Genomic DNA, 115,343 nt, shown 5'->3' on the forward strand with positions numbered 1-115,343 from the left:
CCGTCGGCCACCCGCTGGAGCTGGACCGCGTACTCGGCTACGAGGCCAATTTTGCCGGTACCTCTTTCGCTACTATCGATAAATGGCGCAGCGGCAAATTCCAATACGGCAGTGACAAGGTCAATTTGTTTGCCGATAAGGTACAGCCCGGCTCTCTCGGTGCCGTCGGCTACGACGATGAAGGCGTGAAGACCCGCAATTGGGATCTGGTAAAAGACGGTGTGCTGGTGAACTACCAGGCCACTCGCGATCAGGTACATATGCTGGGGCAAAAGAAATCCCACGGCTGCTGCTACGCAGATAGTTGGTCCAGCGTGCAATTCCAGCGCATGTCTAACGTTTCGCTGTTACCCGGCAAGGAGGAGCTGAGTGTTGACGATATGATCAAGGATGTGGAGAAAGGCATTTATATTGTGGGTGCCGGTTCCTTCTCCATCGATCAGCAGCGCTATAACTTCCAGTTTGGTGGGCAGCTGTTCTACGAGATTGAAGACGGCAAGATTACCGGCATGGTGGAGGACGTCGCTTACCAGTCCAACACCCAGGAATTCTGGAATGCCTGTTCGCAGGTCTGCGACAAAGATGATTACCGCCTGGGTGGTTCCTTCTTTGACGGTAAGGGACAGCCGATGCAAACCAGTGCGGTATCCCACGGTAGTTCCACTGCACGCTTCGACGGTATCAATGTGATTAACACCAAGCGCAAGCTGGGCTAATCACTGATCCACGCAGGGGTCAGGCCGGAAAACCGGTATGGCCCTAGCGTTATGATTAAAGGAAAGCAGGCACTTCACTCAAGACACGCTGTGAATACGTCCCTGTACGCTCGTAATCGGCATCCATGCCTCATACGGTCTTGAGTGAAGTACCTACTTTCCTTTCTAGCTAACAATAAACCAACGCAGTAACAGAGTTATCCCGTGTCCCTCACCCGCAAGGCTTTTCTTCAGCGCCTGATCCTGGGTAGCTGCGCCGCAGCGCTGCCGCTGGGCACACGCGCACAAAATACCGCACCGGGTAGTGCGCAGGAGCACTACGATTTTTATTTCACCCGCTTGATGTACGAGTCCGGTGACTGGGATGTGGATCAGCGCATGCCCTCCAACCTGCTCAACTCACTGGTGGAGTACACCAATCTGAGGGTTGATCCCAAAGAGCACATAGTGCCGCTGGCCGATAAGAAAATGCTGCTGGCGCCTTTCTGCTACCTGGCCGGACACAAGCTGGTGCAATTCACCACGGAAGAGGCAAAGAATTTTCGCGATTACGTCAATCGCGGTGGTTTCGTATTTGTCGACGACTGCAACCACGATATCGACGGCCTCTTTGCCAAATCCTTTGAAGCGCAGATGGCCGAGCTGTTTGGCGAAGACTGCCTGCAAAAACTCCCGGACAATCACGACCTCTACCGCTGTTTCTTTCAATTCGATGAACTGCCGGTAACCAGCTTTGAATTAAATGGCTGGGGTGATGATCTGGTACACGACTACCTGAAAGCCATTGTTGTAAACGGCCGTATCGCCGTGCTCTACAGCAACAAGGATTTCGGCTGCGAATGGGACTACGACTACCGCAACAAACGCTGGCTCGCCATCGACAACACAAAATTTGCGGTGAACATTGTTATTTACGCACTGACGAGCTGATTATGTTGACCACCCTGGAAAATAGTATCGAAGAACAACTGCACAGCCTCGACAATCTTCAGCAGGAAATTGCACGGGTGATTGTCGGCCAGAAACCTGTGGTGGAGCAGATGCTGATCTGCCTGTTGGCCGGCGGCCACGCCCTGCTCGAAGGGGTGCCGGGACTGGGTAAAACCCTGCTGGTAAAAACCCTCGCCGATGCCAGTGCGCTGGATTTTAAGCGGGTACAGTTCACCCCGGATTTAATGCCCGGAGATATTCTCGGCAGTGAGATCCTCGAAGAGGATCACAGCACCGGCAAGCGCTTTTTTAAATTCCAGCAGGGCCCGGTTTTCACCAATATCCTGCTCGCCGATGAAATTAACCGCACACCGCCGAAAACCCAGGCAGCCCTATTGGAATCCATGCAGGAAGGCTCGGTAACCGTGGGCGGTAAAACACTGAAATTGCCCGATCCTTATTTCGTACTGGCCACACAAAACCCCATCGAGCAGGCCGGCACCTATCCGCTGCCGGAAGCTCAGCTGGACCGCTTCCTGTTAAATATTCATATCGACTATCCCGATGAGCGGGATGAAGTTGAAATCCTGCGCTCCACCACCGGTGCCAGCAGGGTCAAACCCAGCCCCAGCCTGGATGCGGAGCAATTGCGCGAAATGCAGAAATTGGTGCGGGAAATTCATGTAAGCGACGATTTGTACCGCTACGTGGCGGCACTAGTGCGCGCTACCCGTATGGAAACCAGCGGCAGCGATACCCTGCAACAGTGGATCAAGTGGGGCGCCGGCCCTCGCGCGGGGCAGGCTCTGATTCTCGCCGCCAAGGCACGGGCCCTTTTGCAACGACGCCTCGCCGTCACTCGCGAGGACATCCGCAGCCTGTTACTGCCAGTGCTGCGCCACCGGGTGCTGCTCAGCTTCCAGGCCCAGGCCGATGGCGTGCAGATGCCACAGCTGATTGATGGATTACTGACGGCGGTGCCGGAACCGGGCCAGGACTGATCAGCGTGGAATACCTGTCCCCCAAAACCCTGGCCAGTTGTCGCGATCTGGTGTGGTTGTCGCGACATATCGCCGAGGGCGTGATGCTCGGTGTGCAACACAGCCAGCGCCGTGGCACCGGTCTGGAATTTCATCAGTACCGAGGCTATCAAGCGGGCGATTCCATTCGCCATATCGACTGGAAACTGTTCGCCCGCAGCGATCGCTACTATGTGCGCGAGACAGAGCAGGAGAGCCGCATGCACGTGTGCTTTGTGCTCGATAGCAGCGCCTCCCTGGGCCAAGCAAGCTTTGTCGAGCCCAGCCTGAATAAAATGCATTACGCCAAGTGTTGGATTGCCAGCCTCTGCTGGCTGCTCAATGCCCAGGGAGACAGCTATTCCCTATTGGCGTTTAACAGCAGCCGGACGGTTTATGTGCCCGAAGGCCAGGGTGAGAGCCACCAGCGCCAAATCGCCCTTCAGCTACAACAACTCGACGCCAGCGACCACTGGCCAGATCGAGCTCAACTGGCGCCGCTGTGGCAATACTTTGAACGCCCTTGTCAGGTGGTGTTGCTGAGTGATTTTTTTCAACAGGGCAATGAAATCGGCGATTTTGCCGCACGCCTGCATGCCGCCGGCCGCCCCTGCCTGCCACTGCAATTGTTAGTTGAGGCAGAACAGACTTTTCCTTTTGGCGGAGAGCTAAAGCTGCTCAATCCAGAAGTAAGCGCCATTACTCCCGCAACTTTAGAAGTGGACGCCGAGCGGCAACGCCAGTCTTACCTGGATGCTTTTGCTCAAGCACAGAGCGAGTTAAAAGCACGCTTTGCCACACAGGAGTGTTCACTACAGACCGACCTTATCGAGCAGCCTGTGGAAAAGTCATTGCAGCAATTTATTCAACTGCACGGCAGGTTGTGCTGAGATGTTGTGGATAAATAACTTATTTCAATCCCCACAGTGGCTATGGCTATTCACAGCCCTGATTATCCCTATCGCCATTCATTTGCTACGCCGAAGTAATCCACAGCAGATCTCCTTTGCTGCGCTGCAATGGGTACAAAGATATTCACAGAGTCGCGCGCGCCGCCCTATTGTGGATAACAAGTGGTTGCTGCTATTGCGCCTACTAATCGTCGCCCTACTGGCAAGTTTATTGGCACAGCCGCTGGTTAAACGGGAAATTTATCCCCAAGAGGGCGTGATACTGGTAGACCCCAGAATTGGGGCGGGCGAAGCGAATACATTTATCCACAGTTCACTGCCGCAGCTTGTGGGGGAAGGTAATAAAGTGCTGTGGTTATCCCCAGAAACACCTTCCGTAACCTCACCCCCACCACAAAATGTGGACCTGTGGAAAACTCTATCAGCACTATCACGCCGGGCGGATTTGCGCAGGGCTCATATCCTGTTGATAAACAACGGGGTTCCAGCATCCCACCAGGCACTAAGGGTCAGTCCCCATTGGCAGTGGCACGGCCTCGACAAAGCATCCACAGCTCCGAGCCCGGTATTACCGGGTATCGCTTTAATGGGCAAAGCGCCCAGCTGGTGGGCGCCTGTGCTGGAAGACTGGCAAGGCAATATGCCGGGACTATCGGTGCATATTCAGGAACAAGAAGAGACACCCAATGCCGAGCAGGCAGATTGGTTGATCTACACGGGCCCCGCTCCCCTGCCACAAGCCGTGCTGGAATTTGTTACAGATGGGGGCCTGTTAATCACCGACAACAGTATCCCCCCTGCCGATAATCTCAACTTCGTTGCTGTGGATAACAGCCAGTCAGCTCAGGCGGCCTCAGTGGGACGGGGAAGTTGGCTGCGCTACGAAAGTGACTGGTATAGCGAGGCCTTTTATCGCCGCGCGGATTTACCTGAACGCTTATGGCTGCACTGGTCTGGGCAAGACTGGGCTCTGCAACACCAAAATCGTGGCCACTGGTCTGCCAATAAAGTAGTGGCAGGCCTTCCTGTAGAAGACAGCGAGGTAGAAAACCGCCGTATTGAACAACTGCAACCCTGGTTAATAGCCGCCCTACTGTTACTTCTGGCTTTTGAACGCCTAATTGTCCTATCGCGACCCGCAGTCATTATGGCAACCGATAGTAACGGGGAGGCCGACCATGGATAAGCGTGAGTCCACCCTTAACGCTGTGCGCAGGCGCTGGCAACTGACAGCCCTGCGGCCCTATCTCTGGCTTGCCACTGGCCTCAGCCTTCTGGCTGGCTTGGGCATTTTTGTATTCGGCTGGCCACAGTGGCTATTGCTCGCCTGGCTCGGAATTATTGTTGTAGCAATTCTATTGGATCGCAGCTGGCGCCCAAGCCCTGAAAGCCTATGTCGACAGTTGGATGGACAATATCCACAGCTGCAAGACAGCAGCCAGTTGCTTAGCCAACAGAAAACCAACCTAAGTCCATTGCAGCAATTACAGCGCACGCGTATCGAAACAGCGCTGCAACAACTGCTGGAAAGTGGCGACCGGTCGTTTTTCGGTCCAAAAAAACTCCGCAGTACCCTGACAAATGCCTTCGGTGCCTGCCTGGGACTATTGTTATTTGTACTGAGCGATTCTCACTTAACCGGGGATAAAACTGAGACCACACAACAAAATACGGCTATTCCCGTTGCCGAAAAGCTTGCCATAACCCGCGCGGCAACCCATATCCAGCCGCCCGCCTACACTGGGCTCGCAGCCGACAGCCAATCCCTACAAGTCGACGTGCCGGAGCAGTCTGCGGTCGAGTGGCAACTTGAATTGAATCAACCGGTGCAAGGGCTGGAAATGCTGGCCGAAACTGAGCGCTTCGCCTTTTCTCCGCTAGGTAATCTACCCAGTAAAAAATGGCAATTACAACGCACTATCGCTAAGGCAGACTTTTACCAGCTTTCAGTGCAATTCGCGGAGAGCCAAATACATTTGCCGGAAATCCATAATATTCGAGTGCATAAAGACAGTGCCCCGGAGTTTACCTTTGAGGCACCCAGTCTGCGCGTCGATACCATTCAAGGGAGCACCCAAGGTATTCCCGTGAAAGTAATCATTAGTGATGATTACCAGGTGAGTTCTGCAGATTTATTGGTCACCCTCGCCAGCGGCACCGGGGAAAATTTACGCTTTCGCGAAGAGCGTATTCCACTCACCAGTTTGCAATCCACTGCTTTATCAACAAGCCTCTCGGAAGATAAGAAAGCAGCTCGCTACGATTTCCTCCTGCCCATCCACCAGTTTTCCATGGAAGCGGGAGATGAACTCTACTGGTATCTGGAGGCCAAGGATAACCGCGAGCCCAGCGCCAACGTTGCCAAGAGCCAACACTTTATCTTGCGCTGGCCACAAGAGGAGATTTTCGGGCTGAGTGACAGCGAGGGGATGGCGATTAAGATATTACCGGAGTACTTCCGCAGCCAACGCCAACTGATTATTGACACCGAGGCCCTACTAGTCGAGCGAGAGCAGCTGCATCCACAGGAGTTTCGCAAACGCTCCGAGGGTTTAGCCTATGAACAGAATCTGTTGCGTATGCGCTACGGCCGTTTTCTCGGCGAAGAGGATTCGGAAGCGGAGCATTCTGGCGCAGAGAGCGAGAAGCACGATGATGAAGAGGAGTCCGAACACGGCCATAGCCACGATCACACAGAACAAGGTGAGCACCAGGCACATGGCGAAGAAAATGCCACTCCCTTCGCCCAGTATGACTCCCGCTTCAAACAGGCGGCACGAATAGTCGCTTCTGCCGGACACCGGCATGACAGCTCTGAACATGCCACCCTGTTTGACCCACAAACAAAGGAGCTACTGCGCAACGCGCTGAATGCCATGTGGAGTTCCTGGCGCGACCTGTCGGTTATAGAGCCCCAGGCCTCCCTGCCCCATCAGCACCGGGCTCTGCGCTTTATCAAAGAAGTACAGCAGGCTTCGCGTATTTACTTACAGAGAGTCGGCTTCGAGGCGCCCCCCATAGACGAAAGCCGCCGGCTTAGCGGTGAACGGGAAGACGTAGCGCCAGAAACCCTCGACAGTGCCTTTGAACAAATACAAAGAGCACAGGTGCTCGCCCTAATGGCCCAGGTAGATGCTGGCGCCGAACTCGATACTGATTTGCTGGTGCAGATAAGTGAGCTAGCCACAGAGCAATCATTAGATCTTGGCCTGGAGCTGTCCAAACAGCTGCGTTTATACCAGCAGCGCCACCAGCAACCGAATTGCATTGATTGCACAAACTCCCTGAATCAGCTGCTCTATCAGCTACTACCAGCACCGGAATCTGCGCCTTCACTGCCTTTGCAAACTGAGGCAGACGGCCATTTCAGCCGTTGGCTGCACCAGCAAGGGGAGAAGTCATTGTGATTGATTTCTTGATACCCGGCCTGTGCCTGTTGGCCTGCTTAGCATCACTCGTACTATTGCACCGCCGAGGTGCCAAGCCGTTCGACTATGGCCTTCAACTGGCGATTTGGTTGAGTGCCTGGATGCTCTGGCAGCCGCCGGCAATCATTCCCGCCGAGCGCAATATCTCTATCGACAGCAAACAACTGGCGAGCTCACATCCAATAAATCTCAATGGTGTGGAAAATATCTCCCTTAATGGGGAGCCACTCGGCCGCGACAAACTTCGGGACCTGGCACCGGTGCGTCTGGAGTTATCGAAGATCCAGGAATCTGATGGCCGCTGGGAATTGGACTGGCAGCGGAAAATTACCTTGGGTGATTCTTTAAAGTTAAAGGTTCACAACAACCAGCCACTGACTGAAAACGTAAAAATTAGTCTGCTCAATCCCTACGGCCATATTGAAGACAGTCTTGAGCTGAAAGTGGGAGAAGCAATTCAGGCACAACTCACTGCCATTCCAAAACTCGCAGGCCCCCAGATATACCGAGTACGGACGGAAAGCGAAGCCGGCGAAACTCATACAGATCCCTTACCCATACTGGTGCGAGAACCGCTCCAACCCAAGTTATTACTGTGGCTGGCACGCCCCTCTTTTGAGACAGCCGCCCTCTCTCGCTGGCTGCGCCAATCCGGTGTAGCAGCACAAGTGATGACCCAGTTGGCACCTGAAATTAGTAGAAAAGAAACTCTCAACGGCCTTCCACTTACCGAGTCTGCAGATTTATTCACGAATGAAAGTCCCTTCGATTTAGCCATTCTCGATAGCAGTTTGTGGGCACAACTCTCCTCTCAACAAAAGCATCAGCTCCGCGAGCTGGCCGCCACAAAGTCACTGTTATGGTTAGTCAGTGGCGATAGCTCTGAAGAGTTTCTCCAATACGCTGCAGCCCAATCCATGCCTCTGCAAAGGGGAGAAGCACCCCATTTACACTCCGGCTTTGGCTACCAAAAAGCGGACCATCCGGAGATTCCCCCACTGCGCAATCTAGGCCTTATAGCCGCGCAGCCCAGCTCTAGTGACTTCTTACTGGGTAATGAAGAAGCTCCCCTTTTCTGGGGACGTTCAACCCAGACGCAGCACTTGGGTTTTATTCTATTTAGCGACAGCCACCGCTGGCTGACCAGTGGGTTTGCTACTGAATTCGCCAGCCTGTGGAAGTCGATTATTGATTACCAACTCAAGCATTTAGGTAGTCAGCCGCCAGTAACCCTCTCCAATAAGTTACCGCGTACACAGGTACGCACCACCCTATGCAGCCCACTTTTTTCTAATCAGAGACCAATATTATTAAGCTCCCAAGAAAACTCCCTACCCATCAGTGGTGTCGCCGTAAGTAGTAATTCCCAGGGCCAGTGCTACAGCTTCTGGCCACAGGGTTCTGGCTGGCATCAGCTTAAGACGGATTTGAAGGGCGAAGCGACATTGGATTTCTATATCTTTGCCAAGGAGGACTGGCCTCAGTGGCAGCAGTCTGTAAATGCCAGGGAGACCCGACAAATGGCCACCGCGCGTTTGGGACCAATAGCTAAAACCCACACAAACAAAGAGCCGATTGAACGCCAATGGCCGGCTCTGGTTTTGCTGTTATTGGTCTGCACAAGCTGGTGGAGGGAGCGCAGAATCTTGAACAGGCCCTTATCTTGAAGACTGAGCGGAGGGTTTATTACCCGGCTGCGCCTCCTGCTTGGGGAAAATCAGCTGGTCGACGGGATAACCCATCGCCTTAGCTTTCTGTAAAAACCGCTCCAGAACATCCTTGGGCATAGTCGGGGTGCGGGACAATATCCACAGATAGGATTTGTTATAGCCGGAAACCATCGCATATTGATAATCGCCTGCCAGGGCAATCACGATATAGGAAGAATAAAAGGGCCCAAGGAAAGAAACTTTCAAGTGTCCTACATCTTTTGCGCCAACAAACTCAGCCTTCCCTCTCGCCAATTGCCAATCATCACGCGCTTGTGAATAACCGGTATTCACCACTGCGACAGAACCATCGGGGTTGAGGCTGTAGTCCGCCGTTACCAGGGTCAGGCCCCGCTCGAAAGAGTGATCCAAGCGGGCTATCTCATACCAGTGGCCTAAATAGCGCTGCAGCTGGAAATTCTGTACGGGCTCAACCCCCTCCGGCACTCGTGTACAGGCACCTAGCCACAGGAAGGAAAACAGTAGTACTCCCAGCGAAAACCGCTTCATCTAGCCACTCCCAGCAAATTCACCCTCGAATCAAAATAGAAGGTAAGGGTTTCACAAGGTCAGGATAGTTTCGAGCGTTTGTATTTCACCCATAAAAAAACCACCCTGAGGGTGGTTTTTTTATGGGTGGACAGGCCAACTTACTTTTCGACGAAAGCACGCTCAATCACATACTCGTGCGGTACACCTGCGCGGGTCTCCTTGAATCCCCAGTCATCTAGGATATTGGTGAGATCCTTCAGCATTGCCGGGCTGCCGCACAACATAAAGCGGTCTTCCTCGACATTCGGCTTGGGCACATCGAGATCTGTAAAGAGCTTACCGGTCAGCATCAAGTCGGTCAGGCGGCCGGTATTACGATAAGGCTCACGAGTTACAGTGGGGTAGTAGAGCAGCTGCTCACGCACCATCTCACCAAAATACTCATGCTCAGGTAGCTCATTCTCGATCTGTTCCTGATAAGCCAGCTCAGAGACATAGCGCACCCCGTGGGTAAGAATCACTTGGTCGAAACGCTCGTAGACAGTGGGATCCTTAATAATGCTCATGAAAGGTGCCAAACCAGTACCCGTAGACAGCAACCACAGGCGCTTGCCAGGTAACAGGTGATCCGCAACCAGAGTACCGGTGGGCTTCTGGCTCACATAGATCTCATCGCCCGGCACAATTTTCTGCAGACGAGAAGTCAGGGGACCATCGGGTACCTTGATGCTGAAGAATTCGAGCTCATCTTCGTAGTTGGCACTGGCAATGGAGTAGGCACGCAGCAGTGGACGGCCGTTGTCCTGCTGCAGACCGATCATCGTGAAATGTCCGTTCTCAAAGCGAAAACCCGAATCTCGGGTGGTCTTAAAGCTAAACAGCGTGTCGTTCCAGTGATGGACATCCAACACCTTCTCTATATTCAATTTGGACATAAACTTAAAACCGGTTATTCCACGAGTCTCTTGATAGTTGAATTTTAGCTCTGGAAGATCTATTGGCAAAGTGGGATATTTCGATATTCCTTATCTATTTTAATGATTAAGTGGAGAATTCCCTTTGCGCTATACCTTGCGCCAACTGGAGGTATTCCTGGCCTGTGCCCACCACGAGAATGTGAGCCGCGCGGCAGAGAGCCTGAGCATGTCCCAGTCTGCCGCCTCCACCGCCCTAAAAGAGTTCGAACAACAGTTTGAGTTGCGCTTATTCGAGCGCACCGGCAAGCGCCTGCGCCTGAATGAGCTGGGTAGGCAACTATGGCCCAAGGCGGAGGAACTGCTGGAACGGGCACAGGAATTAGAACAGAGCCTGGCCAGTCATCGCTATCTGGGCCGCCTAAAAATAGGGGCAACCCTAACCATCGGCAATTACCTGGCTGCGAACGTAATGGCGCGCTACATGGAGGAGCAACCCGGCACACGCGTGGAGCTGGAGGTCGCCAATACCTCGGCAATTACCGAGCGGGTGCTCAACTTTGAGCTGGATCTTGGACTTATTGAGGGTGAATTTAATCACCCGGATCTGGAGATGATTCCCTGGCGTAGTGATGAATTAGTCGTCTTTTGCGCCCCCTCTCACCCCCTGGCCAAACGCAAGCGCCTGACAGACAAAGATCTGCTCAAAGCCACCTGGATTACCCGGGAGCCCGGTTCCGGTACACGTCAGACTTTTGAGCGTGCAATGGTCGGACTACTACCAAAACTCCATATTTTGTTGGAGCTTCAACATACAGAGGCCATTAAGCGAGCGGTGGAAGCTGGGCTCGGTATCAGCTGCCTGTCTAGAGTCTCTTTAGCTGATGCCCTGAAGCGGAGCTCATTAATCGAATTGCCGGTATCACAGAGAAATTTTCACAGAGAATTTTATTTCGCCCTACATCGACAAAAATATAGAAGTGCGGGGATTGAGCGATGGTTGGAGTTATGTCGATCTGAACAACCAAAATAACAAACCACCCTAAAGGGTGGTTTGTTATCTCAAACAAGTAGTTATTTTATACGTACTAACTGAGACTTCACATCTTCAGAAACTTCGTCAATAGAAGCGATATTTAACCCGCCAATCGGAGCAGCTGCAGTGCTTGGCTGAAGAGTAACATGCGCGGACTCTGGCAGTTTCCACATTGCACCAGTTGCAGGATCTACAATCAACCAGCCAATTAAACCACCAAAAACTATATTACCAACGTACCAACCATCCATGCCAGCTTTGATCAAAAAGCTTTGCTCACTATAACCAGCCATCTGGTATTTCACCGTATAGCTCGCAGAAGAGAAGAATCCATCAGATGCTGGCAGGGTAATAGTGTCAGGAGTTACGCCACTGTGAACATCCAAACCTGCCTCATTGATGATGGTAAAGTTTGCACCGTTCGGAGAGCTATTGATAGTTACTGGATATGAACTATCACTCACGATACTTGCACAACCCGTTGCCATTACCAATCCAGCAACTGCAGTCCCCAAAGCTAATTTTTTAAACATTTTTTAGACCTAATACTGATAATATATTTTATTCACCGGTAACTAACCGATAGGCGGCGCAATTTAACACAAACCCATAATTATCTTGTAAAAATTTATTCACAAAATATTTACAACTGAAGTGATAGTCTGTGTAACCTAATTAGTACCAAACAGCTCCCCAAAGAAATCTCCCTCATACCATGAAGGCTTATCCTTAGCATCCGCCACTTCCCTGGCAATTAGATAATTAACTTCGGTGAACTGCCTAGCAGCTGCGTAGCTCACCCCAGCATCAGGCGCATCTCCGGGTTTGTGATAGCTCTCTTTCAGGAATGCCACTTGTTTAGCGGTACCATCAATATTCGGATCCTGAGCTTCGCGCCCAGTAATTAGGTAAATAGAGGGCACACCGCGGCGAACGAAATTATAGTGATCACTACGAACAAAGATCACTTCTTCAGGCATGGGATCAGGGCTCAATTTTAAACCGCTGAGTTTTGCCGCATGCTCCGCAATCTGGCCAAGGGACGAATGCTCGGCACCAAAGGCAATAATATCGCGGAATGGGTAGAGCAGCATGGGCATATCCAGATTGATATTGGCCACGATGGACTGCAGAGGTACGGTAGGGTATTCGGCAAAGTAGTCCGAGCCGAGTAATCCCTTCTCTTCTCCGGTCACCGCAACAAACAATAGAGAGCGTCGTGGTGCTTGGCCAGACTCCGCAAACAACCGTGCGGTTTCCAGCATTACTGCGATTCCTGCAGCGTTATCTTGAGCGCCGTAATAAATCTGGCCATCTTCTTTTTTACCGATATGGTCCAGGTGTGCAGAGAAGACCACATATTCATTTTTAAGCACCGGGTCGCTACCCGGTAATACGGCCACAACATTGGGGCTACGCACTTCCTCGTGCCTAGAGCTTGTACTCAGGGCAGCACGGTAAGGCAGCGAAAATCCACGGGGATTTTGACCTTTTTCCATAATGCTGAAGATAGCTGCGAGGCTCTGTTGGGTACCGTCGAAGAGTTTGCTCGCCGCATCGATATCAAGCAATACACCAGGATACAAACCGGGGATAGCGCTGCCCGGCTCGCCTTTTCGGTTTACCCAGTCGAAAGTCTCATCGTGACGATGCTCCGCATAGCGCACGAAGGGGCGGCGCTTCTCGCGCTCGGGGGTATAAATGGTGATATAACCCACCGCACCATGACGAGCAGCGGTCTCACCCTTGTTGCGGCTTGATGCATAGTGAGCCCCCACTTCACTGGGCAGACTCTTCGGGCGACCACTCAGTATCACTGCAATCTTACCCTTCACATCCAATCCGGCATAATCATCTAGGCCATAGTCCGGCGCTTCAATTCCGTAGCCAACAAACACCAGCTCGGCCTCCAAGCGTGCCTGCTCACTGGACGCAGAAGGCGAGGTGATAAAGTCCTCCCCGAAGGCAAAGCCGACCTCACCTTTGCCCCCCTTTAAAACAAAAGTCGGCTCAGTGCCATTCCAGCTGGCACTACGGAAAGGTACATCCTGAAAATACCCCTGCTCACCAGCCGGAGCGAGCCCCATGGATTGGAACTGCGCGGCCACATATTGCGCCGCCTTGAGGTAGCCTTCGCTGCCTGTGTCTCTTCCCGCCAGCTCTGCAGAAGCCAGGTAATTCACATCCCGACTGATATTGTCGATATTCGCGCTTGGGGCTGTGCTGGTGGAAACTGGCATACAGGCCACCAGCAGCAACGACAGCAGGCCGCTGAGCAGGACTTTTCTTTTCATCGGATTACTACTTCTCGAATAAATCTTTGCGGTCTGCCAGACAGAACCAACACCGCACCAAAAAGGAGCGCAATCTTACCACGTTCAGACTTAGCGCAGAGCACCAAAATGTGAGTAATCACTTACTTGAAAGGATTAATATATAGAATTCAGGCGGCCTTGTAGAGCCCAGGAAAGGCTCGGCTTATTGCGGCGGTCACTTCCTCATGGGCCCGATCCGCACAAAACTCTCCATGGGCTGCCAGAAAGTGTAGGAAGGGCAGCTGTAGCAGGCGCTCAAAATCCTCCTGCAGCCAACAGCGTTGGTCCCGGCCTTCAGGAGTCATCCGTGTTCGCCAGGCAGGCGGTACCTGCATCCCCGAGCGCATACCGGACAGTCGCAGCAGATTTCGGCCAAACCAGCTACAACCGCTCCACTTCCCCCAATACTGCAGAGCATCACAGCCCAGCAACAGGCCGTCATTGAAGGGCAACCACCAGAATGCCTCTGGGTAACGGCTGTAACGCAGTTCCACGAAGCGACTGCCGGGTATTGGACAAATTCCACCATCCCTCACCAATCTATCAGCACTGGGGGGATAAAAGTTCGAACCGGTCTGCCGCCAAAAAGTCAGATCAAAATGGTCACGGTAATAAAGATCATCCTGGCCGTGATGGTAGCCAAGACGCACTGCATGAGCTATTCGGCCGAGATCCTGCAACTTCTCTTCTTGCGCTGGGCGCAGGCGTATCGGGTTCACCAGTATCAGCTCTTCCTGCCAACGCACAATGGCCATGTTGCGGTTAATGGTAACCGCCGGTGCCAGTTTTACGGTCCCAGGGACGAAGAACAGGTCTGGTAGTAGTTGGCGAATCTCGCCGTGGGGCTGGGGTTCAGGGTAATTAATACGCACTGGCAAGCGCTCAGGTGTAATACACCCGATTACTGAGCCCGCGTAAAAGCTGTAAGGCTCGCTGCGCGCTCTCTTCAGGGACAAAGACATGATCGTGACGCAGGGCATTTACCATATTCGCCACTATGCCCGCATCAGCCAGCTCCCTGGCGACTGTAGCGGTAAGGCCCACCGCACTGAGACCGGAAAAGACCTGCAGGGTAATTTGTCTGAAGGGCCCGCTGGAAGCAATCCCATACTGCTGTGCCAAGCATCTGGGTAAGATCGCGCTCATCCCCTCGCCTTCGCGGAAGATACACAGGCTTTGAGTCAAGACTTCTTCGAGCCGAGCATCCGACACCTGGCAAAACACGTAGGTTTCCTCATGTAACTTTGGGCACATATTTCTCAGGATATTTGCGAGGGAAACTTCTGCAGTCATATCCGGTTTGCCGTTGAAAAAACCTGCTGTGAAAATACTCAGCGAATGGTTACCAGTCAGAAACCACCTAGTGTAATTATCCAGAGGGAACATTTCCCACAGGTAAAACTACATGGCCATATGACCTGCTTGATCATCACGTTCTATTAATGGATGACAACACCACTGTCTCAGAGGTTTTTATTTTAATTTCGCTGACGGGTTTTCACCCTCTTTTTATTGGTTTTTTTCAGCTCCTCTCCTTCTAGCTCTGGCTCGCCCGGAGCTGGTGCAGTATTCACCTCTAAATCGGGGGAATCTTTCTTTTCCCAGCGTTGCAACATTCTATCAATCGCTTTTTCCAGACGCACACGAGGGAACTCGGGACAGGGAGCACCCTTGCCAGGATCATGCCAGGCAGATAATGGTGCAACAAAAACAATCAGAGATTTATGCAGGCGATCCCGACCGATACTCACTTCCGTCCAGGTAGTCTGCCAGGCAAATTTACCTCGCACTGAATAATCGCTCTCATAGGATTTCAAGGTGAGAAAATAGGGATATATTTTTCCTCTGCGGCAAATGATTCTACGACCGGTTTTTATATTGGCCATTTGGGTGAAAGGATCAAAATACCAGTGGATATCGTAACCAAAAGCAAATTGCATTTTTCCGTCATGTGGGAGAAAAGCGTAGGAGCGGCCAGTACCATCGGGTTTGAGACTCCATACATGGCGGGCCTCCCCATCTCTGGAGATTAGCCAGGCACCCACCCACTGGCTGGCATTCAGCTTGGATTGAGCGTGCCAGCCTGCATTGCGCTGCTGTGTCTGTTCACTCTGTTTTTCTTTTTTTTTCTGCTCCTCCTTGGCAAAAGCTGAAAATGCTGTGAGCAAAAATACCAGAGTCAAAACCAAGGACTTTTGCATCACAGCTCTACTCCAATGTTCGGCGCTCCCCTCCCTGAGTGGAAAATTCCTGTTTTTGTTTCTTACTCGGACCCAAAAATCAGCTGGCAATGTTGGGGCAGTTACTACCCGCTTTAGGCGTACTCCAGTCACTCAATCGGCGCTGGAAACTCAGTAACCCACCGCCAGCCTGCAGCCAGTGCCGCCCGTCTATTACGGCAAATAACAGAGTGGAGCGGCTCCAACCACGAAACGCCACCGAGACCACACCGCCCTTACAGCTAACGGAAGCACCGGTGCGGACCCGCACACGATCACCATCCAGTTGCCAGTTAATGGCAAACCCATGAGTCAATCTGCCACCGGAGTTAAAGCCATAGGCATAACCGGAGCCATCGGCATTGAGTTGCCAAACCAGTTGGTCGTCACCTTCACTCACTACCAACCAGTTGCCAGCCCACCTTTGTTGAGCTGATTCCGCCGTTGCCATCGAGGGCAATAACAGGAACAGCATTAAGGCAATGGCACAACTCTGTCGTATGGCGACAAACACAAAATTCGAAGGGGGATTACGCAAATACTTCATGCGCTGCTCTACCGTAAGTGCTCCACGGTAAGAACCGCGGAAAGGGGTTGCTGTAAACGGCGGCTGGCGTCACCGCCAATTTTCCTGGCCGGTTACGGCCACAGGCCAAAAAAACCGGCGTGAAAAATCGCACAGGCGCTATTTTTCACATCCCTTGCTTAGTAAGGCTAGACGCTAAATCCCACAGTGGCATTAGAAGCATTAAAAATATTTATTGAGGCGCCACTATGGGGGAGTGGAATTAGAAAGGCTGTTAGATAGGGCTACGAGCAATCATTATTTTGAGTGAGCATCAGATAGGTTTTTATCCGCACGCCACACACGGTATTTCAATTGGACGCCCTCCGGCAGATACACCACCAGGGGCTGGCTACTTGAATAAGGCAGTATCAGGCCGTTACCGCGCACGCGGATAAAACGGCGCGATTCGGAATCGGACCCACAAACTTTACTGGTACCTTTGGAGGGCTTTGGTTCTGCCAGCACATAATAGGGGTAACCCCAACCCGGTAGAACCTGGCGCTGTAAGGGCGCGCTATAACTGCGCAGGTTGCAATCGGCCAATGCATTCTTGCCTGGCACTAACTCAACCATAAAGCGGCTCTCATCGACCACCTTGGGCAACTCAATAACATGGCGCCGCTTACCCTCAACTTCTGCAGGAAAGGCATCTAGCGGTTCGGCCGCCTGAAGCGGCACCACACAACAGAGAATAAGAGCGGAGAATAAGGATCTTGCCACGGCGACTTCCTCACGGCTGATCAGCTGATTTGGCGCACAAACCCTTTAAAGTCTAGACCGCTTTCTCCAGCGCAGTCCCCACCAAAGTGACACCCCCAGTGCTAGTGCCAATGCAAAGAGCAATGCCGCCCATAAATAGCTGATGTGTCCCCCCGGCATTGGTTCCAGGCGTGCTCTGGCTCTTCCCAGCAAGGTGCCTAAATTTTGAATTGAAGCGATCACATCAGTATTGGGCGCGTTTGAGAGCACTTCTCGGCGCAATGTTTGCCATTGGGCTTGTAACTTGCTGTACAAAACCCGGTCGCTCATTTCAATGGATTGCTGTAACGGCTTATAGCCCTCTCGATAGGCGAGCATCAATTTGTGATAAGCACCGGCATTGTCACCGCCTCGATAAGCGGTTTCCGCCAGGCTTAGTAACCCCTCTGCGCGAGTAAGGGGGTGTTCGAGGGAGCGGATCAGGTGCGGGTGGCCCCGCCACCACAATAAGGCACTCCTGGCATCAGTGGGCAACTCAATCGGTCGGGTTACCGCCATACCCGGCAGACTGATCAGTGCTGGATAGCGCTCGGCAAGATCGGCGGAGGGTGGCAGCTGATTTTTTACGGCAAAAGCGGCCACCGTCACCGCGAGAGCCCAGCGCTGGCGACTATTTAAGTCGCCATCAACCCGCTCGCTATGCACGCTATCCACGTTAGGGTCGAGAGTATTGTAGAGGTCATAAAGACTGAAACTCGCCATCCGCCTAGCATCGCGCAGATCGGGCAGGGCTCCATCACCCTGGCCCCATCTACCGTGGCAGCTGGCGCAGCGCTGTTGGAAAAGGGGAGCAGCCAAGCTGGCTGAAGGCAGTGAGTGGGCTGGTGAACGCTGCATTTGATAGAGAGCCGCCAATCGGTCGGCTATCTCATTGGCGCGCCTTCGCACTTTTTCAGCATCCTCGCGTCGGCTCAAAGCCGCCTGTAACCCTGCCATGCTGTTTTCCAGGGCTGAACGGCCCGGTTTATCTGACAACTTCCGCACCAGATCCAGCGCCTCGGCAGCATGGTCTTGCTGGAGTTGATAGAGACCTGTATCGATAATTTGGCCTTTATCGATGGCATCCCCGTAACCCACAGCGATATAGGAAAGCAGGTTGCTCGCGCGCGCGGCAAGCTTGTCATTTTCCGCGACCTGCTGCGCCCAAAGAGATTGAACTGAGAGGGCCAGCAAGAGTAGTAAAGTCCATGAATTTCGCAAAAATGACTTCCTGTTACTGGCAGATAACGAAAGGGGTGGTAGTCGTTAATTGTGGCAAACGCCTAGATACAAAAAACCCCGCACTGGGCGGGGTTTGTTTTCAGGTGGGCTATTAGCCTCGATCGGCGCGCTCCTTGGCGATCAAGTAATCCGCTACCTGCAGCATCAATTCCTGACCATTGCTTTTGCCCTTGTAACCCGGCAGAGAGGAGCTGATACGGTACTTACCAGCCACAACCACTTCAGGTGTACCAGTCATTTTATAGGCGCGCTGATTGGCAACACCCTGCTTGACCTTGCTGTTAATGGCGAAGGAGTTCATCAGCTTGGCCGCTTTAGCACCATCGGCGCCATGCTTGTTAAATAAGGCTTCAATAGCAGCCAGGTCGGGCTTAAAGTTGCGACCTTCACGAATCGCCAGCATTTGGCGCTGGTTGTAAATGGTATTGAACAGCGGAGTGTGCATTTTTTCCAGAACACCCATGGCATCAGCCACGTAGAACAAGCGGGCGTGAACATCCATCACTGGCTGCCAAATAGCCGGCAGCTTCACCAAGGAGACATCACTGGGCATTTTTTCTTTCCAGCGCTCCAGGGTCGGTTCGAAATGAAAGCAGTGGGCGCAGCCATACCAGAACATCTCGGTCACTTCGATTTTATTGGCGTTTTTTTGTGCTACCGCCTGTGGCAGCACTTGGTAGTGTTGGCCCGCCTTGAATTCACCGCCTTCTTGGGCGCAGGCGACTAGGCTGAACAACACAGCCAAAACCATCGTTATAGGGGCGAGAACTGCTCTCATAAGTCTTCTCCAGCTTGTACATTCGTGGTTCGAGCGCCTGATTTGGCGGCATACTGTCGGGCCACTGAGGACACAATAGACAGCGCAGATTATTTAAGTTCCCAGCGCCAGGCGCAAGGAAAGGTCGCAAAAGTGGCAATACTTTACCCAATTCCCGCTCACTTGAGCGAGCGTCGGGCACAAAAAAGGCCGGTGTGTGACCGGCCTCTCGTTACTGTGGCTAACCCTTTTAGTCGGTCAGACCAGCGATATAGTTGGCAACCGCCTTGATCTCTGCATCGGAGAGCTGCTTGGCAACGGTACGCATGGTGCGAATCTCACCATCATTGGCACGAGTACCCGCACGGAAGGCTTTCAGCTGCGCTTCAATATACTCCGGATACTGACCGGACAGACGCGGATAACCCGCTGGCGCATTGCCCTGACCGGTGGGAGAGTGACAGCCCATGCAAGCCGGTACGCCAGTTTCTTTATTGCCTGCGCGGAACATCTTGCGGCCAAGGATGAGGCTATCGACACTGTCACCACTATTGAGCATCACCGGAAAGGCAGTGGAGCCAGTCAGCTGCATTGGCTGGGAGGCGAAGTAGGCGGCGATATCCTGCAGGTCTTGGTCGTTAAAGTTATCCAGCTGACCGATCATCTGCGGTATGTCGCGGGCCTTCTCACCATCAGGAGTACCTTTGATGTCCTGAAGCTGCTTATAAAGGTATTTTTCACCGAGGCCAGCGATTTTTGGGAAAGCTGGTGACAGGCTGTTGCCATCAGCACCGTGACAGGCGGCGCACTGAGCGGCCTTAGCCTTGCCCGCAGCAGCATCGCCAGAAGCCATTGCAAAAGGTACGGCCCCCAAGCCGAAAACCAAACCGAGTGCCAGAGCAGTGTTCTTGATAATGCTGTTCATACGTCGTCCCGTTGCGCGCTGAAATATGGCGTTTCGTGTCGCCCCCGATAGTCCTGCGACGCGAAAACCGCGGCATTATATACTTGCGCGCCAAGCGAGTGTACTGAATCAGCAGACTTAAACGATGCCAATTAACAAATTTGAAGCCCAACCACAGAAACTGAACTATCGTTCCATACGATTTCTCACCAGCGCCCCCACTCTGGCACAGTGTCCTGAAGACATTGGCGCCGAGGTGGCCTTTGCCGGCCGCTCCAATGCGGGCAAGTCCAGCGCCATCAATGCCCTGACCAGCAACAACAAGCTGGCGCGCACCTCTAAAACCCCCGGGCGCACCCAGCTGATCAACTTTTTCAGCCTGTCAGAAGACCAGCGCCTAGTAGACTTACCGGGCTATGGCTACGCCAAGGTAGCCCGTGCTATGAAAGACGAGTGGCAGCGCCATCTGGCCGAGTACCTGGAGCAGCGCACCTGCCTGCGCGGCCTGGTGTTATTAATGGACATACGCCAGCCTCTCAAGGAGTTCGATCTGCATATGCTCACCTGGGCGGTAGAGGCCGGACTGCCCGTGCATATCCTGCTTACCAAGGCCGATAAAATGAAAAATGGCCCAGCCAACAACGCCCTGTTCGCCGTGGAGAAATCTCTCAAGGAGCAAGGGTTGAGTCGCGGCGTTACCCTACAGACCTTTTCTTCACTGAAAAAAACCGGCCTCGACAAGCTGGAGCGCAAGCTAAACACCTGGCTGGCGCCCCAGACCGATGCTGAAGTGCCAACCGAGACTGAGAGCTAAAGCAAACTCTGGGGGAGACGAAATCCAGTTACGCCTTTGCACGCGGTTCTGCTCAGTGAACATCGATCCAAAGCCACCGATCTGCAAGTCAAAGCGATGATCAAGGAGGTCGGGGGCTCCAAGATCACCCTGTCAGTTCCGGCCCGGCGAAATGTTCTCTCCCCCGGGCAACAGCGAACGCAGTAGCAACTCACGCAGACGACGTCGCGCTTGGGGGGTCGCACAGTGCAGCGCCTCCGCGCAGAGGGCACGCTGTGCTAACAGATCCACCAGGGTGTCCTCGCAAATAGCAACGGTGAGCAGACGCGAGGATTTTTCGACCTCTGCTGCCGCCTCCCCTTTAATGCAACTGCAGGTTCGCCCCGCCATGGGATACGAGCTTTCCCCCGGCAAGTAAGGGTGCCGGCTCGTCGTCCCCATCCGTATAGAGTGCGCTGATGCAGTCAGCGGCAAGCCGCTGTTTATCGCGATCTCCCAGTTTGCGGGCGAGAACAGAACTGGCTCCAACAAGGAGGTAATGGTGGTGTTTTTCATCTCCCTGCTTCCGGTAAGCCGCCATTAATTGAGCGGCACATTCACTAAAACGTGTTGCAGATACGGCATAGCTGGGCCACTCGCTTGTGAGCAGCATTCCCGCCACATCAAACGCGCAACCCAGGTAGGGAATTGCCTCACTATGATTTCCCTCTTCGCACAGCATCCTGCCGCGCTCCATCCAATCCAACCACGCCTGTTCCGCACGATCGTTATTCTCAATCAGCCACTGGCGGTGATTAGCACATAGGTAACGTAAATTCACGGTAACCCCCCTGTTAGGTTTAAATTAAAGATAATGAGAAACATTATCATTTGCAAGCGCATTTAATTGAAAGAGACAAATGAAAAGACTCTTAGGGAGGTATTGAGAACAAGGCATAAAAAAAGCCGGCAGATGGGGGCTGCCGGCTAGGGGTCAGTGCCCTTGGGGTGGGGCACTTGCCAGACGCACCCAGGGGGACGGGTACGTCTGAGGGTTCCTCTACATATGCAAACACCTTGCATATTGGAAGGTTAGGCTGGCTCAGATTCGTTTCCCAGCCAGTAAACACCACGATCAGAGGTGCGCGAATACTATGCCCTTTAATCACTAATTTCCGGAAATAGGTTCCAAAGACACCAATAAATCAGCAGCTAATGAGAAAGGTCCAGAGAGGCGGAAAACAAATCCTCCTGCGCGCAGACAAAAAAAACCCCGGGTTTGGGGAATTCCGGGGTTAAAAAGCTGAACGCTTTGGGGTTAGGGAGCAACAATGATCTGTTTTATTCGATAGGACATTTGCCCCATTTGTTCCCATTGCTTAAGTAAATAAATGTAAATGCGGCTCAGGGGCGGAAAAAATAACGCGTGATAGGGATGGAACGGATTCCAGAGGAGTATTTATTCGCCAAAATTGCGTAAGACAGATGTGAAGCAGAGAGTTACTTTGTCGATAAGACTAATTTACTGAAAAAATTAAAGTGTAAGCTCACTCACCGGACCACAATCATGCAGGCGCCGAATCGCTTCCGCCATCAATGGGGCGCAGTCGAGTAGATGGAAACTCTGTGGCAAATTTAACTGGGGTAAAGAGTTGGTCACTGCCACCGCCTCCAAGGGTAGTTGTGACAAGTTTGAGAAAGCATCGCCACTAAATTGGCCGTGGCTGGCCAGTGCCAGGATACGCTGCGCCCCGCCTCCATGGGCAGCTTCCACCGCCCGACAGAGCGTTGCACCACTAGCGATAAGATCATCCACAACCAACACGACCGCCCCCTGCACTTCCCCCACCAAGGTGCCCCCGCTGATTTTTTCTCCACTGCGATACTTCTCGACGAAAGCGCAACCTACTGGGCGCCCCAGACGCTCACTCAGGGCCTCGCGCAAGGCCTCCGCGCGCTTTATACCGCCCTCATCCGGCGATAAAACCGATAGTGGTCGCGGCTCCGCCAACAGCTGACTCAGCGCAAACTCCAGTAACAGCGATTCCGACAGCAAATGTAAGGTGCGGCAGCGAAAAGCATTCTCGAACGCAGCCAGGTTGTGGGCATCGAGAGTCACGACCACCTGAGTCCCCACGGCCTCAAACAAGCTGGCCAGATAGCGAGTGGGCAGTGGATCGTGTAATTTGGTGCGGCGGTCTTTGCGTCCGTAGCAAAGGTAGGGCATTACTGCGGTAATACGTGCCGCCCCTGCATCGCGCAGTGCGCCAATGAAGAACAAACAACGCAGCAGTTTTTCATCGACACTACTGCAATGGTCCCTGTATAGGGATTGCACCAGGAAGACATCCGCCCCCTCGACATCATCCAATGGACGCACTTTATGCTCACCATCGGCAAAGCATCGCTCTTCGTGGCGAGCTAGTGGTTCACCCAGGGCTGCAGCCACACGACCAGCAAAATCGGCGCCGGCATCCAGGCTAAATAGTTTCAGTCTACTCATAGTAAACTCGCACGAAACCAGCGCTCGGTCATGCGCACTACTTCATCCATGGCACCGGGTTCCTCAAATAAATGACCGGCGTGGGGTATCAAGTGCAAGCGGGGCTCATTGACCATATGATTTAGGGCCTCTTTATTTAATTCCAGCACCTGCTTGTCATCACCGCCTACCAACAACAGCGTGGGCGCCTTAACCAGGGGTAGATCGGAACCGGCCAGGTCCGGTCTGCCGCCCCGTGAAACCACCGCACCCACCAGAGACGGACGCTCGGCGGCGGCAATCAACGCTGCCGCAGCCCCAGTGCTGGCGCCGAATAGTCCGATATGCAGAGTCCGGGTAGTTTCCCCATGTGCGGCCCAATCGATCACTTCCACCAGGCGCCGGGCACTCAGGTCGATATCAAAACGGTATTCACTGGTAGCCTCATCTGCACGGGTTTCCTCTTTGCTGAGCAGATCAAATAAAAGTGTGGCAAATCCATCATCGTTCAGACGTCGAGCCACGGCGATATTGCGCGGACTGTTGCGGTTACTACCACTGCCATGGGCAAAGATCACCAGCGCACGCGCTTCCTGGGGCAGCGTGAGAGAAGCCTGTAGAGTTTTGTGCTCCGCTGCCAACGCTATAGTTTTGTTCTGCATTGATGGCCCTCTCTGTAACCAGGGGACAAGGGCAGTTAATAATCCTAGCCGCCCAGACGTTATGGCAAACGAATGAAATCTTTGTAGTGCTCAGACTAGACCAGATGAACGCCAGCGGGCCTGCGGGAATTACTTGTGTCGCTTAATCCATGAAAAAGCAAGAGCTGTAGAAGGGTTTTATTTGAAGGCAAAAAAAATGCCCCGGACTTGGGGGAGTTCCGGGGCAAACATCTGACTTCCTTGGGGGATGATGACGCATTCCAACGATCTTGCCTTTTTAGAGGGGATGTCGCCGGAACAGTTCCACGATTTCGCGCAAAGAATGCAAAAACGCCGACTAAAACACACTTATTGGCACTTTTTTCATCAAAAAGACGCCTATTAAGCCATCTTGTACCGGCGTATCTCATTGAACAGGCTCTTTTACTAAATGGATGAACCAGTCGCTAAAATTGAGAAACTCAATGCGCTTCATCCCAGCTCTTGCCGCGTCCCAGATCCACAATCAAAGGCACATGTAATTGGGCAGCGCCCTGCATAATCTCCTGTACACCACTGGCCACTGTCTCAACCTCATCCTTAGGCACTTCGAGTACCAGTTCATCGTGTACCTGCATAATCAGTTTTGTCGACAGCTGCTGCTCTTTCAGCCAGGCATCCACGGCTATCATGGCGCGCTTGATAATATCTGCGGCGGTGCCCTGCATTGGCGCGTTGATCGCGGTACGCTCGGCCGCCTGGCGTTGCATGCCGTTGCGCGAGTTGATCTCCGGCAGATACAAGCGGCGACCAAATAGGGTCTCTACGTAGCCCTTTTCCGCCGCCTGCCGGCGGGTATCCTCCATATAGCGCAACACACCGGGATAGCGTTCGAAATAGCGGTCGATATAAGTCTGCGCATCGGCGCGTGGGATATCCAATTGCTTGGCCAAGCCAAACGCTGACATACCGTAGATCAGGCCAAAGTTGATGGCTTTGGCACGGCGGCGCTGTTCATCACTGACTTCATCCAGCGCCACTTCAAAGACCTCTGCAGCAGTGGCGCGGTGAATGTCGGCTCCGTGGGCGAAGGCATCCACTAAGCCCTTGTCCCCAGACAAGTGCGCCATGATGCGCAGCTCAATTTGTGAATAGTCCGCCGCAATAATTTCACTACCGCCATTAATGCGCGGGTCCGCAGTAAAGGCACGGCGGATACGACGCCCTTCCTCAGTGCGGATGGGAATGTTCTGTAAGTTGGGGTCACTGGAGGACAGTCGACCGGTGGCTGCCACCGCCTGGTGGTAAGAGGTATGCACCCGTCCGCTGCTGGGGTCGATCATTTTCGGCAGCTTGTCGGTATAGGTATTCTTCAATTTGGCCAGACCGCGATACTGCATGATCAGCGCTGGCAGCTCGTGATTGTGGGCCAGTTCCTGCAGTACCGCTTCGGCAGTGGATGGCGCCCCCTTGGGGGTTTTCTTGATCACCGGGATCTGCAATTTCTCAAACAGAATGACTCCCAGCTGCTTGGTGGAACCCAGGTTGAATTCCTCACCGGCCACCTCGTAAGCCTTTTGCTCCAACGCGCGCATCTTCTGCTCGAGTTCGGCACTCTGCTCGGCGAGCATTTTCGCATCGATATAGGCGCCGTTGCGCTCCATAAGTGCGAGCACCGGCAGCAGTGGCATCTCGATTTCATCGAGTACCTTTTGCAGCGTCGGCTCCCTCTGTAGGCGTGCGCCCAACTCATTGTGCAGACGCAAAGTGATATCCGCATCTTCAGCAGCATAAGGACCGGCTTTATCCAGCTCGATCTGGTTGAAGGTAAGCTGTTTGGCACCTTTACCGGCGATATCCTCAAAATGTACCGTGTGCTCGCCCAAGTATTTTAGTGCCAGGCTGTCCATATCGTGGCGGCTGCCGGTGCTGTCCAGTACATAGGACTCCAACATCGTATCCCGTGCGATACCGCGCAGCTCGATGCCGTAGTTGGCCAGGATATGACTGTCGTATTTGAGGTTTTGCCCCACCTTTTTCTGCTTTTCATCTTCCAACAGTGGTTTCAGCTTGGCGAGAACCTCATCGAAGGGCAGCTGCTCAGGTGCGCCCATGTAGTCGTGGGCCAGAGGCACATAAGCGGCACGGTAAGGCTCTACCGCAAAAGACACCCCCACTAGTTTTGCCTGCATATAGTTAAGACTGGTGGTCTCGGTATCGAAAGCAAAGATCTCAGATGCCTTGAGCTGTTCAAGCCAGGCGTCGAATTCAGTCATCTCGGTAACGATGACATAATCCCGCTCAACCGCCTCAGCCATGGCCTCTTCAGACTCTTCACTGGTCAGCTCTTCCAGCCAGCCGCGAAATTCATTCTGGGTGAACAACTCTTTCAAGGCATCGGTATTGGGATCCGCATTATGCAGATCCTGTGGGTGATAAGGCATCTCCACATCGGTCTTGATGGTGGCCAGTTTGTAGGAGAGTTCTGCCGCCTCGCGGTGTTCGGCCATTTTCTTGCCGAGAGTCTTGGCGCCGCGGAATCCCAACGGTGCAATGGCGTCCAGGTCTGCGTAGATATTTTCGAGGCTGCCGAGATTTTGCAGCAGCGCCAGCGCCGTCTTTTCCCCTACTCCGGGGACACCGGGAATATTGTCGGATTTATCCCCCATCAAGGCGAGGAAGTCGATAATCAACTCCGGCCCAACGCCAAACTTCTTCACAACCCCTTCGCTATCCATCTCCGTGTTGGACATGGTATTGACCAGAGTGACGCCGGGGCGCACCAATTGCGCCATGTCTTTATCACCGGTGGAGATAATCACTTCCTGGCCCTTACGCTGGGCTTCCAGGGCCAGGGTGCCGATCACATCGTCCGCCTCGACCCCATCTACCACCAGGCGCGGTAACCCCATGGCATCGATAATATCGTGGATCGGCTGAATTTGCTCGCGCAGGTCGTCCGGCATGGGAGGGCGATGGGACTTGTATTCGGCAAACATCTCATCGCGAAAGGTTTTTCCCTTCGCATCAAACACCACTACCACTGGGCTTTGCGGATGCTCCTTCAAGTGGCGGCGCAGCATGCTGATCACACCACGCACGGCGCCGGTGGGTTTGCCCTGGCTGGTGGTCAACGGCGGAAGAGCGTGAAAGGCGCGGTACAGATAGGAGGAGCCATCCACCAGGATCAGCGGGGCGGCAGGGGTGCTTTGTTTACTCATAAATCTCGGGATTCTGTTATTTGTCCTGTCGGGCGCTCGCGGCGCTGGATTGGCCGATAGGATACCCCCCTTTGCACAGTTTTTCCGCTCGCTAGCGCCAGGCAGAACATTTACCGCCACCACAGCCCCTGCGGCAAAGCCAACTCATCTCGACGCTGGGTTACTAACAATCGACGCAGCAATCTCACCAAATGCTCAGGCTTGTCTAGTCTTGCCGGTAGCGACTTTCATTAATCGCCAACTCCCCGGAAACAAATGCCAATGGCCGCCCACAGGCGGCACGGGGCCTTTTATTTCCGCAAAAAAGTTACCCACAGATGTACAGGAAGGATTCTTATTATGAGAGGAGTGATGTACGCCGCACTGCTATTTACCGCCTCATTTCTAGCAACGCCAGTAGCCGCGGTATCTGCCTGCCAAACGGAAAAGTCCCAGCAAACGGTCTCCGCTACAGCAGATTATCCACAGATACCAAGTCACGAGCTGATGCTGGAAGAAGCCACCAGGGAACAGAGTGAAGCGTTATTTCAACGCCAGATGCGTCAACTGGAAAAGATGCAGCGCAAGGCCGAGCGAGATTCAGCGCGCGCAGAAAAACTTCTGCAATTCAAAAATAAATCCGGTAATGCCGGTTAAGCGGCTCTAATAAGGTATGGTTACAAGGTATGGCCCGCGTCTCTACTGTCGGGCCATCTTTTTTTCCCAAGTCGACATCACATTACCTGGGGCCCAGTTTACTCCTCTGCTTCATCTACACCGCTGTCGGGTATCTCACTAAGACAGCTGCGCGCCTGTACCAACAGTGACTCGATCAAGTCGCGATAGCTGGCATCGGGCCCCAGCTGTTCTCCGAGGGGGTCCAGAGCGACATATTCCAACCCCAAATGCTCTGCCACTTGCCGGTCCCGAGTATTTTCTGGGACTTCTCCAAACAGGCAACCTCGCCCCATCCCACTGAGGCCTAACATGGCGCGTGCACCGCGACCGCCACCGCTGCCATTACTTAGAGCACGGGTATTCACCCCAGCGGAGCCAAAGAAATGTCCATAAGCATCATGGGTCACCACTATGGGTACATCGCGGTAGGCCCACAGGGCCCGGTCCAGCACTTTCTGAAGGCTGGCCATAGATTGGGAAAAGTCGCGGGCGCGACTGCGATACAGCTCAGCCTGTTGCGGCTGCAATTGTGCCAGGCGCTCAGCGATCAGGGCCCCAGCCAATGCCGCATTGCGCGGACGCAGCCACAGGTGGGGATCGGCTGCATTGGCCCCCTGGTACTCAAATTCAGTTGCGCCCAATAACTGCAATTGCCTTTCTTCGGGTAGCGAATTCACCTGCCCGGCCAGCAGCCCCTCCATCTGCGGCCCCAACCAAATCATTAATAAGGCGCGCTCCAGACGTGCCCGCTCCGCAACACTGGGGGCGTAATGGTGGGGGTCGGCCCCCTGGATTAATATTTTCACCGGCAGGTTATCACCGGCAATTTCCCGTGCGATCAGTGCCAGCGGGCGCACGCTCACCACCAGCTCTGTGCGCTCCATGGGCTGCGATTTACCACAGGCCAGCAGGCTGAGGCAGAACAACATCAGGGCGGAAAAGTAGAAAACACGCGAAGAGGGAGACATGAGAGACATTTGGCGACGCAAAACTGAGATATAATCACAACCGGCTTCGTGCCGCCAGCCCGACTGGTGACAGACTCTCCTTTTGAGTCCTCGCTTGGAGGCCACAAACATACGGTTTTTCACGCCCGTCCCGGAGATATTGTCCTGAACCCTTCCCCGCCGCTAATTACCGCCGACCGTGTCGCGCTACAACTCGCCGGCCGGCAATTACTCCGGGATATCTCCGTGGAGTTGATTCAGAGGGAGATTGTCACCCTGATCGGCCCCAATGGCGCCGGCAAGACCACCCTGCTGCGACTATTACTGGGGCTGACCAAGCCTACAAGTGGCACCGTCTGGCGCCAACCGGGCTTGCGAATCGGTTATATGCCCCAGCGCTTACACATAGACAACTCGATGCCCATGTCCGTGCAGCGCTTCCTACAAATGGGCCAGCCGGGAATAAAGACTACTCAAGCACAGGCTGCACTGGATAGGGTGGGTGCCGGGCAGCTGTTACAAGCCAGCCTGGCAAACCTCTCTGGCGGGGAGATGCAGAGAGTACTACTCGCTCGCGCCGCCTCCCGCAAACCGCAATTACTGGTACTGGATGAGCCCACCCAGGGCGTCGATGTTGGTGGGCAGAGTGAGCTGTATCAATTGATAGCCACCCTTCGCGATGAGCTGGGCTGCGGAGTGCTGCTGGTGTCGCACGATTTACATCTGGTGATGGCCGCCACCGACAGGGTGCTGTGTCTCAATCAACACATCTGCTGTCACGGACACCCGGAACAGGTGAGTAAAGATCCCGCCTACCTGGCGCTCTTTGGCGATACCGTGGCTCCCTATACCCACCAGCATAACCATCAGCACAAACTGAGTGGCGATATTGCCGGAGAGTGCAATCACTCTGGTGCAAAGTCGAACGGCAAAAATAGAGAGCAATATTAAGTGGTCGAATTCGGCGAATTACTGCACAGCCAATTTCTCTGGTATGCCCTGGGTGCCGGTCTGCTAGTCGCATTAGTTAGCGGCCCACTGGGCTGTTTTGCCGTCTGGCGGCGCATGGCTTACTTCGGTGACACACTGGCACACTCAGCCTTGCTCGGTGTCACCCTCGGCTTTGTACTACACATCATGCCCACCCTCGCCGTTGGCGCAACCTGCTGTTTGCTGGCAATTCTACTGGTGTACCTGCAGCGCAGGCAGAAGTTAGCCGTGGATACTCTATTGGGGATTCTCTCCCACTCGATGCTCGCTCTTGGAATCGTGACAGTCAGCCTGTTCGAAATTAAAGTGGACCTACTCTCCCTGTTACTCGGCGACTTACTCGCCGTAGGCAGCCAAGATTTGGTGCTGATGTCTGTTACTGCCGTGGGCATCCTCGGTCTGCTTTATTGGATATGGGAAAAATTATTAGCCTTCACTCTGCACGAGGAGCTGGCCTCGGTGGAAGGTGTACCGGTAGAAAGAATACGCATGGCGCTAATGCTGATGTTGGCCCTGCTAATTGCCATTGCCATGAAAGTGGTTGGTGTGTTGCTGATCACCGCCTTGCTGATTATTCCCGCTGCTGCCGCGCGCAGGCTCTCCCGCACTCCAGAGCAAATGGCGCTGCTGGCATCCCTGATCGGCTGCCTCGCCGTAGTGCTCGGCTTGCTCGCCTCTATTTTATGGGACACGCCAGCCGGGCCCTCTATTGTCCTGGCAGCGGCTGTGTTTTTTCTCTGTAGCCAACTACATCCACTTCAAAATTACTAGTGCTCCTTTTTACAGCCTTTAAGCGCTGCCACAGCTTCTAATACACTGCCTTTAGTAGTTTTGGCGTTTATTTCATCCAAAAAAAGCGACTCACTTCACCCATTTATCCACAGGGTCTTTGCCCAGCTCTGAGCTAATTGTTTCAGTTTTCCGCCATTGCTAGTGTTGCTCGACGACCAGCCAATTTGGGCCAGTCATGGACTATGACAATAAAAAAGTTGAGCAATAAACATGGAAAAATTCACTCTCCGTCGCAATGTGTTGGCCTCTGCCATTTTGGCCACGGCCGCTTCAACAACTCCACAGGCTCTCTTCGCTGCCGAGGAAGGTGCTATTGAAGAGGTCTCCGTTGTCGGCTCCCGCATCAGCCGCAACTCTGAATTTGAAAATGCTACCCCGATCCAGGTAATGGACCGCGAGAGCATCGAGAAATCCGGTTATACCAACCTACAGCAACTGTTTGAGAAAAACCCCGCCGCCGGTAACGGCACTTTCTCCACCCGCGGCAACAACCAGGATTCCACCGCTAACGGTGCAGCTGCGGTGAGTTTGCGTGGTATGGGGGCTGATGCAACTCTGGTGCTAGTTAATGGTCGCCGTGTCGCTATCAGTGCCTTTGCCGAAGGGATAACCACCAACTTCGTCGATATCAACAGTGTTCCGTTGGCCGCTGTTGAGCGTGTGGAAGTCTTGAAGGATGGTGCCTCCGCCATTTACGGCTCTGATGCGGTAGCCGGTGTAGTCAATCTAGTGCTACGCAAAGATTTCGAAGGCACTGAAGTTTCTATGGACTACGGCAGTGCAGATGGCTATGACGAACAGTCTTTCTCTGCTGTGTGGGGTATCAATGGGGAAAACTCCAATTTCACTGTTATTTTTGACCACCACAAAAATAGTCGCTTAGATAGTACCGAACGCAGTAGTTTAGGTACCGCTAACCAATCCAGCCGAGGTGGTATGGACTTTCGCTCAGCCCGTGGATTTCCCGGAAGTTTCATTCTACCAATGGCTGACAAAACAACAAAAGATCCCAGCTGTCCCGAAGATCGCATAGCTGTCAACAAATCTGGCAGCGTGTGTAAGTATGATTATGGCCCCTGGACTTTGATTACACCCGAAGCGGAACGCACTGGATTATTAATGCTGGGTCATAAGCAGTTAAATGACAACATAGAGTTTTTTAGCGAAATAGCAGTTCAGCATAATACTTCTGTAGCTCAAGGTGCTCCTACGCCTCTGGATGCAGATGCGGGCCTCTATGTACCCGCAGACCACCCTAATAACCCCTTTGGAGAAGATGTCGATATCGCCTTTTACCGCACTGTAGATGCTGGGGCACGCCAATGGGATATAGAAACTGACAACTTGCGCGGTGTATTCGGGCTACGTGGTTCTATCGCAGATTGGGACTGGGAGACATCCATACAACGCTCCCGTAGCGAGTCCAAACAAACCGGGAGCAAATCCCAAGGCTGGGTACGCACCGACCTGCTGCAAGAGCAGATTAATGCGGGTAATTATAATCCCTTTGGTGGAGTACAAAATCCTGATTCAGTGATTGATGCCATCACCACCAACCTAGTACGTCAGGGCAAGTCTGAACTGACCAGCTACGATTTCACAATCAATGGCAATTTATTCGAAACATCCAGCGGTACCATTGCTATAGCAGCTGGCTTGGAATATCGTGAAGAAAAAGCTTCCGACATCCCCGATGATCAATTCCAGCGTGGGCTCATTTTTGGCACTGAGTCCGTATCCGCCAGTGCCAGCCGTGATATCTCCTCGGCTTATGTCGAAGTAGCCATCCCCCTTCCTGCCAGTTTCGACCTAACTTTGGCCGCTCGTTACGACGATTACAGCGACTTTGGCAACACCACTAACCCAATGGCCAAGCTGTTGTGGACTGCCACTGATCAATTATCTCTTAGAGCATCCTGGGGCACCGGCTTCCGAGCACCGTCACTCGCTCAAATAGGTCTTGGTGACTCGCAAGAATCCGTATTCTTTGCAGATACCTATGGCTGTGAAGCTAATGATATTAATAGTGAAGATTGTATTGAACTCGATTACACAATTATCTATTCAGAAAACCCAGACCTCGATGCAGAAGAGTCCGAGTCCTACAATATAGGTGCCGTTTACGAGCCTATTGATGGTCTGCAGCTATCTCTGGACTATTGGAATATTACTCAGGAGGGTAAGATTGATGAAGTTCCATTTGGTTACATCTATAACCTTAATTGTAACGATCAAAACAGCACAATCTGCCGACGCAATACTCCACTCCAAGGCCAATCTTTAGGATCACTACAGTCTATTCGCAGCGGTTTTACCAATATCGGAGAGCAGGAAGTATCGGGGGTAGACTTAAGTGTTGTATACAGTGGACTTGAGATAGCAGGCGGTGAGTTAGGACTTCGCTTAGATTATTCCTATCTGGCGGAGTTTGAGAGAGTAGAACTTAACTCAGAAGGCAGTTCCTTCCTTACCCGAGATCTAGCCGGAGAGTACGAATATCCACAGCATCGCTGGAACGCTACCGCTGACTGGACCTTCGGTACCTTCGGCTTTAGTACAGGACTGAGCTATATAGGTGAATTTGAGGATACGCCGGATATCGACTTCGATGGTACTCTTGACTATGACACTAATAGTTCCCGTACTGTAGACTCCTTCCTGACCATGAATTTACAGGCACGCTATACCGGTTTCGAAAATATGATTTTGAGTCTTGGCGCGGATAATGTCTTTGATGAAGAACCACCCTTCGCTATTGGTGATGGCGATACAGATCTTTATGGTTATGTAGAATCACAGCATGATCCACGCGGACGCTTTATCTACGGAAAAATGACTTATAGCTTCTAATCAAAGGGCTTTCGCAAACAAAAAGGGAAGCCATTGGCTTCCCTTTTTATCTTATAAGTTTCTCGAAATTATTTAATAGACTTATTCTTCTTCGATCGATCTCCAACTGGCTCATAACCCGCCTTATAGAATTCATAGATAGTCAGTCCTACCCCTATTAATATACAGATAGATACGCCAATTCCTATTATCAAAATTAATGTATCAGACATAGCCTTTATCTTCTTGCCAGAAGGGCTGATACTTTAAAGTAGATGCCAAAACTTAAAATACTGGGCACCCATAAGGCAGTAAAAATACCCTGTTCCTTATAGCCGTTAAACCATAAGTACCCAGATAAAAAAAATGAGATCAGAACAGCCAATAAAATAAAGAAATCAGATGCCTTCAACATTGATTTAACCGCCAAATTTAATCATAGTCCCAAAACCCTACCGCAGCTAATAACAACCCTGATATTGTAATCATCGCGGGAATACCTATCCCTTGAATCCCAAAATATTGAATTATTGATGGAACAATATTTAGTATACTTGCCAATCCCCAAAGAAAAAATGGCATAGCAATTAAAAGACCAAGCCAACCAAGAAAAAGCCGTGCCTTCCTCAGCCGAGGAAACATAAAAATTAATCTCTTCAAAAGACCTGTTTTCAGGTTCGACAGTAAAATTTATAAAATTGCTAAAAGCATAGCTCACCAACTTGAGGTCAATGTCTAAATCAGTGCCCTTGTGAAGTCGCATACTCTTCATTGCTTTGCCAGATTCTCAGTAGATTACACCCGAGGATCTTTTTGATGTCTTCTTCACTATAACCTCGTTCAAGTAAACCAAAGACAAGGTTTGGATATTCTGAAACGTCTTTCAACCCAACAGGTAAACTGTCACCAACACCATCAAAATCTGAGCCTATTCCAATATGGTCAACACCAACTAAATCGCGAATATGATCAAAGTGATCAAGTACATCACTTAAATCGGCATAGACAAACATATCCTGATGTAACGTTTCTGTATATTTTTCAACTTCCGGACTATGTATATCTAAGTTATTTTCTTTAATATATTTTTCAGTCAGCCGACTAATTGAGTTATAGGAATCTCTAGATTTAGCACTAATAAATGTTGAACCAAAATTGACCATAATCAACCCGCCCTGCTTTGCAAGCGCAGTTATCATTGCATCACTCATATTGCGCTCAAAACCTGGGGTGAAATGTCTCGCTGAGGAATGTGAGGCGATTACAGGAACTGATGAAATTTCCATTACCTGCCAAAAGGCCTCATCAGAAATATGGGACACATCAATCATAATACCTAGTGCATTCATCCCTCTCACTAGATCCTTACCAAACTCACTCAATCCTTTCCACGGCCTTGACTCATCATAGGAAGAATCCGAGATATGATTACTCTTAGAGTGGGTTAGGGTAATATAGCGAACTCCGCGGTTATAAAAATGCCTTAAATTATCTAAGCTTCCGTCAACACCTGCACCATTTTCCATGCCCAGAGGTAGTGAAATTTTACCCCGCTCAACTTGAGCTTTTAATTCTTTTAAAGATTTAGGAATCGCAAATTTTTCGGGATGCATTTCTACCAATGTCTCGATATTAGTAATCAGCTGGTCTGCATAATCCTTAGCAGTTCCATCAATTTCCTTTTCAGCAGGTATGTAGATCGACATAAAAGGAGCGTTTAAACCACCTTTGATGGCCCTATGATAATCAAAGTCTCCACCTTCTACACTGGAACCAACATCAACATTTTCTTTCGACAACCTATATGGAGCATCTATATGACCATCCACTAACATATTTTCCAGTACAAGTTTTTTCGCAAGTGCATGGTGATTTTCAACATTCCACTCATCACAAGCCGATAAGAATATAAAAATAAAAGCCAAGCATTTTTTCATAAGAATCTTCCAATCAAATAGTAAACGTGAATAAGATCTTCGGTAAAAACTTGAACATTATCAGTACGCTTCAACAAATATCTTGGATAGATTATTATCACTTTTCAGTTTTAAGCCGGAAGAGGATAAGGGAGTAATAACATATGAAATACATTGACCGCCCAGTGAGCCATCACACAAAGCCAAAAATTTCTACGTAAATACCAGAGAATTGCATAACAAAAAGAGGCTAAACCAAGTAGAATAACTGCTGATGTATCTGCAGACCACCCAACATGAAGCATGGTAAAAATAGCTGTGACTATTGGAACAGAAAGCCATCGCCACTCAGCAAGGGATTCTTCTAATCCTCTTTGTAACACCCAGCGAAAAAAGCCTTCCTCACTAATACATACGACTAAAAGATTGATAACTGCTGCTATTAATATAACATTAGATATTTTTACCGAAGGACCATACAAAACCAACCCAATAGTGATTGGAATAGCAATAGTAATTATTAAAAAAAATAAATCGATAGGTCGTACGGTTTGTTTTTGACGAAGCATAAAAGCGAGTAAGCCAATAGCAACTAATGCTTTACCAATATTGAAACTCGCATATATCAAATTCCCTGCACTATCTGAGTAGGGAGTTAAAATTTGAATTCGCTCACTACCAGGAATGATATTAAAGCCGGCCAACAGCATAAGGGCAATACAAACAAAATATAAAGCCGTACGCCTCCACCCTCGGCATATTTCAAATGTGGTTAAAGCGATCCAGGTAAGAGGTGCAAGAAAGCCAGCCCAGCCAAAAGGAATAATACATAAGGATAATATAAGTGGTGCACCCCAAGGGACTTTAGAAACATCCGTTGAGTGAACCTTGTCAAGGCTTTTCAACTGCACTTTACTTCCTTACATCAAAGTATACACAGGTCAAAGAGTAATTTATGGGAATACACCAATATGTAAATTAACCATTAAAAGTGGCACGAATCGAACGATAGGTTAATTTCATTTTTGCCGGATCTAGTGGCGCTCTAAAGAAAGCATGGTAATGTCCAAGGGGATTTATTAATACAACTTGAGAACCATGATCCATCGTATAATCATTATTTCCTAGAATAACTTTATTAAAAGGAACATTAAGTTGACTAGCAAAACGCTTTATTTCTATGAAATTGCCAGTAACACCGAGAAAATCATTATTAAAATATCGAACATAATCATGTAAGATCAGTGGTTTATCTCTGGCAGGATCAACCGAAACTAAAATAACATCGGTATCTGCACGAATATCTTCATCAAGGAGTTTATAGAAACTATTGAGACTCGACAGAGTTGTAGGGCAAACATCGGGACAATGGGTAAATCCAAAGAATATGAAAGTCCATTGGCCTTTCAAATTTTTTGTTTCGAATGCACTGCCTGTATCGGCGATTAACTGAAAATTATCTAAAATTCTTGCTCGCTGTAATTTTACGGCACCATTTATGCGAAGCTCAGAATCACTTAATATCCTTGGCTGACTTAACTTATGAACAAAGCCAACCAAAACTGCCACAATAAACATCAGTAAAACCGTAATCGTTATACGAACACCACGCTTTTGGCGTTGTATGAATTTAGGCTCAGCCATCTTATGAAAATTAGTCATTTTTTACACCGATATTAAATAGTGATCCAACAACATAATGCAAAATAAAGCCATCAGATAAATAATAGAATACTTAAAGGTTTCAATTCCCGCATTGGGGTCTCGACCCCGTAGCATTACCAAACTCCAATATATAAACCCAAGACCTAGCACCACCGCCCCAAGAAGATATAACCAACCTAACATTGCAGTCGCAAAAGGAAGTAAGCTAACTGCAAATAAAATAAATGTATAAAGTAAAATATGCAGATTTGTGTATGGCACACCGTGAGTAACTGGAAGCATAGGAACTTTTGCTCTGGCGTAATCCTCTTTCCTATGCACTGCTAGTGCCCAAAAGTGCGGAGGTGTCCAGGCAAATATGATCAGTACCAGTAACAGGGCATGTGGATGAATTTCATTAGTTACCGCTGTCCAGCCGAGTAGTGGCGGTGCTGCACCAGCGAGTCCGCCAATGACAATATTCTGAGGTGTGGCATGCTTTAAAAACATAGTGTAAATAACAGCGTAACCAATCAGAGATATCAGTGTTAACCAAGCAGTTAAGACATTCACAAATACCATTAACACTGCCATACCAAGAATACCCAGCAACAGAGAAAATAGTATGGCCTTGCGTGGCTCAACTCTTCCTCTTGCGACTGGGCGATTGCTAGTACGCGCCATTTTTGTATCAATGTAACGATCAACCAGATGATTAATCGCTGCAGCGCTACCAGCACAAAGGGCAATACCTAAATTACCCAATATTAAAATTTCTAACGGAACCATTCCTGGAACAGCTAACAACATACCAATCAGAGATGTAAGAATCATCAGCATGACTACTCTGGGTTTAGTCAGTTCATAATAATCACGCCAGTTAGTGAAGCTCAATTTAGCAGTTTGTATAGCCATAATATTCTTCTTCTCTAATTCTTCCTTGATAAGACATAGATCATTACAACTCGGCAGCCAATTCTGAATCTTTTATAATTCTATTTTTTTTAGAATTATTTTCTCGTACTTCAATAGAGCCAGCTGAGTAAATACGATAACAGAAAGTTAAAATACCTAATAATAGAAATGCGGCACCGGCATTATGAGCAACAGCAATTGATAGTGGTAAAAACATAATTACATTTGCGACACCCAAACTTACCTGCATCCCTATCAAAGCAATCAATATAAGGGCCCAACGATACTCACCAGCTTTCCAGGAAAAAAATGAAAGGCTAAGGACTAGTCCGGTCACGATTAAAGCGCCGATACGATGAATAAAGTGAATAGCCGTACGTGCATCACTTTCCAAAGCACCACCTAAATAATTTGGCCCAATTTGTTGGAGGATATTAAACCCTTCCTTAAAATCAGCTTTAGGAAGCCACTCTCCATGACACGTGGGGAAGTCTGGACAGGCAAGTGCAGCATAATTTGAACTCGTCCAGCCTCCCAAGGCTATCTGAACAACTACTGCTATAGCAGTCAAAACGACAAGTGGTAATAAATTATGAAGTTTACGGTAATTTTTAAATTGACCTGATAATTTGTCATATCTCATTCTTTCTACGAGTAACCACAGCATAGATAATGTTGCCATTCCTCCTAGTAAGTGCGCAGTGACAACCTGAGGCCATAACTTCAAGGTGACAGTCCACATACCGAAAGCCGCTTGCAAAGTAATCAGGGCCATCAAAAAATGTATCTGTTTAAAAGTGCGTTGTTTAGGATTACGCCAGGATATGTAAACAAGTGAAGCGACTAATAAAAGCAGGATGCCTGCAAAGTATCTATGCACCATTTCAGGCCAAGTTTTGCTAGTATCTACAGGCGTATCTGGAAATGCATAGTTAGCCGCTTGAATTTCATGATTTTTATCTGGCCAAGTAAGATGGCCGTAACAACCAGGCCAATCGGGGCAGCCCAACCCAGCATCAACAAGCCTAGTAAATGCTCCTAAAGTAACAACAATTATGGCTAAGACACATCCAGCCAATGTTAACTTCAAACGCCAACCAAATTGCTCTTTTATAGGTTGCTTTATTTTCTTTTTTTCTGACGATTCCATGTCACTCTCCATTATTTTTCATAGGAGTACTTCAATAGGCGTTTGATATCTTTCAATAGTTGATTACCACTATGTTGGTTGTCATAGATCATCATTGCGAATCCTTCCTGATCTATTAATATTGCTTTAACATCATCAATTTTTTTATGGTCGGTCAGTTCATGTAGCGTATTTACGCTATTGTCATTCAATCTGAAAATCTTTAGACGAGGATGTTCTAACTGTAGTTTTTCTTTTTTTTCTTCAGTCATGGAATGATGAGTTGCAAGAAGCCTCTCAACTCGGCTGGCTTTCTCACCCAATCGGATATGCACTTGGCGACTGGTATATAATAGTTTTTCACAGTCCTCACCACAGTCTGAAGGACTTATAATGAGATATCTCCACTTTTGGTGTTCCCCCCCAATTAACTGTGTCTCCTCTTCAAGTGAAGATATTTTTAAATCATTAAAATTAATCGGTGGTTGAAGTAACTCACCTTGATTAGTTGTTCCATCAGGTATTCCCACTCCCGTATAAAACACTATATAAGCTGCAACAATCGGCAGAAATACCGATGCTGCAATAGAAAATATCTGTATTTTTTTTGAAGAAGAATTTGTTATTATTTCTCCATTTTCTTGCAGAGTGGAGGACCCTTCTCTTCCTTCCATTATCATACCCCTAATTATTTATTTTTATAAAATTGGTAGCAGTAAAAAGCCAAAGAAAAAATAAAGCTGTAGCCATAGCAAACCATTGAATCGAATAAGCGATATGTCGATCCACGCTGCTATTTACTAATTGCCAATCAGTTATGAATGCTGATTCTGAGTCAGCACTTAACCTAACGATCCAGTTGTTATTGCTGAGCGTCATATTCTGAACAATTTCTTTATTAACAATCTGTATTCTACGATTTATTATTTTTTCTTTAGTCTCTATAGATTTTAAGTTTTCAACCGGGTATAAAAACCCATTGATTTTTATCTTATCTTTAGGGTAATTAACTTCAGGCATTACATCCCGGCTAGCTGAAAATGGAATCCAGCCTCTATTTATTAGCCATCTCTGTTCACCAGATATAAAGACTTGAAGAACCTCATACCCTACCTTTCCAGTGCGAGTTCGATTATCCAATAAGAAATATTCATCAGAATAATTTCCATCTAATTTTACAGGCAGGAATCTTTTTAAATTCGTAACTAAATGTAGATTTTCTGGTTGGGATGACAATCTTGAATTGATTTCTAAATCTATGATTCTCTTATCATCAGCTCTACCGAGCTGCCAAAATCCCAACAACACAAAAACTGGAATAAACCCAAAAGAAAACAGGGTGATCGACCAGTTACGAATCAATGATACACTGGTATTATCTGAAGAAACTGATGGTATCTCTACTGTCATGTGCTACTACATAAAATAATGGAAAATAATTACATGTGGCTAAAAATCGTTATAGTCGTTCTTTTTCTCGCGATACTGGTGAGCCTATCCAGTGCTTTATTTTTTCTACTGCGAGATATGGGTGCTCCCCAGTCTAAACGTACTCTTTATGCTTTAGGTATACGGATTTCTCTTGCCGCACTTCTTTTATTAGCCATCTGGTATGGCTTCGAAAGCGGCATTTTGGCTAATACTGCCCCCTGGACAGATAAATATTAGTTTATATCGCCTCAAGTTAATTCAACCTGAGGCGAATCCTATGTACTTATAAATTATGCGCCTAGCACATATACAAAAATAAATAAGCCAACCCAGACAACATCTACAAAATGCCAGTACCAGCTTGCTGCTTCAAAGCCAAAATGATCATTGGGTTTGAAATGATGTGCGATTACAGAACGTAACAACATTATGAGCAGCATTATCGTTCCCAGAGTTACATGAGCTCCATGGAAACCCGTCAACATGAAAAAAGTTGTGCCATAAATTCCTGACTCTAAAGTGAGTCCAAGATGTTGATAGGCTTCATAGTATTCTTGCGCCTGAAGATATAAAAATATGAAACCTAGAAGAACAGTTCCTCCCAACCACAGATTAAATTTCCCACGCTCACCTTTTTTAAGAAACACATGAGCGAAATGTACGGTAACGCTGGAAGATAAAAGAATTATTGTATTCCAAAGAGGTAAATGCCATGGATCAATAACATCTTTAGGTCCTATAAATTGTGCTGTATCACCATGAGCTGCTGCATCCGGAGTCACATAGAGAGGCCAAGTATTCTCAAACCCCTCCCACAACATGTTGGATATTCCATTATCGCCTTCCCCAGCTAACCAAGGAACAGAGAAATTTCTTATGTAGTATAGGGCCCCAAAAAATGCAGCAAAAAACATAACCTCAGAGAAAATAAACCATCCCATTCCCCAGACATAAGATCTCTTTAACTGTTCACTGTTCAGACCAGCCATATTTTCTCTGATTACCGCTGCAAACCAGAACCATAAGACTGTAGCCAAAGCCAGCGCACCGGTAAAGAAAATATAGGAGCTACCACCGTTGATCCAATTTGCAGCACCAAAGGCAATTAAAAACAAACCTATAGTGGCAAATATCGGCAGCTTGGATTGTTCTGGAACATAATAACTGCTTTCACTAGCCATGAATTTTATCCCTCTCGCTCGGGCTCGTTATTTTTTTCGATATTTTTAGAAATTCTTTCCGTAACATCGAACAGCGTGTAGGAAAGGGTTATGGTATTTACACTGTTAGGAATCTCGGGATCAACGATAAATCGCAATGGTAACTCTGCCTGTTCACCCGCTTTTAAAATTTGCTGATTGAAGCAAAAACATTCAGTTTTGTGAAAGTATTCCGCGGCTTTAAAAGGAACCAAGCTGGGAATGGCCTGACCGATCATATCCCTTCCAGTAGGATTAAAAGCGATAAAAACGGTATCCATAACCTCACCTGGATGGACTTCCACCGACATTACACTGGGAGAAAACTTCCAAGGCATATTGTCGTTATTACTCGCAATAAACTGAACGGTGATAGACCTGCTGGTATCGATAGCAGCAGGGACCGCTTCGTAACGCCCGCCAGTTTTACCATTCAACCCAGTAATCTCGCAAAAAGCATCATAAAGTGGTGGCATCACGAATATGGCGAACACCAGCATGCTGGCGGCAAGCGCCAGCAGTTTCGCAGAAACTTTCGTATTTTCGCTAAATTTCATCGGCACAAGAACCAGAAATTAACGAATAACCGGAGGGGTACCAAAGGTGTGATAGGGAGCCGGTGATGGCACCGTCCATTCCAACCCCTCCGGGTTATCCCATACTTTATCAGTGGCTTTTTTACCACCCATGACTGTACGTACCACATTAAAGAGGAATACCACCTGAGCCGCACCGAAAAGAAATGCCCCCATACTGGCCATCTGATTAAAGTCAGCGAATTGTAGTGCGTAGTCTGGAATTCTTCTGGGCATACCCGCCAGACCGACAAAATGCATCGGGAAAAAGGTTAAATTCAATCCGATGAAAGCTAACCAGAAATGCACTTTCCCCATAGTTTCGTTGTACATATTCCCTGTCCACTTGGGCAACCAGTAATAAACCCCTGCCGTAATGGAAAAGATAGCCCCAGGAACCAGTACGTAATGGAAATGGGCAACTACAAAGTAGGTATCATGATACTGGAAATCCGCTGGAGCAATGGCCAACATCAATCCTGAGAATCCGCCAATAGCAAACAGAATAATAAAAGCTATAGCGAACAGCATGGGAGTTTCAAATGTCATGGAGCCTCTAAACATGGTAGAAACCCAATTAAAAATTTTCACACCCGTGGGTACTGAAATCAGCATAGTGGCATACATAAAGAACAGCTCACCGGCTATAGGCATACCCACTGTAAACATATGGTGAGCCCACACAATCATGCTGAGGAATGCAATTGCAGCTGTGGCATAAACCATGGAACTATATCCAAATAGTGGTTTACGCGTAAAAGTGGGAATGATTGCCGAAATAATACCGAAAGCAGGCAAGATCATGATGTATACCTCTGGGTGCCCAAAGAACCAGAAAACATGCTGGAATAGAACTGGGTCGCCACCACCTGCAGCACTGAAGAAACTGGTACCAAAGTGGATATCCATCAGCATCATCGTCACTACACCAGCTAGTACTGGCATCACTGCGATTAGAAGATAAGCAGTGATCAACCAGGTCCAGACGAAAAGCGGCATTTTCATTAAAGTCATGCCTGGAGCACGCATATTCAGAATGGTCGCTATGATATTAATGGCTCCCATAATGGAAGATGCACCCAGAATATGAATGGAAAATATAAAAAATGTGACGCTCGGTGGTGCATATTCTGTCGACAAGGGGGCATAGAATGTCCAACCAAAGTTAGGTGCTCCCCCCTCCATAAAGAGGGTCGATGCCAACATTGCAAAACCGAAAGGTAAAATCCAAAAGCTCCAATTATTCATCCGTGGTAATGCCATATCTGGAGCGCCGATCATCATCGGGACCATCCAGTTTGCTAGCCCGACAAATGCCGGCATTACCGCCCCAAAGACCATGATTAATCCATGCATGGTCGTCATTTGATTAAAAAATTCTGGCTGTACGATTTGTAGTCCAGGCTCGAAAAGCTCAGCACGTATAATGAGTGCCATACAGCCACCCAGGAAAAACATTGCAAAGCTGAACCAAAGATACAAAGTACCAATATCTTTGTGGTTTGTGGTGTATAGCCAGCGTTTCAAGCCAGTTTGAGGTCCGTGTGCCATGTTAAAATCCCCTAGCGCTTACTGCTTATTCTTAAAATTAAGGATATCAACGGGCTGAACCGTATCGCCCATTTCATTACCAAAAGCATTGCGTTGATAGGTTATCACTGCGGCTATATCCACCTCAGATAACTGTTCTCCAAATGCTTGCATGGCGGGGTTTACCTGTGATCCATCAATGACTATGTCGAGATGGGTATTCAGGGGACCTGTCGCAATTTTTGATCCGGCAATCGCTGGAAATACGCCGGGAACCCCTTTTCCATTTGGCTGATGACAGGCTGCACACATGCTGTTATAGACTTTTTCCCCTTGTGCAAAGAGCTCATCAAAAGTAAAAGTTTTTCCCGTAAGCTCGCGCATTTTTACTGCAGAGGCTACTCGCCCATCCAGCCAAGCGTTGTACTCTTCTTGGGGAACAGCTTTTACAACAATCGGCATAAATCCATGATCTTTGCCACAGAGTTCTGCACATTGCCCACGATAAATTCCAGGCTCTTCAATACGTGTCCAGGATTCATTAATGAAACCTGGAATAGCATCTTTTTTTACAGCTAGGTCAGGTACCCACCAAGCATGAATCACATCATTGGCAGTAATTAAAAAACGAATTTTTTTCTTAATAGGAACAACCAAGGGTTCATCAACTTCCAATAGATAGTTTGGGCTTTTTGGCTGTTCGTTATTAATTTGGCTGCGTGGGGTTGAGAGATTTGAGAAAAAAGTAACATCCGAACCAATATAGTCGTATTTCCACTTCCACTGATACCCCGTAATCATGATATCTAGATCCGCTTTATCGGTATCATAGATCTCATAGAGGGTTTTGGTCGCAGGAATAGCCATGAGAATCAAAATGACAGTGGGAATTATTGTCCACACCAGCTCCACAGCTGTACTTTCATGAAACTGTGCAGCCTTGTATCCCTTACTCTTACGATGACGCCACATACTGTAAAACATGACACCAAACACAAGAGCACCAATGGCTACACAAATCCAGAAAATCAGCATGTGTAATTCATAGGTCGTTTGGGCAACTTCTGTCACCCCTTTGGGCATATTGACCCCCCAGCGCTCAACAGCCTGCTCTTCCGCCAGTACGGATTGGACAGATAGCGAAGCGGCCAGCAAGGCGAACAGCCGATCAAAGCCTCTCAACATCGCCTACAGATCTCCGTGGTTGCGGGTTTCCTTCGAAAACCCGAATTTTATTTTTGGCCGCCGGCCTTCACGGATAGCTGAAATAGCCCTGTCTATATACTGTTACAGGGTTAAATCCACTCAATAATTTTGGACATACTGTAGTAACACAAGACTACATACACTGGACGAGGTGACATCCCCGCATTACTGCCGTCAGTGCAACTTGTTATTTTAGTAAAAAAATTTTTACTTCAGATGTCGTCGCCCGGAAGGTACAACCAACAACCTGTGTTTCTTTATTTGTCGCAACTACTGCAGGTACAACAGGAACATATTGTCAATGAAAAGTCAATCAGGCCTTATAGCGATAAATTATGCTCAAACCAGCTTCCTGCATAGGAAATTTCAAATAAATTTAATCATTATTTGATGATATAACTCCTATTTTGCAATAAGCTCAAGTTCTGTTGTCCCGGGACGATTAATTTGTATTAAAAAGATTATTTGCGTTGTGCATTCACACAGACTCTCCACTTCAGTACCACTTTATTGCTTGTATAAAATTGCTCTCCTTTATTGCTCCCTTCTGTCCAATCCTGCCTTCAACAATCATCAAATTGAACAATAAGGTATAATCGACAGCTTAGTAACAGATGATTTATGCGCCAAAACGATACCAATCCCTCTTAAAATACATCAGACAAAACTCCAAACTGATACGTTTTTTTTCTTACAGTTATTAATCATAAGTAGCCCCTATGAAGTACCTAACAATTGATTCAAGAAGCATGAGTCGGGTTTGGAATCTTGCCTGGCCTATGATTCTTAGTAATATTTCAGTTCCTTTACTTGGGGCAGTAGATACCGCAATTCTCGGTCACCTTTCTTCGGCCGTTTACCTCTCTGGAGTAGCCATTGGCGCAAGTGTTATGACAATGCTGCTTTGGGCCTTCGGTTTTCTTCGCATGGGCACCACTGGTGTCGTTGCACGCAGTCAAGATGGTGGTGTTGAATGGTTGCTAAGAGCAATACTATTGGCAATGGCATTAGGGATACTACTTCAGATTATTACCTATCCTTTGCTAGACAATATTGTTGGTTGGATGAATGCCAGTAGTGCAGCCAGCCCGCATGCAGTGGCTTATTTACAGATTCGTCTGATAAGTGCTCCTCTTGCACTAGTTAACTTTGCCATACTGGGTTTCTTTATAGGCCGACAGGATAGCCGGGCTCCACTATATATTTTGCTAGCAGCAAATATACTCAATATACTTTTGGATTTTCTTTTTATTCTCGGTCTTGGTTTAGGGGCAAAAGGCGCTGCGATAGCCACAGTTTGTGCTGATACTTTCGCCTTATTGATGGGATTGTTTTTACTTAAGCGTGTTAATCCTAAAATTTGGAAAGCATTAAAAAAGTGTCTTCAAACCCCTCAATTTCAGCCATGGATAGAGTGGAAGCCTTGGCTTGAGTTACTGCAAATCAATACAGATTTATTTATTCGAACCTGCTTGCTGTTATTAACATTTACATTCTTTACTGCTCAAGGGGCCGCCCAAGGAGACTCCACCCTTGCAGCCAATGCAATATTATTACAACTATTAATGATGACTTCTTACGCGCTGGATGGCTTTGCCCATGCAACTGAGGCATTAGTAGGTGAATCAATAGGAAAAAAATCAAAAAAACTATTTCAGGAAATAGTTAATGCCGCAGGCATTTGGGCTTTAGGAAGTGCACTCTTTATTACTCTATTGTTGATATTTTGTCAGCCAATAATAATAAAGTTGTTTACAGATCTCTCTAGTGTGATCCAGCAAGTAAATAACGTTTATTGGTGGCTTTGCGCTCTGCCGCTATTAGCCGTATGGAGTTACCAACTTGATGGTGTTTTTATTGGCGCCGGAAAAAGCCGACAAATGCGCAATACTATGTTTATAGCTACTATTCTAATTTTTTTCCCAAGCTGGTGGTTAACTCGAGATTGGGGAAACCATGGCATATGGTTTAGTCTTTTTTTGTGGATTGGCGCACGATCTTTAGGGCTTGTTGCTTACTTTCGATACTACACTGTAACCGACACATGGATTAAGAAATAATTTAATACTTTTATATATTAAGTTTTAGAGGGTTTCTGGCTTGTAATAAGCTAAATTATTCAGCTGAATACAGAATAGAGTAGTATGATACTGAATTTATATCGGAGATGATGTACAACAATTGATTAGATTGAAAACCATTAGAAATCAATGTCTAAAAATTTTTCCGAAGTTTTGTTGATCTATGAAACTCATGGTTTCAGGAAATAAAAACAATAATCTCAGGATGACAAATATTGAGCGGGAACAATAATGCATTAATACCCGCTCACAATTTTTTAAAACCCCAAAGCTCTTATCTGCTTACTGACCAAAATCTGAGTGTAGTTGGAAAAGAACTCGCTTTCTCCTTGTAAAATTGCTCGATTCAAAATATCAATTTTGCTTCTTAGAGAGCGATCATAAAAATAAAGACTGCCACTACGCACAGTGTAAGCTTTCGGATTTTCGGCCATCAACTTATAAAAGTTTGATAATCTTTCAAGATATACATTGGCATTATTAAGTGAAAAATCTCCTTTCTGATAATAGTCCAGAACTTCTGTGTTTATTTGTTTTTGAATAAATTCTTTTTCTTCATCAGAAAATCTATAAACTTTCATCTGAGTACTTATATCACTGCGTAAATCTTTCAGGTATCTATCCGCTGCCTGTGCTGACTCTCTCAGTGCACCAATAGTTTTCTTACGTTTTCTCAGTGACTTTCTACTTTTAAACGTAGCAGCATCTGACATTTCAAATGAAGCGAGGTCGGCAAGCGGTCTGAAAATAGTAATATGTTGTAAATTGCTATTTCTTGTTAATTTATTACAGATATCGACAGCATACTCCCATTTCTTAAAGGATTTTCCCTCTAAAATCTTTTCCGGTAGGCCTTCGACACTCTCATTAAGTGATCGCTGCTGTTGCAGAACAAAGCCTGGATTCTTGTGCCAATCATTTGCCTGTAAACGAAATAGGCTGAGAAGTCCTTGGTTGACGCAACTGGCCAATAGATGTGAGGTCTGCTCCAGTTGCTGTTTCTGAATTTTTCGATAATGATTTAGGCCGTACAAGCCAGCAATAATTGCAATGGCAAGCACGGCTATAACTACAATTGCCTTTTTCACTACTTATTTTTTTTGGTAGGTTGAATAAATTTTACCGGTTCTTCACTCGCCTCTTTTCTCTGCCCAGTACTAACCCGGGTTAATAGCTCAGAAGGCGCGGACTGCAGGCGTATTTCATCTTTAAATCCGCAGGAAACACACTCACGAAAATTTTTTCCATCCTCCTGGTAATTGACTATACGATCCATCTCGCTACAGCGTGGGCAAACAGCGCCAGCAATAAATCGTTTTTTGGATTTTTTGGAATGCCCACCGGAATTTTCCTGATCGACCATAGTTACTGCTCAACATGCATGACTTAACGGCCTTTTCAGGCCGGGCTGATATTTAATTCAAGCTGCTCAATACCTGAGTGACGCAATAGTGCATCAACATCGGGTCTTCTACCTCGGAATTCTACAAACAGGTCTAAAGCATCCCGGCTGCCACCCTGTTCGAGGATAGAATGCAAAAAACTCTCGCCAGTAGCACTGTCAAAAATACCCTTTTCTTCAAATAGTGAAAATGCGTCTGCTGAGAGTACCTCTGCCCACTTATAGCTGTAATATCCTGCAGCGTAGCCACCGGCAAAAATATGGCTAAAACCATGCTGGAAGCGATTTTCCTTAGCCACGGGAACTACAGCCACCTCGGTGCGTACCTCTGACATTAGCTGCTGAATTTTCTGCGTATCCATCACTTCTTCACTGGCGTGAAGTCGAAAATCAAAAATTGCAAACTCCAGTTGTCGCACAGTGAACATAGCGGACTGGAAATTCTTTGCCGCAAGCATTTTTTCTAGTAATTCTGCAGGCAACGGCTCTCCAGTTTGGTAATGAGAAGAGATCATGGCGATCGCCTCAGGTTGCCAACACCAATTTTCCAGGAACTGGCTAGGCATTTCTACCGCATCCCAGGCCACACCATTGATACCCGAAACCGCCGCTATAGCAATTTGCGTTAGCATGTGATGCAGGCCATGGCCAAACTCGTGAAACAAGGTAGTGACTTCGTAATGTGTTAGCAGAGAGGGCATATCTCCCGCTGCGGGGCTAAAGTTACACACCAAATAAGCGATGGGCAGCTGCAAGCCCTCTTCACCTTGACGACGTGTGGCAACAGTATCCATCCAGGCACCCCCACGCTTTTTCTCTCGCGCGAAGGCATCCAGATAAAAACCCGCAATACGTTCACCATTGCGATAAAGCCAGAAAAACTGTACATCTTTATGCCAGGTTTCCACTGAAGTGTCTTCCTGAACAGCAACTCCAAAGAGCTTTTCCACTACGGCGAATAAACCTTCCAGAACCTTGGCATAAGGGAAGTAAGGGCGCAGCTCTTCCTGGCTAATGGCATAACGCTGCTGCTTGAGTTTTTCCGCAACCCAAGCAATATCCCAAGGTTGAAGCTCTTCTAACTTATACTCTTCGCTGGCAAATACGCGTAATTCAGCCATTTCCCGCTCAGCTGCGGGCTTGGCTCTCTTCGCCAGGTCATTGAGAAACTCCAATACGCCTTCGCAATCTGGCGCCATTTTACTAGCCAGAGACAACTCGGCGTAATTAGCCATTCCCAATAGCTGGGCCTGCTCTGCGCGAAGTGCCAAGATAGATTCCATCACTTCTGAATTGTCGAACTCTCCAGCGTTGGGCCCAACCTCAGAGGCACGGCTCACAAATGCGGTATGCACCAACCGGCGCAACTCTCGGTTCTCCGCATGAGTCATTACCGCCAAATAGCTCGGACCCTCTAGGGTGATCAACCAACCACTTTTGCCTTTTGTGTTTGCTGCACTTTTCGCCGCCGCTATAGCGGTTTCCGGCAAGCCAGTTAAATCTGCCTCATCTTCCGTATGCCAGGTCCAGGCATTGGTAGCATCCAAAACATTGTTGGCGAGCTGGCTGGAAAGTTCAGCCAGGCGCTTGCTATTGGCTGCAAAGCGCTCCCGAGCTTCACCCTCCAGGCCGACCCCACTTAATTCGAAATCCCGTAAACCCAACTCTACAGATTTCTTTTGCGGCTGCGGCCAGCTCACAAATTCCGGCGAGGCCGCCAGCTGTTGATACACCTCGTACAATTCGCGGTTTTGCCCCTGCTCAGTCCAATAGGCAGTTACCTGAGCAAGCGCCGCTTCATAGGGCGCTCTCCATTCACCACTCAGTACACTGTTGAGATGACTGATCGGAGAGAAGGCCCGGTTGAGTTGATCCTGAACCTGTTCAAGTGGCTGCAAGGTGCTCTCCCAGCCAGGGTTCTCTAAGCCTCTTTGTAACTGCCCTTGGCAGTCTCCGATGAGTTTTGCAATTGCAGGCTCAACCTGCTCGGGCTGCAGCTGGGTGAACGGTGGCAGAAGAGGGATATTCAACAATGGATTGGACATACGGGACCCTGTGCTCGAAATAGGATACAGCTATGATAGAGGATTCATTGTACAGGAGCTTCTTTATGTCCCCACTGCGCAGCCACAACGATTCTGCGAGCGAGAAATCCCCGCAACTTGGCCATCGTGTTTTTGTTGACCCACAGTCAGCTGTGATTGGCGATGTCACTCTGGGTGATGATTGCTCCGTATGGCCCATGGCGGTGGTACGCGGGGATATGCATCGAATTCAGATAGGTGCCCGCACCAGTGTCCAAGACGGTGCAGTATTACATATCACGCATGCGGGGCCGTTTAATCCCGAGGGGTGGCCACTGACAATCGGCGAAGACGTCACAATTGGCCACAAGGCCTGCCTGCATGGCTGTAGCATCGGCAACCGGATTTTGATCGGTATCGGCGCCATAGTACTCGACGGTGCGGTTATAGAAGACGAGGTCGTTTTAGCAGCCGGCGCGTTGGTACCACCAGGCAAAACCTTGGAGAGCGGTTATCTCTATGTGGGTTCCCCTTGCCGCAAAGCCCGCCCGTTATCCGATAAGGAAAAGGCGTTTTTTAGCTACTCTGCGCAAAATTATGTGAATCTGAAGGATCAATATCTGCGCCAGGATATTGAATAACTCATCGCCGGGCGATTCGACACTCATGCTCAATCTGAATACTGATCAATTGCATACTTTTGTACGCGCCTGCGAGCTGGACTCTTTCTCCGCTGTTGCCCGCGAACAGGGGCGTGCTCAATCCTCGGTAAGTGCCTGTATTCAGAATCTTGAGCTGGACCTGGGACTCGCCCTTTTCGACCGTAGCGGAAAATTCCCACACCCCACAGCTGCGGCCATGGCCCTGTTGCCGCTTGCCCGCCAAGCGCTGGGGCAGCTGCAGCGTTTTCAGCAGGCCGCGGACTCCTACCAGCGCGGCGAGGAACCCTTGCTGCGTATCCTGTTTGAGGAGTTGGTGATGCCCGATCGCCTCAACGATGTACTGGCAAGCTTCAGCCAGCGTTTTGCCCACACCCAGCTGCAACTGCGCAGTTCCAGTCATCATCAGGCAGTGCAAAGTATCGCCAAAGGCGAAGCCGATTTTGCGTTTGTGACAAGCGGCGGCAGCTACCCGGGCGCACTAGAGTTCAACACACTCGGACGCCAACAAATTCTCTGCCTGGCCACACCGGACCATCCACTGGCGCATCAGCAGCCTAGCTCTCTGCGTGAGGCCGCGCGCCACCGGCAAATAATCGCAGCCATGGAGGAGGGCCAACAACGCTGGCAGCTCTCGTCGCAGGTCTGGGTCTGCGATTCCCTGCTACAGGCCCTGGATCTGGCCTGCAAAGGCATAGGCTGGGTCAACGCGCCTTATGAGCTGGCTCGCCCTTTCCTGAAGAGTGGAAAACTGGTGGAGCTGAAACTCACCAGCGCACTGAGCGCCTGGAGCCTGGATGTCGACCTGTTGTGGTCGGCAAAAACAGCTCAAGGCAAAGCCGGCCTTTGGTTCGCCCGGGAAGCTCGGCGTTTATACGGTAATTATTACAGTCCACCTATCGAGAAATCCGATAGCTATTAATTTTTATCTAACAGCAATACCGATAAAACTTGGCTGCAGGACCGAGGAGGTCCGACTTTCTATCACCGGCAATAGGAGCCATAGAGATGACAGAACAGCAGCAGCTGCAAGAAATGGATGCCTTCTCCAAGAAATATCGCTACGACATGGAGTATCTAAAAGAGTTTTTACGCTCGTCTCCAGAGGGCTTTGAAAAATTTGTACAGTTCCAGCCCCTGTCGATGCACCGGGAATTCTTACCGCTGGAGGTTTTTTGGGTGAGCAAACTGGCCGCCATGCAGGTGGCGGACTGCGGTGCCTGCCTGCAATTGAATGTGCGCATGGCGTTGGAAGCCAATGTCGCTCCGCAACTGGTAAAGGCCTGCATTCAGGGCGGCAGTAATTTACCGGAGCCTCTCAAGGATATTTTTGACTTTGCCACTGCGCTGGCCAGTTACAAAAACATTGATCCGTTGTTAGACCAGCGTATCTCTGAGCAGCTGGATAAAAAACAGCGAATCGAGCTGGGCGTCAGCGTCGCCACCGCCTCTGTATATCCCACCATCAAGAGAGCTATGGGCCACACCCAGAGCTGTAGCCTTATCGAAATTGAGTTTGAGGCCTGATCGGAGCAGCCGCCGCAGTCACTTGCGGCGGTGCCTAACTGGCCTCAGTTACTTTACTTACCCTGTAGTCGCAGCAGCGCGGATGCGGCAATACCGCCAATAGCACAGGCGAGAACGATCACTAGTGGAGTCATAGTTCCCAGCACAAAAGCGCCATAGTCATAGCCACGCTGGGGCAGGAGGTAGAACAGCAGGAAAGCGGCAGGTAGCAGTGATAATAAAGCACCGCGCAATAGCCAAGCATTGCGCCAGGGGAGCAAGAACAACAGACCGCAGAGCCCGCCCCAAACGATACGCTGGTATAAATAAGCGTTACTGAGGTGCGGTGCCAAGTCTACCCCCAACCAGCGGGTAAACCCGTAGCTGCCCATAGCCCACAGACCCAGGGCATAACAAAGGCCGCCGAAACAACCCACCGCAAAGCACATAGAGAGATTACGCAACCACTCGCGCACAGCCAGCATCCTCTTAATTTTTGTTGTTATAACTTCAGCCGAATTAATCTGGCTGTTTGTGTTCGCCGCAACTGCGCCAACACCGGCTCAACACGAGGCTTCACCCCGCGCCATAAATAGAAGGCTTCCGCGGCCTGTCCCACCAACATGCCGAGACCATCGGCTGCTTCAACCCCCAGTTCACGGGCCCAGTTTACAAAAGGCGTCGGCTTTGCACCGTAGACCATGTCATAGGCCCGACCAGTGCTTGTAAAAAGGTGATCAGGCAGGGACAGCAACTGGTTACTCAGGCTCGCCGAACTGGCATTGATAACCAGATCAAAACCTCCACACAGCTGATCCAGTCCGCCTGCAGTCATAGCCCCATAGTGGGAAAACTCATCTGCCAGCTGACAGGCTTTAGCGGCGGTGCGATTAGCGATATGTAGCTGTGAGGGGTGCTCAGCCAGCAGCGGCAGCAGGGCTCCGCGGGCGGCGCCACCGGCCCCCAGAAGTAACACCCGCTTGTCCTGAATTGTCCAACCCAGATTGTTGCGAATATCTGAAACCAAGCCGGCGCCATCGGTATTGTCGCCCAGCAGATTTCCACTCTCTCCGTATACCAGGGTGTTCACCGCACCGGCAGCGGCCGCGCGCTCGGTAAGCGCATCAGCCAGCTCGCAAGCTTCAAGCTTAAATGGCACTGTCACATTGAGGCCGCGCCCACCCTCGGCAAAAAAGGTTTGTGCCGACTCAGTAAAACGATCGAGAGGGGCGAGTAGCTTTTCGTATACCAGGTCCTCACCGGTCTGGGCGGCAAAGGCGGTGTGAATTTGTGGAGACAGGGAGTGGTCGACGGGATTGCCTACCACTGCATAGCGGTCACTCACGACTGGGCCCTCTTGCGCGCCCTGGCCGCCTCGCGGATCTTGGCACTTTCATCGACGAGTACTAAAGCGTCGACTTTAAGGCCCTGCTCGGTATCTGTGAGCAGGTAACGTGTGTGTGAACTGTAGAGTTCGAGGGTCTTATCGTCTTCTTCTCTGTGATGTAACAGGGTCCAGCGTACACTGGCCAAGCTGCTGTAATCATTCAATTCGATGATTTCAGTGACAGTGCCGAGTATCTGGCATACCTCCAGGCGCTTATAAGCGTTGAGCAGCTTCTCAACCTGCTGCACGAAGGCGCCGCGATCTACCGCCAATTTGTTGCCATCTTCACGGTAATAATGCAGAGGAAAACGGTAATAGTCCGCTATCTGTTCCGCATCCCCGGTCTCAAAGTGACGCCTGTAATCCAAAAATAGCGAGTTGATGGCTTCCAATCGCGTTTGTTGCACAGCGAACCTCCGTAGTGCCTGATCTGGGGTTATACCCAGTCCCTATGCGGCAGAAAATCCGTGTAGAGTTTTTCCTCCGCCGAACCTGCTTCTGGGTGCCAGTCGTATTTCCAACTCACCAGCGAGGGCAATGACATAAGGATAGATTCGGTGCGCCCACCGCTCTGCAGGCCAAACAAGGTGCCGCGATCGAATACCAGGTTAAATTCCACATAACGGCCGCGGCGGTAAAGCTGGAAATCCCGCTCGCGTTCGCCGTAAGACGTATCCTTGCGCTTTTGAATAATGGGCAGGTAAGCATCCAAATAACTATCACCCACGGCGCGAGTTAGGGCAAAGGCGTTTTCAAAACCACCTTCGTTAAAATCATCGAAGAAAAGGCCGCCTACTCCGCGGGCCTCATCGCGATGCTTCAGGTAAAAATACTTGTCACACCACTGCTTGAAGCGCGGATAGATCTCTTCACCAAAGGGCGCACAGGCGTTCTTTGCAGTATTGTGCCAATGCACCACATCCTCTTCGAAACCGTAGTAAGGAGTGAGGTCATAGCCCCCACCAAACCACCAGATCGGCTCGGCGCCAGGCTTTTTGGCCACGAACAGGCGCACGTTGGCATGACTTGTGGGTACATAGGGGTTGCGCGGGTGGATCACCAAAGAAACCCCCATCGCTTCGAAAGAGCAGCCAGCCAACTCTGGGCGGCTGGCCGTGGCAGAGGGCGGCAGGCCGTCACCATAGACGTGCGAGAAATTGACCCCACCTTTCTCGATTAAATTTCCCTCTTCCAACACCCGGGTTCTACCGCCCCCGCCGCCGGGCCTCTCCCAGGCGTCTTCGTGAAACTCCAGGCCGTCCTCGCTACCCAGCGCGCTGCAGATTCGATCCTGTAGATCCAGCAGGTAGCCCTTTACTTCCTTGGTATCAATATCACTCATTGGGAAACACTAACTCGTTTTAAAGAATTCATCCGCCCGCCCGCAACTGCTCTCCGCTGAGCAGGTCGCGAATCTCACTAGGGGAATTTCGGCCCCCAGTGGAACCACCGCCGACAAAGTCGAGGGCATCACCAAAATAGCGAAGTACCTGGTACTTGTGCCGGGCAGGTTGACACCCCGCCGGATTGGCAGAAGTGGATACGATAGCACCGCCAAAAGCCCTTGTTAACGCAGCGGTAAAAGAGTGGTCGGTGTGACGCAGGGCCACTGCGGGATGGGCGCCACAGACCCAATAGGGTATGCTGTCACGATGGGGCACCAGCCAAGTCACGGGTCCGGGCCAGGTTTCCCGCATCTTTTCGCGCTGCTCAGCGCTGAGTGGGTCGAGCAGCTGACTAAAACTTTCCTCCTCACCGGAAACCAGGATCAGGCCCTTTTCCAGTGGGCGGTTCTTCAGGCGCAGCAGGCGCCTTACGGCCTGCAGATTATTTGGATCACAGGCGAGGCCCCACACGGACTCGGTGGGGTGCGCGATAACACCGCCCGCCGCAAGAGCACGGGCAGCCTTCTGTACAGCAAGCGGAGAGTACCTCATGACAGTATCGCTGCTACTTCGCTTCGCACTGCTGGATGTCTAACTTCTCCTGTACACCGAAGGCGGCTTTCATAACTGGCAGATCGGGGCCGGCCCCCATCAGGATCGCTACAAAAGGCTTGCTCATTTCAACTCTCTCAACTGTCAAAGTAGGGATAAGCGCCAAAATCTAGCGGATTGCGCAGCCGCGCACAAGATGTTGCCCTCAGCAATTCAAAACAGAGGCAACTTTGTGCTTATGGTACAAATAGCATCATATCTTGCAATATTGCGTCTTAATTTAAGTATCTTGATACCACCATTCCCATCGAGAAAATGGGCGTCTATATTCTTTATTACGAGTTACTGGCTCAATATTCTCTATTCCCAGAGCATCAAATTTTTTCTTATAATGTGTTCGATCATACCTTGTCTCTGACAGAACTAATGCCTGCTGAAAATTCTTACGATAACCTCGACTCCCAGACTTGAATCGCACAAGCCCCAGAAGGTAATGAAAGCGATGATCGTTTTTTTCTAGTGAAATTGCATTCTTAATGTTTCGGATTGCCGAGACGTAATCTTTTTTCGAGTAAGCTGCCTGAGCACTGGCATACCAGTAGTAAGGGTTTTGTTCACGGTAGCTTTGTAACTGTTTAGAGAGAACCTGGGCCGACTCCAAATCCCCCCTCTCCCTGAGCGCCCTTTCCATGTTATTCAGTGCAACCATATTATGGCTGTCCAGCTCTAGAGAGACTTTGTAAGTGCTGATCGCCAGATTTCGGTAGCCTGCAGATCGATAAATTGCACCTAGATTACTCCATAGATTTGAGGAGTCAGGCGACAATAATAATGCCTTACGAATATAGAGAAAGGCCTGTTTGAAGTTCCTATCTGAAAGGAAGTCTACTGATAAATTACTATAGAATTTAGAAAATGCTTCCGAGTCATCTAACACCTCCCCATGATAATCTGACTCGTAGTCAATAAAATTAAAATCCAAAACCTGTTTTTTACTTCCTAGGTCTGAAATAGTATTGATGTGTTGATAAACATAGGTCTGCTGATCCTCCAAGTATCGAGTTTCTGGAATAAATACCTGATTAAAGTTTATTTCTATTCCGAGTTCCCTAACCATGGCAACCATAAAGGCACTAAAGGCCATACAGTTACCCCTCTGTTCTAAAAACACTTCAGAAGCACTTAAAGTAGCATTAGCTTCATAAAAGAGAGAGAAATTAATTTCCTGCAATTTTAGTAAGAGATTATTTAACCGATCAGTATCGTCTTTACCTTTTATTTCGTCTAAAAACATTTCCATTTCGGAATTTATTGCCAAAATATCAACTTCTGGCAGATCATTAATTTTTACAGGCTCTCCAATTAAAATAGAACCAGATAAAAGCTGCTTTTTAGAAAACTCTGGAGGTGGTAACAAATCAATAATAGATGGTTGAACTGAACAAGCTGACAGCCAAACAGTGAAAAATGAGAGGGTAGTTATTTTTTTTATCAGCCAATCCATAAGCTCATCTTCTTATTTTTTAAAGTAAGAAATACATTTTTACCATAACTGTCAGGTAATTAAAGCTTTACGAAATAGAAAGTATTTTCATTTTTTTCCTAAAAATAACTCTACGCCCTCAGCATAACTAGAGTCGACCTGAGAAAAAAGTACCAACTGTCGCTGTACTATCTCATCCGGTACTCCGGCCATAGCTCTGGCAATATTGCCAAAGAGTCTCTGTTTTTCGGCGTCATCAAAAAGATTGAAAAGCGCCCGCACTTGGCCGTAATCATCGTTGCCCTCGCGATGATCGTAGCGATCGGCAGCACCGGAAAGCTTTAGTGGCGGCTCCTTGGCACTGGGGTCTTGCTGCGGGCCGTTGAAACTGTTGGGTTCGTAATAGGCATCGGGATTGCCTGTGCGAATCCCGCTGGTATTCATCTCGCCGTCTCGATAGTAGTTATGCACTGGGCATTGAGGTGCATTTACAGGAAGACTCTCATAGTGAGTACCCAAACGGTGGCGATGGGCATCGGCATAGGAAAACACTCGCGCCTGTAGCATTTTATCCGGGGAGAAACTAATGCCCGGTACTACGTTTGAGGGAGAGAAGGCTGCCTGTTCCAGTTCGGCAAAATAATCATCGGGGTTGCGATTCAACTCCATTTCGCCAATCTCAATCAGCGGGTAATCCCCATGTGGCCACACTTTGGTGAGATCGAAAGGGTTGTAATTTGTCTTGGCAGCATCGGCCTCGGGCATTACTTGTAGCTGTAGACTCCACTTGGGATAGTCACCCTTCTCAATCGCACCAAACAGGGCTTCCTGATAACTCTCGCGAGTGCGGCCAATTACTGACTCCGCTTCGGCATCGGTATGAAATTTGTGCCCCTGGCGGGTCTTGAAGTGGAACTTCACCCAGAAGCGCTCGCCGCCACTGTTCCACAGAGAGTAGGTGTGGGAGCCGTAACCATTCATATGCATAGGTGAAATTGGCAGGCCGCGATCTGAAAACAGGATCGTAACTTGGTGCAGACTCTCTGGAGATAGCGACCAAAAATCCCACATGGCTGTAGGGGAGCGTAAATGCGTGCGGGGATGACGTTTTTGCGTGTGGATAAAATCGGGAAACTTATAGGGATCGCGCACGAAGAAGACCGGGGTGTTATTGCCCACCAGATCCCAGTTGCCGTCTTCTGTATAAAATTTGAGGGCAAAGCCGCGCACATCGCGCTCGGCATCCGCCGCCCCCAACTCTCCGGCTACAGTGGAGAAGCGGGCTATCATTGGTGTTTCAGCACCGGGCTGCAATACCTTGGCGCAGGTGTACTTGGCAATATCTCCGCTAATCCGCAGAGTACCGTAAGCTCCCCAGCCCTTGGCATGTACCGTACGTTCGGGAATCCGCTCACGGTTTTGATGAGCGAGCTTCTCCAGCAGTTGATAATCCTGCATCAATAGGGGGCCACGTGGTCCGGCGCTAAGGCTATTTTGGTTATCCGCGATGGGTGCGCCAGCATCCGTGGTGAGCTTGGAATTATTCGCCATGACTTGCCTCCTGTGTTCGAGTCCACAGAGTATTAACGCAGCGCTTTGACTTCGCGAATCGCTTGGCGGCTGGTCCTTCAGGGGAGGATTCAGGTGGCCACGCCTTCTTTCTGGAGACAACAGGCAGCTCCCTGAGCCGTCAATTGATAACCACCGGGCAGCTGCTCCAATAGCTCTAGCAACTCCATTTGCAATAGCAGCGCCATCAGTTCACCCGCCGGCTCCCCAGTATCCACGGCCAACTGCTCGATACTGCGAGGCCCTCCCTGCAGGGCTAATAACACTGACAGCTGCTGATTATCCAGCGGGGTATTGCTTAGGGGCTCACTATCCGCGGGCTCCGCTAACAGCCCCCCCAATTGCCCAGCGATATCTGCGCTGGTCTCCACCAAAGTTGCCCCCTCGCGAATCAGGTGGTGACAACCCCTGGCCATCGGGTTGTGGATGGAGCCGGGGATAGCGAAAACCTCTCGATTTTGCTCCAACGCCAGCCGCGCAGTGATTAGCGACCCCGATCGCATCGCAGCCTCCACTAGCAGCACTCCCATAGAGAGCCCACTGATAATCCGGTTGCGACGCGGGAAGTTTTTCGCCTCAGCGCTACTGCCGAGTGGCAGTTCACTGACAATGGCGCCACCCGCGCTCAGGATTTCTTCCGCCAAGGCGCGGTTCTGACGCGGATAGACGGAGTCGACACCGCTGCCCAACACCGCAATCGTGGCTCCCTGTCCCCGCAAAGCACCCTGGTGCGCGGCCGCATCCACCCCCAGTGCTAGCCCCGAGGTGATGGCAAAACCGGATCCGGCGAGCTCCATGGCAAAACTGCGAGCGTTATCCAGGCCAGAAGTCGTGGCGCGACGCGCACCAACAATAGCGATTTGGGGCAAGGTGAGAGCAGCAGCTTCGCCCCGCACATAGAGTATTGGCGGTGGTCGCGAGATCTCTGCGAGCAAATTCGGGAAACCTGCATCACCGTGGTACAGCAGCTGCACGCCGATTTGTGCACAGCGGGCGCGCTCGGCTGCCACCCACTCCAACAATTCGCTCTGCAGGCCAAGACGACAACAGTCACGCCACTGGGATTGGGCCCGCGGCGGTAGTTTGCTCAACAAAGTTGGGGGGAATTGCAGTAGGGCCCGATCGGGGCTGCCAAAATGCTCTAGCAGCTGCCAGTAGCGGGCGGGCCCCAGGCCCTCTAAACGCAGCAGGGCCATGCTGGCGGTCAACGCATCCATGCGGGCTCACCATTTTGTCTGTTTTACAGGAAGGGTTGTATTCAGATTTACGGCGCTCCAAACAGCAAGAGGCGCCGCTCGATTTCAATACTTATTTAGGGGTTGCGCACCGAGTCCATCACCGCCAAGGGGCGATCCGCTTCGAGAATAAGCGCCAGGCTCATCTTTTCAAAAGTGCGGAAAACCATCATCTCACCAGCGCGCTCATCGGGCAGCTTCACGCTGTCTCCGGCGATACGATCGCGCACTAAAGAACCGCGCTTATAAACTGCCATCACATTGCCAGGCACTATGCCATCGCGCTCACCCAGGTTGAGGATAACTACGTCGAATTTACCAATCTGAGTCACACCCTCATCGACACCAACAATCAAGCCATTCACTGTCACGGCCGGGGCACTGGGGTGAAAGAGTGCATCGATAGAGCGCTCTTCCACCGGCATCAAATGATCCTCGAGACGGATCTCGCGGGCGGTGCTGGCCACGCCCAGGGTGGCGACGGAAAATCCAGGGCGGTTATCCGGGTCCAGCTGTAGCAAATCCACTTCACCTATCCCAAGAGCCTGGCGTCCCAGAGTCTCATTGCTAACGGGGTCCACATACACCGGGCCCGGGCGGTAGAGACCGTAGGAGGCCAGGGGCACTTCAAAATCACCGCGTGCGTAGATGGTATCGCCGGCCCCCATCAAAATGTGGTTATCGGAGCCGGACACAATATAGGGCGCACCCTCGAAGGCATTGGGCTCGACGATACGGGTGCGCGAGAGGAAGGCATTGATGGCATCGAGGGGAATCGCCGGAATCGCATCCTCCACCGCCTCACGGCGGATCTGCGGCGTTAAGCGGTTACCATTAACACCGGGGGACAATTGATAAGCCCGTGGGCCGCGCTGCAGCTGCAGTTGCGGCTGGCCATCCACATACACCAGGCGCAGGCTGTCGCCGGGGTAGATCAAGTGGGGGTTTTCAACCTGGGGGTTTACTTGCCAGATCTCCGGCCAATACCAGGGCTGTACCAGAAATTCACTGGAGATATCCCAGAGGGTATCGCCCTTTTGCACAACATAGGCATCCGGATGGCTGGGGTTCAGGCGCACCTGATCCTGCGCTTGGGTGCCAAGGGCGACCGCCAACATCGAGACGGCGGCCAGGATTATTTTTTTCATGGAAGCATTCCTATGCTCTTTATCGCTATAATTCTCAGCGCCGAACCACCCTTCTACAGGAAATGTGGCCGGCCCCGGGCGCAAGGCGCCAGCGAAAATCGGGGTCCACTCGGTAAATATTGAGCGCGATCATAATGTTATCAGCGCACGTTCAACGAATACTAGAAGTTTGTCACAGGTGTTATGGCTAAACTCGAGATACTGGAATTTCCCGATCCGCGCCTGCGTGAGATCGCCAAACCCGTCGCAGAAGTTACCGACGCGCACCGTCAACTGCTGGACGACATGTTCGAAACCATGTACGCCGCACCTGGCATAGGCCTCGCCGCCACCCAGGTCAATGTGCATGAGCGCGTCGTGGTGGTGGATATTTCCGAAGACAGCAGCGAGCCGTACGGATTTATCAACCCTGAGATCGAAGTACTGGACCCGGAGATCCACCAGTACGACGAGGGTTGCCTGTCGGTACCCGGTTTCTACGAGACGGTAGAACGCCCGCGCAGGGTGCGAGTCAAGGCGCTGGATCGCAACGGCGAACCTTTTGCCATAGAGGCAGAGGGGCTGCTGGCAGTGTGTATCCAGCACGAAGTTGACCACCTGGATGGCAAACTGTTCGTGGATTACATCTCCCCACTCAAGCGCAACCGCATTCGCTCCAAGCTGGAAAAGTCCCAGCGCCGACGCGCCTGATCTATAAAAACTGGCCGCCGGCTGGCCCGGCGCCATCTCCACCCCTCGATCTGAGAATCCGCCAGTGAATATCATTTTTGCCGGCACGCCGGACTTTGCCGCCGTGCACCTGCAGGCGCTGCTCGACAGCGACCACACTGTCATCGCCGTTTACACCCAACCGGACAGGCCGGCGGGGCGCGGTAAGAAACTACTGGCCAGCCCGGTCAAGCAGCTGGCCCTCTCCCACGATATCCCCGTTTATCAACCTCAGAGCCTGCGCGACCAGGCAGCTCAGGAAGAGCTGGCGGCACTCGGCGCCGATATCATGGTGGTGGTGGCCTATGGACTGATCCTGCCGCAAGCAGTGCTGGACACCCCGCGACTGGGCTGTATCAACGTACACGCCTCCCTGCTACCGCGCTGGCGCGGCGCCGCTCCCATTCAGCGCGCCGTCGAGGCGGGAGACAGCCACAGCGGTGTGGCAATCATGCAAATGGAAGCCGGGCTTGATACGGGTCCGGTACTGGTGGAGCGCCGCTGTGACATTACTGAGAGAGATACGGGAGGCAGCCTACACGACAAGCTTGCCGAACTCGGCGGCCCGGCTCTGATTGAAGCCCTAGCGCAGCTGGCCTCAGGCGTCGCCAAGCCGGTGACTCAAGATGATGCTACAGCCAATTACGCTAATAAAATCAGCAAAGAGGAAGCGCGCATCGACTGGCAGCGCCCGGCGCAAGAACTGCAGCGCCAGATCCGCGCCTTCAATCCCTTCCCGGTGTGTTGGACTACCTATAGCGAAAGTAAAGGCGAACAACGCCTGCGTATCTACAGCGCCAGCCTGGAACGCGGCTGTCACAGCGATACGCCCGGCACCATTCTAGCCAGCGATGACGAGGGTATTCTGGTGGCCTGTGGTCGCGAAGCCCTGCGTCTGCAAGTACTTCAGCTACCCGGTAAAAAAGCGCTGCCCACAGCGGAAATTTTGAAAGGCTACCGGGCGCTGTTCACTCCCGGCACACAATTGGGATCACTATGAGTAGAGATGTACGCGCCGAAGCAGCCCGAGTGGTGGCCGCACTACTGGAAGCGCAAGGTTCACTGGCACGCCTGTTACCTAAAGCCGAAGACAAGGTTGAGGAGCGCGACCGCGCCCTGCTGCGCGAGCTGTGCTACGGCAGTGCCCGCACTGCCCCGCGCCTGCAACTGATCGCTACCAAGCTACTGCGCAAAACCCCCAGCGATAGCCTGGTGAGCGCACTGATCCTGCTGGGCCTGTATCAACTGGAATACACCCGCATCCCCGATCACGCTGCTATCTCTGCCACGGTCAATGCCGCCCGCAGTCTCAAGTTGGATCGCGCCACTGGCCTGATCAACGGCGTACTGCGCAACGCTTTACGCGAACGCGAGCGTTTGCAGCGAAAATTGTCCGGCAACCCCCAGTTCAGCTCTATGCACCCCGCCTGGATGCAACAGGCGATCAAAGCCGCCTGGCCAGTGCAAGCGTCGGAGATTTTTCGCGCTAACAATACCAATCCCCCCATGACCTTGAGGGTCAACAGCGCGCGCATTTCCCGCGAGGATTACCTGCAGCAGCTCGACGAGACCGGCCTGTCCGCCGAGGCCTGTACCCTCTCTCCGGTTGGCATCACCCTGCTCGAAGCAGTACCTGTGGGAATTCTGCCCGGTTTTGCCGAGGGCCTGGTGAGTGTGCAAGATGAATCCGCCCAGCTGGCAGCGCAACTGCTGGCACCCTGTGAAGGCGAGCGGGTGCTGGATGCCTGTGCCGCGCCGGGAGGCAAAAGCTGCCATCTATTGGAGCAGCAGCCCGCTATAGAATTGAGTGCCCTGGATATCGAGGAGGAGCGACTCGATCGGGTGCAGGAAAACCTCGAACGTTGCGGCCTCTCCGCACAGTTAATTTGCGCCGATGCGGCTGCGCCGGATGCCTGGTGGGATGGACAGCAGTACGACCGTATTCTGCTCGATGCACCCTGCTCTGCCACCGGGGTGATTCGCCGCAACCCGGATATCAAACTGCTGCGCCGTGCCGAGGATATCGCCGAGTTGGCCAGGCTGCAGGCGGAAATTCTGCGCGCCACCTGGGCACTGCTTAAACCCGGTGGCAGTCTGCTATACGCCACCTGTTCAGTGTTACCGGCCGAAAATAGTGAAGTTGTCGCCGCCTTCGTTGCGGAGACCGACGATGCGAGCGACAATACTCCGCAACTGCTGCACGGTAAGTCCTGGGGTGAAAAACAAGTTGCTGGAATGCAACTGTTACCCCATAACGGTGGCGGCGACGGTTTCTACTACGCTCTGCTCAGCAAGGCCGAATAACAGCAGCGCTAGCCGCGAGTCTCATCCGATATGAAAATTGTCATTCTCGGCGCCGGCCAGGTGGGCGGCTCACTGGCGGAGGCTCTGGCCTCCGAGCGCAATGATATTGTGCTGGTGGACAGCGACGAAAAAACTCTGCGCGAGTTGCGTGATCGCATTGATATTGGCGTGGTTAACGGCCACGCCTCCCATCCCGACGTGCTGATGAATGCCGGCATTGAGGATGCCGATATTCTGGTGGCGGTAACCAATAACGATGAAACCAATATGGCAGCCTGCCAGATTGCCCATTCATTGTTCCGTGTGCCCACCAAGATCGCGCGCGTGCGCGCCTCTTCCTATCTGCAGTACCCCGAGTTATTCGACAACCAGGCGATACCCATCGACGTTTTGATCAGCCCCGAGCAGCTGGTCTCCGAATATATCGCACGCCTGATGGAACACCCTGGCGCGCTACAGGTGCTGGATTTCGCCGGTGGTCGCGTGCAGCTGGTCACTGTATTGGCAGTTCAGGGCGGCCCTCTGGTAGGCCATCAGCTGCGCTATCTGCGCGAGCACATGCCCAAGGTGGATACCCGTGTGGCGGCCATCTACCGGCGCAACCGGCCGATCATTCCCCAGGGGGACACGGTGCTCGAGGCCGGCGACGAGGTATTTTTTATCGCCGCACGCGCCGATATCCGTGCGGTAATGAGCGAGTTGCGCCGCCTGGAACACGGTTATAAGCGCGTGGTAATTGCCGGTGGTGGCAATATTGGCCTGCGGCTCGCAACCAAATTGGAAAACCGCTACTCGGTTAAAATTATTGAGCGCAGCCATGAACGCTGCGTATTTTTATCCGAGGAGCTGTCTCACACCATTATCTTGCACGGCAGCGCCTCGGACCAGGAGCTGTTGCTGGAAGAAAATATTGAGGACACCGATGTTTTCCTCGCACTCACCAACGATGACGAAGCTAACATCATGTCATCGCTACTGGCCAAACGCCTGGGCGCGCGCAAGGTGATGACCCTGATCAACAACCGTGCCTACGTGGACCTGGTTCAAGGCGGTGAAATCGATATTGCCATTTCGCCCCAGCAAAATACTATCGGCAGCCTGCTCACCCATGTGCGCCGCGGCGATATGGTTAATGTGCACTCCCTGCGTCGCGGTGCCGCCGAGGCGATCGAAGTTGTCGCCCACGGCGACGAGCGCACCTCCAAGGTGGTGGGAAAGAAAATCGAGGATATCGATCTGCCCGAGGGCGCCTCCATCGGTGCCATAGTGCGCGAAACAGAAAATGGCAGCGAAGTTTTGATGGCGCACGACGATGTAATTGTGCAAAGCGACGATCACGTGATTGTATTCCTGGTGGATCGCCGCCAAACACGCCATGTGGAGCAGTTGTTCCAGGTTGGCTTCGGCTTTTTCTAAATCATATTTTTTATTGAATAGTCCGGCGATTACAAACTCCGCCGTCCATATATATAAAGTAACAACAGATAACAGGCTGACAGGCGCCAATGCGAATTGCGGTAATTGCGCGAGTTTTCGGAATTCTCCTCACTGTGTTCAGCCTGACACTGCTGCCACCGATCGCCGTGTCCCTGTGGTATGAGGACCATACCCACAACGCCTTCGTTATTGCCTTTGTGATCACTCTGGTGACCGGCTTGTTTATGTGGCTGCCGGTGCACGACCTGCGCCAGGATCTGCGCACCCGCGACGGCTTTGTGGTGACTTCGCTATTCTGGCTAATCCTCGGCAGCTTTGGCTCCCTGCCGTTTATTATCAGTCCACAGCCGGACCTGAGTATTACCGATTCTATTTTTGAATCGATTTCCGGGCTCACCACCACTGGCGCCACCGTAATTACCGGCCTGGACTCCTTGCCTCCAGCCATCCTCTACTACCGCCAGCAGCTACAGTGGTTTGGTGGTATCGGCGTAATTGTTATTGCACTGGCAATCCTGCCCATGCTTGGCATCGGTGGTATGCAGCTGTACAAGGCGGAAATACCCGGCCCAGTGAAAGATACCAAGCTGACACCGCGCATCGCCGAGACGGCGCGGGCACTGATCGTAATTTATGTAATCCTGACCATTCTGTGCGGCATCGGTTACTGGTGGGCGGGCATGACCGTGTTCGATGCCGTGGGACACGCCTTCTCTACCGTGGCTAACGGCGGCTTTTCCACACACGATGCCAGTATGGGCTTCTACGCTCACAACCGGGCCATTATGGTGATCTGCATTATTTTCATGTTCACCGCGGCAATTAACTTTGGCCTGCACTTTTACGCCTTCCGCAATAAAACCCTCAAGCACTACTGGCGCGATTCCGAATTTCGTTTCTATGTAATGCTGATTTTGGGGGCCGGCCTGTTGATCAGCTGTTATCTCTGGATTCTGAATATCTTCTCACCAGGCAACAGTCTGCTACACGGTTTCTTCCAGGTGGTTTCTATCAGTACCACTGCCGGCTTTGCCTCTGAAAACTTTTCCGCCTGGCCGGTATTCCTTCCCTACGCATTGCTTCTTCTGGGTATTCTTGGCGCCTGTGCCGGCTCTACCTCCGGTGGTATCAAAGCGGTGCGCGGCATGTTGATCATGAAATCCGGTATGCGCGAATTGAATCGCCTGGTGCACTCCAATGCGGTGATACCCATTAAGATTAACCGCAAGATCGTACCCGATCGGGTAACCGATGCTGTGTGGGGCTTTTTTGCCGTCTATGTGCTGTCGTTTTTTATTCTCTCGATTATTGTGATTGCCACCGGCGAAGATTTCGTCACCTCTGTGACAACGGTGGCCTCCTGCCTGAGTAATATCGGCCCGGCTCTGGGTGAAGCCGCATCTCACTACGGTTCAGTCAATGAGGTGGCCAAGTGGTTTCTGATCCTCGCCATGCTGATGGGACGCCTGGAAATTTTCACCCTACTGGTGCTCTTAACTCCCGCCTTTTGGCGCCACTAATTTGACGCCAACGCCGCAAGTCAGATCGAATAGCAATATTTTTTAGTTTCTGCCACAGTTGTTCTTTACAGGAAGTAATCAATAAGAACATGGCTGTATGAGCAGAAACACCAGTGAGCTGCTCGGTCAGTTGAAAATTGACCGGGATACGGCTCCCAATGATTTACCGTCATCGTCCCAAAAAACCCTGCTGGCGGCTTCCACCGGTGCAGTCGTCGGCCTGCTAGTTGGTTTTTTTGGCGCCTCCCTCTTGCCCGAAGACTCACCCACAAGCCCTAACACAATCCCAAACCCCGCCAACACACACACTACGCCATCTGCCCTTCCCACTGGCACACGTCTGGAAACGGTGTTGAATGCCTCCGGATATATCACCGCTCGACGCATGGCCACGGTGTCAGCAGAAGTGATGGGACTGATCAGCAGTGTGGATGTCGAGGAGGGTATGCAGGTGCAGGAAGGTCAAGTGCTAGCCCGCCTCGACGACGTCAAAGCGCGCGTCAGCCTGGCATTTGCCCGTGCGCAGATTCAGGTACTGCAAGCCCAGGAAGCCAGTATTCTCGCCAAGCTAAAAGAAGCAGAGCGTCAGTACCGGCGTTTCGCTGGCTTGCGTGAAAAAAACTACTCCAGCAAAGCACAACTCACCCAGAGTGAGGCCACTGTTGAAGGTTTGAGAGCCGATTTAAACAGCGCCCGGGCAAATATTGAGGTTGCTAAACTGGAAGCCGAGCGACAGCGGGAGCGCTTGGAGGATCACACGATACGCGCGCCCTTTGCGGGAATCGTTACACAAAAAAATGCTCAGCCCGGAGAAATTGTCGCACCCAGCTCCGCCGGAGGCGGTTTCACCCGCACCGGTATCTGTACCATTGTGGATATGAACTCCCTGGAAATTGAAGTGGATGTCAATGAGGCATTTATCGGCCGGGTCTCCACTGGTCAAAGGGTAAACGCGAATCTAGACGCCTACCCGGAGTGGGATATTCCCGCCACGGTGGTGGCAATTATTCCAACCGCCGATCGCGCCAAAGCTACGGTGCGTGTGCGTATCGGTATCGATCAAAAAGACGCCCGTATCCTACCGGATATGGGGGTGAAGGTCGGCTTCCTGGCCGGGGAGGAAGTCGCTCTTTAACGGCACAGACTACGGCTCTAATTATTCATTAAAAAAGGAAATTACAGATGTCTGAAGATGTGTTGTTTCAGTTAAAAAATGTCGGCAAGAGTTTTATCAAAGGTAAAGAGAAAATCTCTATTTTTGACGATCTCAATATGAGTATTGAGCGAGGAGATTTTGTCGCCATTATGGGGCCTTCCGGCTCCGGAAAAACCACTCTGTTAAATATGCTCGGCGGTGTCGATCAACCCACCAGCGGGGAAATTTGGTTTGATGGCACCCGTATAGACTCCCTCAATGAGAGCGCCCTAACCCGTTGGCGCGCGCAGAATATTGGTTTTATTTTCCAATTCTACAACCTGATGCCAATGCTCAATGCCCAACGCAATGTAGAACTGCCGCTACTGTTGACCAAGCTCTCCAAGGCACAACGCCGCAAAAATGTCGAAACCGCCCTCGCTTTGGTGGGCTTGAGCGATCGCGCCAAACATATGTCCAGTGAAATGTCCGGCGGCCAGCAACAGCGGGTGGCCATCGCCCGCGCAATTGTTTCCGATCCTAAACTCATTCTGTGTGACGAGCCCACCGGTGATCTCGACCGCGCCACCGCCGATGAAATCCTGGAGATGCTGCAACTACTCAACCGCGATCACGGCAAGACCATCGTCATGGTTACCCACGACCCGGCCGCAGCCAAATACGCAAAACGCACCCTGCATCTCGACAAGGGACAATTTGTGCAGAGGGAAATAGTGGCATGAACGATCTCTATTTAATTTATAAAAACATGACGAGGAAACCTCTGCGGTTATTTCTCACCTGCTTTGCAATTTTTATCGCTTTTTTAATTTTTGGCGCAGTGACCAGTTTGAAATCTGCACTCAATTCCAGTGTGGAGTTATCCGCTGATAATCGCCTGGTAGTTTTTAACCGGATTAATTTCACCCAATCGCTACCCATCTCTTATTTCCAAAAAGTCGCTGCGGTCGAGGGAGTAAAAGATGTCACTCACCTGAACTGGTTTGGCGGTTATTATCAGGAACAAAGTAGACAAATTGTCTCGCTGGCAGTGGACCCCGAATCCTATTTACGCGTTTACGAAGAAATAGTGATTCCGGATGAGCAAAAACAGGCTTGGTTTAACAATCGTCAGGGCGCACTGATAGGTGAGAAACTCGCGCAAATATATGGCTGGAAAATTGGTGACCGGATTCCTATCTCCTCAAATATATTCACCCATAAAGATGGTGGCTATACCTGGGAGTTTGTAGTCTCAGGAATTTTTAAAGGGGATACCGAGCAGTACGATACTCGCCAAATGTTATTCCATTATAAATACTTCATGGAAACTCAGACATTTGGCAATGATTGGATAGGGTGGATGGCACTCACTACTGACGATCCCTCTCTCAATGAGAAAGTAGCCAAAACCATTGATGACAGTTTTGCCAATTCGCAAAGTGAAACCGATACCAGTACGGAAAAATCCTTTAATAAAGCTTTTATCGAGCAAATTGGCAATATCGGTTTGATTATTTTCTCGGTGGTTTTTACCGCGTTTTTCACCATTCTGATTGTGGTTGGCAATACCATGGCCTTGGCAATTCGCGAGCGCACCGGCGAGATAGCTGTACTCAAAACCCTGGGCTTTTCCAGCGCACGTATTTTTCGCATGGTGCTATCAGAATCCCTGTTGGTCGCATTTATCGGCGGTCTCTCCGGACTCGCTGCGGCCTGGCTGTTAGTTGAAGGAATAAAAACCTTTCTCGCCCGTTTCCTGCCCAACTTGATTCTCGATGGCGATATCGCTCTGCAGGCGCTGTTTTTTATGCTACTGCTGGGAATTATTACCGGCTTGCTACCGGCTTTTAACGCGCTGCGACTGAATATTGTCTCGGCATTTAATCGTCAGCCCTAAATACATCAGATCGAGTTCCTAACAACTGTAGGTGCCCGATTGATCAAGCCCAACCGGAGGAAAGCCAATGGGCTCTCTAATTGCACAAATTATTTCAGTGACCCTGATGAACCTGGGCAGCCTGCGCCGGCGCCTGTGGATGTCACTGGCGATGGTACTGGCCTCGGCGGTGGTGGTGGCAATACTGCTGGCATTTCTCGCCATGGCCAAAGGCTTCGAAGAAACTATGCGCGGCGCCGGCTCCAACCAAATCGCCATCCTGATGCGCGAGGGTTCCTCCACCGAGCTCAACTCGGTGATCCTGCAGGATCAGGTCAACCTGGTTAGCGAATCTGCCGGAGTCGCCCGGGACGCCAACGGCCCACAGGTTTCACCGGAACTCTATGTCATTGTGGATGGTATCAAAAAGTCCAGTGGTACCGAGGCCAATATCCCCCTGCGCGGACTCAACCAAACCGGTATGGCCATGCGCACCAACATGCACTTAACCGAAGGCCGTATGTTTGTTCCCGGAACCAATGAAATGATTGTCGGCGAAGGTGTCCTGCGGGAATTCAGCGGTTTCGAGATTGGCAAGGAAGTGCGCTTTGGTAAAAACCTGTGGACAGTTGTCGGAGTTTTTTCCACAGGGGGCAATATTTTTGAAAGTGAGCTGTGGGCAGATATCAAAACAATCCAGAGCCATTACAACCGTGGCAGCAGTTATCAGTCCATTCGCTTGCAACTGGACAATGACGACGGCCTGGCATCGGTCAAGGAAACCATTGCGCGGGAACCGCGCCTTAATCTCGAAGCGCAGACCGAGCGAGAATACTTCGCCAGTCAGGGTAAACAACTGCAGTACATCGCCACCTTTGGCTGGATTATCAGTGCGGTGATGGCCCTCGGTGCCCTGGCTGGAGCACTCAATACCATGTACACCTCAGTGGCGGACCGTGCCAAGGAAATTGCCACCCTGCGCGCCCTCGGCTTCAGTAATTTTTCCGCTTTCTGCGGCACGATTGCTGAAGCGATGGTACTGGCGGTGGCCGGTGGACTACTGGGGTCATTGGCCGCCTACTTGTTCTTCGACGGCCTAAATACCTCAACCCTGGGCGGCAGTTTTACCCAGGTGGTGTTCAGTTTTGAGATGTCCCCAGACCTGTTCGTGCAGGGCGCCGTGTTGGCGCTGGTAATCGGCTTTGTCAGTGGTTTTTTCCCCGCCTGGCGCGCCGCGTGTATGCCGGTAATTGTGGCATTTCGCCACGCGACGTAAATTTTACCTAGATGCCGATAGACATAGGGGCCGCTCAGGCCCCTATGTTTGTTTGCGGTAAATTTTACTCTTGCCTTCCGGCTGTCTGCGAAAGCGCTTGTATTCCCACTGATACTGCTCCGGCGCCTGGGCGATGCAGGCCTCCACACCGCGGTTCATCGCCGCCAGGGATACTTTTTGTTCTTCGCTGTAAATCGCTTTTTCTGCGGGGACAAAAACCAGCTCAAAACCGCCTTCTACACGCTTGCCAAACCCAAAAACCACATGGCACTTGGTGCGCTGTATCAGATTATGCACCAGGGTCATCGTCAGGGCCGGGCGCCCAAAAAACGGGGCAAAGTCACCGCCCATATCCGGTTCCTGGTCGGGAAGAATCAGGGCTAAATCTCCCGCTTTCAATGATTTAAGCAGCGCGCGTACACCGTGCACATTGGTGGGCACCATCTTGCCGCCAGTTACTTCGCGCCCGCTGCGAATCACCGGGTCCAGGGCTTCTATTTTAGGAGGCTGGTAAAGTACAGCACAGGGGGACAAGGTACCCACATACAGGCCGAATATTTCCCAGTTGCCAGTATGTGGCATTAAGACAATGGTGCCGCGCCCATCGGTCTCACCGGCGTTGAGTAACTGCTGATTGCGCACACGAACAATGGCATTTTCATTTTTTGCCCAGGGCGTATTCCACAGTGACGCCATCTCAAAACCCGCCATGGCCGTGTTGATCACACTCTCCCTCGCCAGCTTTTCACGCTGTTTGGGGTCCATTGCCGGATAGCAGAGTTTGAGATTAATGCGGCTCAGGCGCAGGCCTTCGGAACGAGTCCACACAGCCATTTTGCCAGCAAACCAACCCAATCGCCGCGACCAGTGCAACGGCAATTTGCCGATGATTTTCAGTGCTCCTACAGCAAGGCGCCCCTTAATATCCACTCACTACTTCCTATACAAAAACCACTTTAAAGTGGTCGTGTTGCCCAAGTATGGCCATTGAAACCCCTTGACGCGGCTATAGCGCTTTAAGCGCAGCAGTCGCTGCCGCTATAATTGCGTCCCTTTGCCCACAGCAGATACTGATCCGGAGATAGCGGTGTCCAAGCAATACGATCTCAGTACCTTCCAGGGACTTATTTTTGCCCTACAGGATTATTGGGCGCGCCAAGGGTGCGTCATTCTACAGCCTCTGGATATGGAAGTGGGCGCCGGCACCTTTCATCCGGCCACTTTCCTGCGCGCCATAGGCCCGGAAAACTGGAACGCGGCTTATGTACAGCCCTGCCGCCGCCCCACCGATGGCCGCTACGGCGAGAACCCCAACCGCCTGCAGCACTACTACCAATACCAAGTAGTGATGAAGCCATCCCCGGACAATATCCAGGAATTGTACCTCGATAGCCTTCGCGCCATGGGCGTAGATCCCGCTGTCCACGATATTCGCTTTGTTGAGGACAACTGGGAATCCCCAACCCTGGGCGCCTGGGGCCTCGGCTGGGAAGTTTGGCTGAATGGTATGGAAGTTACCCAGTTCACCTACTTCCAGCAGGTGGGCGGCCTCGAGTGCTACCCAGTTACCGGCGAGATCACCTACGGTCTTGAGCGTATCGCCATGTATCTGCAAGGTGTCGAGTCCATCTACGATTTAGTGTGGACCCGCAACCCGGATGGCAGCCCCGTCACCTACGGCGACGTTTTCCATCAGAACGAAGTGGAAATGTCCCACTACAACTTTGAACACGCCGATGTGGAGTTCCTGTTCGCGACCTTCGATCACTGTGAGCGCGAGAGCACACGCCTGATTGAGCTGGGCCTGCCGCTGCCCGCTTACGAGCAAGTTATGAAGGCCTCTCACGCCTTCAACCTTCTGGATGCGCGCCACGCCATCTCAGTGACTGAGCGCCAGCGCTATATCCTGCGCGTACGAACCCTGGCCCGCGCCGTGGCACAGGCTTATTACGATGCGCGCCGCGCCTTAGGCTTCCCCATGGCAGATGAAGCACTGCGGGCAGATATTTTGGCGGAAGACATCGAGCAAGAGGAGAAGCAGTAATGGCTCAGGATTTTCTGGTAGAGCTGGGCACCGAAGAGCTGCCGCCCAAGGCGTTACACAAATTAATGAGCGCTTTCGCCGATGGTATTACCCAGGGCCTCAAAGGCGCCGAGTTGTCTTTTGGCGAAGTTAAAGCCTACGCAGCCCCCCGTCGCCTGGCCGTAGCAGTATTCGGTTTGGCAGATAAGCAGCAGGACAAACAAATTGAAAAGCTGGGCCCGGCTGTCAAAGCCGCTTTCGATAAAGAGGGTAAGCCCAGCAAGGCCGCTGAGGGGTTCGCCCGCAGCAACGGCGTAACTGTTGAAGAGCTGGGACGCAAAGAGACCGACAAAGGCGAGCGCCTGGCCTTTATCAGCGAGCAAAAAGGCGCTGAAACCGAATCCCTGTTAGCGGGCATTGTCGAGAAGGCATTGGCGCAACTTCCAATTCCCAAGCGAATGCGCTGGGGTGCGCGCCGCGAGGAGTTCGTGCGCCCGGTGCACTGGCTCGTCATGCTGTTTGGCAACAGGGTAGTCAACGGTGAAGTACTCGGCTTAAAAGCCGGTAACACCAGCCGCGGCCACCGCTTCCACTGCAATCGCGAGCTGGAGATCCACTCCGCCCACGACTATGCACAGGTTCTGCGCGAACCCGGCTACGTAATGGCTGACTTCGCCGAGCGCCGCGAAGCCATTCGCGCCCAGGTGATCGCCGAAGCCAACAACGTCAATGGTGAAGCGGTCATCGATGACGATCTGCTCGACGAAGTGACTGCACTGGTTGAATGGCCTGTCGCCCTCACCGGCCGCTTCGAAGAGCGCTTCCTGGAAGTACCCGCTGAAGCCCTGATCTCCTCCATGAAGGAGCACCAGAAATATTTCCATGTGGTAGATGAAGATGGCCAATTGCTGCCTTTCTTTATCACCGTGTCCAATATCGAGAGCCAGGATGCCGCCCAGGTTATCCACGGCAATGAGCGCGTAATCCGTCCGCGCCTGGCAGATGCTGCCTTCTTCTTTGAGACCGACAAAAAGACCAGCCTGGAATCACGCCGCGAGAAACTGCGCCAAATCGTGTTCCAGCAGCACCTGGGTAGCGTCTACGACAAGACTGAACGGGTAGCCGCCCTGGCCCGCACCATCGCTGAGAAAACCGGAAGCAACGGCGACTGGGCCGAGCGCGCCGGCCGCCTGTGCAAGTCGGACCTGGTTACCGAGATGGTGTTCGAGTTTGCCGATATGCAGGGCATCGCCGGCTACTACTACGCCGAAAATGACGGCGAGCCGTTGGATGTGGCCAAGGCCATGTACGAGCAGTATATGCCCAAGTTTGCCGGCGACGAGCTGCCCGCCAGCGACACCGGCACTGTAATCGCCCTGGCGGATCGCCTGGATACTTTGGTCGGCATCTTCGGCATAGGCCAACCCCCCAGCGGCTCCCGCGACCCCTTCGCCCTGCGCCGCGCCAGCCTGGGGATCATCCGCATTCTCGTAGAGAAGCGCCTCGACCTGGACCTGCGCGAATTGCTGGAATTGGCCCGCGACAACTACCCGCGCACCGCCCTGGGTGAATATGACAAAGTGGTAGAGCAGACTTTGCAGTATGTACTGGAGCGCTTCCGCGCCCGCTACGAGGATCAGGGCATTGCCGCCGAGGTATTTATGTCTGTTGCCGCGCGTAAGCTGTCGCGCCCGCTGGATATCGACAACCGTGTGCACGCGGTTAACGCCTTCAGCCAGCTGCCAGAATCCGGGGCTTTGGCCGCCGCGAACAAACGCGTTTCCAATATCCTTGCCAAGCTGGATGGCACAGTGCCCAGCAGTGTCGATGAAGCACTATTGCAGGAGGAAGCGGAGAAAGCCCTGTTCGCCGCAGTACAGGTTGCCCGCACAGAAGTTGAACCGCTGTATAGCGATGCGCTTTTCGCCGAAGGACTCGCCGGCCTGGCGGGCCTGCGTGAAACCGTGGACAACTTCTTCGACCATGTGATGGTAATGAGTGACGACGAGCAACTGCGCAACAACCGCCTGGCCCTACTGGCCCAGCTGCGTGCACTGTTCCTCGAAGTTGCCGACATCTCCCTGTTGGTTCCAGCCAAGTAATAGCGACTTGAAGCGGGGCTCTGCGCCCCGCCTCAACGAAACAGGCGAATCGACATGGCAATAATTCTTCTTGGCCGCGATGGGGTCATTAATCAAAACCCCAACCAGTTCGTAAAATCCGCAGACGAATGGCAGCCCCTGCCCGGCAGTATTGAAGCGCTGGCTGCGCTCAGTCAGGCTGGCCACCAACTGGTGATTGCCACCAACCAGAGCGGCCTGGCCCTGGGCCAGTTTGACTTGGATGACTTGGAGGCGATACACGCCAAGATGCGTTCCCAGGTAGAGGATGCAGGCGGTGAAATTGCCGCGATTTTCTACTGCCCCCATGGGCCCGAAGACAACTGCCGTTGCCGCAAACCCCAGGCGGGCCTGCTGGATGCCATCGAAGCGGAATTCGACACCAGCTTGCATGGCTGCTATCTAGTTGGTGACAAACTAGCAGACCTAAAACTAGCGTTACAAAAAGATTGCAAACCCGTACTGCTCAAATCTGGGGAGGGTGAATTAACAATGCAACAATTATTCCAAAAACCAAATTCACGCCTATCCAATACCATCGTATTTAATGATTTAGCGCAATTTAGCAGATTTGTTTTACAGAATTAATTTACAAATTTGTATTTGTAATTTTTCTATTTGAAATATTACTTAACACCCCTTTCTATCAATAATAGATTAACTGACTTTCATACAATCTCATGTTAGATTTTCGTCTAATTTTTTTATTTTGAAGCACTTCATTGAATCGCACGCCATTTTCCTTTAAAAGCTAATGAGCAAGGCGAGCCTCTCCTTTTTGGTTTGTAAGTTGTTGCTCAGGCCAGAAATGATCACAGTTTGAAAAAAGTTGTTTCCAATAACTTAATTTATAAAATATTTTTATAGGTTTTCTGTTATTGGAATATTTTTTTCTCTCGAAATCCCGTCTGCTAAAAAAAATAAAATGGGAGTTTACGATGAAAAGAAAAATTATTTCCTCGCTTTTGGCGGGGCTGCTGGCATCAGCTAGCAGCTTTGCAGATACACCTGACGGTACACACTTGCCCAATCTGGAAAAACAAAAAAGAGTATTTATTGTTCAACTGGATGGTGAACCTCTATCTGCCTATCGCGGCACTATTCCAGGCCTCTCTGCCACTAAGCCGGCCCTAAAGCGCAAACTAGATCCCCGTAGTAGCAGTTATCGCCACTACGCCAACTTCTTGAAAACACGTCGCCAACAAGTTCTCTCCGCAGTTCCTAAGGCCCGAAAAGTACATGAGTACGAAGCAGCCTTTAATGGATTTGCCGCAGTAATGAGTGAGAAAGAAGCTGAAGCTCTACGCGCTCACAAAGATGTAAAGGGTGTTTGGGAAGATGAACTGCTCAAGATGCACACAGATTCCACTGCGGACTTTCTCGGATTGACCCAAATACCCAGTCCCTGGCTCTGGGGTATCACTGGTGAAGATATTGTTATTGGTGTAATTGACTCAGGGATTCACCCCGAGCATCCAAGCCTTGCCGACACACCAACGCCACGTCGGGGCAATCGAGGAGTCGATATTCCCTACGGGCCAATTCCAGAATCCTTTACCGGCGAAGGCTGTGATTTTGGTAATAGCGAATTCAATCCAGATGATGCCGCCTTTACCTGTAATAATAAATTGATCAAGGCCAAAGCCTTCAACACCTCCTTCCTTACCAACAACACTCTGGCAGACTATGAGTTTATGTCCGCCCGAGATGCTGACGGTCACGGAACCCATACTGCCACCACCGCCGGCGGTAACTATGGAGTACCAACTCCAGATGGCCAAACCCTAACTGGTATGGCTCCCAGAGCACGAATTGCTGCATATAAAGTGTGCTGGGACGCATCAGATCCGGATAGAAGCGGCTGTTACTCATCTGATTCTATGGCGGCCATTGACGAGGCTGTCGCTGATGGAGTCGACGTAATCAACTTCTCTGTAGGTGGAGAAAGCACGGTATTTACTCGTGGTCGTGATTTGTCCTTCCTATTTGCCGCCGATGCAGGCGTCTTTGTCGCCACTTCCGCAGGCAATGACGGTCCCGGCCCACGTACTATGGGTACACCCTCCGGCGTTCCATGGATCACTGCAGTAGCAGCATCTGAGGATGACCAAAGCTTCGCAACTGTGCTCCAAGTCGATGCACCCAAGGCTATTGCTGGTACCTATGAACTGATGGAAGGTGGTGGACCTGTCTCCCTTGAGGATAGTGGCCTTTTGTCAGGACCTATCGTTGTAAGCGAGCCCTTGGAAGCCTGTTCCGCGCTGGAAAACCCCGAAGTTATGGAAGGTAAAATTGCCCTGGTAAAACGCGGCAGCTGCTCTTTCACAAGTAAATACAACAATGTCGCTGATGCGGGGGCTGTGGCTATAGTGGTGTACAACGATGGGGCTGACGATGGCCGTATGGATCCACTCTCAATGTCTGCTCCGGATACCACTATCCCAGGCGTAATGATCCGCTACAAAGACGGTGAGCTTATTGCCTCTACCGCTGGTGTTAGCGGAATTCTTGATCCGGAGCTACAGGTATCCCGTGAGGATCGAGTTGCAGAATTCTCCTCCCGCGGCCATAACGTTGGTGCACCGGATATTATTAAACCGGATGTCGCAGCACCGGGGGTCGGTATCCTCGCAGGTACCTCACCGGTATTGAGTGGTGGTAGCCTATTTGAATCATTAAACGGTACCTCCATGGCCAGCCCTCATGTAGCCGGCATTATGGCTCTTCTTAAGCAAGCCCGCCCTGAGTGGTCCCCAGCAATGGCCAAGTCCGCACTGATGACCACTGCACGCACCGACCTGCTGAAGTCCTTCGGTCCTGAAGCCGCAGACCCATTTGATTTTGGTGCTGGCGCGATCGTACCTTCCGCAGCTTTCCGTCCAGGTCTAGTCTACGATGCAGGGCTTAATGATTATTTGGCATTTCTATGTGGTGCCGAGTTCCAGGAGCAGATTCTAGAGCCTGCAACCTGTGAAGAATTGGTATCCATGGATTACTCCCTGGACTCCAGCGATCTCAATCTGCCGTCAATCGGCATAGGTGAACTAGTCGGAACCCAGACCGTGAAACGCCGTGTGACCAGCGTGGCCCCAGGAAAGAGGTGGTACTGGGCATCGGTTAATGCACCAGAAGGTATTGAAGTAGATGTCCACCCAAAAATCCTACGCCTTAGGGAAGGAGAAAGCGCAGAATTCGAGGTCACCTTTAGTGCCACTGACACTGCAATTCTAAATAAGTGGGTCTTCGGTGACTTAACCTGGAAATCCGTTGGTTCTCGCCAGGATGTACGCAGCCCAATTGCTGTGAGGCCCGTTCCGCTGTCTACTTCTGAGTTCATAAACATCATGGGTACTGAAGGTGTTCTTGACCAGGAAGTGGTATTTGGCTATAGCGGAAATTTCCAAGCCAGCATTAGCGGCCTGGCTGAAGCTGTGGCAGTAGCCAGCAGTGTCGAGGATCAGGCTACTCAAGTGATCTATTTTGATATCCCTGAGGGTACTGAGTTAGCCCGTATCGCCCTGTTTGATGCCGATGTGGGTGATGGTAGTGGCAGCGATGATCTTGATATAGTCGTCTACGGTCCTGGTCCTAACGGATCTGAGGTAGACGACAGTACATCTCCGACTTCTGCAGAGTCAGTCACTATGGTCAATCCCCTCCCTGGCCAGTATGAGGTGCATGTAGTGGACTATGCTTCTGCGGCGGGCTCCACACCGTTTACTCTTTTTAATTTCAATCTAAACGGTGATAACGGTAATACCCAGCTAACTGCGCCCTCTCAAGCTCAAGTGAGCACCAACGGTAATATTAAACTGGAGTGGAAGGATCTTGCTCCTGGCTCCCGTGCCTTGGGAATTCTTAGCTATGGCAACGGCCAAGAAGTATTTGCCGAAACCGAAGTAATGGTGAATACCCAATAGAAAGCCATTCCCTCCAATGATTGACAGAGGGGGGGTAATTTTTTGAAACCGGCCGAGGTATTAGTCTTGGCCGGTTTTTTTATTTACAACGTAATTTACCCTGTTGCCGAATAAAAGCTTCAGCAATATCCATTGAGATACGACCAAAATCCCAAAAAGCTTTTGTTTTACGATTGATATTTACTGCCACTGACAGGTTGTGATCCGGCATAATCATCAACCAACTTTGACTGCCGCGGCTGACACCACCATGATTAGCATGACGCACTATTCCCACAGATGGAATTTCTTGTTCTCGGTACCGCCAACCCAACGCATAGTGCTGCTTATTGACCTCTCCATTAGCAAGCTTTTGTGGGGACCAAAAAACTTCCCGGGTTTCAGCAGCTAAAAAGTTGTCGTCGAGATAGTGTGCACCAAGCTTTACCAGGTCAGTGGGTGTGGAAATAAAACCACCTCCCGGCAGACGATGACTTAAATCCACCGGTCGCCATTCACGCAGGCGAAGTTCATCCCCGCTTAAACCATTACTTTTATAGAAACGGGCAATATTTCTTTCCATATTGCCATTTAATGGAGAGACCTCAGTATTTTTCATTCCGGCAGGAATAAAGACTTCGTCTTCCATCACATTCAAATAGCTTTTTTGCTCTGAACCAGCCAGAACTGCTCCCAGAAGAACAGTCCCCAAGGTGCTGTAATAAAAATTTGTGCCTGGTTGGAATAACAATTCACTATTGTCAAAAATTTCCAGGGCCTGGTACATACTCTCGTAATGAGTGTCCAGTGCCAGTGTCTTATACAAACCAAGCCAATCAGAATTCCTCTTATAATGTGGTAAACCCGACATATGAGAGGCCAACTGGCGTGGAGTTATCTCTGCCCATTCCGGATTGGGCAATGCTTCTAGGTAGTTTGATATTGAACTGTCAAGGTCAACACTTCCCTTCTGTGCCAAGCGCGCCAGAGCTGTTCCAGTCAGAGCCTTAGAGGTACTGCCGATACGAAAACGTGTCTCAGTGGTAACAGGTATTTGCTCTTCCAAATCTGCCCATCCAGATGCGCCAGCCCAAACAAGCTTGCCACAAGTCGAGACTGCAGCAGAAATTGCAGGAGAACCAATCTTCTGGCGATGCTTTTCAATGGCTTTAAGCGACTGATCTGCTGCCGGTTGCAGCTCTTTTTGGTAAAGCTTTTGTGTCGATGGTGCCTCGGTGGCTAACGACTGCCAACCAAATGGACTAAGTGGTAACGAATCCAGAGACCAGGCATAAAATTGATAAACCGGCCAGAGCAAATAGCCAATACAAGACAGCAGGGCAAAGATACCCAACACAAACTTTTTATTTTTCATCTGATCTATCTATTTAGCCCCTAAGCCATATCTGTGAGATCTAACGGTTAACACGTACCTAAAAATTTTGAACCTAGAATTATTACATTGCAGCTATTGGAACAAGAGACACACTTACGACGAATTCTGACATTTTAATTGGGGAGCAATCTAAGAAAGTGTTTTTCCCATACTGTAACTATTCATCTTTTTTAGTTGAAAAAGCAGTCATTCAGGAGAATTAAAAAATTATCAAAAGGCCAATAATTCATTTAATTCTCAATTGAACACAGCCGAACACAAAATAATATTATTTCACGATGGATTATGAGTTTGCCTTTGTAGTTTTATTTAATGAAATCGCCGACGAAACTCACTGGGAAGTATGCCTTTATGTCTTCGAAACGTGCGTCTCAATTGCTCCTGAGATTGAAAGCCACATAGACAGGCTATTTTTTCCTGCGACAGGTTTTGTTCAGACAACAATTGGCAGGCTTTTTCCACACGGATATTTTCGACAAAGCGCGCTGGGGTCACTCCCAGCTCCTTGAGAAAGCAGCGAGAAAAATTACGGGGACTCATAGCAGATTCCTGTGCCAATTTTTCTACTGTGAGAGACTGATTTAAATTTTGGTAAATCCACTCCACAAGCCTGGCAAAGCGATCACTCTGTTGCTGATTCATCAAGTGGCTGCTGTATTGCCGCTGGCCGCCATCTCGCTTGAGATAGAGGACCATTAGTTTGGCGATTGCCAGTGCCAAACTACGCCCGTGATCTTCCTCCACTAACGCCAGAGCGAGATCAATACCCGCGGTAATACCGGCCGAGGTATAAATATGATCATCACATACATAAATCGCATCAGGGTCTACTTCAATATCGGCAAACTGTCCTAGCTCATCCACATTTGCCCAATGGGTAGTTGCTTTATGACCAGCCAGCACCCCAGCCTTAGCCAAAATCAAAGCACCATTACAAATTGAGCCCATCCGTTTAACCACCTGTTTTTGTTCACACAGCCAGTCGAGAATATCTGTTTGGGAATAGAGGGCTTTATAACTTCCAGGCGGCCCACCACTCATCAACAGGGTGTGGATATCTTTCACCTCACGATATCCACAATCCGCATACAGCTTCACACCCGTGCCCATCTGTACCAGCCCGGATTCTTCAGCCAATAACTGGATTTTGTAAAAGTCAGAAGGGTAACGCCCCTCCTCACGGAGGAGATGATTGGCCAGAGCAAAAACCTCCAGTGGCCCAGTCACATCCAAGCTGGAAGCGCCCGGATAGATAAACATGGCAATTTGAATAGACTGGTCCTGAGTCAATTTCATTGATAGAGTTTTCCACAACGCCAACAAGGCACAATTTTATCTTGGCGGTAAATTCTGCCGATTAATTCACACTTTACCAACCATTTCTGCTAAACACCCATCCTCCTGCAGAGGTTGTGACTACATTTATTGTCGAAGAATACATTATGTTTGTAAGTGCTCACATCCTAGTGAGCTACTCTGCTTACTGGATATCTGAATTCCTGTGGGTTATCCACAAAATGACCCAGTAGCTAGTTATTCACACTTTTACTCGTACTTTGCCCTTTGATCACTGCACATCGATCCTGTTTATCCACAAAGACTCGAAATCCTTGACCTATCCCCCGAGCCAAGCACAATTGCCTCCGCGAATCACCCCAGCTTACGGAGACCCCAATTGGCGGAATTAATATTGAATCGCGGCGCAGAGCGCCGTTTAAAGCGCGGCCACCTGTGGATATACAGTAATGAGGTGGACACCAAGCGCTCCCCGCTGAAAGGCTTGGAAGCGGGGAGCCAGTGCCAGGTTCTGGATAGTCAGGGTAAACTTCTGGGCACAGCCTGGGTCAACCCCAGCCAATTAATCTGCGCCCGTCTATTGAGCCGCAAGGACAATTTTTCCGAAGACGACATTGGTGAGCGCTTGCAAACCGCATTGCTACAGCGGCAACGCTACTTCGACCACCCCAGCTACCGTATGGTTTACGGAGATTCCGATGCCCTACCGGGGCTGGTCGTTGATCGCTTTAACGATCATCTAGTCGTACAAGTCAGCAACTGGGGCATGGATCGCTACCAACAGGTGGTTGTGGATAAGTTAATCGAGCTGACTCAACCTACAGGAATTTTACTGCGCAATGATCACCAGGGCCGTGCAGTTGAGAATATGCCCCTCATTAACCAGATTGCTTACGGAGAAGTGCCAGAACTAGTGCCCTTTGAGGAAAATGGCGTTCCGCTTTTGGCGCCAGTTCATCAGGGGCAAAAAACCGGTTGGTTCTACGATCACCGCGAAAACCGCCGCCTGTTAAACCGCTGGGTACGAGGGAAGCGTGTGTTGGACCTTTTCTCCTATGCGGGCGGCTGGGGAATCCAGGCTCTGGCCAACGACGCCAGCCACGCGGTTTGTGTAGATGCCTCGCAGCAGGCCCTGGACTGGTGTCAATTGAATGCACAGCATAACGGCTTTGCCGACAGACTGGATACCGTGCAAGGTAAGGCGCTAGAGGTTCTGAAGGCCATGGTGGCCGAGGGCGAGAAGTTTGATGTCATAGTGCTCGATCCCCCCGCATTTATTAAAAGACGCAAAGATCACAAGGCCGGCCTTGCCGCTTACCGCCACATAAACGAACTGGCTATGCGTTTATTGTCAGAGGACGGCTTGTTAGTAAGTGCTTCCTGTTCTATGCATCTTCAATCAGAGGAACTGCTCGATTGTGTACGCGGTGCGGCGCACCGATTGGGCCGTAGAGCTTCAATACTCGCCAGCGGTGGCCAGGGCGCAGACCATCCAATACATCCGGCAATTCCTGAGACCAACTACCTTAAGGCTCACTTTGTCCACCTGGGCGGCAGCCGCTGGTAGCGTGCATCTATTCGCTATAAAAGAAACCCCGGCGAAAGCCGGGGTTTCTAATTGAGTGCTCTGTCACTCTGTGGGATTAGAAAACGTATTTCATACCCAGTGTGGCGGTGCGCGGCCGGTTGGCGCGGGCACCATCGGGACTGCGGCTGATAATCACCTGCTCATCAAACAGGTTATCCACTTTCAGGTAACCGGTCAGGTCTGCGCTGAAATCGTAGTGCGCAGCGGCATCCACAACCCACAGAGACTCTGTGTAATCGAATTTATCGGTATTCCCCCGGTTACAACCGGTATTCACACACATCTCGTCCTGGTAAGCCGCGGTCAGGTTTAAACGCCAGGCTGCACCGCTGTCGAGGCCGGCGGATACGGCAAAAACATTTTCCGGCAGATATTCGAGATTATCGCCGGCAAGCAGGTCATTGCCGTCACTATCTTCACTGATTTCTGCATCAGTAAAGGTATAGGTTGCCCGCACCGGTAGTATCCAACCATTTGTGAGCACCCACTCACTTCCAAACGTAGCTTCCAGCCCTTTGATTTCTGCTTCACCCAACTGGTAGGTTCCACTCTCAGCACCATTGGGGCATTTCACCGCCACCGAGCAGTTTTGCACAGCATTTTCATAGTCACTATAGAAGGCGATCAATTCGGCATTCAGGCTGCCGTTATCGAAGCGAGCGCCCCATTCATAGTTTGTGGATAACTCCGGCCCCTGGCCATCGGCTGCACCTGCACCGGGAGGGGCAAAGCCACGGTGTACACCTGCCAGCAGGCTCCACTGTTCACTGGCCTGGTAAACAAGCCCCAAACCTGGCAGCCATTCATCCACCTGATTGGTGCGGTAACTGCCCTTCTCGGTACGCTCTGCGTCGTTATAGCGCTGCTGCTCGGTCTCTATTTCCTCGTAGCGAAGAACAGCGGTGAGAGTCAGCTTATCGTTCAGCTGGATATCGTCGTAGATAAAGAACGAAGTTGCATCCGCTTCTTCAACACGGTTATTGCTTGAACTTGGCAGCTCAACACGTTCGTATACCAGCTGGCCATCGGTCTGATTAAAAACTTCTACGGGCTGATATCTGTCGACTTCATCCTGATGTTGACGTATACCGAAGGCTAATTCATGAGCGACGGTGCCAGTGCTAAAGCGCCAATCGGCACTGATCTGCAGGCCCTTGGCCTCGTACTCACGGTTGTTGTGCTTAACACCGAAGGTGTAATCCTCGGTGCCATCCAATACCGCCTGTGGGTCTAGAACTCCATCAACACTGCCGCCGGTATTAACAGCATCTATCAAGTCCCCCTCGCTGACCTTGAACCAGTCGCGCTTAAACTTGTTGTAGTAAGCCTGGGTATGCAGGGTAAAGTTGTCACTCAGTTCGATGCTGTGGTTCAGCTGGATAGTGCTGTGGCGATTCTGCATTTCATCCAGGGCGCTGATACCGTATCGACGGTTCGGATCTTTCTTAAAGTCGGCATCCGTTAGGCCCAGATAACTCATGCCAGACTCCTCTTCGGAGTACTGCAACTTTATATCCAACTGCTGGCGGTAGGTCGCATCCGCATTGGATTGCAGGCGACCTTTCAGCAGATAGTCTTCTTTGGCGATATCTGCACTGCCAGATCGATCAATTTCGCGGAAACCGTCGGCATACTGTTGCTGGGTCTCCAGTAGCCAGCCGGTATTTTCTGTGCTGGTGCCATAGTGTGCGTGCACACGGGTCTCACCGTATTCACCGGCTTCCAGCTGCACCATCCCCTGGCTGAAAGTGGGAATGGGGGTACTCAACATATTTACCGCACCACCCACGGTGAATGGGCCGTATTGCAACGCAGCGGGGCCCTTCACTACTTCAATGGCATCCATGCGGCCGGCACTCGGAAAATAATACGCTTCCGGTGCCGAGTAGGGTGCTGGAGCCACCAGGACTCCATCTTCCATCAGGGAAATTTTGGCGGAGCGCCCACCCTGGGCACCGCGAATTCCAATATTCGGGCGCAGGCCGTAGCCATCCTCTTCAAGGATGTAGACCCCCGGAACCGAGCGCATCATACGGTTGATATCCACAAACTCGAATTTTGCCAGCTCTTCGGCATCAACCAGGTGCGCGGAGCCCGGCAGCTTGGAGACAGAATCGGAGTTACCAATAACGGATACGCTCTCTAAACGTTCCTCAGCGAGGCTGGGAGCTGCGACAGCAACCGCCAGGGCAAAAGCCATTGGCGACAGGAAAAATCTCTTCATGAACCCTCCAATGAATCTAAGTAATTTGTAATTGTTTTTGTTAATAAGAATGATTGTATTTTACCACTTAGAAGGGTGGGATATGACAGAACATTTTTTTGTTTTTTGGCGCCTTTACGAGGAAAAAACCTCTTTGTTTTTAGTTTCTATCCTAATAACTTGATGTTTCCTAGGATCTACTCTTTGAGCTGACTAGCATTGGGCCCATGTATCCACTTTGGGAATGCCCATGATACGAATGGCAGAACTCAAAGAGTTGGATAGGCTGGAACAGCTCTGGCTACACGCTGTAACAAATTCACACCCTTCGCTGCCCCGTCAGTTCTGGTTGCAGCGCCGTAGTGAATTTCGTAGAGACTGCCGCCGATCCAACCAATGTCTGGTCTTTACCGGCCGCCACAGCGCCGTTGCGGAGGCTTTTATTACCCTGGTGGACAGGGATAACATCGCCCACCTCTGTGTTAGCCCACTGTTCACCGGCTGTGGTATTGGCGCCACCTTACTTAAGGCTGTCGCCGGGGGATGTAAACAACTCCAGGCTCAAGTATTTCGTGAAAACCTGCGCACGCGTTATTTCCTGCAAAAACATGGGTTTGTAGAAACACAGCGCGGATACAATGCCGAATATGGCCAGCATCAGATTTTTATGTCCTGTGGAGGTCTCAGCCCCTGAATTCATAACCTAAAATCCGAGGTTCAACCCATTACTTATAACCGAAGCTTATTGATTCACTCCTTTTTATTGTTTCTACGCGACAAGCTATCCGGGTAGCATGACTTCCATTCTAGTTTTCCAATGCGCTGATTTTTATGGGACACAACGCTTCCAGTAATGCCCTGCAGCCTTCGAGAGGCCGCTTCTTTCATCACAATGCCAACCTGGCAGTATTGAATCAGACTTTTGCTGAGGCTAAACCCAGCGAAATCATGCAATTCACCATGGAAAAGGCCCAGAACCCGGTAGTCTTTACCAACTTCCGCCCCCTTGCTGTGGCCTTTCTGCATCTTGTGAGTAGAGCCAAGCCGGATATTCCGGTGATCTGGGTGGATCACGGCTACAACACCCCGGAGACCTACCGCCACATAGAAAATGTGGTGGAACGGCTTAACCTCAATCTGCGCACCTATTCTCCAAAGATGTCTGCGGCCCACTACAACGCCGTCCACGGTGGTATTCCGCCCCTGGATACTCCCGAGCACGACTTTTTCTCGCGTACAGTGAAACTGGAGCCGTTTAACCGCGCCATGCAGGAACTGAAACCGGATGTATGGCTCAACGGCATTCGCCACGATCAGAATGCCCACCGCAAAAACCTGGATATTTTTACCCAGGGGAATCACGGCACCATTCGAGTAGCGCCAATGTTCCACCTGAAGGAGATCGATGTAGAGGAGTACGTTTACGAAAACGAACTGCCGGATAATGATGTGTATTTCGATCCGACCAAGGGTGAAGAACATCGCGAGTGCGGGTTATTACTGGAGAAATAAATTCATAGATCGGCGGGGGAATTTTTTCTCCGCCTTTTTTCTAAAAACTTTCTTTTTCCCTTAGTTTTTCCTCCAAAATACCCAATCTTCCGCGATCAAATAGTTCTTATTTATGCAGATCTAGTAATTCATAATTTTGGCTTTTGTCAGATTTCTCTGCAAAAAATATTTTTTTATCTTTGCTTTTTTCCCATTCCCTTCTGCTTGCTGATAGCAGAAACAGAAGGGCTTATAAAACTATATTCTTAATATTCAGCCAACTAAGCAGCGGCCTCACCGGTAAGATGCCGGCCTTTTTCCAAATGATTTTTTAGGTCCTCCAACATTTTACCAAACTGTGTGCCCGTCATTTTTTTCACTACCGGGCTCAGTACGCCACCAATGGCACCCAGCTCCATGTTCGCAGTGAAGCTCACCCTTGTCCCATTTTCGGATAAAGCCTCTAATTTAAACTGCGATAAACTTTTCTTCACCGGAAATCCTGGCGGTGTGTTCTTGGTTTCTACAGACACATCCAGCTCATGCTTTTTATCATCAAATCTTGTGATGGTTTCATCGGCGACAAGACCATTGGGGCCTTTATTTGTCAGTACACAGACACGCCCTTTTACACTGGCATTGCCAACCGGTGTACCCTCTTTGGCAAAGGAATGCGGTATCAGCATCATCCATTGGTAAGCGGTATCAAAATCCACAGCAAGCACTTTCCAGACCTCCTCAATCGGGTGGTCTATGGCAACTTCTCTCTTAACTTGAACGATTTTCATTGGATTCTCCCAGGATGTTCGGTGCAATAAATATTGACGGGAGACAGATTAGCTGGACACTATTTGCAACGGAATATAACAAAATAGGACACTGTGTTGCATAAAGGATCCATTGAATGGACTGATATTCAGTTCTTTATTGCGGTTGCCAGGAGTCATAGTGCCCGCAGCGTTGCTGAAGACCTTGGAGTGAGCCACTCCACTGTATCCCGCCGTATTGACGCTCTTGAAGAGAGGCTTCAAGCCAGACTGTTTTACCGTAACTCCAAAGGTTATCAACTAACCGAAGATGGAGAAGCCATGCTCGGTTATGCCAAATCCGCAGAGCAGTACCTCGACGCGGCACAGAAGCACCTGCAGGGTGGTAGCCATCGGCTCTCTGGGGAAATACGCGTTACCATGCCTGATGTCGTGGCCTCCCATCTTGTGATTCCGCACCTCAATGAGTTCACCAATGACTACCCACAGATAAACGTTCAGCTCCTAGTGACCAGCCAGGTGCTCAGCCTCGAGAAACACGAGGCGGATGTGGCTTTGAGAATCCTGCCCAAAGGTGCAGAGGTACCCGAAAGGTTTATTGCCCGTAAGCTTACCAACCTACCTAGCTGCTGTTACGGCTCGCCAGCCTATATTGCAGAATCACTACCAGAACACGGCCGCTGGCTCGGCTGGAGCAGTGAGGATGGCAGGGTGAACTGGGCCCAAAACACCCCTTATCCGGATTTGCCCTATCAACATCAGATCAGCCATGGCCTGATACAGCTAGAAGCCGTCAGAAGCGGACTGGGCTTAGCCAGGCTTCCCTGCTTTCTCGCCGATGGGATTAATGGAGTAATTCGCTTACCCGGCGCGGAGCCTTCCAGCCTGCACGATCTGTGGCTGGTCTCTACACCGGAACACCGCAATGTGCTGCGCTTTAAAGTCTTTCGAGAGTTTGTTGTGAGTCTATTCAGGCGCCTTGAGGATAAGTTGAAAGGCAAGCTGGCGGGGTGATTTCGATCGATATTTGCCTGGAGCGGTATAAAACCGCCCCAGGTAATCCATCTATTTTTAAGCGCAAGAGCGTCTGGAAGACTTAAACATCCAGGTTTTCTACCGCCAAGGCATTGGTCTCGATAAAGTCACGGCGTGGCTCTACCTGATCCCCCATTAGGGTGGTGAAGATCTGGTCTGCGGCAATGGCATCCTCCACAGTGACCTGCAGCATACGGCGGCTCTCTGGGTCCATGGTGGTTTCCCAAAGCTGCTCCGGGTTCATCTCACCTAGCCCCTTATAGCGCTGGATACCATAGCCTCTGCGGCTCTCGCCCATCAGCCAGTCCATCACTTCAGGAAAGCTGCCAACAACGTGCTGCTTTTCGCCGCGCTGAATAAAGGCACCTTCTTCCAACAGCCCCACCATCTTCTCACCCAGAGCGCAAACAGACGCGTACTCAGCGGAATCGAAGAACTCGTGGTTAATCAGGTAGTCACTGCCGACACCGTGGGCCACGATATGGATATGGGGCAGGAATAGGCCGCGCTCGGTGTTCTCCTGAACCGTCACTTCGTGACGACGGGTTCCACCGCTCTCTTCGTCACCGAGTTTCTCCTGTAGCTTCTCACTCCAAGCCGCGACTTTCTCCTGGGACTGCAGGTCTTCCTGAGACAAGCTGGGCAGGTAGATCATGCTGCGCAGCACCTCTTCTGGATACAGGCGGGACAGACGATCAATAGTAGCCAGCACACTGCGATACTCGCCCACCAGGCTTTCCAGGGAAGCGCCAGATAGTCCAGGTGCATCCGGGTTCACAAATAATGTGGCGCCTTCCAGGGCGGCGTTGGTGAGGAACTGAGTCAGAGCACCCTCATCTTTTAGGTACTGCTCCTGCTTACCCTTGGATATCTTATACAGTGGCGGCTGCGCGATGTAGATATGGCCCCGCTCGATCAGCTCCGGCATCTGACGGAAGAAGAAGGTGAGCAACAGGGTGCGGATATGGGCTCCATCCACATCCGCATCGGTCATGATGATGATGCTGTGGTAACGCAGCTTGTCCGGGTTGAACTCGCTCTTACCGATGCCACAGCCCAGTGCGGTGATCAGGGTGCCCACTTCGGCACTGGAGAGCATCTTGTCGAAGCGCGCTTTTTCCACATTGAGGATTTTGCCCTTCAGCGGCAGGATCGCCTGGGTACGACGATCGCGGCCCTGCTTAGCAGAACCACCGGCAGAGTCACCCTCCACCAGGTAGATTTCCGACAAGGCTGGGTCTTTCTGCTGGCAGTCTGCCAGTTTTCCGGGAAGACCAGCGATATCCAGGGCACCCTTGCGACGGGTCATCTCACGCGCCTTGCGCGCCGCCTCACGGGCTTTCGCCGCATCGATCATTTTAGTAACGACGGACTTGGCTTCCTGAGGGTTCTCCAACAGGTAGTCGTTGAAATGGTGTCCCATCTCCTGCTCAACAGCGGGCTTCACCTCAGAGGAAACCAGCTTGTCTTTGGTCTGCGAGGAGAATTTCGGGTCCGGTACCTTTACAGAGATAATCGCGGTGAGGCCTTCTCGGGCATCGTCACCGGTGGTATTGACCTTATCTTTTTTGCCCAGGCCCTCGCGCTCAATATAGGTGTTCAAACCGCGAGTCAGCGCCGCGCGGAAGCCTGCCAGGTGGGTACCACCATCGCGCTGGGGGATATTGTTGGTGTAGCAGAAAATGCTTTCCTGGAAACTGTCATTCCACTGTAGCGCCACTTCTACGGCGATGCCGTCATCGCGCTGGCTCTGGAAGTGCAACACCTTGTTGATGGGAGTTTTGTTTTGGTTAAGAAACTCCACAAAGGCACTCAAGCCACCCTCGTATTCATAGACCTCTTCCTTACCACTACGCTCGTCCTTCAAGACAATACGTACACCGGAATTGAGGAAGGACAGCTCGCGCAAGCGCTTGGCCAGTACATCGAAATGGAATTCGATATTGCTGAAGGTATCTGCAGAGGGCTTGAAGTGCACGGTGGTGCCGGTGGTATCGCTATCTCCCACCACCTCCAGTGGAGCCTGGGGCACACCGTGATGATAGGTTTGCTCGTGGATCTTACCCCCACGGCGGATAGTCAGCTTCAACTCTTTTGACAGCGCATTTACTACTGACACACCCACGCCATGCAGACCACCGGATACCTTATAGGTATTGTCATCGAACTTACCACCGGCGTGCAGCACGGTCATAATTACTTCTGCAGCAGAAACCCCCTCTTCTGGGTGGATTTCTGTTGGAATACCACGGCCGTTATCTGAGACAGAAATCGATTCATCCGGATGGATGGTTACGCGAATCTCATCGCAATGGCCTGCTAGTGCTTCATCGATGGAGTTGTCGACCACCTCGAACACCATGTGGTGCAGGCCGGTGCCATCGTCGGTATCACCGATATACATTCCGGGGCGCTTGCGCACCGCATCCAGGCCTTTGAGTACCTTGATACTGCTCGAGTCATAGCTTTGCTGCTCTGACATTTATTCGCTCCATTCAACTTATTATGCAGCCGATGCATCGGCGCTGATATTCCCATGTTCCACGTGGAACACTTTTGGGCAATTCCAAGGGGCTTCCAATTGTCGCCAGGGGCGGCTTGTAGTGCCCTCATCTATTCCGGTTACCAGTACCTGGCTGGCACAATGACCAACCCACTGGGCAAAAACTTGCTGATTGTGATCATCCAGCTCTGCTGGGAGGTCGTCCACAAGAAATACCGGTTTCTCTCGATGACGACAAACCAACTGCGCCATAGCCGTGCGTACGGCGCATACCAGCATCTTCTGCTGGCCACGGGATAAAACATTGTGTGCAGGCTCACCTGCAACGGTAAAACGGAGATCTGCTCTGTGAGGCCCAGTGCGGGTATGTCCCTGACTGAGATCACTATCCCGAGACTCTCTAAGCGCCTCGGCCAGTTCAACCTCTTTTCGCCAACCGCGTCGATAACTCATATCCACCCGATTTAGCAGGCTGGGAGGTAACTCTTCCAGTAGCGTTGTTACGGCTGCACGCAATTGCTCGAATTGGCTGCGACGCAGGGTGTCCACCTGTTCGCCACTTTGGGACAACTGATGCTCCCAAATCCCGATCGCGTCCGGATCGATTTTACCACGTCGCAACAAGGCATTTCGCTGCTTCAGTGCGATTTGATAGTTTTTCCATTCCTGAGCAAAGAGATGTTCCACGTGGAACACTGTCCAATCCAGAAGTCGCCTGCGCACTCCAGGGCCGCCATCCAGGGCGGAGAAACTATCGCTGTTAATCAGTTGTAAGGGGAGACAGTTAGCAAGCTGTGAACTGGACTCAGCCGCCGCCTGGTTGATACGCACACGGCCACCGCCATCAGCTAGGCGCTCGACCCCAAGATTGAAGCCCGTATCCAGCTGGGTAAAAACCGTGAGCCCTGAATGATCATGGCGGATAACCGATTTGTGCTGGCGAGACCGAAAAGAGCGGCCTGTAGCCAACATATGAACAGCTTCAAGAATGGAAGTCTTGCCACTGCCATTGACGCCACAGAACAGGTTAACCCCAGTGTCCAAAAGCAGATCGGCGTGAGAGATATTTCGAAAATTAGAAATCAGAAGGCGGGTCAGCGCCATAGACCCCTCGCCCCGCTGGCTGGGAAAGTTTCAGCGGCAATATTCAGAAAAAATAAAGGGACCGCCTGTTGATAATACAGTGCGGTCCCTTCTCGATTGTGAGCCAAATGCTTACTAACCAGGGCTTACAGACGCATCGGCATAATCACGTAGAGGGCATCTCCGTCCTCAGGTTGCTGCAGTAAAGCACTGCTGTTGGCATCCGCCAGACTGATGCGAATCTGGTCGCTGTGAATAGCACCAGTAACATCAAGCAAATAAGAAACGTTAAAGCCTATTTCCATGGGCTCCCCCACGTAATCCACCATCATCTGCTCTTCAGCCTCCTCCTGCTCGGGGTTATTGGCCACAATCTGCAGCAAACCCTCGGAGACCTGCAAACGTACCCCACGATATTTTTCATTGGAAAGAATCGCTGCTCGGGAGAAAGCCTGACGCAGGCCCTGGCGATCGGCATAGACCACATTGCCGGCACCACGTGGCAGAACGCGCTCATAATCCGGGAACTTGCCATCCACCAGCTTGGAGGTAAAGGTGAACTGGCCACTCATCACACGGATATGATTGTTGCCCAGTACTACCTGCGCCTGCACGTCGCTATCTTCCAACAGGCGGCCCAATTCCAACACGCCCTTGCGCGGTACAATCGCCTGAATGGGTGCCGATACATTCAAGCCCGGAGCATCCCGGTCGCACAAAGCCAGGCGGTGACCGTCAGTGGCGACAGCGCGCAGCTGCTGTGGGCGGCACTCCAGCAGTAGGCCATTCAAGTAATAGCGCACGTCCTGCTGGGCCATGGCAAAGCTGGTTGCCTCGATCAGACGGCGAATCTCGCGCTGAGAAATATCGAATCGAGTCTGGGCACTGGCTTCCTCCTGATTGGGGAAGTCCGCTGCGGGTAAAGTGGATAACTGAAAACGGCTGCGGCCACTGCGCAATACCAGGCGCTCGCCATCGCGCTCAAATTTTAATTCAGCGCCATCCGGTAATGAGCGACAGATATCCAGCAGCTTGCGTGCTGGAACAGTTACTTCACCTTCCATTTCCACGCCATCCACCGGCAAGCGGCCGACAATTTCCACTTCGAGATCTGTACCAGTCAGGGACAACTCCTGACCTTGTAATTGCATCAATACATTGGCCAGGACCGGCAGGGTCTGGCGTTTCTCAACGACACCGGCTACCAGTTGTAGGGGCTTCAGCAGGGCGTCCCGGCTCACATTGAATTTCATCGGTAGTTTCGCCTTGTTTGTCAGTTATTCGATTAAGTGGTCAACGACCGTGTCAGTAACTTTACGTCCTCGCGGATATCCGCATCAGACTCCTGCAATTCGCGAATTTTGCGGCAGGCATGCAAGACCGTAGTGTGGTCACGCCCGCCAAAGGCATCGCCAATCTCCGGCAAACTGTGATTGGTCAACTCTTTAGCCAGAGACATAGCCACCTGACGCGGACGCGCGACAGAGCGGCTGCGGCGCTTGGACAACAGGTCGGCCACCTTGATCTTGTAGTATTCGGCCACCACACGTTGAATATTGTCCACACTCACCAAACGATCCTGCAAGGCGAGTAGATCCTTGAGGGCCTCGCGCACCAATACATCGTCAATGGCACGGCCGGTAAATTGGGAGTTGGCTATCACACGGCGCAGGGCGCCTTCTAGCTCGCGTACATTGGAGCGGATACGCTGCGCGATAAAGAAAGCGGAATCGTGGGGTAACTCTACACCGAACTGCTCCGCTTTCTTCATTAATATGGCTACCCGCGTCTCCAGTTCAGGCGGTTCCACAGCCACAGTCAGGCCCCAACCAAAGCGGGACTTGAGGCGCTCTTCAAGGCCGTCGATCTCCTTGGGATAGCGGTCGCAGGTGAGGATAATCTGTTGGCCACCCTCGAGAAGCGCATTAAAGGTATGGAAAAACTCCTCCTGAGAGCGCTCCTTACCAGCAAAGAACTGAATATCGTCAATCAGCAGCGCATCCACAGAGCGGTAATAGCGCTTGAAATCGCTGATGGCGTTGAGCTGTAGAGCCTTCACCATATCCGCGACAAAACGTTCAGAGTGCAGGTAGACCACTTTGGCATTGGGATTGCGCTCTAACAACGCATTGCCCACCGCATGCATAAGGTGTGTTTTACCCAGGCCCACACCACCATAAATAAAGAGCGGGTTATAGGCGCCACCAGGGTTGTCGGAGATTTGCTGCGCAGCAGCCAAGCCCAATTGGTTGGACTTGCCTTCAACAAAAGATTTAAAAGTGAAGTTTCGATTGAGGGAGCTGCCGTGCTTAATGGCACCCTCAACCTCAACCTGCCGCGCGGGTTGTTCCGGGATAGAACGCACCATGTCGTTCATTACCGCAGGACGAATATCGGATACCGCCTGCTCCCCCTTGCTGACCTGTCTGGAGTTGGTCTCCTCTTCCAGTATTGAATGAGGATTTACACCAGGGCCACCACCAAAGCCGCCACCATTCAGCGGCTGATTGGAAACAGGAGCCTGTGGCTCCGCATGGCTCATAAACCCCTGAGAGACAGAGGGAGAAACCACACCAGGAGTTGTGGAAAAATCCACCGAACCCGATGAAACAGAAGGTGCTGGGGAAGTTGTGGGTGCTATCGGCGGCGGCATAGCACTGGCAACCGGAGCCGTAGGGGGCACGGGAGCCGGTACAGGTGCCGCTTCCATTGCTGCGCGACTACGCTGAAAACGCGCGGGGCGACGAGCAGTGATCTCCAGCCCTACTTGAAGTGGCTGTCCAGGAGAAAACTGGTGGACCAGCTCGCGGATACGATGAAGGAATTTACCGCCAACCCAGTCCAGTACAAAGCGATTTGGTGCAACCAGTCGCAACTCGCCCTCTGCACACGCGGGATTGACGCGCAGCGGTCTGATCCAGGTATTGAACTGCTGAGATGGCAGCTCATCCTGCAAACAGCTCGCGCACTGCTTCCAAACGGATTCAGTCAAGAAACCCCCCAAAACCCCAAAATGGTAAGACCACGGAGACAACGGCATGAAAGGACTGGAGTGCCCTAGCCATCAAATAAGATCGGCGCAGTATACCTTTCCATCGACGGGTTATCCACAAGAAAGCGTGGCGCTGTTGAAAAAATTGCGCAAAAATGTCCATGCAATCAGGTATTTGCGTAACAATTAGACAATTGAAGCCTACACCTGTGGAACTTTATCCACAGTCGCCTGTGTATATCTTGGGGTCAATCGGTGGGCATCACGAAATACATCAGGTAGCTCAAGGGCTTGTCTAGTAGCCGTTATTTGGCATCAGTGATTTAGTGGTAAACAAGCCGAATATCTCCCGTCTGTGCGTTGCTTTCACTGTTGCCTTTCTATACAATCCGCGGCCTTCGCAGCGCGTAGCTCCGTCTGCCCCGGCTCTGTGCCGGACCGGAGCCCAGGCCGCGGCCGGGGATGGTCCCGAGAAATCTTGAACACAAAGTCTCAGGTAGCAAGACTATGAAACGCACATTTCAACCCAGCAACTTGAAGCGCAAACGCACTCACGGTTTCCGCGCTCGTATGGCAACCAAAAACGGCCGTAAAATCCTGGCCCGCCGCCGCGCAAAAGGCCGCAAAGTACTGTCTGCATAATATCTCTTCTTTTTAGAGATTCTCCCTATGCAGCAGGTGCGCAGCAGCTTTGGATTTGCCAAGACTCTGCGCCTGCTTAATGCGGCGCAGTATCGCAAGGTTTTCAATGAAAACGTTGTGCGCGCCGCGCATCCCCACCTCCTGATCCTCGCATGCCCCAGTGATTCTGAGCATCCGCGCCTCGGCTTGGTAATTGCCAAGAAGCATGTGCGCAACGCCTCCGACCGCAATCGAATCAAGCGAATTACCCGAGAAACCTTCCGCTTGCAGCAACACCAGTTGCCGCCGTTGGATGCTGTAGTATTGGCTCGCCCGGGGGTTGCAGATCTGGATAAGGCCGCACTGGCGAAGACACTAAACAAGCTCTGGCGCAAGCTGGCCAAGCGCGCGCAACAGCCACAATCGAAGTCATGAAGTGGCTACTGATCAAGCTGATACACGTCTACCGCTATCTGGCCAGCCCATGGGTAGGTAACCAGTGCCGCTTTTACCCAACCTGCTCGCGATACTCCGAAGAGGCGATTGAAACTCACGGAGCCTTAAAGGGGGGTTATTTAACTGCGCGCCGCCTTATAAAATGCCACCCCTGGCACCCTGGTGGACTGGACCCGGTTCCCCCCACCAAACACAAGAACACGCTCTAGGTATTAAGATGGATTGGCAACGCTATACGCTGCTAGGTGGAATTCTCGCGGTTCTCCTCGCACTTATCTTCCAGTGGAATGCATTTCAAGAGCAGCACACTCCTGAACTCGACCGCGAAACCATAGTTCACGACGATATACAGAGCGGCAGCCAAATCCCGGCGCAGACCAGCGAAAACGGCAATAGCGATGTACCCCAACTGGAGTCCCAAGCGCCAGCAGAGACAGGCACCGATAGCGGCCAACGCACGCTCATCAATGTCACCACCGACGTCTTTGATCTGCTCATTGATCCTCGTGGCGGTGATATCGTAAAAGTGGCCCTGCGACAGTTCCAGGAAAAGCTGGATACGCCTGACCAGCCCTTAATCCTGTTAAACCAGACTCGCTATCACACCTATATCGCCCAGAGTGGTCTGATCGGTAACAACGGCACCGATAGCGCCGCTGGCCGCCCCCTGTTTAAGGTTGAAAAGACCAACTACGCCATGGTGGAAGGGCAGGATCAACTGATTGTGGACCTGACCCTGCAGCAAGAAGGTGCAAATATCACCAAACGCTACACCTTCAAGCGTGGGGACTACCTCGTTCAAGTGGCCTACCTGGTAGATAACACCAGCGCCAAGCCCTGGTCCGCCGCCATGTTTGGCCAGATCAAGCGCGATGCCAGTGAACCGGTGACTGATACCGGTTTTGGTATGTCACCCTTCCTCGGTGCCGCTCTTCACACCAACGAAGAAAATTACTTCAAGCAGGATTTTGAGGAAATCGCCGAGAAACCCACCCGCACCACAGTCGAAGGCGGTTGGGTAGCCATGGTGCAGCACTATTTCCTTAGCGCCTGGATTCCCCCACAGGATGAACGCAACACTTTTGAGCTGCGCGAATTGTCCAACGGACTCTTCCGTATGGGCTTCACCGCCCAGCCGGTACAAATCCCCGCCGCGACTCAGGGCGAGCTGAGCGCTTCCTTCTATGCCGGCCCCAAGGATGTCTACCGCCTGGAGGAGATCTCACCCTACCTAGACCTGACCGTGGATTACGGCTGGCTGTGGTGGATTGCCAAGCCGCTGTTCCGCGTACTGCACTTTATCCAGGAGCATATTGTCAGTAACTGGGGCTGGGCGATTATTCTGCTCACCGTATTTATTAAAACGCTGCTACTGCCACTGTCCGCCGCTGGCACCAAGTCTATGGCACGCATGCGCAAGTTTGCTCCACAGATGAAAAAACTGCAGGAGCAGTACAAGGACAACCGACAGAAGCTGGCGGAAGAGACCATGAAGCTCTACCGCCGTGAGAAGATCAATCCCATGGGGGGCTGCCTGCCGATCCTACTGCAGATGCCGGTGTTTATCGCCCTCTACTGGATGCTCACCGAAACCGTAGAGCTGCGCCACGCGCCCTGGATCTTCTGGATTCACGACCTGTCGGCAAAGGACCCTTATTTCATCCTGCCAGTACTGATGGGCCTGTCCATGTGGTTTATGCAGAAGCTAAACCCGGCCCCCACCGACCCGACCCAGGCCCGTATCATGCAGCTGATGCCGGTGATGATGACGGTGTTCTTCCTGTGGTTCCCGGCTGGCCTGGTCCTGTACTGGATCGCCAACAACCTGATCACCATCGGTCAAACCTGGTATATCAACAAGCAGGTGGATGCCGGAAAATACTGATCAAGTATCCACAGATCACAAACAACAAGGGCCGCAACTGCGGCCCTTTTCCGTTATGTCGAGTACACTCAGCCGATGACACAACAAAGCCTTAATCGTGACACCATCGCCGCCGTCGCCACCGCACCAGGGCGCGGTGGTATCGGTGTAATCCGCCTCTCTGGCCCCAAAGCCCTGTCCATTGCCCAGCAAATCTGCGGGGATAAACCGCTCAAAGCGCGCTATGCCCATTACCGAAATTTTTTCCACAGTGAGCAACTGATCGACCAGGGACTCGCCCTATTCTTCCCAGGCCCCAACTCATTTACCGGAGAAGATGTGGTGGAACTGCAGGGCCACGGTGGCCCGGTGATTCTCGATCAACTGCTGAAGGCAACGATCGAACTGGGAGCCCGCCAGGCACGTCCCGGGGAGTTTTCTGAACGCGCCTTCCTCAACGACAAAATGGATCTCACCCAAGCCGAAGCGATCGCCGATCTGATTGATGCCGGTAGTGCCCAAGCGGCGCGCAACGCCATGCGTTCACTACAGGGCGCTTTTTCCGACAAAATTGAAGACCTTGTGGAAAGCCTTACCCACCTGCGTATCTATGTGGAAGCCGCCATCGATTTTCCCGAAGAGGAGATCGACTTTCTCGCCGATGGCAAGGTGGCTGCGGATATCCAGGCCCTACTGGCACAAATGGCTGGTGTAGAAGCTCAGGCGCGCCAGGGCGCCATTATGCGCGAGGGTATGCGGGTGGCCATTGCCGGGCGCCCCAATGCCGGCAAGTCGAGTCTGCTCAATGCCCTCGCGGGTCGCAATACCGCCATCGTCACCGATATCGCCGGCACCACCCGCGATATCTTGCGGGAAGATATCCACATTGACGGCATGCCCCTGCAGTTCGCCGATACCGCCGGCCTGCGGGATGCGCCAGATAAAGTAGAGCAAATAGGCATCGAGCGCGCCTGGGAGGAGATTCACCAGGCGGATCGCGTGCTCCTGGTAATGGATGCAGAGCAACTTCACTCACTGGACCCGGCAGAGGCCTGGCCGGAATTTACCAACCAGCTTCAGGACTTAGACAAGCTCACACTGGTACTGAATAAAATTGATCTCAGCGATTACAGTGCCGGCCTCCAAGCTCACACTGAAGGAGTGCCGGTTATAGCCATCAGCGCCAAGACCGGTGCGGGCCTCGAAGCACTGAAGGAGCATTTGAAACAGTCTATCGGCTTCAGTGGTGCTGCCGAAGGCACTTTTAGTGCGCGTAGACGCCATTTAGAGGCTCTTGAGCGCGCCCGTGCCTTTATTGAGCAAGGTTCCCAGCAGCTCCACAGTCATGGTGCCGGTGAGTTACTCGCGGAAGACTTACGCCAAGCCCAGCAGGCGTTGGGTGAAATCACCGGTGCAATGAGTGCGGACGAGCTGCTCGGGAAAATTTTCGGCAGCTTTTGTATCGGAAAATAAGAAGGTGTGGGGTTCCACGCACTTATCCAATTGGGGGCGCTAGTAAATAGCGTCCTCTTCTCTTCCCTATAGTACCTCCCTACTCTCCATCTTCTTATTCTCCTTCTGGCACAAGTTCCACACCTCTTGCTCACAGGAAGAGCCCAGATCTATCCTAGGTTGTTAAAAAAGTTCTATTTAATCCCCAGCTTTCCCGCATATTTTCCACGAAATAGGTGAGAAATAAGCTTGAGATGGCTGTTTAAATAGCTCTTAAGGGAAAGAAATTATACATGTCCACGGGGATTTCCCGTGGATAAGCTTATTGGCAGTTATCTCACCATTAACCCACATCTATTCAATGGGTATATGCACAGATTTATACATTGCGTTCGACTACTCACAGGTATCCCCCAGAAAGTCTGGGTAAAGCACCACAGACACTAGTCAAAAAAAACTGACTGTGGGCAAAAGAGGGGATAAGCACCTGCAAAATAGAATAATCGTATGATGATAACTTCCTAATAAGAGCAGATAGGGCAAAGTTGTCCCAAGTTTTCACAGCCTCATACCCCGGTTACCCCTGTGTCCACCAAGGGTTTGTCGGCAGGGTTTTCATCTTTATAACCTATTGTTTTTAAAGGTTTTTTTGTGCTTATACCGAGTTGCGACAGGTCTAATAAAAACAACAAATATAAAAAAATACTCTTTAAGATATACATATATTCATTAGTAAGAGTATTTAAGAAAGCAAGACAGAGTTTTGAAATTCATCCGATCAGAAGTTGATATTCAGGAAGGAGAGAGAAAGACAAAGGCAGAGCTTTCCTAAACGGCTTGAATAAAGCCAATTGCTGAGGACACTTACTGACTATAAAATGTGCGCCCCAAGTTGTAACCAGTAGCAGCCATTATGGAATTCCCTAAGACCTATGATGTGATCGTGATCGGCGGAGGCCATGCAGGTACCGAAGCCTCACTGGCAGCGGCACGTATGGGAGCTTCCACTCTGCTACTGACCCACAATATCGAGACCCTCGGGCAAATGTCCTGCAACCCGGCTATTGGCGGTATTGGCAAGAGTCATCTCGTGAAGGAGGTCGATGCCCTCGGTGGCGCTATGGCAACGGCAACAGACCTGGGCGGAATTCAGTTCCGGGTCCTCAATGCCCGCAAAGGTCCCGCAGTAAGGGCAACTCGTGCCCAGGCCGATAGAGCCCTATATCGCGCCGCGATCCGTTCGATCCTGGAAGCACAGGAAAACCTGGAGATCTTCCAACAAGCGGCAGATGACCTGATTGTCGAAGGTGAACGCGTTGTGGGCGTTGTCACCAACGCAGGAGTACGCTTTCGCGCCAAGACAGTGGTACTGACCGCCGGGACTTTCCTCGGTGGGCGTATCCACATCGGCTTGGATAACCACGCCGGCGGCCGCGCCGGAGATCCACCCTCGATAGCCTTGGCGGATCGTCTGCGCGAACTGCCTTTCCGTGTCGACCGCCTCAAAACCGGCACCCCTCCTCGAATTGATGCCCGCTCAGTAGATTTCAGTGAGTTGGAGGAGCAGTGGGGAGACAGTCCCACACCGGTGATGTCTTACTTGGGCAGCCGCGATCAGCACCCGCGCCAGGTCTGCTGCTGGATTACCCACACCAATGCCCACACTCATGAAATTATCCAAGGGGGGCTCGATCGCTCGCCCATGTATTCCGGTGTGATTGAGGGGATTGGCCCGCGCTATTGCCCCTCCATTGAGGACAAGGTGCACCGCTTTGCGGACAAAGACAGCCACCAGGTGTTTATCGAGCCGGAGGGGCTGACTACCAACGAGCTGTACCCCAATGGTATTTCCACCAGTCTGCCCTTCGATGTGCAGATTGAGCTGGTGCACTCCATCAAGGGCTTTGAAAAGGCGCATATCACCCGCCCGGGCTATGCGATTGAGTACGATTTCTTCGATCCGCGGGATCTACTGCCCTCCCTGCAGACCAAATTTATCCAGGGGCTCTATTTTGCCGGCCAGATCAATGGCACCACCGGCTACGAAGAAGCGGCCGCCCAGGGACTCCTGGCTGGCGCCAACGCCGCCCTACAGGCGCAGGAGCTTGAAGCCTGGTCCCCGCGTCGGGATGAAGCCTACCTGGGCGTGCTTGTGGATGATTTGATCACCAGTGGCACCAAAGAGCCCTACCGCATGTTTACCAGCCGTGCGGAATATCGCTTGCTGCTCCGTGAGGACAATGCTGACCTGCGCCTGACCGAAAAAGGTCGCGAATTGGGCCTGGTCGACGATACTCGCTGGGCAGCGTTCAGTGAAAAGCGCGAGGCGATCGCTCAGGAAACCCAGCGACTGCAAGATACCTGGGTGCACCCAAAGACGCCCCAGGCCGCCTCTGTAGAAACCAAATTGCCGCAGCCATTGGCGCGGGAATACAGCCTGATGGACCTGCTGCGCCGTCCGGAACTGGGCTATCAGGATGTGGCGGGCCTCAAAGGGGAAGCGGTAACCGACGAGCAGGTTGCCGAACAGGTGGAAATCTCGGCCAAATACGCCGGCTATATCGATCGCCAGCGCGAGGAAATTGAGCGCTTGCAGGCCTACGAAGATACCCCTATCCCGGCGGACTTCGACTACAGCGATATTTCCGGTCTGTCCAATGAGGTCAAGCAAAAACTGGGAGAGACCCGCCCGGATACCCTGGCGCGGGCCTCGCGGATACCGGGCGTGACGCCCGCATCCATATCCCTGCTGCTGATCCAGTTGAAAAAGCGCGGGCTGCTGAAGCGCAAAAAAGCGGTATAAATCGGTTTTCCACAGGGTATCCCGCGAGGCCCTGCGGGGTTTGAGTTTCGCGGGACTACTGGGGGATAGACCCATTTCTCACTCAATGGAACAGTTTCGTCCGCGCCTGTTAGAGGCTGCGGCACAGATGTCGGTGGCACTCAGTGACCGACAGCAGGATCAGCTACTGGAATACTTAGCGCTTTTTGCCCGCTGGAACAGTGCCTACAACCTGTCCGCCATACGCGACCCGGAGCAGATGCTGGAGCGCCATATTATCGACAGCCTCAGTGTGGTAAATCTCTGTGGCGAAGGCTCTTTGATCGATGTGGGTAGCGGTGGCGGCCTGCCAGGGATTCCTCTGGCAATTGTGCATCCGGAGCGCGCCATCACCCTGCTCGACAGCAATGGCAAGAAGACCCGCTTCCTGTTCCAAGTGGCCAGCACCCTGCCCCTGCCCAATATCACGGTAGTCAATGAGCGGGTAGAAGCCTTTGTGCCAGAACAGCCTTTTGCCGGTGTGGTGTCCCGCGCCTTCGCTTCCATCGAGGATATGGTCAATGGCAGTGAGCACATGTTGGCACCTAAGGGGCGTTTTTATGCCATGAAGGGCAAGCTGCCTGAGGATGAGTTGAGCGCTCTGCCAAAAGGCATTAAGGTCGAGCAGGTGCACCGTTTGTCGGTGCCCGGCTGCGACGGTGAGCGACATATGATTCAGCTCTGTCGCACAGAATAAGATGATAGTTTGGTGGGCCTGTCGCCCGCCCAATCCTGCTCCCCTTTCGTGGGACACAATAGCCGCCGCCCGAAGCCGAGCCGGCGTCGGGGCAAACGCACCCGGAAACAACAAAGGACAAGAATCTTGAGCAAGATATTTGCTGTGGCCAACCAGAAAGGCGGGGTTGGTAAGACCACTACCTGCGTCAACCTGGCCGCATCTTTGGTTGCCAACAAGCGGCGCGTATTGCTGATCGACCTGGACCCCCAGGGCAATGCCACCATGGGCAGTGGTGTGGATAAAAGTGACCTGGAGGTGTCCGGTTACGATGTGCTGGCCGCTGAATTACCCGTTGAGCAGGCCATTGTATCCACAGAGAGCGGTTTTGATTTGATCCCTGGCAACGGTGACCTGTCTGCGGCAGAGGTGGAGTTGCTGAATCTGGAGGGGCGCGAATCTCGTCTGAGCCGCGCTCTGGCAACGGTGAGCAATCGTTACGATTACGTGATTATCGACTGCCCGCCGTCGCTAAATATGCTGACGGTAAACGCCCTCTGTGCGGCTCACGGCGTGTTGATTCCCATGCAGTGCGAATATTATGCCCTGGAGGGACTGTCAGCCTTGGTGGATACGATCACCCAGATCCAGCAGACCGCTAATCCGGACCTGAAAATCGAAGGCATCTTGCGTACCATGTACGATCCGCGCAACAGTCTTACCAGCGAAGTATCGGCGCAGTTGCAGGAGTATTTTGGCGATAGCCTGTATCGAACTTGTATTCCGCGCAATGTGCGCTTGGCGGAAGCGCCCAGTTTTGGCAAACCAGCGTTGGATTACGATCGCCACTCCAAGGGCGCTATCGCCTACCTGGCATTGGCTTGTGAAATCAATCGCCGCCATCCCGCCAATCAATCTACTAAAAAGAAAAACCGCCCTATGGCGGAAGCGGTATAAGGGGTAATAACTATGGCCGCCAAACGCAAAGGACTGGGCCGGGGTTTATCCCACCTGATCAGCAGTAAAAACAGCACCGCGATCGCCGAGGCTACCGGTGAAGCTGAAACCGCCGTGGTCGACGGTGAGTTGAAAGAATTGCCGATCGAGTTTTTGCAGCGCGGTCGCTACCAGCCGCGCCGGGATTTTCCACAGGAGTCCCTGCAGGAACTGGCGGACTCGATTCGCGCCCAGGGTATTATGCAGCCGATCGTCGTACGTGGTATCGGCGAGCAAAGCTACGAGATTATTGCCGGTGAGCGGCGTTGGCGTGCCGCCCAGCTGGCGGGATTGGAGAAAGTGCCGGCGCTGGTGCGCAGCGTTACCGATGAAGCGGCCATCGCCATGGCATTGATCGAGAATATCCAGCGTGAAGATCTGAATCCGGTCGAAGAGGCTGTGGCCCTTAAGCGACTGCAGGATGAATTCAAGCTGACTCAGCAGGAAGTGGCCGATGCGGTGGGTAAATCCCGAACTGCCGTGACCAACTTACTGCGCTTATTGAGCCTCAGTGAAGAGGTGCGCACTTTCCTTGAGCGCGGTGACCTGGAGCTGGGCCACGCCAAGGCCTTGCTCGGTCTCTCCGGTGCCACCCAGCGTTCCGCCGCACGTCAGGTTGTCGAGCGCAGCCTCACCGTGCGCCAGACGGAAGCGCTGGTGCGTCGCCTGCAACAGCCGGCCACGCCGAAGCAGGAAAAGCCCAAGCCCGACCCCAATATCCGCCGCCTTACCGAGCGCCTGGCGGAAAAGGTCGGAGTGCCGGTCTCTATCGATCACAACGAAAAGGGCAATGGTCGCCTGGTGCTGAAATTTACCACTCTGGAAGAGCTGGACGGAATCCTTGCCCACCTCGGTTACGCCGAGGATTAAAGCCGTGGCGAAATGCGCGTCCTAGTGGCGCGCGCAATAACTGTTGGCAATTACTCACTGCGCCGAGTAATTCCGCGCAAAACCTCCCGAAAATCAAATAAGTTGGCGACATTTGCCGGTTGAATCGGCGATGCTGTTGCAGCATAATTCGCACGCCCAAATTTTGGGCGGACAGCGCACAGAAGTCGGCTTATCCCGTCTATGAGAAAACCCCCGGTATTACGAATTGCCGCGGTACAGCTTCTGCTGATATCGGTGGCCAGTGCGGTACTGCACTTGAGTGGCAAACCGGTGACGGCGCTTTCCGTATTTATCGGCGGTGCCCTATGTGCACTGCCCGGAGCATATTTCGGCAGGCGCGCCTTTCGCGATAGCGGTGCGCGCGCGGCCCATCGCGTGGTAGGCAATTTCTACCGCGCGGAAACCGGCAAATTTATATTGACCATGGCGGGTTTTGCGGCAGTTTTTGCCACCGTCAAGCCGCTGAATGCGGCAGCGCTTTTTATCAGCTACGTCCTCTGTGTGATCGTGCAGTGGATTATGGTGGCGCGCATGGTCCGCTAGCCGGTGGATAAGAAAAAAAGAATTCTTACTTTTACGATTGTTGAGGAACTATGGCGGGCGAAGCTCTAACTGCGACGGGGTATATCCAACACCACCTGCAAAATATGACTTACGGCAAGCTGCCGGCCGGGTACACCCGCGCCGATGGTTCTGTGCTTAGTGAGTCCACCTGGACTATGGCGCATTCCTCTCAGGAAGCCGCGGATATGGGCTTTTGGGCCCTACATGTGGATACCCTGGGTTGGTCTATCGGCCTCGGTCTGATTTTCTGTTTCCTGTTTGCCCGCGCTGCCAAAAAGGCCAGTGTGGACAAGCCCACCGGTTTCCAGAGTTTTGTGGAGCTGGTCACCGAGTTTATCGACAAGCTGGTTAAGGAAACCTTCCCCCACCGCAACACCATGGTTGCCCCGATGGCGTTGACCATTTTTGTGTGGGTGTTCCTGATGAACCTGATGGACCTGGTGCCGGTGGACTGGCTACCGATGGCTGCCGCCAAGATTTCCGGTAACGATCACCTCTTCTTTAAAGTGGTTCCGACTACCGACCCGAACGCCACTCTGGGTATGGCCCTGGCGGTGTTTGCGCTGATGATTTTCTTCAGTATTCGCGAAAAAGGGGCCATCGGTTTCCTGAAAGAGCTGACTCTGCACCCTTTCCATACCGGCAAGCTGTTCTTTGACATCCTGCTGATCCCGGTGAACTTCCTGCTGGAGGCAGTATCCCTGATCGCCAAGCCGATCTCCCTGGGCCTGCGTCTGTTCGGAAACCTCTACGCCGGTGAAATGATCTTTATCCTGATCGCGATTGTCTTTGGCGTTGGCGTTCTCGGCTTTATTGGTGCGGGTCTCCTGCACATGGGCTGGGCGATCTTCCACGTACTGGTAATCGTGCTGCAGGCGTTCGTATTTATGGTATTGAGCACCGTGTACATGGCGATGGCACACCATCGCGACGATGAGCACGAGCACGATCAATAAGTTTTTAACCCTTTTTTCGACCTTTACAACAACTCTTTAACTTTGATTTGGAGAACACAATGGAAGCATTAGGTCTGGTTTACATCGCAAGTGCACTGCTGATCGGTCTGGGCGCCCTGGGCACCGCTATCGGTTTCGGTACTCTGGGTGGCAAGCTGCTGGAAGGTTCCGCTCGTCAGCCTGAACAGGCTCCGGCTCTGCAGGGCAAAATGTTCCTGATGGCTGGTCTGCTTGACGCGGTTCCAATGATCGGTGTTGGTATCGCTATGTACCTGATCTTCGCCGTAGCTCCTGGTCTGGTTTAATTACGCCGTTCCAATTGCCCTTAACCCTATTTAAAGAGCAAGAGGTGTCGGTGTGAATATCAACCTGACTCTAATCGGCCAGTCGATTACTTTCCTGTTTTTCGTCTGGTTTTGCTGGAAGTTTGTTTGGCCGCCGCTTTTGGGCGTGATGAAAGAGCGTGAGCAGAAGATCGCAGATGGTCTCGCTGACGCCGAGCACGCGCAGAAAGATCTGGAACTGGCCAAGCGCAAAGCTGCCGAGCAGCTGAAAGAAGCCAAAGATCAGGCGAGCGAGATTATCGATGGCGCCAACAAGCGCGCTAATCAGATTATCGATGAAGCAAAGCAGGCTGCGCATGCCGAGGGCGATCGCCTGAAAGCTGCGGCTAAAGCTGAGATCGACCAGGAAGTGAATCGCGCTAAAGAGCAACTGCGCAGCCGTGTGGCAGACCTGTCTGTCCTGGGTGCGGAGAAGATTCTCGCGGTCAATATCGACGCTAAGGCGCACGACGACCTGATCGACAAACTGGCAGCCGAGCTGTAAGCGAGGAACCCCATGGCGGAACTCAGCACACTGGCCCGGCCCTACGCTAAAGCTGCATTTGCCTATGCGCAGCAAGCCTCCCACTTAGGTGGTTGGAGCGCTGCGCTGGAAACTGCGGCGGCGGTCAGCCAGAACGAAAAAGTGCGTGAGCTGCTGGATAACCCACAGCTCACCAGTGAAGAGCGCGCAGATAAATTCCTGTCGATCTGTTCAGACGAGCTCGGCGAGCACGGAAAAAATTTCATCCGGTTGCTGGCGGAAAACCACCGCCTGCAGCTGCTGCCGGAAATTTCCGAGCTGTTCGAAGAGCTGAAAGCGCAGGCGGAAGCCACCCTCGAGGTGGAAGTTGTTTCCGCGCACGCCCTGAGCGATGCACAGGCGCAAGCACTGGGCCAAAAGCTCAGGGCGAAGTTTGAACGCGAAATACATCTGCACAGCTCGGTGGACGAGAGCCTGCTGGGCGGCGCGATCATCCGCGCCGGTGATACAGTCATCGACGGTTCCGTACGCGGCCGTCTGGCCAAGCTCGCCGAGGCGATGAACTCCTAAATTACTCTCCCCGTCGGCGTCAGCCGGCGGGGGACTTGAGGAACAGAGCATGCAGCAACTGAATCCCTCTGAGATCAGTGAAATCATCAAGAGCCGCATCGAAAATCTCGATGTGAGCACTGAAGCCCAAAATGAGGGCACCATTGTTTCCGTATCCGACGGCATCATCCGCATCCACGGCCTGGCCGACGTGATGTACGGTGAAATGATCGAGTTCGAAGGCGGCGTTTACGGTATGGCGCTGAACCTGGAGCGCGACTCCGTTGGTGCTGTAATCCTGGGCGACTACAAATCTCTGGCCGAAGGTCAGAAGTGTCGTTGTACCGGCCGTATCCTGGAAACCCCGGTTGGTCCGGAACTGCTCGGCCGCGTTGTAGACGCGCTGGGTAACCCGATCGACGGCAAGGGTCCACTGAACAACAAGCTGACCGACGCGGTAGAAAAAGTAGCGCCTGGCGTTATTGCCCGCCAGTCCGTTGATCAGCCTGTACAAACCGGCTTGAAAGCGGTTGATACCATGATCCCGATTGGCCGTGGCCAGCGTGAGCTGATCATCGGTGACCGCCAGATCGGTAAGACTGCTGTGGCGATCGACGCCATCATCAACCAGAAAGGCACCGGCGTTAAGTGTATCTACGTTGCCGTGGGCCAGAAGCAGTCCTCTATTGCCAACGTAGTGCGCAAGCTCGAAGAGCACGGCGCTATGGACCACACCATCGTAGTGGCCGCTGGCGCCGCCGATCCGGCAGCGATGCAGTTCCTGGCTCCTTACGTCGGCTGTACCATGGGTGAGTACTTCCGCGACCGCGGTGAAGATGCCCTGATCGTATACGATGACCTGACCAAGCAGGCTTGGGCCTACCGTCAGATCTCCCTGCTGCTGAAGCGTCCGCCTGGACGTGAAGCCTACCCCGGTGACGTTTTCTACTTGCACTCCCGTCTGCTGGAGCGCGCTGCGCGTGTAAATGCCGACTACGTAGAGAAGTTCACCAATGGTGAAGTGAAAGGCAAGACCGGCTCTCTGACCGCCCTGCCGATCATCGAAACCCAGGCCGGTGACGTATCCGCGTTCGTACCGACCAACGTGATTTCCATTACCGACGGCCAGATCTTCCTCGAGACCGATCTGTTCAACTCCGGTATCCGCCCTGCGATCAACCCGGGTATCTCCGTATCCCGTGTAGGTGGTGCAGCGCAGACCAAGGTGATCAAGAAATTGTCCGGTGGTATCCGTACCGCTCTGGCTCAGTACCGCGAATTGGCGGCATTCTCCCAGTTTGCCTCTGATCTGGACGAAGCTACCAAGGCCCAGCTGGATCACGGTGAGCGTGTAACCGAGCTGATGAAGCAGAAACAGTACTCTCCGCTGTCTATCGCGGACATGGCTGTTTCCGTTTACGCCGCAGACAAGGGTTACCTGAAAGAAGTAGAAGTTGCCAAGGTTCTCGATTTCGAAGCCGCCCTGCTCGCTTACATGAACAGCGAACACGCAGAGCTGATGGAGAAAGTGAACGCGACTGGTAACTACAACGACGAAATCGACGCAGCTTTCAAAGCCGCTATCGAGAAGTTCGTCGCTACTAGCAGCTGGTAAGAACTCCCTGGAGAGCGCGAAAGAGCGGCGTGTCCGCTCTTTCGGAATCTAACTTCCAGCGAACAAGGTAAATCACTATGGCAGGCGGAAAAGAAGTACGCACAAAAATTGCCAGCATCAAGAGCACGCAGAAGATTACTGCCGCAATGGAAATGGTTGCAGCCAGTAAGATGCGTAGAGCTCAGGATCGCATGGCACTGGGGCGTCCCTACGCCCAGCGCATACGCGCAGTGATCGGCCACGTCGCCAACGCTTCGGCCGAGTACCAGCATATTTACCTGCAGGAGCGCGAGGCCAAGCGGGTCGGTTTTATCCTGGTATCCACTGACCGCGGACTCTGTGGTGGCCTGAACATCAACATGTTCAAGGCGGCTATTCGCGAGATGCAGGCGTGGTCCGAAAAAGGCGTTGACGTAGAAGTCTGCGCGGTAGGTAACAAGGCGGCCAGTTTCTTTAACGCCATCGGCAGCAAGGTTGTCGCAGCAGTTCGCGACCTGGGCGATGCGCCCCAGGCCAACAAGCTGATTGGCTCAGTAAAGGTAATGCTGGACCGTTACGCAGAAGGCGATATCGATCGCCTGTTCCTGGTATCCAACGAGTTTATCAACACCATGTCACAGAAGCCGCGGGTCGAGCAATTGCTGCCGCTGCCGAAAGACGAAGATGAAAAACTCATGCACGAGTGGGACTACCTCTACGAGCCGGATCCGGTTGAATTGCTGGATGGATTGCTGGCTCGCTATATCGAGTCTCAGGTATACCAGGCAGTAGTTGAAAACAAAGCCTGTGAGCAGGCAGCGCGTATGATCGCGATGAAGAGCGCCACCGATAACGCCGGTGAGCTGATCGATCAGTTGCAGCTTGTCTACAACAAGGCGCGCCAGGCGGCCATTACCCAGGAACTGTCCGAAATTGTCGGCGGTGCGGCGGCGGTTTAATCCGCTGCCCCTAGCAGTAATGGTCAGCCTAGAAAGAATTTAAAGCTGAGGATCCGGAAATGAGTAACGGGCAAATTGTGCAAGTGATCGGAGCGGTCATCGACGTGGAATTCCCACGCGATTCTGTTCCGAATGTATACGACGCACTGGTGGTTGAGGACAAGAACCTCACCATGGAAGTGCAGCAGCAGTTGGGTGACGGCGTGGTACGCGCTATTGCCATGGGTTCATCCGAAGGTATCAGCCGCGGTCTGCCCGTGCGCAATACCGGTGCTCCGGTTTCTGTACCGGTAGGCCTGGAAACCCTCGGTCGCATCATGGACGTGCTCGGCAACCCGATTGACGAGTGTGGCCCTATCGGTGAGAAAGAGCGCTCCTCTATCCACCGCGCTGCACCGACCTACGAAGAGCAGTCCAGCTCTACCGAACTGCTGGAAACCGGCATCAAGGTAATCGACCTGGTTTGCCCGTTCGCCAAGGGTGGTAAGGTTGGTCTGTTCGGTGGTGCCGGTGTAGGTAAAACCGTAAACATGATGGAACTGATCAACAACATCGCTACCGAGCACTCCGGTCTGTCTGTGTTTGCAGGTGTTGGTGAGCGTACTCGTGAAGGTAACGACTTCTACTACGAGATGGCTGAATCCGGCGTTGTTGACCTGGAAAACAAAGCCAACTCCAAAGTGGCGATGGTTTACGGCCAGATGAATGAGCCGCCCGGCAACCGTCTGCGCGTAGCCCTGACCGGCCTGACCATGGCGGAAAAATTCCGTGATGAAGGCAAAGACGTACTGTTGTTCGTCGACAACATCTACCGTTACACCCTGGCCGGTACCGAAGTATCCGCACTGCTGGGCCGTATGCCTTCTGCGGTAGGTTACCAGCCGACCCTGGCGGAAGAGATGGGCGTTCTGCAGGAGCGTATTACCTCCACCAAGACTGGCTCTATCACCTCTATCCAGGCGGTATACGTACCGGCGGATGACTTGACTGACCCGTCTCCGGCGACCACCTTCGCGCACTTGGACTCCACTGTAGTACTGAGCCGTGATATCGCCGCCAAAGGTATCTACCCGGCTGTTGACCCGCTGGATTCCACCTCTCGTCAGCTGGACCCGCAGGTAATCGGTCAGGAGCACTACGAAGTGGCTCGTGGCGTACAGTCTGTATTGCAGCGCTACAAAGAGCTGAAGGACATCATCGCGATCCTGGGTATGGACGAACTGTCTGAAGAAGACAAGCAGATCGTAGCCCGCGCCCGTAAGATCGAGCGTTTTCTGTCTCAGCCTTTCCACGTTGCGGAAATCTTCACTGGTGCACCAGGTAAATATGTTTCCCTGAAAGAAACCATCCGTGGCTTCCAGGGCATCCTGAACGGTGAGTATGACCACATGCCTGAACAGGCCTTCTACATGGTGGGAACCATCGACGAAGCCGTGGAAAAAGCCAACAAGACCAAAGGCTAAGCCAGAGAGGCATATACTATGGCCATGACAGTACATTGTGACATTGTCAGCGCCGAGCAGTCTCTCTTCTCCGGACTGGTGCAGATGGTGATTGTGAGTGGTATCGAAGGTGAGCTGGGTCTCTCCTACGGCCATGCGCAACTGCTTACCGCCCTGAAGCCCGGTCCGGTACGCATCATCAAGCCCGGTGGTGAAGAGGAAGTACTGTTCGTCAGCGGTGGCTACGCCGAAGTACAGCCGAACATGGTTACCATCCTCGCGGATGTAGCCGAGCGTGAAATTGACGAGGAAGCCGCGCAGAAGGCCCGCGAAGAAGCGGAACACGCCCTGCACAAAGCGCCTTCTGAAGTTGATTATGCGCGTATCTCAGCCCAGCTGGCCGAAGCCGAGGCGCGTCTGCGCACTCTGCAGGCAATCCGCAAGGCGGCCGGTAAGTAAGTAGCGCTTGCATTTGTGTAAAGCGCCAACTTCAAGGCGATAAAAAAGCAGCTTCGGCTGCTTTTTTGTATTCTTGGTTCTCACTTTACCTTCCCCCTGTTTTTGAAAGTCACTCCCTACTCTATGTGCCCATAGGGGTAGACCTAAGTTGTACGAGGTATCTACATTGAAGCCCACCTTTAAAAAACTCTTCACAATATCAACATTAATTTACCTACTGGCCGGATGTGGTGGCGGCTCATCCGGCGGAGGTGATGATAATCGTGAGCAGAAAACAGATAACGAAAACCCAAGCGCCAGTATCCTGTTTCCATCTGCCAACGGATTGTGGAGTGATCGGGAAACATTGATCGTCCGCGGGAGTGCGACAGACAATGTTGGGGTGGAAAATGTGCTGGTAAACGGGATAGAAGCAGATTCCGATGATGGCTTTAAAACTTGGCAAGTAGAAATACCGTTGACTGCAGGTGAAACCACGGGCATCAATGTAGAGGTCACTGATGTTAATGGAAATAGAACCCTGGAAGCTGCTTTTTTAACTGTAAACGCCTATGACAATTTTGACAGTTATAGGTTTTGCAGCCCTTTGGCATATGATGATGATAGAAATGTAGCCTATACGTTTAACCCTGTTAGGGAAATTAGTCTGGAAAAGATGCAAGAGAGATTTATCTCCTCAAGTCTTACTGATGTTGTCGGTGCGAAATACGATGCGACTACAGGAAATTTTTTAGTTATTGAAAACGACAGGTTGTTGTTGGTCGATAGGGATTTTAATGTAGTAAATAGCATTTCAGAAACTGATGATGAATCACTATCTTTTGGCAAGAGGCCCCAGATTTCAATTGATGATAGTAGTGGAGATATTTATGTTCAAAATTATTGGCCGAGCTCCTTAATAAAAGTTGATCCTGCCACAGGTGAGAGAGAAAAAATATCAGAGTTTCAGTATGTAGATGGAAGTTCCGTAGGCTACCTAAACCAGGGACTTGAAATTAAAGGTGGCAGATTTTTTGTACTCGAAGAGAAGGCATTACTGGAATTAAATCCATTTACATGGGCGGCACGTGAAATTTCAGGGAAAAATATAGGTGCAGGAGAGTCTTTTTACAGTATAAAAGGTCTATCTGTCGATTTAGAGAATCACAAAGCCTACGTGGGCGACCACCATAGTAGATTGTTTGAAATTGATTTAACAACAGGTGATCGAGAGGTAATTTCTTCTGAACTGGATGCCGGTGAAGAAAATCTCAATTTCGACTCAGCTAGAAATGGCTTTTTGGATGTAGGGCCTTTTATTCTAATTAATTCCTGCCTGACTGGGCATACTTTCTCAATCAATAAGGAAAGTGGAGAGAGGAGTCGCTTATCCAGAAAAATTAGAGGGGATGGGCCCTTAATTTCTGCAAGTGAAGCACCTATCTTTGACCAAGATAATAATCGTATTATCGTTCTGAATGATAGTTATGGTAACTCTGATTTATTTTCTGATTTCGATAAGATTCAGCAAGTTATTTCTGTAGATCTACAAACTGGGCACAGATCCATTCTATCAGGACCAAACTATGGCGAAGGTATCATTAAAGGCTATTTTAATAATCTGGCTGTAGACGATAGAAATGGAAATATTTACGCAACGGAATCTGTATCCAATAGTATCGTCAAAATAGACCCTAATAACGGGAATCGAACCATAATTTCAGGAGTGGAAATAGGAGTTGGTGAAAACCTTATGGGGTCGAGAGCTCTAGCTGTAGATTCGACACAAAATCGAATATTAACTATATCTGGATTTTCATTGATTGCTGTTGATATAGAGACAGGAAATCGAAGTGTTATAACAGATTTTACGTATATGGATATGTGGCATCCACAATATATATCCTTGAACTCGAATTCTTCGCACGTCTACATTTCGGATGTTCATGGAACTATCAACAAAATTGACCTGAATAGTCAGGAAATAACCACAGTATCAGGTAAGGATATTGGCAGTGGACCAAGTATGAATGAACTTGGCTTTATGGTGTTTGATGAGTTAAATAATCAAATAATTATTGAGGATTATAACCATACTGAAGGAGATGAATTCCCAATTGATATTGAGCTTCTGGCTGTAGATCTGGAAACTGGAGATAGAACTTTGTTGCTGAATCTTCAGGAGAAGAATAATGAGGATATGCTGATTTCACCTGTGATTGATACTAAAGAGAATAAAGTATATCTGGCTATGCCTAATAGAAGTATCGCTGTTTTTGATATGCAAACAAAGCAGTATTTAACTGTAACACAATAGTTTTTAATTGTTCTTGCGCCAGCAATATTTTTTCTGGCGCTTATGAGTCTCCTAGCTTAGTTTTCAAGGAGGCCGGGTAT

104 protein-coding genes (1 of these 104 cut by a window edge) are annotated in these 115,343 nt (G+C 51.3%); 54 read left to right on the forward strand and 50 right to left on the reverse strand.

Features of this window, described 5'->3' with window-relative positions; translation table 11 throughout:
* The 7 genes from ACJJH9_RS19590 to ACJJH9_RS19620 form a co-directional block, all read left to right on the forward strand.
* A protein-coding gene (locus ACJJH9_RS19590) for a TldD/PmbA family protein (protein ID WP_252084063.1) crosses the window boundary here: on the forward strand, positions 1-716 show its 3' portion. It extends 916 nt beyond the left edge of the window; the window shows 716 of its 1,632 coding nt (coding positions 917-1,632); the start codon falls outside the window, past its left edge; it ends in the stop codon at positions 714-716.
* 204 nt (positions 717-920) lie between these two features.
* The gene (locus ACJJH9_RS19595; protein ID WP_282930459.1) at positions 921-1,646 is read left to right on the forward strand and encodes a DUF4159 domain-containing protein; all 726 of its coding nucleotides are present in this window, start codon (positions 921-923) and stop codon (positions 1,644-1,646) included.
* Positions 1,647-1,648: 2 nt separating this feature from the next.
* Complete coding sequence (locus tag ACJJH9_RS19600; protein ID WP_444923752.1) at positions 1,649-2,647, forward strand: AAA family ATPase; 999 nt, start codon at positions 1,649-1,651, stop codon at positions 2,645-2,647.
* A 5-nt stretch (positions 2,648-2,652) separates the two neighbouring features.
* Complete coding sequence (locus ACJJH9_RS19605) at positions 2,653-3,555, forward strand: DUF58 domain-containing protein (RefSeq protein ID WP_444923753.1); 903 nt, start codon at positions 2,653-2,655, stop codon at positions 3,553-3,555.
* 1 nt (position 3,556) lies between these two features.
* Positions 3,557-4,762: a BatA domain-containing protein gene (locus ACJJH9_RS19610; RefSeq protein WP_444923754.1), complete on the forward strand. Its 1,206-nt coding sequence runs from the start codon at positions 3,557-3,559 to the stop codon at positions 4,760-4,762.
* Positions 4,755-6,983, forward strand: coding sequence for a hypothetical protein (locus ACJJH9_RS19615; RefSeq protein WP_444923755.1), 2,229 nt, complete (start codon positions 4,755-4,757; stop codon positions 6,981-6,983). The genes ACJJH9_RS19610 and ACJJH9_RS19615 overlap by 8 nt, the downstream gene beginning before the upstream one ends.
* On the forward strand, positions 6,980-8,671 hold the full coding sequence (locus ACJJH9_RS19620; RefSeq protein ID WP_444923756.1) for a hypothetical protein: 1,692 nt from the start codon (positions 6,980-6,982) through the stop codon (positions 8,669-8,671). Before ACJJH9_RS19615 ends, ACJJH9_RS19620 begins: the two co-directional genes overlap by 4 nt.
* Here ACJJH9_RS19620 and ACJJH9_RS19625 read toward each other — a convergent pair.
* Entirely contained in the window at positions 8,663-9,223 is a 561-nt protein-coding gene (locus tag ACJJH9_RS19625) for a lipocalin family protein (protein WP_444883334.1), read from the reverse strand. The genes ACJJH9_RS19620 and ACJJH9_RS19625 overlap by 9 nt on opposite strands.
* A gap of 140 nt (positions 9,224-9,363) precedes the next feature.
* On the reverse strand, positions 9,364-10,140 hold the full coding sequence (locus tag ACJJH9_RS19630; protein WP_252084055.1) for a ferredoxin--NADP reductase: 777 nt from the start codon (positions 10,138-10,140) through the stop codon (positions 9,364-9,366).
* Between the two features lie 124 nt (positions 10,141-10,264).
* Here ACJJH9_RS19630 and ACJJH9_RS19635 point away from each other — a divergent pair, with 124 nt between their 5' ends.
* The gene (locus ACJJH9_RS19635; protein WP_444923757.1) at positions 10,265-11,152 is read left to right on the forward strand and encodes a LysR family transcriptional regulator; all 888 of its coding nucleotides are present in this window, start codon (positions 10,265-10,267) and stop codon (positions 11,150-11,152) included.
* Between the two features lie 41 nt (positions 11,153-11,193).
* On the opposite strand, the gene ACJJH9_RS19640 is transcribed toward ACJJH9_RS19635, so the two are convergent.
* From ACJJH9_RS19640 to ACJJH9_RS19685, 10 genes are all read right to left on the reverse strand, one after another.
* Positions 11,194-11,688, reverse strand: coding sequence for a hypothetical protein (locus tag ACJJH9_RS19640; protein ID WP_444923758.1), 495 nt, complete (start codon positions 11,686-11,688; stop codon positions 11,194-11,196).
* A 138-nt stretch (positions 11,689-11,826) separates the two neighbouring features.
* Positions 11,827-13,449 carry a M28 family metallopeptidase gene (locus ACJJH9_RS19645; RefSeq protein ID WP_444923759.1) on the reverse strand — a complete coding sequence of 541 codons (1,623 nt, stop codon included), beginning with the start codon at positions 13,447-13,449 and terminating at the stop codon, positions 11,827-11,829.
* 149 nt (positions 13,450-13,598) lie between these two features.
* On the reverse strand, positions 13,599-14,342 hold the full coding sequence (locus ACJJH9_RS19650; RefSeq protein ID WP_444903543.1) for a hypothetical protein: 744 nt from the start codon (positions 14,340-14,342) through the stop codon (positions 13,599-13,601).
* Positions 14,343-14,352: 10 nt separating this feature from the next.
* Positions 14,353-14,763, reverse strand: coding sequence for an ACT domain-containing protein (locus ACJJH9_RS19655; protein ID WP_444883311.1), 411 nt, complete (start codon positions 14,761-14,763; stop codon positions 14,353-14,355).
* A gap of 185 nt (positions 14,764-14,948) precedes the next feature.
* Positions 14,949-15,674 carry a hypothetical protein gene (locus ACJJH9_RS19660; protein WP_444903542.1) on the reverse strand — a complete coding sequence of 242 codons (726 nt, stop codon included), beginning with the start codon at positions 15,672-15,674 and terminating at the stop codon, positions 14,949-14,951.
* A 76-nt stretch (positions 15,675-15,750) separates the two neighbouring features.
* Entirely contained in the window at positions 15,751-16,236 is a 486-nt protein-coding gene (locus ACJJH9_RS19665; RefSeq protein WP_444887657.1) for a hypothetical protein, read from the reverse strand.
* Positions 16,237-16,512: 276 nt separating this feature from the next.
* Positions 16,513-16,977, reverse strand: coding sequence for an ecotin family protein (locus ACJJH9_RS19670; protein ID WP_444887656.1), 465 nt, complete (start codon positions 16,975-16,977; stop codon positions 16,513-16,515).
* A 45-nt stretch (positions 16,978-17,022) separates the two neighbouring features.
* Entirely contained in the window at positions 17,023-18,216 is a 1,194-nt protein-coding gene (locus tag ACJJH9_RS19675; protein WP_444923760.1) for a c-type cytochrome, read from the reverse strand.
* A gap of 112 nt (positions 18,217-18,328) precedes the next feature.
* Positions 18,329-19,015, reverse strand: a complete 687-nt coding sequence (locus ACJJH9_RS19680) for a thiol:disulfide interchange protein DsbA/DsbL (protein WP_252084024.1) — start codon at positions 19,013-19,015, stop codon at positions 18,329-18,331.
* A 229-nt stretch (positions 19,016-19,244) separates the two neighbouring features.
* Positions 19,245-19,919 (reverse strand): c-type cytochrome, encoded by a 675-nt coding sequence (locus tag ACJJH9_RS19685; RefSeq protein WP_444923761.1) that lies wholly within the window; start codon positions 19,917-19,919, stop codon positions 19,245-19,247.
* A 124-nt stretch (positions 19,920-20,043) separates the two neighbouring features.
* Between ACJJH9_RS19685 and yihA the strand changes: the two genes are divergently transcribed.
* A complete protein-coding gene (gene yihA / locus ACJJH9_RS19690; RefSeq protein WP_252084022.1) occupies positions 20,044-20,712 on the forward strand; it encodes a ribosome biogenesis GTP-binding protein YihA/YsxC in 669 nt (222 codons plus the stop codon).
* Positions 20,713-21,052: 340 nt separating this feature from the next.
* On the opposite strand, the gene ACJJH9_RS19695 is transcribed toward yihA, so the two are convergent.
* From ACJJH9_RS19695 to polA, 4 genes are all read right to left on the reverse strand, one after another.
* Positions 21,053-21,511 carry a hypothetical protein gene (locus ACJJH9_RS19695; RefSeq protein WP_444923762.1) on the reverse strand — a complete coding sequence of 153 codons (459 nt, stop codon included), beginning with the start codon at positions 21,509-21,511 and terminating at the stop codon, positions 21,053-21,055.
* 693 nt (positions 21,512-22,204) lie between these two features.
* The gene (locus ACJJH9_RS19700; RefSeq protein WP_252084020.1) at positions 22,205-23,173 is read right to left on the reverse strand and encodes a ribose-phosphate diphosphokinase; all 969 of its coding nucleotides are present in this window, start codon (positions 23,171-23,173) and stop codon (positions 22,205-22,207) included.
* Positions 23,170-23,814, reverse strand: a complete 645-nt coding sequence (locus ACJJH9_RS19705; protein WP_444883305.1) for a dienelactone hydrolase family protein — start codon at positions 23,812-23,814, stop codon at positions 23,170-23,172. Before ACJJH9_RS19705 ends, ACJJH9_RS19700 begins: the two co-directional genes overlap by 4 nt.
* 461 nt (positions 23,815-24,275) lie before the next feature.
* Positions 24,276-27,014: a DNA polymerase I gene (gene polA / locus ACJJH9_RS19710; protein WP_444923763.1), complete on the reverse strand. Its 2,739-nt coding sequence runs from the start codon at positions 27,012-27,014 to the stop codon at positions 24,276-24,278.
* Between the two features lie 339 nt (positions 27,015-27,353).
* Here polA and ACJJH9_RS19715 point away from each other — a divergent pair, with 339 nt between their 5' ends.
* Entirely contained in the window at positions 27,354-27,650 is a 297-nt protein-coding gene (locus ACJJH9_RS19715; RefSeq protein WP_444891684.1) for a hypothetical protein, read from the forward strand.
* A 98-nt stretch (positions 27,651-27,748) separates the two neighbouring features.
* Here ACJJH9_RS19715 and ACJJH9_RS19720 read toward each other — a convergent pair whose 3' ends face one another.
* On the reverse strand, positions 27,749-28,639 hold the full coding sequence (locus ACJJH9_RS19720; protein ID WP_444923764.1) for a metal ABC transporter substrate-binding protein: 891 nt from the start codon (positions 28,637-28,639) through the stop codon (positions 27,749-27,751).
* Positions 28,640-28,783: 144 nt separating this feature from the next.
* Between ACJJH9_RS19720 and znuC the strand changes: the two genes are divergently transcribed.
* From znuC to ACJJH9_RS19735, 3 genes are all read left to right on the forward strand, one after another.
* On the forward strand, positions 28,784-29,569 hold the full coding sequence (znuC, locus tag ACJJH9_RS19725) for a zinc ABC transporter ATP-binding protein ZnuC (RefSeq protein ID WP_444925240.1): 786 nt from the start codon (positions 28,784-28,786) through the stop codon (positions 29,567-29,569).
* On the forward strand, positions 29,570-30,379 hold the full coding sequence (znuB, locus tag ACJJH9_RS19730; RefSeq protein ID WP_444923765.1) for a zinc ABC transporter permease subunit ZnuB: 810 nt from the start codon (positions 29,570-29,572) through the stop codon (positions 30,377-30,379).
* A 231-nt stretch (positions 30,380-30,610) separates the two neighbouring features.
* Positions 30,611-33,250 carry a TonB-dependent receptor gene (locus ACJJH9_RS19735; protein WP_444923766.1) on the forward strand — a complete coding sequence of 880 codons (2,640 nt, stop codon included), beginning with the start codon at positions 30,611-30,613 and terminating at the stop codon, positions 33,248-33,250.
* Positions 33,251-33,661: 411 nt separating this feature from the next.
* Here the strand turns inward: ACJJH9_RS19735 and ACJJH9_RS19740 are convergent, their stop codons facing one another.
* The 8 genes from ACJJH9_RS19740 to ACJJH9_RS19775 all read right to left on the reverse strand — a co-directional run bounded on the left by ACJJH9_RS19740 (position 33,662) and on the right by ACJJH9_RS19775 (position 40,243).
* Complete coding sequence (locus ACJJH9_RS19740) at positions 33,662-33,871, reverse strand: hypothetical protein (protein ID WP_444923767.1); 210 nt, start codon at positions 33,869-33,871, stop codon at positions 33,662-33,664.
* Positions 33,872-33,969: 98 nt separating this feature from the next.
* On the reverse strand, positions 33,970-35,166 hold the full coding sequence (locus tag ACJJH9_RS19745; protein ID WP_444923768.1) for a dipeptidase: 1,197 nt from the start codon (positions 35,164-35,166) through the stop codon (positions 33,970-33,972).
* 110 nt (positions 35,167-35,276) lie between these two features.
* The gene (locus ACJJH9_RS19750) at positions 35,277-36,056 is read right to left on the reverse strand and encodes a CPBP family intramembrane glutamic endopeptidase (protein WP_444923769.1); all 780 of its coding nucleotides are present in this window, start codon (positions 36,054-36,056) and stop codon (positions 35,277-35,279) included.
* A gap of 67 nt (positions 36,057-36,123) precedes the next feature.
* Positions 36,124-36,807 carry an SCO family protein gene (locus tag ACJJH9_RS19755; protein WP_444910907.1) on the reverse strand — a complete coding sequence of 228 codons (684 nt, stop codon included), beginning with the start codon at positions 36,805-36,807 and terminating at the stop codon, positions 36,124-36,126.
* Between the two features lie 3 nt (positions 36,808-36,810).
* Positions 36,811-37,704, reverse strand: a complete 894-nt coding sequence (cyoE, locus tag ACJJH9_RS19760; RefSeq protein WP_252084009.1) for a heme o synthase — start codon at positions 37,702-37,704, stop codon at positions 36,811-36,813.
* Between the two features lie 43 nt (positions 37,705-37,747).
* Positions 37,748-38,854: a COX15/CtaA family protein gene (locus tag ACJJH9_RS19765; protein ID WP_252084008.1), complete on the reverse strand. Its 1,107-nt coding sequence runs from the start codon at positions 38,852-38,854 to the stop codon at positions 37,748-37,750.
* 11 nt (positions 38,855-38,865) lie between these two features.
* Positions 38,866-39,507, reverse strand: coding sequence for a redox-active disulfide-containing membrane protein (locus ACJJH9_RS19770; RefSeq protein ID WP_444923770.1), 642 nt, complete (start codon positions 39,505-39,507; stop codon positions 38,866-38,868).
* 10 nt (positions 39,508-39,517) lie between these two features.
* A complete protein-coding gene (locus ACJJH9_RS19775) occupies positions 39,518-40,243 on the reverse strand; it encodes an SURF1 family protein (protein WP_444923771.1) in 726 nt (241 codons plus the stop codon).
* Between the two features lie 33 nt (positions 40,244-40,276).
* On the opposite strand from ACJJH9_RS19775, the gene ACJJH9_RS19780 reads away from it, so the two are divergent.
* The gene (locus tag ACJJH9_RS19780) at positions 40,277-40,501 is read left to right on the forward strand and encodes a DUF2909 domain-containing protein (RefSeq protein WP_252086046.1); all 225 of its coding nucleotides are present in this window, start codon (positions 40,277-40,279) and stop codon (positions 40,499-40,501) included.
* A gap of 53 nt (positions 40,502-40,554) precedes the next feature.
* Here ACJJH9_RS19780 and ACJJH9_RS19785 read toward each other — a convergent pair whose 3' ends face one another.
* The 4 genes from ACJJH9_RS19785 to coxB are packed head-to-tail and all read right to left on the reverse strand — an operon-like array spanning position 40,555 to position 44,753.
* The gene (locus ACJJH9_RS19785) at positions 40,555-41,445 is read right to left on the reverse strand and encodes a cytochrome c oxidase subunit 3 (RefSeq protein WP_444923772.1); all 891 of its coding nucleotides are present in this window, start codon (positions 41,443-41,445) and stop codon (positions 40,555-40,557) included.
* A gap of 5 nt (positions 41,446-41,450) precedes the next feature.
* On the reverse strand, positions 41,451-42,020 hold the full coding sequence (locus ACJJH9_RS19790) for a cytochrome c oxidase assembly protein (protein ID WP_444883291.1): 570 nt from the start codon (positions 42,018-42,020) through the stop codon (positions 41,451-41,453).
* An 18-nt stretch (positions 42,021-42,038) separates the two neighbouring features.
* Positions 42,039-43,589 (reverse strand): cytochrome c oxidase subunit I, encoded by a 1,551-nt coding sequence (ctaD, locus tag ACJJH9_RS19795; RefSeq protein WP_444923773.1) that lies wholly within the window; start codon positions 43,587-43,589, stop codon positions 42,039-42,041.
* Positions 43,590-43,607: 18 nt separating this feature from the next.
* Positions 43,608-44,753, reverse strand: a complete 1,146-nt coding sequence (coxB, locus tag ACJJH9_RS19800; RefSeq protein ID WP_252084002.1) for a cytochrome c oxidase subunit II — start codon at positions 44,751-44,753, stop codon at positions 43,608-43,610.
* 740 nt (positions 44,754-45,493) lie between these two features.
* On the opposite strand from coxB, the gene ACJJH9_RS19805 reads away from it, so the two are divergent.
* Complete coding sequence (locus ACJJH9_RS19805; protein ID WP_444883288.1) at positions 45,494-46,834, forward strand: MATE family efflux transporter; 1,341 nt, start codon at positions 45,494-45,496, stop codon at positions 46,832-46,834.
* A 278-nt stretch (positions 46,835-47,112) separates the two neighbouring features.
* On the opposite strand, the gene ACJJH9_RS19810 is transcribed toward ACJJH9_RS19805, so the two are convergent.
* Genes ACJJH9_RS19810 through ACJJH9_RS19820 form a run of 3 tightly spaced genes read right to left on the reverse strand, consistent with a single transcriptional unit; the run spans position 47,113 to position 50,302 of the window.
* Positions 47,113-47,943 (reverse strand): hypothetical protein, encoded by an 831-nt coding sequence (locus tag ACJJH9_RS19810; RefSeq protein ID WP_444923774.1) that lies wholly within the window; start codon positions 47,941-47,943, stop codon positions 47,113-47,115.
* Positions 47,943-48,218, reverse strand: coding sequence for a YheV family putative zinc ribbon protein (locus ACJJH9_RS19815; RefSeq protein WP_444883286.1), 276 nt, complete (start codon positions 48,216-48,218; stop codon positions 47,943-47,945). The genes ACJJH9_RS19810 and ACJJH9_RS19815 overlap by 1 nt, the downstream gene beginning before the upstream one ends.
* 35 nt (positions 48,219-48,253) lie before the next feature.
* The gene (locus ACJJH9_RS19820) at positions 48,254-50,302 is read right to left on the reverse strand and encodes a M3 family metallopeptidase (protein WP_444923775.1); all 2,049 of its coding nucleotides are present in this window, start codon (positions 50,300-50,302) and stop codon (positions 48,254-48,256) included.
* 65 nt (positions 50,303-50,367) lie between these two features.
* On the opposite strand from ACJJH9_RS19820, the gene ACJJH9_RS19825 reads away from it, so the two are divergent.
* From ACJJH9_RS19825 to ACJJH9_RS19835, 3 genes are all read left to right on the forward strand, one after another.
* Positions 50,368-50,922 (forward strand): gamma carbonic anhydrase family protein, encoded by a 555-nt coding sequence (locus ACJJH9_RS19825; protein WP_444887638.1) that lies wholly within the window; start codon positions 50,368-50,370, stop codon positions 50,920-50,922.
* 25 nt (positions 50,923-50,947) lie between these two features.
* Entirely contained in the window at positions 50,948-51,862 is a 915-nt protein-coding gene (locus ACJJH9_RS19830) for a LysR family transcriptional regulator (RefSeq protein ID WP_444923776.1), read from the forward strand.
* A gap of 86 nt (positions 51,863-51,948) precedes the next feature.
* Positions 51,949-52,467 carry a hypothetical protein gene (locus tag ACJJH9_RS19835; RefSeq protein WP_252083995.1) on the forward strand — a complete coding sequence of 173 codons (519 nt, stop codon included), beginning with the start codon at positions 51,949-51,951 and terminating at the stop codon, positions 52,465-52,467.
* Between the two features lie 53 nt (positions 52,468-52,520).
* On the opposite strand, the gene ACJJH9_RS19840 is transcribed toward ACJJH9_RS19835, so the two are convergent.
* The 9 genes from ACJJH9_RS19840 to ACJJH9_RS19880 all read right to left on the reverse strand — a co-directional run bounded on the left by ACJJH9_RS19840 (position 52,521) and on the right by ACJJH9_RS19880 (position 61,205).
* On the reverse strand, positions 52,521-52,931 hold the full coding sequence (locus ACJJH9_RS19840) for a hypothetical protein (protein WP_252083994.1): 411 nt from the start codon (positions 52,929-52,931) through the stop codon (positions 52,521-52,523).
* Between the two features lie 17 nt (positions 52,932-52,948).
* Complete coding sequence (gene aroE / locus ACJJH9_RS19845; RefSeq protein ID WP_444923777.1) at positions 52,949-53,791, reverse strand: shikimate dehydrogenase; 843 nt, start codon at positions 53,789-53,791, stop codon at positions 52,949-52,951.
* Positions 53,788-54,240, reverse strand: coding sequence for a DUF6841 family protein (locus tag ACJJH9_RS19850; RefSeq protein ID WP_252083992.1), 453 nt, complete (start codon positions 54,238-54,240; stop codon positions 53,788-53,790). The genes aroE and ACJJH9_RS19850 overlap by 4 nt, the downstream gene beginning before the upstream one ends.
* Positions 54,241-54,269: 29 nt before the next feature.
* Positions 54,270-55,175 carry an oxygen-dependent coproporphyrinogen oxidase gene (gene hemF / locus ACJJH9_RS19855; RefSeq protein WP_444923778.1) on the reverse strand — a complete coding sequence of 302 codons (906 nt, stop codon included), beginning with the start codon at positions 55,173-55,175 and terminating at the stop codon, positions 54,270-54,272.
* Between the two features lie 28 nt (positions 55,176-55,203).
* Complete coding sequence (tsaC, locus tag ACJJH9_RS19860) at positions 55,204-55,770, reverse strand: L-threonylcarbamoyladenylate synthase type 1 TsaC (protein ID WP_444923779.1); 567 nt, start codon at positions 55,768-55,770, stop codon at positions 55,204-55,206.
* 280 nt (positions 55,771-56,050) lie between these two features.
* Complete coding sequence (locus ACJJH9_RS19865) at positions 56,051-57,274, reverse strand: transglutaminase domain-containing protein (RefSeq protein WP_444923780.1); 1,224 nt, start codon at positions 57,272-57,274, stop codon at positions 56,051-56,053.
* An 87-nt stretch (positions 57,275-57,361) separates the two neighbouring features.
* Positions 57,362-58,804: a catalase gene (locus ACJJH9_RS19870; protein ID WP_444923781.1), complete on the reverse strand. Its 1,443-nt coding sequence runs from the start codon at positions 58,802-58,804 to the stop codon at positions 57,362-57,364.
* 89 nt (positions 58,805-58,893) lie between these two features.
* Positions 58,894-60,039, reverse strand: coding sequence for a DNA-processing protein DprA (gene dprA / locus ACJJH9_RS19875; RefSeq protein WP_444883277.1), 1,146 nt, complete (start codon positions 60,037-60,039; stop codon positions 58,894-58,896).
* Between the two features lie 95 nt (positions 60,040-60,134).
* Positions 60,135-61,205, reverse strand: coding sequence for a LysM peptidoglycan-binding domain-containing protein (locus ACJJH9_RS19880; RefSeq protein ID WP_444923782.1), 1,071 nt, complete (start codon positions 61,203-61,205; stop codon positions 60,135-60,137).
* A gap of 183 nt (positions 61,206-61,388) precedes the next feature.
* On the opposite strand from ACJJH9_RS19880, the gene def reads away from it, so the two are divergent.
* The 9 genes from def to ACJJH9_RS19925 all read left to right on the forward strand — a co-directional run bounded on the left by def (position 61,389) and on the right by ACJJH9_RS19925 (position 71,464).
* On the forward strand, positions 61,389-61,895 hold the full coding sequence (def, locus tag ACJJH9_RS19885) for a peptide deformylase (RefSeq protein WP_444887632.1): 507 nt from the start codon (positions 61,389-61,391) through the stop codon (positions 61,893-61,895).
* 64 nt (positions 61,896-61,959) lie between these two features.
* Entirely contained in the window at positions 61,960-62,913 is a 954-nt protein-coding gene (gene fmt / locus ACJJH9_RS19890) for a methionyl-tRNA formyltransferase (RefSeq protein WP_444923783.1), read from the forward strand.
* On the forward strand, positions 62,910-64,217 hold the full coding sequence (gene rsmB / locus ACJJH9_RS19895; protein ID WP_444923784.1) for a 16S rRNA (cytosine(967)-C(5))-methyltransferase RsmB: 1,308 nt from the start codon (positions 62,910-62,912) through the stop codon (positions 64,215-64,217). Before fmt ends, rsmB begins: the two co-directional genes overlap by 4 nt.
* A gap of 30 nt (positions 64,218-64,247) precedes the next feature.
* A complete protein-coding gene (trkA, locus tag ACJJH9_RS19900) occupies positions 64,248-65,633 on the forward strand; it encodes a Trk system potassium transporter TrkA (protein ID WP_252083983.1) in 1,386 nt (461 codons plus the stop codon).
* Between the two features lie 89 nt (positions 65,634-65,722).
* Complete coding sequence (locus ACJJH9_RS19905) at positions 65,723-67,174, forward strand: TrkH family potassium uptake protein (protein ID WP_252083982.1); 1,452 nt, start codon at positions 65,723-65,725, stop codon at positions 67,172-67,174.
* A 97-nt stretch (positions 67,175-67,271) separates the two neighbouring features.
* A complete protein-coding gene (locus ACJJH9_RS19910; RefSeq protein ID WP_444923785.1) occupies positions 67,272-68,309 on the forward strand; it encodes an efflux RND transporter periplasmic adaptor subunit in 1,038 nt (345 codons plus the stop codon).
* A 47-nt stretch (positions 68,310-68,356) separates the two neighbouring features.
* Positions 68,357-69,052 carry an ABC transporter ATP-binding protein gene (locus ACJJH9_RS19915; protein ID WP_444883271.1) on the forward strand — a complete coding sequence of 232 codons (696 nt, stop codon included), beginning with the start codon at positions 68,357-68,359 and terminating at the stop codon, positions 69,050-69,052.
* The gene (locus ACJJH9_RS19920; protein WP_444888978.1) at positions 69,049-70,209 is read left to right on the forward strand and encodes an ABC transporter permease; all 1,161 of its coding nucleotides are present in this window, start codon (positions 69,049-69,051) and stop codon (positions 70,207-70,209) included. Before ACJJH9_RS19915 ends, ACJJH9_RS19920 begins: the two co-directional genes overlap by 4 nt.
* A gap of 67 nt (positions 70,210-70,276) precedes the next feature.
* Complete coding sequence (locus ACJJH9_RS19925; RefSeq protein WP_444923786.1) at positions 70,277-71,464, forward strand: ABC transporter permease; 1,188 nt, start codon at positions 70,277-70,279, stop codon at positions 71,462-71,464.
* 42 nt (positions 71,465-71,506) lie between these two features.
* On the opposite strand, the gene ACJJH9_RS19930 is transcribed toward ACJJH9_RS19925, so the two are convergent.
* Complete coding sequence (locus tag ACJJH9_RS19930) at positions 71,507-72,394, reverse strand: lysophospholipid acyltransferase family protein (RefSeq protein ID WP_444923787.1); 888 nt, start codon at positions 72,392-72,394, stop codon at positions 71,507-71,509.
* Between the two features lie 157 nt (positions 72,395-72,551).
* Between ACJJH9_RS19930 and glyQ the strand changes: the two genes are divergently transcribed.
* The 4 genes from glyQ to ACJJH9_RS19950 all read left to right on the forward strand — a co-directional run bounded on the left by glyQ (position 72,552) and on the right by ACJJH9_RS19950 (position 79,527).
* A complete protein-coding gene (glyQ, locus tag ACJJH9_RS19935) occupies positions 72,552-73,508 on the forward strand; it encodes a glycine--tRNA ligase subunit alpha (RefSeq protein WP_282930551.1) in 957 nt (318 codons plus the stop codon).
* On the forward strand, positions 73,508-75,589 hold the full coding sequence (gene glyS / locus ACJJH9_RS19940) for a glycine--tRNA ligase subunit beta (protein ID WP_444923788.1): 2,082 nt from the start codon (positions 73,508-73,510) through the stop codon (positions 75,587-75,589). Before glyQ ends, glyS begins: the two co-directional genes overlap by 1 nt.
* A gap of 54 nt (positions 75,590-75,643) precedes the next feature.
* Entirely contained in the window at positions 75,644-76,195 is a 552-nt protein-coding gene (gene gmhB / locus ACJJH9_RS19945; protein ID WP_444923789.1) for a D-glycero-beta-D-manno-heptose 1,7-bisphosphate 7-phosphatase, read from the forward strand.
* Positions 76,196-76,545: 350 nt separating this feature from the next.
* The gene (locus ACJJH9_RS19950) at positions 76,546-79,527 is read left to right on the forward strand and encodes a S8 family serine peptidase (protein ID WP_444923790.1); all 2,982 of its coding nucleotides are present in this window, start codon (positions 76,546-76,548) and stop codon (positions 79,525-79,527) included.
* 79 nt (positions 79,528-79,606) lie between these two features.
* On the opposite strand, the gene ACJJH9_RS19955 is transcribed toward ACJJH9_RS19950, so the two are convergent.
* A complete protein-coding gene (locus ACJJH9_RS19955; RefSeq protein WP_444923791.1) occupies positions 79,607-80,881 on the reverse strand; it encodes a serine hydrolase domain-containing protein in 1,275 nt (424 codons plus the stop codon).
* Positions 80,882-81,211: 330 nt separating this feature from the next.
* The gene (locus tag ACJJH9_RS19960) at positions 81,212-82,198 is read right to left on the reverse strand and encodes a GlxA family transcriptional regulator (RefSeq protein WP_444923792.1); all 987 of its coding nucleotides are present in this window, start codon (positions 82,196-82,198) and stop codon (positions 81,212-81,214) included.
* Between the two features lie 379 nt (positions 82,199-82,577).
* On the opposite strand from ACJJH9_RS19960, the gene ACJJH9_RS19965 reads away from it, so the two are divergent.
* Positions 82,578-83,765, forward strand: coding sequence for a class I SAM-dependent rRNA methyltransferase (locus ACJJH9_RS19965; RefSeq protein ID WP_444923793.1), 1,188 nt, complete (start codon positions 82,578-82,580; stop codon positions 83,763-83,765).
* Positions 83,766-83,841: 76 nt separating this feature from the next.
* On the opposite strand, the gene ACJJH9_RS19970 is transcribed toward ACJJH9_RS19965, so the two are convergent.
* On the reverse strand, positions 83,842-86,010 hold the full coding sequence (locus ACJJH9_RS19970) for a TonB-dependent receptor family protein (RefSeq protein WP_444923794.1): 2,169 nt from the start codon (positions 86,008-86,010) through the stop codon (positions 83,842-83,844).
* A gap of 229 nt (positions 86,011-86,239) precedes the next feature.
* Here ACJJH9_RS19970 and ACJJH9_RS19975 point away from each other — a divergent pair, with 229 nt between their 5' ends.
* Both ACJJH9_RS19975 and ACJJH9_RS19980 read left to right on the forward strand, forming a co-directional pair.
* Positions 86,240-86,683, forward strand: a complete 444-nt coding sequence (locus tag ACJJH9_RS19975; RefSeq protein ID WP_444923795.1) for a GNAT family N-acetyltransferase — start codon at positions 86,240-86,242, stop codon at positions 86,681-86,683.
* A 137-nt stretch (positions 86,684-86,820) separates the two neighbouring features.
* Positions 86,821-87,501: a phosphoadenosine phosphosulfate reductase domain-containing protein gene (locus ACJJH9_RS19980; RefSeq protein WP_444923796.1), complete on the forward strand. Its 681-nt coding sequence runs from the start codon at positions 86,821-86,823 to the stop codon at positions 87,499-87,501.
* Between the two features lie 260 nt (positions 87,502-87,761).
* Here ACJJH9_RS19980 and ACJJH9_RS19985 read toward each other — a convergent pair whose 3' ends face one another.
* The gene (locus tag ACJJH9_RS19985; RefSeq protein ID WP_444923797.1) at positions 87,762-88,268 is read right to left on the reverse strand and encodes an SRPBCC family protein; all 507 of its coding nucleotides are present in this window, start codon (positions 88,266-88,268) and stop codon (positions 87,762-87,764) included.
* Between the two features lie 96 nt (positions 88,269-88,364).
* On the opposite strand from ACJJH9_RS19985, the gene ACJJH9_RS19990 reads away from it, so the two are divergent.
* A complete protein-coding gene (locus ACJJH9_RS19990; protein ID WP_444923798.1) occupies positions 88,365-89,261 on the forward strand; it encodes a LysR family transcriptional regulator in 897 nt (298 codons plus the stop codon).
* Between the two features lie 82 nt (positions 89,262-89,343).
* Here ACJJH9_RS19990 and gyrB read toward each other — a convergent pair whose 3' ends face one another.
* The 4 genes from gyrB to dnaA form a co-directional block, all read right to left on the reverse strand.
* Complete coding sequence (gyrB, locus tag ACJJH9_RS19995) at positions 89,344-91,764, reverse strand: DNA topoisomerase (ATP-hydrolyzing) subunit B (RefSeq protein WP_444923799.1); 2,421 nt, start codon at positions 91,762-91,764, stop codon at positions 89,344-89,346.
* 21 nt (positions 91,765-91,785) lie between these two features.
* Positions 91,786-92,889 carry a DNA replication/repair protein RecF gene (recF, locus tag ACJJH9_RS20000; protein ID WP_444923800.1) on the reverse strand — a complete coding sequence of 368 codons (1,104 nt, stop codon included), beginning with the start codon at positions 92,887-92,889 and terminating at the stop codon, positions 91,786-91,788.
* Positions 92,890-93,014: 125 nt separating this feature from the next.
* Positions 93,015-94,121 (reverse strand): DNA polymerase III subunit beta, encoded by a 1,107-nt coding sequence (dnaN, locus tag ACJJH9_RS20005; RefSeq protein WP_252083962.1) that lies wholly within the window; start codon positions 94,119-94,121, stop codon positions 93,015-93,017.
* A gap of 32 nt (positions 94,122-94,153) precedes the next feature.
* Positions 94,154-95,860 carry a chromosomal replication initiator protein DnaA gene (gene dnaA / locus ACJJH9_RS20010; RefSeq protein ID WP_444923801.1) on the reverse strand — a complete coding sequence of 569 codons (1,707 nt, stop codon included), beginning with the start codon at positions 95,858-95,860 and terminating at the stop codon, positions 94,154-94,156.
* Positions 95,861-96,367: 507 nt separating this feature from the next.
* On the opposite strand from dnaA, the gene rpmH reads away from it, so the two are divergent.
* The 19 genes from rpmH to ACJJH9_RS20105 all read left to right on the forward strand — a co-directional run bounded on the left by rpmH (position 96,368) and on the right by ACJJH9_RS20105 (position 115,263).
* Positions 96,368-96,502: a 50S ribosomal protein L34 gene (gene rpmH / locus ACJJH9_RS20015; protein WP_020413885.1), complete on the forward strand. Its 135-nt coding sequence runs from the start codon at positions 96,368-96,370 to the stop codon at positions 96,500-96,502.
* Positions 96,503-96,529: 27 nt separating this feature from the next.
* A complete protein-coding gene (gene rnpA / locus ACJJH9_RS20020; RefSeq protein WP_020413886.1) occupies positions 96,530-96,916 on the forward strand; it encodes a ribonuclease P protein component in 387 nt (128 codons plus the stop codon).
* On the forward strand, positions 96,913-97,146 hold the full coding sequence (gene yidD / locus ACJJH9_RS20025; protein WP_083922742.1) for a membrane protein insertion efficiency factor YidD: 234 nt from the start codon (positions 96,913-96,915) through the stop codon (positions 97,144-97,146). Before rnpA ends, yidD begins: the two co-directional genes overlap by 4 nt.
* 8 nt (positions 97,147-97,154) lie before the next feature.
* Positions 97,155-98,822: a membrane protein insertase YidC gene (yidC, locus tag ACJJH9_RS20030; RefSeq protein WP_444923802.1), complete on the forward strand. Its 1,668-nt coding sequence runs from the start codon at positions 97,155-97,157 to the stop codon at positions 98,820-98,822.
* A gap of 75 nt (positions 98,823-98,897) precedes the next feature.
* Positions 98,898-100,274: a tRNA uridine-5-carboxymethylaminomethyl(34) synthesis GTPase MnmE gene (gene mnmE / locus ACJJH9_RS20035; protein ID WP_444923803.1), complete on the forward strand. Its 1,377-nt coding sequence runs from the start codon at positions 98,898-98,900 to the stop codon at positions 100,272-100,274.
* A gap of 892 nt (positions 100,275-101,166) precedes the next feature.
* Complete coding sequence (mnmG, locus tag ACJJH9_RS20040; RefSeq protein WP_444923804.1) at positions 101,167-103,056, forward strand: tRNA uridine-5-carboxymethylaminomethyl(34) synthesis enzyme MnmG; 1,890 nt, start codon at positions 101,167-101,169, stop codon at positions 103,054-103,056.
* An 85-nt stretch (positions 103,057-103,141) separates the two neighbouring features.
* Entirely contained in the window at positions 103,142-103,771 is a 630-nt protein-coding gene (gene rsmG, locus ACJJH9_RS20045) for a 16S rRNA (guanine(527)-N(7))-methyltransferase RsmG (protein ID WP_444923805.1), read from the forward strand.
* A 126-nt stretch (positions 103,772-103,897) separates the two neighbouring features.
* The gene (locus ACJJH9_RS20050; RefSeq protein ID WP_444887615.1) at positions 103,898-104,707 is read left to right on the forward strand and encodes a ParA family protein; all 810 of its coding nucleotides are present in this window, start codon (positions 103,898-103,900) and stop codon (positions 104,705-104,707) included.
* A 12-nt stretch (positions 104,708-104,719) separates the two neighbouring features.
* A complete protein-coding gene (locus ACJJH9_RS20055; RefSeq protein WP_444923806.1) occupies positions 104,720-105,616 on the forward strand; it encodes a ParB/RepB/Spo0J family partition protein in 897 nt (298 codons plus the stop codon).
* Between the two features lie 201 nt (positions 105,617-105,817).
* A complete protein-coding gene (locus ACJJH9_RS20060) occupies positions 105,818-106,180 on the forward strand; it encodes an ATP synthase subunit I (RefSeq protein WP_252083953.1) in 363 nt (120 codons plus the stop codon).
* A 50-nt stretch (positions 106,181-106,230) separates the two neighbouring features.
* Positions 106,231-107,157 (forward strand): F0F1 ATP synthase subunit A, encoded by a 927-nt coding sequence (gene atpB, locus ACJJH9_RS20065; RefSeq protein ID WP_252083952.1) that lies wholly within the window; start codon positions 106,231-106,233, stop codon positions 107,155-107,157.
* Positions 107,158-107,216: 59 nt separating this feature from the next.
* Positions 107,217-107,462 carry a F0F1 ATP synthase subunit C gene (gene atpE / locus ACJJH9_RS20070; RefSeq protein WP_020413895.1) on the forward strand — a complete coding sequence of 82 codons (246 nt, stop codon included), beginning with the start codon at positions 107,217-107,219 and terminating at the stop codon, positions 107,460-107,462.
* Positions 107,463-107,514: 52 nt separating this feature from the next.
* Positions 107,515-107,985 carry a F0F1 ATP synthase subunit B gene (locus ACJJH9_RS20075; protein ID WP_252083951.1) on the forward strand — a complete coding sequence of 157 codons (471 nt, stop codon included), beginning with the start codon at positions 107,515-107,517 and terminating at the stop codon, positions 107,983-107,985.
* 12 nt (positions 107,986-107,997) lie between these two features.
* Complete coding sequence (locus ACJJH9_RS20080) at positions 107,998-108,534, forward strand: F0F1 ATP synthase subunit delta (protein ID WP_252083950.1); 537 nt, start codon at positions 107,998-108,000, stop codon at positions 108,532-108,534.
* Positions 108,535-108,583: 49 nt separating this feature from the next.
* On the forward strand, positions 108,584-110,128 hold the full coding sequence (gene atpA / locus ACJJH9_RS20085) for a F0F1 ATP synthase subunit alpha (RefSeq protein ID WP_152455988.1): 1,545 nt from the start codon (positions 108,584-108,586) through the stop codon (positions 110,126-110,128).
* A 77-nt stretch (positions 110,129-110,205) separates the two neighbouring features.
* Positions 110,206-111,066: a F0F1 ATP synthase subunit gamma gene (gene atpG / locus ACJJH9_RS20090; protein ID WP_252083949.1), complete on the forward strand. Its 861-nt coding sequence runs from the start codon at positions 110,206-110,208 to the stop codon at positions 111,064-111,066.
* Positions 111,067-111,125: 59 nt separating this feature from the next.
* Positions 111,126-112,529 carry a F0F1 ATP synthase subunit beta gene (gene atpD / locus ACJJH9_RS20095; protein WP_252083948.1) on the forward strand — a complete coding sequence of 468 codons (1,404 nt, stop codon included), beginning with the start codon at positions 111,126-111,128 and terminating at the stop codon, positions 112,527-112,529.
* A gap of 18 nt (positions 112,530-112,547) precedes the next feature.
* Positions 112,548-112,967 carry a F0F1 ATP synthase subunit epsilon gene (locus ACJJH9_RS20100; RefSeq protein ID WP_020413901.1) on the forward strand — a complete coding sequence of 140 codons (420 nt, stop codon included), beginning with the start codon at positions 112,548-112,550 and terminating at the stop codon, positions 112,965-112,967.
* A gap of 166 nt (positions 112,968-113,133) precedes the next feature.
* Complete coding sequence (locus ACJJH9_RS20105) at positions 113,134-115,263, forward strand: NHL repeat-containing protein (RefSeq protein WP_444923807.1); 2,130 nt, start codon at positions 113,134-113,136, stop codon at positions 115,261-115,263.
* The last annotated feature ends 80 nt before the right edge of the window (positions 115,264-115,343 follow it).

The sequence above is a fragment of the Microbulbifer mixtoriginis (SeqCode) genome, assembly GCF_052466715.1.

Coding starts and splice junctions, on each gene's coding strand:
- ACJJH9_RS19715 (WP_444891684.1), top strand. CDS start 27,354: ATGAGAGGAGTGATGTACGCCGCACTGCTATTTACCGCCTCATTTCTA.
- tsaC (WP_444923779.1), bottom strand. CDS start 55,770: ATGAGGTACTCTCCGCTTGCTGTACAGAAGGCTGCCCGTGCTCTTGCG.
- ACJJH9_RS19970 (WP_444923794.1), bottom strand. CDS start 86,010: ATGAAGAGATTTTTCCTGTCGCCAATGGCTTTTGCCCTGGCGGTTGCT.
- ACJJH9_RS19805 (WP_444883288.1), top strand. CDS start 45,494: ATGAAGTACCTAACAATTGATTCAAGAAGCATGAGTCGGGTTTGGAAT.
- ACJJH9_RS19790 (WP_444883291.1), bottom strand. CDS start 42,020: ATGAAATTTAGCGAAAATACGAAAGTTTCTGCGAAACTGCTGGCGCTT.
- ACJJH9_RS19720 (WP_444923764.1), bottom strand. CDS start 28,639: ATGTCTCCCTCTTCGCGTGTTTTCTACTTTTCCGCCCTGATGTTGTTC.
- recF (WP_444923800.1), bottom strand. CDS start 92,889: ATGGCGCTGACCCGCCTTCTGATTTCTAATTTTCGAAATATCTCTCAC.
- ACJJH9_RS19610 (WP_444923754.1), top strand. CDS start 3,557: ATGTTGTGGATAAATAACTTATTTCAATCCCCACAGTGGCTATGGCTA.
- ACJJH9_RS19735 (WP_444923766.1), top strand. CDS start 30,611: ATGGAAAAATTCACTCTCCGTCGCAATGTGTTGGCCTCTGCCATTTTG.
- yihA (WP_252084022.1), top strand. CDS start 20,044: ATGCCAATTAACAAATTTGAAGCCCAACCACAGAAACTGAACTATCGT.
- gyrB (WP_444923799.1), bottom strand. CDS start 91,764: ATGTCAGAGCAGCAAAGCTATGACTCGAGCAGTATCAAGGTACTCAAA.
- ACJJH9_RS19655 (WP_444883311.1), bottom strand. CDS start 14,763: ATGACTGCAGAAGTTTCCCTCGCAAATATCCTGAGAAATATGTGCCCA.
- ACJJH9_RS19740 (WP_444923767.1), bottom strand. CDS start 33,871: ATGTTTCCTCGGCTGAGGAAGGCACGGCTTTTTCTTGGTTGGCTTGGT.
- ACJJH9_RS19785 (WP_444923772.1), bottom strand. CDS start 41,445: ATGGCTAGTGAAAGCAGTTATTATGTTCCAGAACAATCCAAGCTGCCG.
- trkA (WP_252083983.1), top strand. CDS start 64,248: ATGAAAATTGTCATTCTCGGCGCCGGCCAGGTGGGCGGCTCACTGGCG.
- ACJJH9_RS20100 (WP_020413901.1), top strand. CDS start 112,548: ATGGCCATGACAGTACATTGTGACATTGTCAGCGCCGAGCAGTCTCTC.
- ACJJH9_RS19780 (WP_252086046.1), top strand. CDS start 40,277: ATGTGGCTAAAAATCGTTATAGTCGTTCTTTTTCTCGCGATACTGGTG.
- ACJJH9_RS19950 (WP_444923790.1), top strand. CDS start 76,546: ATGAAAAGAAAAATTATTTCCTCGCTTTTGGCGGGGCTGCTGGCATCA.
- ACJJH9_RS19600 (WP_444923752.1), top strand. CDS start 1,649: ATGTTGACCACCCTGGAAAATAGTATCGAAGAACAACTGCACAGCCTC.
- ACJJH9_RS19680 (WP_252084024.1), bottom strand. CDS start 19,015: ATGAGAGCAGTTCTCGCCCCTATAACGATGGTTTTGGCTGTGTTGTTC.
- ACJJH9_RS19640 (WP_444923758.1), bottom strand. CDS start 11,688: ATGTTTAAAAAATTAGCTTTGGGGACTGCAGTTGCTGGATTGGTAATG.
- ACJJH9_RS20055 (WP_444923806.1), top strand. CDS start 104,720: ATGGCCGCCAAACGCAAAGGACTGGGCCGGGGTTTATCCCACCTGATC.
- ACJJH9_RS19755 (WP_444910907.1), bottom strand. CDS start 36,807: ATGACTAATTTTCATAAGATGGCTGAGCCTAAATTCATACAACGCCAA.
- ACJJH9_RS20060 (WP_252083953.1), top strand. CDS start 105,818: ATGAGAAAACCCCCGGTATTACGAATTGCCGCGGTACAGCTTCTGCTG.
- ACJJH9_RS19770 (WP_444923770.1), bottom strand. CDS start 39,507: ATGGAAGGAAGAGAAGGGTCCTCCACTCTGCAAGAAAATGGAGAAATA.
- ACJJH9_RS19955 (WP_444923791.1), bottom strand. CDS start 80,881: ATGAAAAATAAAAAGTTTGTGTTGGGTATCTTTGCCCTGCTGTCTTGT.
- ACJJH9_RS19815 (WP_444883286.1), bottom strand. CDS start 48,218: ATGGTCGATCAGGAAAATTCCGGTGGGCATTCCAAAAAATCCAAAAAA.
- polA (WP_444923763.1), bottom strand. CDS start 27,014: ATGAGTAAACAAAGCACCCCTGCCGCCCCGCTGATCCTGGTGGATGGC.
- ACJJH9_RS19880 (WP_444923782.1), bottom strand. CDS start 61,205: ATGAAAAAAATAATCCTGGCCGCCGTCTCGATGTTGGCGGTCGCCCTT.
- ACJJH9_RS19920 (WP_444888978.1), top strand. CDS start 69,049: ATGAACGATCTCTATTTAATTTATAAAAACATGACGAGGAAACCTCTG.
- coxB (WP_252084002.1), bottom strand. CDS start 44,753: ATGTTGAGAGGCTTTGATCGGCTGTTCGCCTTGCTGGCCGCTTCGCTA.
- atpB (WP_252083952.1), top strand. CDS start 106,231: ATGGCGGGCGAAGCTCTAACTGCGACGGGGTATATCCAACACCACCTG.
- ACJJH9_RS19820 (WP_444923775.1), bottom strand. CDS start 50,302: ATGTCCAATCCATTGTTGAATATCCCTCTTCTGCCACCGTTCACCCAG.
- ACJJH9_RS19905 (WP_252083982.1), top strand. CDS start 65,723: ATGCGAATTGCGGTAATTGCGCGAGTTTTCGGAATTCTCCTCACTGTG.
- rsmG (WP_444923805.1), top strand. CDS start 103,142: ATGGAACAGTTTCGTCCGCGCCTGTTAGAGGCTGCGGCACAGATGTCG.
- ACJJH9_RS19830 (WP_444923776.1), top strand. CDS start 50,948: ATGCTCAATCTGAATACTGATCAATTGCATACTTTTGTACGCGCCTGC.
- ACJJH9_RS19630 (WP_252084055.1), bottom strand. CDS start 10,140: ATGTCCAAATTGAATATAGAGAAGGTGTTGGATGTCCATCACTGGAAC.
- ACJJH9_RS19625 (WP_444883334.1), bottom strand. CDS start 9,223: ATGAAGCGGTTTTCGCTGGGAGTACTACTGTTTTCCTTCCTGTGGCTA.
- ACJJH9_RS19960 (WP_444923792.1), bottom strand. CDS start 82,198: ATGAAATTGACTCAGGACCAGTCTATTCAAATTGCCATGTTTATCTAT.
- ACJJH9_RS19765 (WP_252084008.1), bottom strand. CDS start 38,854: ATGGAATCGTCAGAAAAAAAGAAAATAAAGCAACCTATAAAAGAGCAA.
- atpD (WP_252083948.1), top strand. CDS start 111,126: ATGAGTAACGGGCAAATTGTGCAAGTGATCGGAGCGGTCATCGACGTG.
- gmhB (WP_444923789.1), top strand. CDS start 75,644: ATGGCAATAATTCTTCTTGGCCGCGATGGGGTCATTAATCAAAACCCC.
- dprA (WP_444883277.1), bottom strand. CDS start 60,039: ATGGATGCGTTGACCGCCAGCATGGCCCTGCTGCGTTTAGAGGGCCTG.
- ACJJH9_RS19645 (WP_444923759.1), bottom strand. CDS start 13,449: ATGAAAAGAAAAGTCCTGCTCAGCGGCCTGCTGTCGTTGCTGCTGGTG.
- ACJJH9_RS19980 (WP_444923796.1), top strand. CDS start 86,821: ATGGGACACAACGCTTCCAGTAATGCCCTGCAGCCTTCGAGAGGCCGC.
- ACJJH9_RS19865 (WP_444923780.1), bottom strand. CDS start 57,274: ATGGATTGGCTGATAAAAAAAATAACTACCCTCTCATTTTTCACTGTT.
- yidC (WP_444923802.1), top strand. CDS start 97,155: ATGGATTGGCAACGCTATACGCTGCTAGGTGGAATTCTCGCGGTTCTC.
- atpA (WP_152455988.1), top strand. CDS start 108,584: ATGCAGCAACTGAATCCCTCTGAGATCAGTGAAATCATCAAGAGCCGC.
- yidD (WP_083922742.1), top strand. CDS start 96,913: ATGAAGTGGCTACTGATCAAGCTGATACACGTCTACCGCTATCTGGCC.
- ACJJH9_RS19915 (WP_444883271.1), top strand. CDS start 68,357: ATGTCTGAAGATGTGTTGTTTCAGTTAAAAAATGTCGGCAAGAGTTTT.
- ACJJH9_RS19870 (WP_444923781.1), bottom strand. CDS start 58,804: ATGGCGAATAATTCCAAGCTCACCACGGATGCTGGCGCACCCATCGCG.
- rnpA (WP_020413886.1), top strand. CDS start 96,530: ATGCAGCAGGTGCGCAGCAGCTTTGGATTTGCCAAGACTCTGCGCCTG.
- hemF (WP_444923778.1), bottom strand. CDS start 55,175: ATGAGTGATATTGATACCAAGGAAGTAAAGGGCTACCTGCTGGATCTA.
- mnmG (WP_444923804.1), top strand. CDS start 101,167: ATGGAATTCCCTAAGACCTATGATGTGATCGTGATCGGCGGAGGCCAT.
- ACJJH9_RS19665 (WP_444887657.1), bottom strand. CDS start 16,236: ATGAAGTATTTGCGTAATCCCCCTTCGAATTTTGTGTTTGTCGCCATA.
- ACJJH9_RS19685 (WP_444923761.1), bottom strand. CDS start 19,919: ATGAACAGCATTATCAAGAACACTGCTCTGGCACTCGGTTTGGTTTTC.
- cyoE (WP_252084009.1), bottom strand. CDS start 37,704: ATGGCTATACAAACTGCTAAATTGAGCTTCACTAACTGGCGTGATTAT.
- mnmE (WP_444923803.1), top strand. CDS start 98,898: ATGACACAACAAAGCCTTAATCGTGACACCATCGCCGCCGTCGCCACC.
- ACJJH9_RS19705 (WP_444883305.1), bottom strand. CDS start 23,814: ATGCAGAACAAAACTATAGCGTTGGCAGCGGAGCACAAAACTCTACAG.
- ACJJH9_RS19745 (WP_444923768.1), bottom strand. CDS start 35,166: ATGAAAAAATGCTTGGCTTTTATTTTTATATTCTTATCGGCTTGTGAT.
- rpmH (WP_020413885.1), top strand. CDS start 96,368: ATGAAACGCACATTTCAACCCAGCAACTTGAAGCGCAAACGCACTCAC.
- ACJJH9_RS19700 (WP_252084020.1), bottom strand. CDS start 23,173: ATGAGTAGACTGAAACTATTTAGCCTGGATGCCGGCGCCGATTTTGCT.
- def (WP_444887632.1), top strand. CDS start 61,389: ATGGCTAAACTCGAGATACTGGAATTTCCCGATCCGCGCCTGCGTGAG.
- ACJJH9_RS19910 (WP_444923785.1), top strand. CDS start 67,272: ATGAGCAGAAACACCAGTGAGCTGCTCGGTCAGTTGAAAATTGACCGG.
- ACJJH9_RS19925 (WP_444923786.1), top strand. CDS start 70,277: ATGGGCTCTCTAATTGCACAAATTATTTCAGTGACCCTGATGAACCTG.
- atpE (WP_020413895.1), top strand. CDS start 107,217: ATGGAAGCATTAGGTCTGGTTTACATCGCAAGTGCACTGCTGATCGGT.
- ACJJH9_RS19835 (WP_252083995.1), top strand. CDS start 51,949: ATGACAGAACAGCAGCAGCTGCAAGAAATGGATGCCTTCTCCAAGAAA.
- rsmB (WP_444923784.1), top strand. CDS start 62,910: ATGAGTAGAGATGTACGCGCCGAAGCAGCCCGAGTGGTGGCCGCACTA.
- atpG (WP_252083949.1), top strand. CDS start 110,206: ATGGCAGGCGGAAAAGAAGTACGCACAAAAATTGCCAGCATCAAGAGC.
- ctaD (WP_444923773.1), bottom strand. CDS start 43,589: ATGGCACACGGACCTCAAACTGGCTTGAAACGCTGGCTATACACCACA.
- dnaN (WP_252083962.1), bottom strand. CDS start 94,121: ATGAAATTCAATGTGAGCCGGGACGCCCTGCTGAAGCCCCTACAACTG.
- ACJJH9_RS19775 (WP_444923771.1), bottom strand. CDS start 40,243: ATGACAGTAGAGATACCATCAGTTTCTTCAGATAATACCAGTGTATCA.
- ACJJH9_RS19985 (WP_444923797.1), bottom strand. CDS start 88,268: ATGAAAATCGTTCAAGTTAAGAGAGAAGTTGCCATAGACCACCCGATT.
- ACJJH9_RS19825 (WP_444887638.1), top strand. CDS start 50,368: ATGTCCCCACTGCGCAGCCACAACGATTCTGCGAGCGAGAAATCCCCG.
- ACJJH9_RS19840 (WP_252083994.1), bottom strand. CDS start 52,931: ATGCTGGCTGTGCGCGAGTGGTTGCGTAATCTCTCTATGTGCTTTGCG.
- glyS (WP_444923788.1), top strand. CDS start 73,508: ATGGCTCAGGATTTTCTGGTAGAGCTGGGCACCGAAGAGCTGCCGCCC.
- ACJJH9_RS19615 (WP_444923755.1), top strand. CDS start 4,755: ATGGATAAGCGTGAGTCCACCCTTAACGCTGTGCGCAGGCGCTGGCAA.
- ACJJH9_RS19975 (WP_444923795.1), top strand. CDS start 86,240: ATGATACGAATGGCAGAACTCAAAGAGTTGGATAGGCTGGAACAGCTC.
- ACJJH9_RS20080 (WP_252083950.1), top strand. CDS start 107,998: ATGGCGGAACTCAGCACACTGGCCCGGCCCTACGCTAAAGCTGCATTT.